We start from the raw sequence: 113760 nt of genomic DNA, 5'->3' as shown, positions 1-113760 counted from the left end.
TTATCTATTGCAACCAGCGAGTGACCAAAGCCAACCCCAACGTTTCTTTGTGCTGAGGAGTCAGATAAATCTCTTTGCATACGTGAAGTGACCAAGGTCTGGGCAAGGTTGTCTAGTACGGCGTTGGATAGCTCCAGGTTGGCTTCTGCGTTTTCAAACCTGATTGGGTTGATTTTGTGTGGCATGGTCGAAGAACCGGTTGCGCCCTTTACGGGGATCTGGGTGAAGTAACCAATGGATATGTAACTCCAGATATCGGTAGCTAGGTTGTGCAAGATTCTGTTGAAGTGAGTAACGCTCTGGTAAAGCTCTGCTTGCCAGTCATGCGATTCAATCTGGGTGGTTAGTGGGTTGAACTCAAGACCAAGTGACTCGACAAACTTCTTTGCGAATGCTTGCCAGTCAAAATCAGGTACCGCAACCATGTGTGCGGAGTAGGTTCCAGTAGCGCCAGAGAATTTGCCAAGGTAGCTCGTTTTTTCAATTCGAGCAATTTGTCTTAGGAGCCTGTGAACAAAGACCGCCATTTCTTTACCCATGGTGGTTGGGGTTGCCGGTTGGCCATGTGTTCTAGAAAGCATTGCAACGCCAGCCGAGGACTTAGCTAGTTGGGAAAGTTCTTGAACCAAAGCTTTGGCTTTTGGTAGCCAGACTGTGTTTACGGCTTCCTTGATGGTCAGAGCGTAGGAGAGATTATTGATGTCTTCGCTGGTAGCTGCGAAGTGAGTTAGCTCGTGTAAGTCTTTGCGATCTAGTTTGGTGAGTTTATCTCTAACAAAGTACTCGATTGCTTTGACGTCATGTTTGGTTGTGGCTTCAATAGCGGCCAACGCTTGTACATCTTCGTCACCGAAGTCTTCAAAGGCTTTTCTTAGAGCTTTGGACTGTTCTTCGGTGACATACCTGTCACGACCAAAGATCTCTGAGTTTGCAAGCAGCAAGAGCCATTCGATTTCGACTTGGACCCTAGCTCGGTTTAGACCCGCTTCGGAAAGCAATAGTGAAAGCTCAGAAACGGCCGATGCGTAACGACCGTCTAGCGGGCTAATTGGCTGCGAAGAAAGGCTCACCGAACTATTCTGGCGCATCTAGGGGTGTTATAGCCTTCGGGCTTTCAACAATTTGCCAATTCGATGCCAAAAATCTAGTCAAACAGCGCAGAGTAATTGCGTGGACCAGATTCAGTTTCAAATTGAGCAAAGCCTCTATCGAATTAGGCTTGCCAAGCCTGATCCTGGTTACTGGTGTGGAGCAGCTGCCTTAGTTGTTACCTCTCAACTTGCAGCTTTAGAGTCTGAACTAATTGCCCTAGGGCAATCCCTGAACTGGTGACTATTGAAAGCTACGGGGGAAATCCAGACATTGTCGCTACCCGCGAAGAGATACACCGCGTTGCTTTTGAAATAAAACTTGCCGCGGAGCAACTGGCAGCCTTTGGCTCGATCGAATCTTTGCTGTCTGATCCACTTCGTCAGATGCAGTATCGAGCGGCAACACTGAACGTGCTTGCCAAACTAGAGCACCTACACAGCAACTGCTTAGTTGTATCCGAACAGTACTTTTCGACAGAAGCCCGAATACATAGACGATTTGAGGTTCACTTTGTTCCAGCTCTTGCCGCGGTAGCCACCAACGTTGCGACAACTCTAGGGTGGAAATTAGACAACACTGTCTCTGCAACCAAGACGAGCACCTTCGCCACTCGTTCTCCAAATTCCATAACGCAACTACTAGATCGGTTATCCCAGGTGTCATCAAAAACGAAACCTACTATTGGCATTGACTTCTTCCAAACATCAGACCAAAGAACCGCAATTGTTTACATTCCTGGCACACAAACTCTAGGCCTTGGAGATGGATCAAATCCGCTTGATCTGCAATCCAACATTTTGGCAATGCAGGGTAACGGTTTGGCAGCTAGCGAGAGGGCAGTTCTGGAAGCTATGAAGCAAGCAGGAATTGTGGAAACCGACGAAGTGATATTTGTTGGTCACTCGCAAGGCGGCATGGTGGCGGGTAATCTCGCTCAGAATTCAGCCGGTTACATCGCCGCTGGTTTGGTCACTATCGGCGCTCCGATTGCGCAATTGAAATTATCCAAGGTCCCGGTGATGGCAATCGAGCATGTGAATGACCCAATCCCAAATGCATCCGGAAGAGTAAATCCACTAACCAAAAACTGGGTGACTATTCAACGCACTTCCCAAGCTTTTGAATCAGATGCTCCGATGCATTCGCATTCTTTGAAAAGTTACAAGAACACAACTCAAGAAGTGGATGCTTCGAAAAGTAAAGGAATTGTGAACATCAAGGAGCAGTTACTGTCTCAGGTTCGAGGAGCGCCTATTGGAAAGGCGATGGACTTTCTTATCTCTAGAGAATTCTAAGGATCTTGAAAATCCAGCGACCAATCAAGGAAGCAATCGAAATGATTACTGCACCTAAGATTGCCCAGCCCATGGACTCCACGGTGAGTCCCTCAGAAGTGAAGCCATCGATTGTGAAGATGTCGGATCCAATTTGAGATGAAAGCCAGGCAACAAATAGCAGTAGCGCTCCATTGATAACAAATGAGATCAGACCAAAAGTAAGAATGTAAAGCGGGAACGCCAGCACTTTGATAATCGGTGCGATTATCGCGTTTACTAAACCAAAGATTGCTCCAACAAGTAAGAAGGAACCAATTCGCTGCCAGAGCCCTTCACCACCGTAAGGAGTGAGAGTTATGGCTGGAATAAGGATTGTTGCAACCCATAGAGCTAGCGCGTTTATTGAGGTGGAGACAAAGAAACGAATCATTTTTCTATTGTCCCAGCATTAGAGCTAAATTAGAGCCTGTGACTACCTCGGCGGGCCGCGTGCCGCAAGTTCAGATGCTGTCTCCGGATGGCGTGTTTGAGGTGCCTAGCGAATACGCACACTATGGCAAATACATTGAAAAGCTAACCCTCGACGACTTTTTGAAGTTCTATCGCGACATGGCGCGAATTCGTCGCTTTGATAACGAGTGCACCGCCTTGCAACGCCAAGGCCAAATGGGCCTCTGGGTTCCAGCGGTAGGGCAAGAAGCTGCTCAAATCGGATCAGGTTACGCCGTTGGCAAGAACGACCACATGTTTCCTAGCTACCGAGAGCACGGGGTGGCAATAACCCACGGAATTGATTTGATGTCAATCATCAAGATGATGCGCGGTGTGAATCATGGTGGCTGGAATCCTGAAGAAACCAGGTTTCATCTTTATGCAATCGTTTTAGGAACCCAGGTGCTGCACGCCGCTGGTTATGCCATGGGTGTCAACTTCGATGGCAATGTTGGTACCGGTGACCCGGAGGTAGACCAAGCAGTAATAACTTACTTCGGTGATGGCGCAACCGCCGAAGGTGATGTTAGCGAAGCCCTCTTGTTTGCCGCGGTCAACAAGTCACCTTTGGTTTTCTTTTGCCAGAACAATCAGTGGGCCATTAGCTCGCCAGTATCTGCCCAAACGGTAGTTCCCCTGTATCTTCGTGGCGAAGGATTTGGGGTACCTGGAATCCAAGTTGATGGCAACGATGTTTTGGCTTGCTACGCAGTAACGGCCAAACACATGGATGATGCTAGAAACGGCCTTGGTCCATCTCTGATTGAGGCACTCACCTATCGAGTCGGAGCTCACACCACAAGCGATGACCCTTCCAAATACCGCCCCCAGGAAGAAACTGATTACTGGATTGCCCGCGACCCAATCACCCGTTTTGAAAAGTTCCTTCGCCGACAAGGTGTCGGCGACGAGTTCTTCCAAGAGGTCGCTCAAGCCGGCGATGAGCTAGCAACTCAAATTCGTGAAGCTACCTTTGCTATGCCTAACCCACCACTTGAGAACATTTTCAAGCACGTTTATACAGATCCACACCCGCTGGTTCAAGAGCAGCAAGCATGGCTTGAAAACTACGAATCCTCATTTGAAGAGGACTCCAAATGACCAACACAGCTGAAATGAGTATTGCCAAAGCGATTAACGCCGGCATTCAAAAGCAAATGCAAAAAGATTCCAAGGTGTTGGTCTTTGGAGAAGATGTTGCAGAACTTGGTGGTGTGTTTAGAGTCACCGAAGGATTACTAGCCGAGTTTGGAAACCAAAAAGTTTTCAACTCTCCTATTGCCGAATCTGGAATCGTTGGCACTGCAATCGGTCTTGCTATGCGCGGCTACAGACCGGTAGCGGAGATTCAGTTTGAAGGTTTTGTTTATCCGGCATTCGATCAAATTGTTTCTCAACTTGCGAAGCTAACTAACAGATCCGAAGGCCATTTGAGCATGCCGGTAGTTATTCGCATTCCTTATGGTGGAGGAATCGGTGCTGTCGAGCATCACAGTGAATCCCCCGAAGCATATTTTGCTCACACGCCAGGACTAAGAGTTATCAGCCCTTCAAATCCAAACGATGCATACTGGATGATTCAGCAAGCAATTGAATCAAATGATCCAGTAATCTTTTTTGAACCAAAGAGGCGCTACTGGCTCAAGGGAACAGTGAATCTAGATACACCACCAGCCACCATGCACCAGGCAAAAGTTTTGCGCGAGGGAACCCAAGTCACTCTTGTTAGCTACGGACCGATGGTTGTCACCGCGTTGCAGGCTGCAGATCTTGCCACCGCTGAGGGAATCAGCTTGGAGGTAATTGATCTTCGATCAATTTCGCCAATTGATTTTCCAACTATCTTGAACTCCGTTAGAAAAACAGGCCGTCTGGTTATTGCCTCAGAAGCTTCAACTTCATACTCGGTTGCATCTGAAGTGGCCGCAAGGGTGGCCGAATTGGCCTTTTATAGCCTTGAGGCACCCGTTCTAAGAGTTGGAAGCTTCGATGTGCCATATCCACCTGCCAAACTTGAAGAACTGTTCCTACCCGACGCCGATCGGATCCTGGAAGCAGTAGATCGCTCGCTCGCCTACTAAGAAAGGGTAAGAAGATGTCACTTGCAGTATTCAACTTGCCCGATGTTGGCGAAGGTCTAACTGAAGCCGAAATTGTTTCTTGGAAAGTTGCCGCTGGCGACCAGGTAACAGTGAACCAAATAATTTGCGAAATTGAAACCGCAAAATCAATCGTTGAGTTACCTTGTCCGTTTGCAGGAACAATCGAAAAGCTCTTCGCTAAAGAAGGCGACACTGTCTTGGTCGGCAACCCAATCATTTCTGTGCAAGCCGAAGGGAACATCCTGGTGGCAGGTCCTGCCACCAGCTCTATTCCGATAATTAGCGAGTCTGACACCATGCACGAAGCCGTTGCCGATGTTGCCTCATCGGTTGCATCAGATGAAACCAAGCCCAACTTGGTGGGCTATGGTTCTGCAGGTCACGGCGCAACCAGACGCAAACGCTCTGGCGCTGTTGCTGCAGCATCTTTGGCAAGCGCGATCCCAACTGCCACTTCTGCGATTCCATCAGCGCTAAGTGGTGACGTAATTGCAAAGCCACCAATTCGAAAACTTGCCAAGGATCTAAACGTTGATCTTTCTAAAGTTGCAGCTACCGGTCCAGCCGGTGAAATCACCCGGGAAGATGTAGTCAATGCCGCAACACAAGCATCAGTGTTTAGAAACCTAACTACACCTGCGATTCCGTCGGAGCGCGAAGAGCGCATTCCAGTCAAGGGTGTTAGAAAAGCAATTGCAACAGCAATGGTGCAGTCTGCCTTCACTGCACCGCACGTTTCGATCTTTGTTGATGTTGATGCCACAAGAACCATGGAATACGTAAAGAGACTGAAAGCATCAACTGACTTTGCTGGCGTGAAAGTCACCCCTTTGCTTCTTATGGCAAAGGCAATGATGTGGGCGGTTAGAAGAAACCCAACAGTTAACTCCACCTGGACAGACAAAGAAATCATTGTTCACAACTTCGTAAACTTTGGTGTTGCTGCTGCAACACCACGTGGCCTGATTGTTCCAAACATCAAGGATGCTGATCGGATGTCGATGCTAGAACTGGCTCGACAGCTTGAATTGCTTGCAGCCACAGCTCGTGAGGGAAAAACCACACCCGAAGACATGAAAGATGGAACCATCACCATCACCAACATTGGCGTCTTCGGTGTTGACACTGGAACACCAATTCTGAACCCAGGTCAGGTTGCCATTGTTGCCCTTGGCTCTATCCGCCCAAAGCCATGGGTTGTGAACAACGAAATTGTGATTCGCCAGGTGACCACAATTGGTGCCACCTTCGATCACCGCGTAGTTGATGGCGATGTTGCGTCAAGATTTGTTCAAGATGTAGCATCGGTAATCGAAGAACCGGCACTTCTGCTGGACTAGAGAGCGATAAATGCATGGCAGAGAAGGTAACTGGCCCAGCATCGTATTTTCCTTCGATTGAGGCGAAGTACGGAAAGCCAATCGAGCACTGGATGAAAGAGCTCAAGAAAGTCATCAAGCTAACTCACGTGGAGCAAGTAGCTCACCTAAAGACAAACTTTGAAATGGGCCATGGGCATGCCAACGCCATTGTTGCCGTGTTCCGGAAAAAGAACGGGTTATAGACCTCACTATCTTTATTGACAATCATTATCAATAAGTGTTATGCTCGGGTTATGAAAACTAAAAGCCTTGCCTTAGCAACCGCCACAGTCCTACTTCTAGCAGGCTGTGCAGCCACTGATTCGACCACAGATGCCACCGATGAGCCCTTTGCAGGGCTCACCATTGTTTCTTCCACCAACGTCTGGGGCGATGTCGCCTCATCTGTAGGTGGGGACCTAGTTCAGGTGGTCTCAATCATCGATAGCTTCTCCCAGGACCCACACTCCTACGAGGCATCCGCCAGAGACCAACTTGCTGTCAACGATGCCGATGTAGTTGTTGCCAACGGCGGCGGCTATGACTCTTTCATTGACACCCTGGCTGAGGCCGCTGGCAACAGCAACATTGTTTATGCCTACCTACCCGAAGAGGGCAAAGAAGAGGACCACGCTGCAGAAGAGGACCACGCTGCGGAAGAAGGCGACCACGACCACGACCACGATCATGCTCACGGTAACGAACACGTTTGGTACGACTTCCACGTGGTGGAGGATTTTGCAGCTCGACTAGCAGAGCAGCTAAAGACTTTGGATCCAGACAATGCTGCGCAATACACAGCAAACCTTGAAGAGTTTCTAGTTGGAATTGAATCCTTAGAAGAACGTGCAGCTGCTGTTGCTGGTTCTGTTTCCGGCGCGAAGGTAATTTCATCAGAGCCAGTGGCCGACTACCTACTTGCTGAGCTAGGTCTTGCAAACATTACGCCTGAGTCCTTCTCTCAAGCAATCGAGGAAGAGCTGGATGTCTCTCCTGCGGATCTACTAGAAATTCAGAATCTGATTTCAACAAACTCGGTCGACCTGTTCGTTGTGAACATCCAAACCGGATCAGTTCAGATTGATGCACTGGTTGAACTCGCGGAAGCGAGCGGGGTAGCTGTAATACAGGTGAGCGAGCTTTTGCCTGAAGGCTTAGGCTATCTCGCATGGATGGAACAAAATATCTCCGCAATTGAGGCAGGTCTAAAGTAATTACTTCCTCCAACGAGGCCGTACTACAGGTCAAAAACGCAAGCCTTAGTTTTGCAGCCAAGAATGTTTGGAGCAATCTAGACCTGAGTGTAAAACCGGGTGAGTTCATTGCGGCTATAGGAGCGAATGCTTCAGGAAAGACAGTGCTACTAAAAGCAATTTTGGGGCAGCTTGCTTTATCTGCTGGATCAATTGAACTATTTGGCGAACCGGTTCGTCACGGCTCCAGAAACGTTGGCTACATCCCCCAACATCGCCAAACTGATAACGGCTTACCACTTCGCGCCAGAGATCTACTTCGAATGGGACTAGATGGTCACCGCTTTGGTTTGCCACTGCCTTCCCCAAAAACCAACAAACGAATTGCAGAAGTTTTAGAAATGGTCGGAGCAACCGATATTGCTAACACTCCAATAGGTCAACTTTCCGGTGGGCAACTACAGCGCATTCGAGTTGCTCAAGCAGTTATCGATAAGCCGAAGTTGATCTTGGCGGATGAGCCACTCAGTGCACTTGATCTCAAGCAACAGTCAGTTGTTGCCGAGCTCATAAACAACCAGCGCCAACTAAGTGGCGCTGCAGTGTTGTTTGTTACGCATGATGTGAACCCGGTTCTTGATTACATCGACAGGGTGCTGTATTTGGCTAACGGAAAGTTCCGAATTGGAACTCCAGATGAAGTTTTGAGATCCGATGTTTTGTCTAAGCTCTACGGCCGCGATGTGGATGTTGTTAGAAATCAGGGACGGATTGCAGTTTTAGGTTCTTCAAACCACGATCATCACGAGAATGAGAAGTGGATCTAATGGACAGATTGTTTGACTTCTCTGATTACGACCAGCTAATTCCGCTGGTTCAAAACTCTCTCATTGCCGGTGCACTGCTTGGACTCATGGGTGGGCTAATTGGTGTTTTCGTAATGACAAGAGACATGTCCTTTGCGGTCCATGGCATCAGCGAACTGTCTTTTGCAGGCGCTGCGCTGGCTTTACTGTTTGGACTAAACATTGCACTCGGTGCAACTCTTGGCTCGATAGTTGCCGCGGTAATCATTGCCATCATGGGATCTCGGGCTAAGGATAGAAACTCAATCATTGCCGTGCTGATGCCTTTTGGTCTCGGAATTGGAATCTTGGCACTTGCTCTATATGAGGGAAGAGCCGCCAACAAGTTTGGGTTGCTTACCGGGCAGATTATTGCAGTTGACGACCCTCATGTTTTCTGGCTGATCGCCACATCAGTTGTTGTGGTGAGCGCCTTGCTAGTTATCTGGCGGCCACTATCTTTTGCCAGCTTGGATCTGGAAGTTGCTGAAGCCAGAGCGGTGCCTACCAAGACTCTTGGAATTGTCTTTATGCTGTTACTGGCCTTGGCGGTAGCGGCATCAGTTCAGGTAGTTGGAGCACTGCTAGTGATGACCTTGCTTGTTACACCCGCAGCAGCAGCGCTTAGACTAACTTCCTCTCCAGTATTGGTTCCAGTTCTAAGTGTTAGCTTTGCGGTGGTATCTGTAGTGGGGGGAATATTGCTGGCCCTTGGAGGCGGGTTACCAATTAGCCCGTACGTTACAACTTTGTCTTTTGCAATCTATTTGGTTGCGAGAGCTATTGAAAAATCTAAGTCTTGGAAAGTGGTGAAGTAAATGTCACAAGGGATAAAGCGCAACACTTGGCAAAAATCCGCCGTCAAGGAAGCTCTTTCTGAGTCCGCTGGTTTTTGTTCTGCTCAACAATTACATTCATCGCTCAAAGACAAAGGTCCAGCAATCGGTCTGGCAACTGTTTACCGCGCGCTAAGTGATTTAGTTTCTGTTGGTGAAGCAGATTCTTTGCAATCCACCGATGGAGAGATGCTCTATCGAGCCTGTGGTGGTGGACACCACCATCACTTGATTTGCCGCAACTGCGGCAAGACTGTCGAGATTGAAGCGAACAAACTTGAATCCTGGGCAGACCAGGTTGCAAGAGATCACGGTTTTTCTAATTCGAGTCACGTGATTGATATCTTTGGCGACTGCTCTAGTTGCAGAAAGAAACTAGCAAAGTAGTTCCAATCAACGTGAGTGTGTAGTTTCTTTCCATACGGCAACTTATTGAGGTTTGTTAGGATTCGAGCATGTCGGAAACTGCGGATGCCTCTGTTCTTGTATTGACCAGTCGGCTTCGCCCTGGATTGGATGGCGGTCATACCGTCTCCACTCTTCAACGAGCAATGCTCCTTGCAAGTTCTGGATTGCCGGTGACTCTTGTCACGGTTGATCTTCATCCTAACTACCAGCCGTTCTTGGATAAGTTTCGCTCCATCGGCCTAGCTACTGACAAAACTAAAATTCGAAACTTTCTCGAAGAGGTTCGCAGATCACCAGAAATTCTTCGTAAGGCAGCTAACCCGTCCCTCGAAGCCAATTTGTCCAACAAAGAAGTAGTTGCTGACGAAGTTGAGCTAGATGACCAAGGCGTTGCATGGCGACAGGTATCGCGACTGTCAGATGGGGCAATTGCTTACACAGACTTTTTTGACAGCAATGGTTTTTTACTTTTCAGATTGCCGTTTGTTGAGCAAGCTGATTGGTGGAGAGCTCCGATAGTTATCGAAATCTTCGACGCCGCTGATAACAAACAGAACCCAACCCGCGTTGGCGGCCTTGCGGGTTTTGGAGCTTTGTATCGGGCTTGGTGGGATGTTGTAGTTTCGCAAACTCGCGAATTAATACCCGCCGCTCCGGTTGTTGCAATTGCAGAAGCTAGACAGGTGGGTGAGCTTTTTCTTGGTTATCAGGGTGTATACCTAGTTCACACCGTTCACAGCTCACACACTCTAGCTCCGCATAACTGGGATAGCCCGATGGATAAAATCTGGAGCGAATGGCTTAGTGGCGCGCACAAATACGACGCAGTTGTCTGGTTGAGCGAGCAACAGAACTTGGATGTTGAAAAGCGCTTAGGTAAAACAGAGATGCTAAGTTTCGTGATTCCAAACCCGCCAACTATTCCGGCGGATTCGGAAAGCATTTTGAATGCAATTGCTAGCGGAGATCCTACGAAGCCGCTTCGAGCAATCATGATCACGCGACTTGTTTCTGTGAAAAGAGTTGATCATGCGATTAGGGCTTGGCAGAAAGTTGTTCAATCACTTCCCGAAGCCAAGTTAGATATCTATGGCGACGGTCCAGAAAAAGATCAACTCCAGAAGCTGATTGCCTTACTAGGGCTTGAAGATAAAGTCACTTTGCACGGCTACCTGGAAAACGCGCGCGAGCAAGCTCGCACCGCTATCTGTCATATCCTGACAAGCAGCTACGAGGGCCAAGCCCTGGCGATTGCAGAGGCCATGGCTCTTGGCTGCCCATCGATTTCTTACGATATCTCGTATGGACCGCCAGAAATGATTTCCGATGGGCAATCTGGGCTCTTGGTGCCAAGTGGCGACATTGATGCTCTGGCCAGTGAAATAATCAAGGTCCTTGGGGACCCAAAGCTTGCCTCGAAAATCTCGGCCGAGGCCATTAAATGGGCCAAATCAGCTGGTCCCGAGAAGACCCTTCATTCTTGGCAAAATCTGCTCACCCAAATCACTGCCGCAGGGCCCAGGTCAGGGCTCTAGGCCTCAGAAAAAAGTTGCAAACACGTCAGAAATTGGCCTAGACTGGCATGAGTTGTGAGGGTTTATTCACAAATCAAATAAAAGCTTTCAAGCAAATTTTTCTTTGTTTTGGCTTGTTTTGCCCAGTAGGAGGAACAAATGGCAGCTTACTGCCAGGTAACTGAGACCAAACCACAGTTTGGCCATGCCGTTTCGCACGCTCAGAACAAGACCAAGCGCCGCTTTAACCCAAACATCCAGAAGAAGACTTACTTCGTTCCTTCTCTAAAGAGAAACGTAACTTTGCAACTATCCGCTCGCGGAATCAAGGTCATCGATGCCCGTGGCATCGAGTCTGTGGTTAGCGAAATCCTTGCCCGCGGCGAGAAGATCTAAGGACAGCTAAATGGCCAAAGAAAAGGACATCCGTCCAATCATTAAGATGCGTTCCACTGCTGGCACCGGATACACCTATGTCACCAAGAAGAACCGTCGTAATGACCCAGACCGCATTACTTTGAAAAAGTATGACCCTGTTGTGCGCAAGCACGTTGAATTTCGCGAGGAGCGCTAAAAATGGCCAAGAAAAGCAAGATTGCCCGTAACGAGCAGCGCAAGATCGTGGTTGAGCGCTACGCAGAGCAGCGTCTAGCCCTGAAAAAGGCCCTAGTAGACCCTAATTCCACCGATGCCCAGCGCGAGGAAGCTCGCCTAGGACTGCAGAAGCTTCCAAGGAACGCTTCCCCGGTAAGACTTCGTAACCGCGACTCAATCGACGGAAGATCCAGGGGAGTTTTGGCCAAATTTGGCGTTTCCCGCATCAGATTCCGCGATATGGCGCACCGAGGCGAGTTGCCAGGCATTACCAAGTCCAGCTGGTAGTTTTTAGCCATAGCAACACGCCGTCTCGAAATAAAGGGTCCAGGCCAGTAGGCCGCCGTTAGATTGATTCGGACATCAAGTCACGTAGAGATCGTCCAGGAGGACCACATGAACAAGAGCGAACTAGTAGCTGCAATCGCAGATAGCACTGGCGAGTCACAGGCTGCCGTAAACCGCATTGTTGACGCAATGTTTGACACTATTGCCAAGGAAATCAGGAAGGGCACCAAAGTGACCATTCCAGGTTGGCTATCAGTAGAGAAGGGCTTCCGTGCAGCACGTGCGGGCCGTAACCCACAGACTGGTGCAACAATCCAGATTGCAGCCTCAAACACCGTAAAGGTATCTGCAGGTTCCAAGCTAAAGGCTTCAGTCAAGTAACTTACATTCTTGAAGAAAAAGGCATCGGCTTCGGTCGGTGCCTTTTTCATTACTTTCAATCAAAAGGCTACGCAATGAACAACTCTCTAAAAGGCAACCTCTTGGTTATTGGCCAATTCTTACTGCTTGGGTTGCTGATTTTCTACCCATCAAACTCAATCAACTACGGGCCCTTTACGCTCACAGTAACTATTGCAATAGCAGTGCTACTTGCTATGGGGGTTGTGATTCTTGGGCTTTCTTTCTTGGCTCTTGGAAAATCGCTTACCGCCCATCCAATTCCAGCAAAACAAGGCGAGTTAGTTACTGATGGTTTGTATCGAATTGCTAGGCACCCAATTTACACGGGCGTGCTAGCCATTGGTTTGGCTATGGCCCTAAGTGGTGGCTTGTTTCCGCACATGTTGTTTTTCATAGCCCTTGTTGCTCTGCTCAATTACAAGGCAAGTTTTGAAGAGCAACTACTTCGTGCAAGATACGTGGACTACGCAAGCTACGCGGAGAAAACCGGCAGGTTTTTACCTAAGCTTAAAAGGTGACCTTACTTCAAAACCGCTTTCTAGCTGCAAGCTTGGTTGGCATCTCCGGCCTGTTGGTTGCAATCATGTTCGGTCTTGTTATTGGCGGCGGCGCTGATCCCCTGCAGTTTTCTGACCCAGGTCCACTAATTCGCTTCGGAACCCCGATAGCTAAAGGCCTCATGAATCTAGCGATGGCTATGGCCATCGGGACATTGGTTTTGGCGGCCTTTGCGGCTAACGATAAATCCGCTGTTTTGCGCAAGCTACTAAACCTGTCGGCTATTTCCGCTGCGGCATGGGTTCTTATTGGCTCCGCACACTTTCTACTGAGCTTTATCTCAGTATCTGGAGCAAGTTTTTCCGTTGACCCTAGCTTTAGCCAGGGCTTGTTTGTTTACGCAACTGAGATAGAACTAGGTATTTCCTTTGGGCTAAATCTCCTGGCAGCGCTCGCGATAGCAACACTGGCGTTGATGGTTAGCTCACTTACCAGTACTGCCCTAACGGCAGCCCTAGGGCTTGCTAGCTTGATTCCCCTAGCCCTGATTGGCCACGCTTCGGGAACAGAGAATCACTCGCTTGCGGTGAACTCGCTCGGTATGCACCTAGTTGGAATTGTTATCTGGGTTGGGGGCCTGATTGCCTTGTTTGCCATTCGCCCCGAACTTCAGGGAAATTCCAAGCCGTTGGCTTTGCGCTATTCCTCGCTGGCGCTAGCAAGCTTTGCACTGGTCGCCATATCAGGCATTGGATCTAGTTATGTCCGACTGCCTAGTTTTGAAAGCCTGGCAAGTCCTTACGGGGCTCTCTTGATTCTAAAGGCAGTGCTATTGATTGCCCTTGGAGTATTTGGTGCTATTTATCGCAGGGGGATACTTGCAAAGATAGACCAGAAGGGTTCGTTTTTTAAGCTAGCTCTTCTTGAGATATCAGTTATGGGCTTGGCCGTTGGCACAGGCACCGCTCTTGCTCGAACCGCACCCCCTGTTGAACAAGGGGAATTTGTGGTTCCCACCCCAGCTCAGTTTCTTACGGGTGAGATGCTTCCTCCTGAACTGACCCTCGAGGCTTTTTTGACTGTTACCAAGGTCGATATTCTCTGGCTAATAATTGCCTTGGCTGCCATGGGTGCATATCTACTTGGCGTAAGGGTTCTAAAGCTCCGCGGGGATAGCTGGCCAATAGCTAGAACGGTTTCTTGGCTGGCAGGCATGCTGCTACTTATCTACACAACTAGCGGTGCCTTGAACGCTTATCAGGAGTATCTATTCAGTGTCCACATGATCGCCCACATGAGCCTGACGATGGCAATACCGGTGCTGTTGGTTCCAGGAGCACCTGTGACGCTATTGATGCGGGCGGTTCATAAACGGCCTGATGAGTCCAGGGGGGTTAGAGAATGGGTGCTCTGGGCCGTTCACACCAAGCCTGCGATGTTTGTCGCACACCCCGCTTTCGCGGCAGTGAACTTTGCTGCCTCCTTGGTTATTTTCTACTTCACGCCCATTTTTGATTGGGCCACTCGCGAACATATCGGGCACCAGTGGATGATTGTTCATTTTCTGATTACCGGATACCTGTTTGTTCAGTCACTAATTGGAATTGATCCAGGGCCTGCCAGAGTCGGCTATCCGTTCCGGATCATTACTCTCATTCTCGTAATGGCCTTCCACGCCTTCTTTGGACTTGCTTTGATGACAGGGTCTGGATTGCTGCTTCCCGATTGGTTTGGAGCTATGGGCCGTACCTGGGGTCTTCCACCTTTGGAAGATCAGCAAAACGGTGGAGCAATCGCATGGGCAATTGGCGAGCTTCCAACTATCGCGCTCGCGATAATTGTGTCTTGGCAATGGTTCAAGTCTGACCGCAGGGATTCGGTCAGATTAGACCGCGCTTCTGATCGGAGCGGAAATAAAGACCTCGATAGTTACAACCAGATGCTAGATCGCATCAACCAAAGGCCCTAGATGCAATCTGTGACACTCTCTGTTGAGCAGCAGAATCTTTTCGATTACATCGAGCAGTCTGAAAACAACATCTTCATTACCGGCCGAGCTGGAACTGGAAAATCAACGCTACTTAGCTACTTGGTCGAAAATACCAAAAAGAATGTGGCGGTTTGTGCTCCAACTGGAGTTGCAGCGCTAAACGTTGGCGGAGTAACCATTCACTCGCTATTTGGTTTTCCTTTTGGAATTCTGGCCGATCAAGATCTCGCACGGCACATGAACAAGCGAACTAGAGAGGTTCTTGCCGCATTGGATGTTTTGATAATCGACGAAGTCTCGATGGTCAATGCTGATTTGATGGACGCAATCTCTAGAGCTATGGGAATAGCAAGGGGCAGAAGAAAACTGCCCTTCGGTGGAGCTCAGGTTGTTATGTTCGGAGATCCTTATCAACTCTCCCCAGTTCCTGGAAACAACGAAGAGCGAAACTACATGAGCGAGAACTACCAATCCATTTGGTTTTTTGATGCAAAAGTCTGGCGCGAAGATTCACTAGAAAGATTCGAGCTAGGCGAAATCTTCCGTCAGTCTGATGAAGATTTCAAAACTATATTGAATGCGATTCGAGTTGGCGAAGTCGAGCAGCACATGCTCGATACATTGAACGCTGCTGGAAACAGATTCCCTTCACACGAGGAAATCATTCGTCTAGCGACCATCAACGCAAGCGTTGACAAAACAAACAAAGAGCGAATGAATAAGCTCACCACCAAGCCGAAGACTTTCGAAGCGATCTTTAGTGCAAGTGATGAAAGTGCATTTGGAAGAACACTTCCTGCAGAACCTTTACTTGAACTAAAAGTTGGTGCCCAAGTCATGTTCATAAAAAACGATGACGGCAAAAGAACGGCCGATGGATTAGTTCGACGCTGGGTCAATGGAACTATTGGAAAAGTAGTTGACATGCCATCAAGTGGTGGAGTGGTTGTTGAAGTTGATGGCGAACGACTAGATGTTGGAAAAGCCACTTGGGAAAAAGTCCGTTACGAAATCGACGAAGAGTTTGATGAAGAAACTGGCCGCGTAAAAGAAGTGCTAGTAACTATTCCTCTGGCTGAGTATCAACAGATTCCACTGCGTCTTGCATGGTCGGTAACAATTCACAAATCTCAAGGTCAGACCTACGACGAAGCAGTTATTGATCTTGGCCGCGGAGCTTTTAGTCCTGGGCAAACTTATGTTGCCCTTTCTCGAATTCGCTCCTTGGAAGGGTTGTATTTGACTCGTGCGATTAGGCAGCAAGATGTAATGGTTGATAAAGACGTGATCAGGTTTATGAGCGGTGTCAAAACCGCACCGGTTGAAAAGCTGTTCTAGCCCAGCAGCCACCAGTTGATTGGCTGATGAAGCCTGGCTGCCCAGTCGCTTTCTTCGTGGGCGGTGCCAGGGAATATTCCATACATCAAGTCTTTATCTCGAACATATCCCCTAGCTTCAAAACCTTTGATGGCTTTGTTGTGAAAGGGAGGGTAGAACAAATCCAAACCTTCGGTTCCGCTGTCGGTATAGATCTTGTGCTTGCCAGGATTTGGAAGATACTTGGGAAGTTCTTGCGACATGTATTCGTGACCGATAATCCAGTGCGTTGAGAAGCAAAGCGCTGCTCCAAATAGATGCGGGTATTTGCTCATCAAATAAAGGGATGCAAGTCCTCCCATTGAACCGCCAGCGATTGCGGTTCGTTCCATCTGATGCTCGATGCCGTATTTTTCCAACACCATCGGCAAGATCTTCTTGGCAAGCAAAACGTTGTATTCACCGTTCATGGAGGTTTTATGAATTGGTTTGTATTCAAGAGGCAAGTTGTCAAAGATGTCTGGATGAGCTTCGACTATTTCCTTTGGGGCAAGTTCCAGCATTCTGGTGCCAGGACCTAGGCCGTGAACGGCAACAATAAGCGGTTGTGGATCAGCCTTGATTCTCTTGTCTCTAAGCGCATCAAGGATTCTCCACGGCGTATTAGTTGATGCAGTTCTAGGATCAAAGACATTCTTGCCATCGTGCATCATCAGAATTGGCGTATAGGAGACGACCTTTTCTGGAACCCAAACGTCAACGCGGTGGTTGTCAACTGTAAAGGTTTCGAGCTTTCCAAAAGCCATTGCGATCTTTTGCTTGCGAAGTTCTCTGAAGGCCATAAACAACGGAAAAGTGAAAGCCATCGCCGTTATCCCAGAAGCTAAGAAATAAAGCCACACTCGCTTCATGCCAAGCTTCCTTGCCTCGTAGAGCATGAAAACAACCAGTGCCAAAATCACAATAAGTAGATCCAGCGAGAGCACCCAGTCCACAGCCGAACCAAACCAGGCTTTGATGTAATCCTGACCTTCGAGGGAGGCTATGGCGTTAAACCACCATGCGGTAATAAGCCCGATGCCAGCTAAGACAAAGTAGATTCTGGCGCGCACTTCGTGACCGAACATGGTGATTCCCTTCCTCTGTAGTTATTACCCTAGCAACGCTTATCGAAGCGGTAATCTAGAGCAATGTTGATGTCAGATCGCGATATACGCGCAAGTATCGAAGCTGGGCTTATCGGCCTAGACCCTCTCGAGATGGGTTTACTCCAGCCAAGCTCAATCGATGTTCGATTAGACCGGTTCTTTAGATTGTTTGACAATCACAAGTACGCATTCATCGATCCTGCCGAGCAGCAGGACGAACTAACTCGTCTTATCGAAGTCGACCCTACCGAACCGTTTATTTTGCACCCCGGAGAATTTGTGCTTGGATCGACTTATGAGTTTGTAACACTGCCGGATGATGTTGCAGCAAGGTTAGAAGGTAAAAGCTCCCTTGGAAGACTCGGGCTGCTAACTCACTCAACAGCAGGATTTGTTGATCCAGGATTTAAGGGTCACGTAACCCTTGAGCTATCAAATGTTGCAACGCTGCCAATCAAGCTATGGCCAGGAATGAAGATTGGTCAGCTTTGCTTTTTCAAGCTGACATCGCCTTCAGAGCATCCTTACGGAAGCGAAAAGTACTCTTCAAGATATCAAGGACAGCGCGGACCAACAGCTTCTAGAAGTTACAAAAACTTCTATAGAACAGATGTCGGTAACGCTCCGCTAGAAAACTAGCTCGAGTAACTTACCTTCGGGTTTGGATTTACTCTCAGTAGTAGCGCCAATCCAACAACCAGAATCACCATCAGACCCAACACGCCGTAAATGGTTGTGTTTTCTTCTCCGGTGGCAACTGCTGCAATTGTGATTGCGGTTGCCCAGAAGAAACCCGATAGGAAGCTGATTGCGCGACCGGTGGTCTGATACAAACCAAACACTTCACCCTCGCGACCCTCAGGAGCGAACCTAGATACGAAGGTTCTAGAAGATGCCTGGGCTGGGCCTACAAACAAGCACAGCGCCAAACCACCAATCCAGTAAGTAATCTGACCAGCGTCGGCAAAGATAAAGACTCCAAACCCGGCGATTATCAAGCCAATTAGAGAACCTGCAATAACGTTTCGTGATCCAACGACATCGTCAATGCGACCACCAATTACAGCCCCAATACCGGCAACGATGTTGGCAGCCATACCGAAGATAATGATTTCGGTTTGAGTGAAACCAAAAGCAAGAGATCCAAGTACCGCTCCAAAGGTAAACACACCTGCTAGACCATCACGGTAAACAGCTGAGGAAATCAAGAACTTGAAAGTGTCTGGTGCTTGCTTGTATAGGCTCTTGAGTTGTTCCCATAGCTTGCCATAGGAAGCAAAAATACTTTCCTTAGGTGCATTCTTCTTTCCTTCAATTTCTGGAACCCTCAGTAGCAATGGGATAGAGAAAACTAGAGTCCAAACTGCACAGAACAAGAAAACCGTTCTAACTTCTAAACCGTCGGTAGCTGGAACACCAAACACGGTTGCTGGAAGAACAAAACCAAAGAGAGCAACAGCAAGCAGGATGATTCCTCCGAGGTAACCTAGTCCCCACGCGTAGCCTGAGATTCGACCAATGGTGGATGGGGAGGAAACAGATCTAAGCATCGCGTAGTAGTTGATAAAGGCTGTCTCTTGAACAATGGAACCCAATCCGTAAAGAACTAGACCAAATAGTAGGAACTCCGCCTTGGGCTCGACAAAGAAGCTCGCGATCATGATTCCCACCAACACGTAAGTGTTGGTCATAAGCCAGAACTTTCTGCGGCCACCAATGTCGGAACGACGACCAAGAATCGGGGCGATTACCGCCAGGACAAAGCCCGCAATACCCGTTGCGATACCCAGCAGCGCATCGGCATTAGTGCCGGCTTCTGCCACCGCTGAGGCCAGGTAGACCGGGAAGATGAAGGTCTGCATGATGGTCGGATAGGGCTGCTCTGCCCAGTCCCACAGGGCCCAGGCAAAGGTGCCTTTCTGGCCAAGCTTTGTCTTAGGTAAACGTGTCTTTGATTTTCCAGATGTGTTTGTCATGGCAACAAGGTAGCGCAAGCATGCCCAGTTTCCGCCAACAAGGCGGAAAATTCGGCGTGAACAGATCACTGTTGTTGAAATTGAGCAGGGCCGACTCAAGTTTCTTCGGAAAACACTTGACAATTTGAAGATAGTTTGTGAAACTTGAGTCAATGAGGCTCAAGTTTGAGTCCTCAACCCCGAAACACCAGTAAAAACAAGGAGAAAACAAGCATGGCACGTGCAGTGGGTATTGACCTAGGAACCACCAATAGCGCAGTTTCAGTTCTAGAAGGTGGAGAGCCAACGGTTATCGTCAACGCTGAGGGCTTTAGAACCACACCTTCCATAGTGGCTTTCACCAAAGACGGAGAGGTTCTGGTGGGCGAGACCGCCAAGCGCCAGGCCGTCACCAACGTAGACCGCACCATTGCCTCCGTAAAGAGGCACATGGGCACCGACTGGAAATTCAAGGTCGATGACAAGAATTACACCGCTCAGGAGATCTCAGCCAGGATTCTGTCCAAGCTCAAAAGAGACGCCGAGACCTACCTGGGTGAATCCGTAACCGACGCCGTGATCACGGTTCCGGCTTACTTCAACGACGCCGAGCGTCAGGCAACTAAGGAAGCCGGTGAGATTGCGGGACTAAACGTTCTTCGCATCATCAACGAGCCAACCGCAGCTGCTTTGGCTTACGGACTAGATAAAGGTCAGCAAGATGAACTGATCTTGGTATTTGACCTTGGTGGTGGAACATTCGACGTATCTCTACTTGAGGTAGGAAAAGACGATGACTTCTCAACCATTCAGGTTCGCTCAACCTCAGGTGATAACCGCCTAGGTGGAGATGACTGGGACCAGAGAATCGTTGATCACCTAGTCAAGAAGTTCAAAGACACCACTGGTGTTGACGTTGCTAAAGACAAGATCGCTTTGCAGCGTCTAAAGGAAGCAGCGGAGCAGGCTAAGAAAGAACTTTCTCAGTCCACCACCGCAAACATTCAGCTTCCATATCTTTCTCTTACTGAAAACGGTCCAGCAAACTTGGACGAGACAATTACTCGTGCACAGTTCGAGCAACTTACCGCTGATCTACTAGAGCGCACCAAGAAGCCTTTCAATGACGTAATCAAGGAAGCGGGTGTAAAGGTTGCCGACATCGCACACGTAGTGATGGTTGGTGGATCAACTCGTATGCCAGCGGTTACCGAATTGGTAAAGCAGCTAACCGGAGGAAAAGAACCAAACAAGGCGGTAAACCCAGATGAGGTTGTTGCTGTTGGTGCTTCACTCCAGGCCGGTGTTCTAAAGGGTGAGCGTAAAGACGTTCTACTTATCGACGTGACTCCACTAGCTCTTGGAATTGAAACCAAGGGTGGAATCATGACCAAGCTAATCGAGCGCAACACTGCGATTCCAACCAAGCGAAGCGAAACCTTCACTACCGCCGATGACAACCAGCCTTCGGTTTCGATTCAGGTTTACCAGGGTGAGCGCGAGTTCACCAGGGACAACAAGTCTCTAGGTAACTTTGAACTAACCGGTATCGCACCAGCACCGCGCGGTATTCCTCAGGTTGAAGTGACATTTGATATTGACGCCAACGGTATCGTTCACGTGTCCGCTAAGGACAAGGGAACCGGTAAAGAGCAGTCGATGACAATCACAGGTGGATCCTCACTTGCGAAAGAAGACATCGAACGCATGGTCAAAGAAGCTGAAGAGCACGCTGCTGAAGACAAGAAGCGTCGTGAAGAGCAAGACCTTAAGAACACTGCCGAGCAGATGGCTTACCAAACAGAGAAGATCATCAAGGATAACGATGACAAACTTCCTGAAGAAGTTAAGACCGAAGTTCAAGCGGACATCGATGCTCTAAAGACTGCACTTGCAGGCGACGACATTGACGCAATCAAGAGTGCTAACGAGAAGCTAGCCACCTCGGCCCAGAAACTAGGCGAGGCAATCTACGCAAACACTTCAGAGGATGCTCCGGCTGAATCAGAAGCGTCTAGCGAAGATGTGGTTGACGCTGAAGTAGTCGACGACGAGCCAGCCGCCGAGAAGAAGTAATGGCCGAGGAAAACCTCGAGCCAACCGAGAACGAAACTTCCGATCAGATCGGGTCCGATGAAACTGTGGACCCGATCGATCAGGAGTTAGCTGACTTAGTTGAGCAAACTGGACCAATAAGCAAAGAAGCAGAGCTTCTTGCCGATTTGCAGCGTCTGCAAGCTGAATTCGTAAACTACAAAGCAAGAGTTGAGCGCGACAGAGATCAAGCAAGAAACTCAGCAATTGTTGAAGTGCTTCGATCTTTACTGCCAGCACTTGATGATTTAGAGCGTGCAGAAGCGCACGGCGATCTTGAGGGGACACCGTTTATGGCAGTAGTTACCAAGATTCGCAGTGCGGGTGACAAGTTTGGACTGAAGAAATTTGCCGCGAAGGGCGAAAAATTCGATCCAGAAATTCACAACGCCCTAGCCCAAGTTCCAAGCAAAGACGTTACCGAGCCCACTATCAACGAGGTAGTTGAGGCGGGTTTCATGATTGATGACCGACTTATTCGCCCAGCGATGGTCTCTGTGCTGGTTCCGGAGCAGGATTAACCCATGGCTAGCCAAGACTGGTTTGAGAAGGATTTCTATCAGACGCTTGGCCTACCCAAAGACGCTTCCGAATCTGACGTCAAAAAAACTTACCGAAAGCTAGCTAGGCAGTATCACCCGGACTCTAATCCAGGAGACGCTAAGGCTGAAGCCAAGTTCAAAGAGATCAGCGAAGCCTTCTCGGTTTTGTCCGATGCCGATCAGCGCAAAGAGTATGACGCCATCAAGGCCATGGGCTCTGGAGCGAGATTTACTTCCGGTGGTCAAGGTGCTGGCGGAGGCTTCGAAGATGTTTTCTCAAACATTTTTGGTGGTCGCGGTGGCGGCTTTGGCGGGGGCTTTGGAGGATTCGATTTTGGTCCAACACCAGGGATCGACCTAACGGCCAGAACTTCGATTGACTTTATCGATTCCATCAAGGGCGCAACAATAAAGCTGAGCCTGCAGGGAATGGAAGCTCTAAACGTGAAGATTCCTGCCGGTGTTATTGATGGTCAAAAAATCAAACTTCGCGGCAAGGGAAGACCTTCTCCAAACGGTGGACCATCTGGAGATCTAATTGTCACCGTTCGTGTAAAACCACATCCAGTCTTTATTCGCGACGGAATTAACTTGCGCGTGATTGTTCCGGTTACTTTCACTGAAGCAGCCCTGGGTGCAACTATCTCTGTTCCAACTTTGGGAGCAGAACCTGTGAAGCTCAAGATTCATCCTGGAATTCCAAACGGCCGTGTGCTTCGCATCAAAGGCCGCGGTGTTGATCTTGGCAACAACCGTGGAGACCTACTTGCAACTGTTGAAGTTGCGGTCCCTTCACACTTATCTGAAAAAGCCAAGAAAGCTCTTTTGGAATTTGACGAGCAAATGCCAAAAGAAGATCCAAGAGCAGAACTTAATTCCAAAGCTGGATTGCTGTAACTAGGGGAGGTGGGAAATGACTGAGCTAGACGAAAACACTCCGCTCTTTGTTATTTCCGTTGCTGCCGAGCTCGCCCTAATGCACCCTCAAACACTTAGGCAGTATGACCGCCTTGGACTAGTTTCACCTTCTAGAACGGCAGGTCAATCCCGCCGTTACACCATGCGCAATGTTGCGCAGCTACGTGAGATTGCAAGGCTTTCAACAGAGGGTGTTTCCCTAGAAGGCATCAAACGAATTTTGGACCTTGAAAATCAAAACATCGAGCTCAAAAAAAGAGTCCGAGATTTAGAGCAGGCGCTAGCAAATGAAATGTTGAACCGTCCTGGCGCAAGAATATTCTCTGCCGGTGATCAAGGTATCGAAAGCTTGCTGGCTGGAAAAAGACCTGCCAGGTCAACTCAAGTTGTTTTATGGAGAGCAAGATAGCTAATCCAAATTTGGATTACGAGATCTCCACAACCACTGGAACGTGATCGCTCGGGCCTTCACCTTTTCGCTCGTCACGTTCAATCTTTGCCGCAGTTACTTTTTCGGCAAAAGAATCTGAACCTAAAATGAAATCGATTCGCATTCCTTCGTTTCTTGGAAAGCGAAGTTGCTGGTAGTCCCAATAGGTATATCCTTCAGGGATTAGTTTTCGAACAACATCCTTTAAACCAATTTGCTCGAAGGCTTCGAAAGCTTGCCGCTCTGCGGCTGAAACATGAGTGGAGCCAGCAAAAAAGTTAATGTCCCAAACGTCGGTATCAAGTGGTGCGATATTGAAATCCCCCATCAGCGCCAAAGGCGTTGAAGGGTCATTTTCTAAACTCTCTGCTGTAATCGCAGCTAGACGATCAAGCCACTCAAGTTTGTATGTGTAGTGAGGGTCGTCCAAAGTTCTGCCGTTTGGAACATACAAACTCCACAGCCGAACTCCATCAAAGGTAGCTGCGATTGCCCTAGCTTCTTCTTTGGTTTCTGGACCAAAGCCAGGCATTCCGGTAAAACCGATTTCGATGTCCTCGGCTGGAATCTTTGATGCGAATGCCACACCGTTCCATTGGTTTAGTCCATGCATGGTGATTTGGTAGCCAGCTTCTTCAAACGGGGCATATGGAAATTGATCTGGCTTACATTTGATCTCTTGCATTGCCAAAACATCGGTTCCCGAAGCCTCTAGGTAAGCCAATACCCTTCCAACACGGGTTCTTATGGAGTTCACGTTCCAGGTGGCTATTTTCACTCCTTAAACTTATAGCTATGACTTCAAGCACCAGCGACAAAGCAAAACTTGTCCAATTAATCAAGGACCTTGCTGTTGTGCACGGAAAAGTAACCCTTTCCAGTGGACTTGAAGCCGATTACTACGTTGATCTTCGACGAGCAACACTTCACCATGAGGCAGCCCCATTGATTGGCCGGCTCATGATTGAAATGCTTGAAGAGGCTGGAATAGACAATTTTGATGCTGTTGGCGGACTAACAATGGGAGCAGATCCAGTGGCCACCGCAATGCTGCACCAGGCAAGCGCCATGGGAAAAACAGTTGACGCTTTTGTGGTTCGCAAAGAAGCTAAGGCTCACGGCATGGGTCGTCAGGTCGAAGGGCCCGATGTAGCAGGTAAGTCGCTTATTGTTATTGAAGACACATCAACTACTGGGGGATCACCACTAACCGCTGCCGCTGCCTTGGAAAAAGCAGGCGGCAAGATCTTGGCGGTTGCAACCGTGGTGGATAGGAATACCGGTGCCAGACAGGCCATCGAAGCAAAGGGATATCGCTACCTGTCACTTATCTCGTTAGAGGAATTAGGTTTATAAATTGAGTAGCAGCCGAGGCATTGCCTCGTATTTTTTCGTTGAGTTCTCCAACATCACCAGCGTTATCGCTGGGTCCATGGTGTTTATTGCTCTGCCGTGGCTGGCTCTCGAGATTACTGGCTCCGCCGCAATGGCTGGTGCAGTTGTTGCCCTTACAGCGATTCCAGGGCTATTTCTGAGTCCAATACTTGGAACAATCGTTGACCGCATTGGTAGAAAGGTCAGCGCAATTATTTCTGAGGGCCTGTCCGCTGTTGCAATCTTGTTGATTCCGGTTGTTCACAGTTTTGTCGAAATTGGATTTGTTCTCTTGGTCCTTCTTGCAACTGCCCGAGCAATTGTGAACCCAGCTGCTTCAACCGCGAGAAAATCAATCATTCCAGACATCGCAGGACCGGCAAGAATTTCCTTGGAGCGCGCAAACTCAATTCACGAAGCAGTATTTGCAACTGGCTTTGCCATCGGTCCAGCAGTTGGCGCTGCCTTCATTGCGCTAATCGGTCCATACGATGTGTTTATTGTTGTGGCAGTGTTTTCCGCTCTATCGTCAATTTCAGCCATGCTAATCAACACTGTCGAGCACCGCGGTGATGGTATCTCTGAAACTGGAAGCTTGCTTCGCGATACTGCTCTTGGAATCAAGACGATATCACAAACCCCAGCTGTGCTGATAGGTATGAGCTTTGTTCTAACTCTTGCAATGATTTATCTTCCAACCGAGATGGTTATTCTCCCGGCCCATTTCAACGCGCTGGATTATGCAACTGGACTTGGAATCTTGATTTCAACAATGGCTGGAGCTTCAGTTTTGGGGGCACTGCTATTCGAGACTCTTCAGAAGTATCTGAGCTATTCAACAATTTTGAAGTTCGGCTTCATTGGGCTCGGGCTTTCAGTGCTAGTTATGTCATTTATTCCTCCGATGCCGATCATGCTTGCCGCAGGCGCTGTACTTGGCTTCAGCTGGGGACCACTGATGCCAATGCTTAACACAGTCGTTCAAAGAGTGATTCCTGAAAGTATGCGAGGAAGAGTTTTTGGAATCGAAATGACAATTTGGAGTGCTGGACCAATGCTCACCGCTGTTGGCGTCGGGCTTGCTGTTGATGCGGTTGGCGTTCAGCCCGTCTACTTGTTCCTGGCTATTTTGGTTTTGTTGTTATCTGTATTTGTTTCTTTCAACAAGGCAAACATTCAATTAGACCAAGCTCAAAAGATTGAGGCAGTTTAGTTGCAGCCCGAAGATTCTGATTTTGTAGCGGAGCAAACCACTTGGGGAGTGGGTCCTTGGGTTGGCGATTTACCAACCGGTTCCGATGCCGAAAAATACGATCCAGAGTTACTCGCAAACGGTGACACCAGAAACGTTGTGGACAAGTATCGCTACTGGTCCATGGAAGCTATCGTTGCCGACTTGGATTCCAAAAGACACAGCTTCCATGTTGCAATCGAGAACTGGCAACACGATCTAAACATCGGTTCTATTGTTCGAACCGCTAATGCATTTCTAGCTGCCGAGGTACACATCATCGGCAACAGGCGCTGGAACCGCCGCGGCGCGATGGTGACAGACCGTTACCAGCACATCAAGCACCATCCAACCGTTGAAGACTTTGTTGCTTGGGCTGTAACAGCAAACGATGGCAAGGCGTTGCCGATTATTGCAATTGATAATGTGCCTGGCTGTAAGCAGCTAGAGAGCTATCAAATGCCAAAAAACTGCGTTTTGCTATTTGGTCAGGAAGGCCCTGGTTTATCAGAGGCAGCAATCGAGGCTTCGAAAGATGTAGTGGAAATCACCCAGTATGGTTCCACAAGGTCCATAAACGCCAGTGCGGCAGCAGCCATCACAATGCACGCTTGGATCACCCAGCACAAGTTTGGCTCCTAACAAGTCCCGAGAAGCCCAGAACTAGCTAGCTGGTAGGATTTTCTGGTGTCCGCAATAGTTCTAGTTGGCGCCCAATGGGGCGACGAAGGCAAGGGCAAAGCCACAGACTTACTCGGAGATCGAGTCGACTACGTAGTTAGATACCAAGGCGGAAACAACGCCGGACACACAGTCGTTATCGGGGACAAGAAGTTCGCTTTGCACCTACTGCCTAGCGGCATTCTCACACCCGGAGTAATTCCAGTAATTGGTAACGGTGTCGTAATTGACCTTGGCGTTCTCATCAAAGAACTAGATGGCCTAATTGAAAAAGGCGTGGATGTTTCCAAGCTAAAGATTTCTGCCAACGCACATATCATTACTCCTTACCACGTAACAATTGATAAAGTCTCGGAGCGCTTTTTAGGAAAGCGCGCTATTGGAACAACCGGCCGCGGCATCGGACCAACCTACGGTGACAAGGTAGGACGCCTGGGAATTAGAGTTCAAGACCTTTTCGACGAGAGCATTCTCCGCCAGAAGGTTGAAGCAGCCTTAGCGCAGAAGAACCAGTTGCTTTCCAAGGTTTATAACCGCGCGGGTATCAAGGCCGAAGAGATTGTTCGCGAACTACTTAGCTACACCGAGCGTCTTGCGCCAATGGTTTCAGATACCGCACTGGAACTTCACCTAGCTCTAGAAGCTGGCAAGACCGTGTTGCTTGAAGGTGGCCAGGGAACACTGCTGGATGTTGATCACGGTACTTACCCGTTCGTAACCTCCAGCTCGCCTATTGCGGGTGGAGCAACTATTGGTTCTGGAATTGGCCCAACCAAGATCAGCTCAGTGATTGGAATTCTCAAGGCCTACACAACCCGCGTAGGCTCAGGACCTTTCCCAACAGAATTGTTTGACCAGTGGGGCGAATTCTTGCGCGAGAAGGGTTTCGAGTTTGGAACCACAACCGGAAGAGAGCGTCGCTGCGGTTGGTTTGATGCACCGGTTGCAAAGTTTGCCACCAGAATCAATGGACTAACTGATATCTTCTTGACCAAGCTTGATGTCTTGACTGGTATCAAAGAGATTCCAGTTTGTGTCGCTTACGAAGTAGACGGCGTTAGAACCGAAGAGATTCCAGTGTCCCAGTCTGATTTCCACCACGCTAAGCCAATTTACGAGAATTACCCGGGTTGGGATGAAGACATCACAGGAGCTAAGACCTTTGAAGATCTTCCAAAGAATGCACAAGACTACGTTCTAGCGCTAGAGAAACTTTCCGGAACCAGAATCTCTGCGATTGGTGTTGGTCCTGATCGTAACGCGACAATTGTTCGCCACGATTTACTTCGCGCTTAAGGTTTGAAAACAAGCGGGTAAACCGCATCTAACCAAATACTGTTTTGTCCATCGGCTGCCGAAAAGTAAATTGCTGCGTCGGCTTTCGCGTAGCCACCGTTTTGAAGTAAGAACTTGTAAACAACCTCTGATTTATCTTCTGGAACGTATCCAAGCTTTAGCCCTGAGACAAATACCGCCACCGCTGTTTTACTGCTTCTGTTTCCGGGATCAACAATCAAAGTGGCAACATCATCCCAATCTCTGCCGTCAATCAGGCCAACGTTTTTCTGCAAAGCAGAATAGTTTGGCGCGTAAAACGTTTCCCCAACCACTTCAAAGCTGAAACTTTCGTCCCCAAGCAGTTCCCGAGCTGAGATTGCGGTCATTGAACGGTTTGCGTCCAGAATGTTTGGAAGCGGCTTATCGCCAACTACTTTTAGAGTGTCGGCTTCAAGAGCGGATTTTCTGGCTTTCGATAGGACTACTCCCAGAGCAATTAGTCCACCAAAAACCAAAAGCAGCCAAGGAGCTGCTTGGAAGAACTGCGCGGCAAGGGCAAAGATTAAGACCCAGGCAATTATCCCAAAACATGTGCGCATGTTTTCCAATCTAGGCCACGGGTAGGACAATTTCTTGGTTAACTTGTTTTGTGACCAGTTCTGAGTACGCAACCGAACCCGGCGAAAACGATGAAGCCATCGATCGTTGGGGTTCAGCTACTTTAGGCCAAGACCCACTACTTGCTAGCTTCACGCTGGAGCCATATTCTGCAGTTCGACCACATGTTCCGTTCTATAGGTTTTTTCACTATCCCGACATTTTGGACTTTCGAGCAAACGGTTTCGAAGTTGATCACTTTGTGGAAATTTTCGACTCCCTCGACGAAGCAAGATACTCTCAAGCACTCCAAGTTCACAGGCTGCTTCGCCAACGTGGTGGAAATCTAATTTGGAATTCAAGACGAGCTAGGGAAATAGAGTTTTCTGTCAGAGCGTCTTTACATAGATTTGGTATTTCCGATGTTCCGAGTTTGCTGAGAAAAATGCTTGGTAGGGCATTTCCTGACGAGTCAATTAGTAGCCTTTCAGTAGACCTAATCAACGTCTACTTCTGGGCATGTCTTGCACTAGTTGCAAGAAGGTATTCCTGGAAAGAACCCGCACTTGAAAGATATGCCGACTACCTGGAACTGCCCTTGCTGATTTCAGGTCTACTGCCAGAGAAGGAACAAAATGCTGCTTAGAAACCTAGCCATTATTTCAGTCGGAACATTGCTACTTACAGGCTGCTCGAGTCTTAGCTTGCCCGATGAGGCGGATGCGCCAGCCTGTGAGGCGATGAGCGCAGTTCTATCTTCAAAACTTGAAACCTTACCCAGCGGTGGCTTTGATGCTGTTGCCCTATCGAATTCGATAACTAGCGATGTGCTCTCGGTGGCCCCAGAAGCGTTCAAAGCCAACATCCAAAGAGTTGCTGACGCTTTGGCTACTGATCCAATAAGCGCGACTGATGTGGCTGCAGCTGCATCCGAGATCGCAATTCGCTGTGCACTGGTGGGAGTGAATCTAGAGTTTCCGAACCCCCAGGAGTTTCTAGGCGGTTAGCCAAACAAGTCAGGCAGGGTGTTTACCCAAGGGGTACGTAGATCGTTGAGTTTCCAGGTAGCCAAATCTTGAATGGCAAGCTGGTCTGTGTCATCAGTCACTCCAATTCGAAGAACTGGAATTCCTCTAGCTTCGCAAAGACCGACAAACTTCACGTCATCTTCGCGACCCACGCTAACTAGAACTCTTCCAGTGGATTCAGAAAATAGCGCTGAGGTTCGATCAACACCATCGCGTTCACAAATCTCAGTTAGCCAAACCCTGGCTCCCATGTTGAATCGAAGAACTGATTCGGTCAGGGCTTGAGCTAAACCACCCTCTGATAAGTCCATAGCGGATGCAATCAGACCCTGAAGGCTGGCCCCATGCAACAATTCAGCAAGCTTCTTTTCGTAAGCCAAATCAACCTTTGGGGGACGACCACCAAGGTGAGAGTGAACTACATCTGCCCAAACGGAACCATCTAGTTCATCTCTAGTAACTCCAAGTAGATAAAGATTGTTGCCATCGTCTTGCCAACCAGATGGAACTCTTCTGGCAACATCATCGATAACGCCAAGCACCCCAACAACCGGTGTTGGGTAAATAGCAACATCACCGGTTTGGTTGTAGAAACTTACGTTTCCACCCGTTACCGGAATTCCAAGCTCTAGGCAGCCATCGGCCAAGCCTGTGGTTGCCTGCTTGAACTGCCACATCACGCCAGAATTTTCCGGTGAACCAAAGTTCAAACAGTTAGTAACTGCGATTGGAACCGCACCGCTGGTTGCAACATTTCGGTAAGCCTCAGCTAATGCGAGCTTGGCACCCTCGTATGGATCTAACTGGCAGTATCGACCATTGGCATCAGTGGAGATTGCAACGCCTAAGCCAGAAGTTTCTGAAACTCGAATCATTCCCGCACCATCCGGGTAAGCAAGAGCGGTGTTACCGCCAACATACCTGTCGTACTGGCCAGTAACCCAAGACTTGTCAGCCTGGTTGGGGCTAGAGACAATTTGAATGAACTGGCTCGCTAGATCAGAGGAGTTTCCGTTTACTCGAGCAAGTTTTCTTGAAGCACCCGTGTCTTCATTAAGCGGTTTCTGGAAATTTGGTTTTTTGACTGGTCTCTCATAGACCGGACCGTCGTGGGCAACGGTGCGAGGGGGCACGTTAACGATTTCTTCCTTACCCCAATTGATGTGTAGACGGTCCTTCTTGATCACCTTTCCAAGAACAGAAAACTCAACTTCGTGGCGATCAACAATTTTCTTGAAGCTCTTTAGGTGCTTTTTCGGAACGATTGCCATCATGCGCTCTTGAGACTCGCTCATCAAAATTTCTTCGGGGGTTAGTGACTCATCGCGCAGCAATACGTTCTTCAGCTGAACTTTCATTCCGCGGCCACCATTTGATGCCAGCTCACTTGTTGCGCAAGACAAACCAGCACCACCCAAGTCTTGAATGCCTGCAACCACACCTGCTGCAAATAGTTCAAGGCAGCACTCGATTAGTACCTTCTCAGCGAACGGATCGCCAACTTGAACTGCAGGCCTTCGGCTTGGACCAGTGGAGTCAAATGTTTCGCTCGCTAGAACTGAAACGCCACCGATGCCATCTGCGCCCGTTCTGGCTCCGAACAAAACAACCAAGTCTCCTGGGTTTTCAGCTTTGGCCAGTTTCAAATCTTCATGCTTCAAAGATCCGATGCTTAGGGCATTTACGAGCGGGTTACCTTGGTAAACCTTGTCAAAGACCGTTTCGCCACCGATGTTTGGTAACCCTAGGCAGTTTCCGTAAAAAGAAATTCCATCAACCACTCCGTGCACTACACGTGCCGTATCGGGGTTCTCTGGTGCACCAAAACGTAACTGGTCCATTACGGCTATTGGTCTTGCACCCATTGTCAAAATATCTCGAACAATTCCGCCAACACCGGTGGCAGCTCCTTGGAAAGGTTCTATGTAGCTTGGGTGATTGTGAGATTCAACCTTGAAAGTTACAGCGAGTCCCTCGCCGATGTCCACTACACCTGCGTTTTCACCCATTCCCACCAGAAGGTGCTTCTTCATTTCGGGAGTAACTTTTTCACCGAACTGACGAAGGTAAATCTTGGAGGATTTGTAGCTGCAGTGCTCACTCCACATAACCGAGTACATCGCTAGCTCAGCGCTGGTTGGGCGACGACCTATAATCTCACGAATGCTCTCGTACTCGTCTTTTTTTAGCCCCAGTTCCGACCAGGGCTGCTGCTTATCTGGATCGGCTTGTGCTTGTTTAGTGGTGTCGATAATCATGCGCTAACAACCGAATTCAAAACCGACTGGAAAATCTTCAGCCCATCGATGCCAGATCGCATGGCAACTGGCGAGTCTGGACCGAATCCAGGCTCAACCGCGTGCTCTGGGTGAGGCATTAAACCAACCACGTTGCCGCGCTCGTTTCTAAGACCCGCGATGTCATTCATTGAACCGTTTGGGTTGACGTCCAGATACCTAAAGGTAATTAGGCCTTCACCCTCGAGCATCTTTATGGTCTCTTTGGTTGCGATGTAACCACCCTCTCCGTTTTTAAGCGGGATGGTTATTTCATCACCCTTTTGAAAAGCGTTTGTCCAGGCACTGTCGACATTTTCCACCCGAAGCTTTTGATCTCTACAAACGAAGTGTTGTTTTTCGTTGCGAATTAATCCACCTGGCAACAGATGAGACTCGACCAAGATTTGGAAACCGTTACAGATTCCCAAGACAGGCAGACCCTGGTTGGCTTGTTTCATGATGGTTTGCATCACTGGTGCCTGAGCAGCAATAGCTCCGCAGCGAAGGTAGTCCCCGTAGCTAAAACCTCCAGGAAGAACGACAGCGTCTACTTTTTTTATTGATGAGTCTGCGTGCCATAAAGAAACTGGTTCACCGCCAGCGAGTCTGATTGCTCTTGCGGCGTCGCGGTCATCTAAAGATCCAGGGAAAGTGACGACGCCTATTTTCATTGCTTAGTCTTGCTCCACAGTCACCGAGACAACATCCTCGATAACTCCGTTAGTTAAGAAACTCTCTGCGATTTTCTGGGCCTCGGCTAATTGGGCAGCTGTTGGGTTTGATGAGTAATGCAATTCAATGCGCTTACCGATGCGAACTGCCTTGATTGCTTTGTGACCCGAACGCTCTAGGGCCTTGGCTACGGCCTTACCCTGTGGATCTAGTAGGTCTTGCTTTGGCATCACCTGAACGACAATTTTCGGCAACTAGTGGCCCCCTATGGTGGCTAAAACAATCTGGGAATAGCTTGAGTTTACTGGTTCGTATCCGTGAGCTTTTTACGCAACTCCGCATAGCGCGAACTTACTTTCTCAACTAGCTCTGGACTCAAAACAGTTGGCGGATTCGAGCCCTCGGGATCCCAAATCTTAAGCAGCCAGTTCCTAACAATCTGCTTGTCAAAGCTTTCGACAGTATTGCCTTGCTCATAGGCTTCTTTATCCCAATACCTACTGGAGTCAGGGGTTAGAACCTCATCGGCAAGGACGAGCTCTTGGCCATTTGGGTCTTTACCAAACTCGAACTTGGTATCTGCAAGGACTAAACCAGCCTGCAGCGCAATTGAGCTTGCTTGATTGAAAATATCAATTGAAGTAGACCGCAATTTCTGCGCAACATCTTCACCGACGAGTTCCACAACTCCTTGAAAGTCAATGTTTTGATCATGCTCGCCGAGCTCGGCTTTGAAAGCCGGAGTGAAGATTGGCTCTGGTAACTTATCGCCATCTTGGAGACCCGAAGGCAGCTTGATGCCGCAAATTTCTCCAGTCGCTAGATATTCTTTGTACCCAGAGCCAGCGATGTAACCGCGCACCACGCATTCCACCGGGTACATCTCAAGCTTCTTGGCTACCGTTGCCCGGCCCGCAACTTCAATTGGAGCAGCAACTGTTTCCACGCGATGATTTGGAACATCAAGCTTTTCAAACCAAAAGTTTGTAATGGCAGTTAGGTTCTCACCCTTGCCAGGAATAGCTGGGGACAGGATGTTATCAAAAGCACTAATACGATCGGATGCAACAATTAACACAAGATCTGATTGTGAAGAATCTTCTGACTCATAAAGATCTCTTATCTTGCCGCTATAAAAGTGTTTCCAACCAGAAAGTATCTCTGCCAAGTTACTCAGCTACCTTAGCTGCGATGTCAGTGCGGTAGTGAGAACCATCGAGCGTAATCTTAGATAGAGCTTTGTAGGCACGCTTTCGTGCTTTCTTGAAATTCTTTCCTGTTGCAACTACCGAAAGCACTCGTCCAACTTCTGATCCGAAGCAAATCTCAACACCTGGTACCCGCTGGGCTTTCTTGATGCCTTTTACCTCCCGAACCGGTGCCTGGTTTGCGGGGTAGCCTTCGCTAGCTAGCACGACAGTTACTGCAACATCTTGGGTGAACTGCGCATCCGAGGCATTTTCAAGATGCCCAGTTGCTGCTTTGTATAGCAAAGCCTCTAACGGGGTAATTAGTCTTTGCAACACAACTTGAGTTTCTGGATCACCGAATCTGGCGTTGAATTCGATGACCCTGATTCCTCGATCGGTAACGATCAATCCGCAATACAAAAGTCCAACAAATGGCGCACCTAACCTCGTTAGCTCGTTGATTGTTGGTAGCGCAACAGTGTCTTCAACTTCCTGGATGAAGGTTTCAGGTAGCCACGGCAGGGGACTGTATGCACCCATGCCACCGGTGTTTGGACCCTTGTCGTTATCGAAAGCTCGCTTGAAATCTTGGGCTGGTGTTAGCGGCATCACGGATTTTCCATCCGAAAGGAAGAACAAGCTCACTTCTTGGCCAGCAAGAAACTCTTCAACCAAAATTCCCATGTGCATATACTCGGCAGCGTGTTCTAGGGCAGCTTTTGAATCTTCGGTAACGATGACACCCTTACCGGCAGCCAAGCCATCGGCTTTGATCACATAGGGAGCACCAAAGTCCTCCATCGCGTGTTCTACTTCTTCAATTGTTTTGCACTGTCGTGCCATACCGGTTGGCACGCCGGCAGCAGACATGATTTGCTTAGCAAACGATTTGCTGCCCTCAAGCTGGGCAGCAACTTGGCTTGGACCAAATACAGCAACGCCTTGTGCTCGTAAAGAATCAGACACCCCTGCAACAAGGGGAGCTTCCGGACCGATGATGGCAAGTTCAATTCCTTGCTCAAGAGCTAGTTTGTCGACAGCAAGGCGGTCAGTGATATCAATGTTTGGTTCGCACTCAACTTCTTGGGCGATGCCTCTGTTACCAGGGGCGACCAAAATTTCTTTTGGGTCGGTTCCGGTTCTGATTAGGGCTTTCACAATCGCGTGCTCTCTAGCACCCTGACCCAAAATCAGTATCTTCATCTTCCTTAGTTTAGTTAGCTTGAACAAAGTCACTTTTGGGAGTTTGTAGGCTGTAGCTGTGCTTCGAAGAAAGATTTCCGCCTCGGATGGCCAAGCCGCTATCCAAAGCGTTCACGCAGGATCTGCCACAAGCCAAGAGCTAGCAACCGCGGTTAGGTTCTTACTCGAAGAGCTAGGAACCAGATACCCAGGCGCTGCAGTTGAGGTTCGGGTCCCACCCCTTGGCGCTGTGCAATGTGTGGCTGGTCCCAGTCATACTCGAGGCACCCCATCCAACGTTGTTGAGCTCGGCCCAGAGGCATGGCTTGCCCTTGCTCTTGGGGCCCAGAGCTTCGAGGAACTAATCGGGCAAGGAAAATTGACCGCCTCAGGCAATAGGTCAGACCTAACTGATTTGTTCCCTATATTTAAAGCGTGAGCCAAACCCCCATCGTTTCAAATGCAGAGGTAAACATACGGCGCGCTCCAAAATACTTACATTTTGCTTTGACTGGTTTTGTCCTCGGCATCTTCGTAGCTCTTGTCATGGGACTTAGCTCGCCAGCGATTGTTGGACTCCTTATTGTCTTTGGTGGCATTGCAGGTGGCGGAACTGGAATCATTCTCGCCCTAGTGTTTGATGCAATCTACCGATCTCGTGGCAAGAAACTTATGGCAACGAAAGTGAACGAGTGATTCGCGGCGACGGCAGACTAAATCACGATCTGCTTCCAGGAGAAAAAGGTCCACAGGATCAGTGTGGAGTTTTCGGAGTTTGGGCTCCAGGCGAAGAAGTTTCTAAGCTGACCTATTTTGGTCTCTATGCGTTGCAGCACCGCGGACAAGAGTCCGCGGGTATCGCAACTTCAAATGGCAAGAAACTTCTGGTTTACAAAGACATGGGACTTGTTTCGCAGGTTTTCTCTGAATCAGCACTTGAATCCCTGGTGGGTCACGTAGCAATCGGTCACACCAGATACTCAACAACTGGTTCTTCATCTTGGCGTAACGCGCAACCAACGCTTGGTAAAACCGCCTCTGGAACTGTTGCACTTGGACACAACGGAAACCTAACCAACACCTCCGAGTTGCTAGAAATTTTGCGAGCAAATTATCCAGAGCAATCCGATAATGAAATCACTGGCGGCAACACCACCGACACCGCTGTGTTGACAGCCTTGCTTGCAGGTAACCCCGACAACTCACTCGAGAACACTGCAATGGAATTACTACCCAAAGTAAAGGGTGCCTTTTCTTTGGTGTTCATGGATGAGCAGACACTTTATGCAGCTAGAGACCCACAGGGAGTCAGACCGCTAGTTCTTGGAAGATTGGAACGCGGTTGGGTTGTTGCTTCCGAAACTGCAGCGCTAGATATCGTTGGAGCTTCGTTTGTTCGCGAAGTTGAACCTGGTGAACTTATCGCAATTGACGAGAACGGTTTACGAGCAAAACAATTCGCCAAGCCAAAAAGAGCCGGTTGTGTTTTTGAGTATGTCTACCTCGCCAGACCAGACACTTCTATAAATGGCAGAAATGTTTATGACGCCAGAGTTGAGATGGGCCGAACTTTGGCCAGAGAATATCCAGTTGAAGCAGATCTAGTTATTCCAACTCCAGAATCTGGAACACCGGCTGCGATTGGCTTTAGTGAAGAATCTGGAATTCCATACGGTCACGGACTGGTAAAAAACGCATACGTTGGTCGAACCTTTATTGAGCCAAGCCAAACCATTAGACAACTTGGAATTCGTCTGAAGCTCAACCCACTTAGGGAAGTTATCAAAGGCAAAAGAATCATCGTTGTTGACGATTCCATTGTTAGAGGAAACACCCAGCGGGCACTGGTTCAAATGCTTCGTGAAGCCGGAGCCAAGGAGATTCACGTTCGCATTTCCTCACCGCCAATTACCTGGCCATGTTTTTACGGAGTAGATTTCGCTACTCGCGCAGAACTTATCGCCACCGGTCTTGCTCCAGACGAGGTTCGAATGTCTATCGGAGCTGACAGCCTTGGTTACCTGTCAAAAGAGGGAATGATCAATTCTTCGGAGCAAAAAGAAAGCGAACTTTGCACCGCTTGCTTTACAGGAACCTACCCAATCGAGCTTCCAACGGCAGATCGATTGGGAAAGAACCTTCTCGAAAAAGGTGTCGCAACGATTCACAAAGAGGGCTCTTTCAACAAGGTCTCTAATGACTAACCCTTACGCGGGTAGCGGGGTAGACACCGAAGCTGGCGACTTAGCAGTTTCACTTATGAAAAAAGCTGTTAGTGCAACACACAACAAGCATGTATTTGGATCCCTTGGCGGCTTCGCCGGGGCGATGGATGTTTCTTTTTTGAAAAACTTTCAACAGCCAATCCTTGCCACCTCAACTGATGGTGTTGGAACCAAGGTTGCCATCGCTCAGGCTATAGATAAGCACGACACCATTGGGCAAGACCTAGTTGGTATGGTCGTTGACGACATCGTTGTTATGGGAGCGAAATCCCTTTTCATGACTGACTACATTGCCTGCGGAAAGCTTGTTCCAACTCGAATTGCTGAAATCGTTACCGGAATTGCCAAAGCCTGCGGGGAAGTGGATGTTGCACTCCTTGGTGGAGAAACCGCTGAACACCCAGGTCTTCTTGGTGAAAACGAGTATGACGTTGCCGGTGCTGCCGTTGGAGCAGTTGAAGCATCCAAAGTTCTTGGCCCCGAAAAAGTCAAAGTCGGCGATGTTGTTCTAGGCCTAGCTTCTTCTGGATTGCACTCCAATGGTTACTCACTGGTTCGAAAGATTGTCGAAGACAGCAAATTGGATTACACCCAATCGGTTTCTGAGTTTGGATCCAGATCTCTTGGAGAGGTATTGCTTGAGCCAACAATGCTTTACACGGGAGTTTTGAACCAACTACTTGAGTCGGAGCTGGGTAATTCCGTTCACGCCCTAAGCCACATCACCGGTGGCGGAATCGCTGCAAATCTTTCGAGGGTGTTACCAGTTGGTGTCTCAGTTGAAATCTCCAGGGCAAGTTGGTCACCGCATGAAGTGTTTAGAGTGCTTGCTGAGTGGGGCGCGTACCAGCTTGAATCACTTGAAGGAACCTGGAATCTAGGTTTGGGCTTTGCAGCTGTCGTTGATTCAGCTGCAGCAAGTGCAATATCTACAAAGCTAAATGAATTGGGTATCAAGACTTGGCAATTGGGTGTTATAGAAAAAGCTGCGGACACTGCAGGCTTTGTTACTTCCGCCAAGGGAGTTGAGGGCGGAGCAGTTCGCTTAAGCGGAAGCTATGCATAAGAGTTAACCCTCTGGATAGAAGTTAACTGCTCCTCGAACCCAGACTGTCACTTTCATTCCAATTTCTGGAGCGAATGGCCCTGAAGACCTGGCACGGATAAGTTGCTTTGGCGTCTGAACATCAACAACTGCATCATGACCAAAAAACTGTCTTCCAACTACCGTTGAGTCACCGTTTAGATCTGGCTGCAAATAGAAGTTCTCCGGGCGAATGGCAACTTTTCCGCGACTGCCTTCGGCAGATGAATTAAGCGGAGTTAGCTTACCTAGAGAGGTAACTACCTTTCCAGATTCAATAACCCCTGCAACAATTACTGAATCCCCTAAGAATGTTGCGACCCCCAGGTCAACCGGTGAAGAATAAATCTCTCTCGGGTTACCAATTTGAGCGAAGTTTCCATCACGAAGTAATGCAACCCGATCTGCAATCGAGAGTGCTTCTTCTTGGTCGTGAGTTACCAAGATTGTTGTTGAACCTGTTTTATCAAGCACCTCACGAACATCATCGCGAATGCGACCTCGGAGTTCCGCATCCAATGCAGAGAAAGGCTCATCCAACAAGATAAGTTCTGGCTCTGGAGCAAGTGCGCGAGCGAGTGCAACGCGGTGCTTTTGACCACCTGATAGCGAGGAGCTATCTGAAGATTCAAAAGCACTCATTTGCACTAAATCAAGCAGAGATTTAACTCTTGAAACCTTTGCTTCTTTAGATAAGCCCTTGAGCCCGAATGCGATGTTTTCAAAAACGTTTAGGTGTGGGAAAAGTGCAGCGTCCTGGGGAACGTAACCGACCTTGCGAGCTTGGGCGGCAACAAAGATTCCTTCAGCGGCAACTTTGTTACCTGCAATTGAAATCTCACCGCTATCCGGTGTATCAAAGCCTGCGATCAATCGAAGCAGCGTGGTCTTTCCAGATCCAGAAGAGCCCAGAACAGAAACAAACTCTTTGGGAGCAATCTCAATTGAAAGATTGCGAAGAACAGGCTGTGGACCGAAAGCCTTAGTCAGGTTAGAAATCTTTAGAGTTGAGCTCACTGGTAACGCTCCATCTCCATAGGTTCTAGATCTTTTCTGATGGCTCTATTTAGAAGCCAAGCCGGAAAGCCAGCCAGCACTACCAAAAGTAATGCATAAGTTGCCGCAGCGGAAAAGGCAGCTACCGAAGTTTCTGTCCAGAGCCTGGTTGCTAGCGTTTCCATGCCTGTTGGACGAAGTAGCAAAGTGGCGGGAAGCTCTTTCAAGACCGTGAGAATCACAAGAGTGGTTGCCGCAAAAATACCAGGACCTGCAATAGGCAACACAACTTTACGCAGCGTTTGCATGGTGGAAAGCCCAAGCGATGAAGAAACCTCGTCCAGAGCCCTAGGTGATTGACGAATTGGTGTTGAAACCGTAGCTAGTGCATTTGGCAAGAACAAGGCTAAATAAGCAATGAGAACCAAGAAAGTAGTTTGGTAAACCCAAGGAACTACTTGGTTGGAGAAAAACACCAGCGCTAGCGCAACAACAATTCCAGGGGTAGCGTGCGTAAGCCAAACTGACCGTTCCAAAACAGTAGTCAACTTCTGGCGATGCCTGATCGTCAACACAGCAATTGCCAGTGCGGCGAAAGTAGTAAGCAAACCTCCAGAAACAGCCAAGCCCACCGAGTTTGCCAGGGCACCTAGAACCGCTGCCCAATCAACCGAACCAAAGCCTTCGATGCTCCAACTAAGCAAGCTGCCAAGAGGAACTAGCAAACTAACTGTCGCAAGTCCTAGCAAAACTAAAACCATCGGAGCTTTCCAAGCTCCAAGTTCAACTAGACCTAGCCTGCTGGCAATTTTTCCAGCGGCAAATTTTTGTCCTCTGGCTTTGGATTCAAAGTAAAGAACCAAGACTGTGACCAAAACTAAAACAAGCGCAAGCGCGGCAGCTTGGTTTCGATCAAAGCTAGCTCGGTAGGCGTTATAGATTGCCCTGGTAAAAGTGTCGTAACGCACGATGCTGACTGCACCAAAATCACTCAGTACATAGAGTGCGGAAAGTAGACCACCAGACACCGCAGCGGTTCTAATGTTTGGCCAAGTAACTTTTCTAAACACCTGTAGTTTTGTTGCGCCCAGCGATTGCGCAACCTCTTCGGTTCCAGCATCGAATCTAACCAAGGCAGCAGAAACTGAAAGATAAACCAGCGGGGCGGTTCCAACAGTTAGTAGTAACCAGGCAGCAAAGAATCCACTGAAGCCCGGGATAACTGCAATCCAGGCGTAGGCAGCAACATAAGAAGGTATAGCAAGAGGTAGCGCAGCTAATACCGAGAAGATCTTTCGACCAGGCAGGTTAGAGCGAACCGCAACCCAAGCCTGCATTGAGCCAAGCACCACCGCCGAAACCGAAACGGCAGCAGCTAGCGCTAGCGAATTGATTATGAGCTCAAGAGTCCTTGCTTGAAAAATCAATTCAGCAAGTTCACTGAATCCAATGCTTGCCACTCGAACCAGCAGGTAAATCAGGGGGATTAGGGAGATTAGCACGGCCGCTACCGCCACTAGCAAAATTGCTAGCGGTGGTCTTGACCTAGCTGTTGGAATCAGAGCAGTCCGGCCTTTCGAATTAGCTCGAGTGTTTCGGCAAGAGAGTCAAGATCGGATAAATCAATATCTGGAGCCTTTATCTCGCCGAAGGGTTTTAAACCAGCAACATCTGGAACTCCAGTTAGTGAGTACTCTCTGGTTCTTTCAACAAAGTAGTTCTGGGCAGTATCGCCAAGTAACCACTTCACAAAAACATTGGCGCTTGGATTATCAGATAGCACCGCAACACCGGCAACATTTATTAAGTTGCCTGCATCTTGATCCTCAAACCAAACTAGTTTGGATTTCATGTTGCCAACACCTTTTTCGTTCTCAAGTTCGAACCAGTAGTAGTGGTTTATTAAGCCAGCATCAACTACCCCGTCTTCAACTGCCTGCAAGATCAAACCATTTTTTTCAAATAAAACTGCATTTTCTTTCATGGCAATCAAAAACTCTTCCGCTGCCTGGTCACCTTCGGTAATCCGGATGGCGGTTATAAACGCTTGGAAAGATGCATTGGTCGGTGCAATTGCAATGCGTCCTTTCCAACTTGGTTCCATAAGGTCCTTATAAGAAGTTGGAATCTCAGTAACTTTTTCTGGATTAACAACCAAGACCCTGGCTCGACCTGATACTCCAACCCACTGCGAATCTTTCGATTTGTAAGATGCGTCAACTAGGTCGGTGATGTCTGACGGGAGAGACTTCGTTAGCCCTTGCTTGGCAAGAGCACCGAGTGCCCCAGCGTCTTGAGAGAAGAACACATCTGCTTGCACGTTGCTGCCTTCTTCGAGAATCTGGGCGGCTAACTCGGCGGAGTCTCCGTAGCGCACGTTTACCGCTATGCCGGTTTCTTGGGTGAAGGTATCAAGAAGATCGGTAATCAGCGTTTCGCTTCTACCGGAGTAAATAGTTATCGACTCAGCAGAGTCAGAAGTTGTTGGTGCGCAGCCGCTTAGGGCGATAATTGGGGCCAGCGCGAGCGCGGCTAGGAAGTAACTATTTTTCTTCTTATTCAATTGGTACTACTTTCAGTTTCGGATCGAATGTCATTTCGACCGTCTGGTTCGCCTAGTAGCTGTTGCAACCAGGACTTTAGAGGTCCTAAGAGTTTTTCGCTGACTCTTCTTCGCCCTCTTCATCGTCGTAGAGGTCCGCCCACTTGTCTTCGTAATCAGGCTCAGCTGAGCTTGATGGTGCTGTGAGTTCTTTTTCTAGCGCACTGTAATCAGTAGAAGGGCTGAAGTACTTCAGCTCGCGAGCTACTTTGGTGTGTTTTGCTTTTTGACGGCCACGCCCCATGGCGAGACCCCCTTTTTTGTCTTGGCCACGCCGATTAAGGCGCAGAATCGATGAAATCTGCTACAAGTTTAGCATCCAGGCACCCTGTTTGGTCTAGAGCAATATTGACGCTGTGAGGAAGCTCACAGCTGGAATCAACAGATTCAAAACAATATTCAGTGAAGCTAAAGCCAATTGCTTCTTGGCAACCAGGTTGTGGGTTTGAGCTGCAAAAGTCGAAAAGGTTGAAAGCCCTCCTGCTAAACCAACAACTAACCAGGAAGTTTCTATTGATCCGCCAATTGCCAACCCAGCGATAAATGACCCAATTGAGTTGGCAAGCAAGGTTCCCCAAGGTAACTTCCCGGCCCAAGTGCTGAGCCCATTTCTAGCTAGTGCCCCAAAGCCTCCGGCTATGGCCACCAAAACAAAACTCGTTGCAAGCGTCATTTAGTTGCCCCACCTGCCATGATCAAACCCAAACGGTAAGCGGCAACACCTATTACTAGTTGCAAAAAGACAAGTAGCCAATAAATTGGCCCAGCAGCGGATAACCCAAGATCAGCATCTGCGGTAATTACTGCCAGGCCGCTCATTGTTGTGAAGCCGCCTAAGAAGCCAACCCCCCAAAAGGACTGTTTGGCTGGCCCGGAAAAGAATTTATTTACGCTGACAAAACCCAATAGGACAGCGCCGAAAAGATTGACGATGCTGGTGAGGATTATTTGCCCTTGGGGCAAATTTCCAAGCAGGATTTCGATTGTGTAGCGAAGTAAAGTACCCAATGCCCCGCCAGCAAAAACTAGCGGGAGCAATTGTTTCGAAACCATGGGCATGGGGTAGATGCTACCCGCACATGGTGGCTCCGACCGGCGTCGATCCGGTGACCTAACGATTTTCAGTCGTTCGCTCTACCAACTGAGCTACAGAGCCTTGGGTGGTCAAGCCACCCCATTCAATAAAAGCCCTCAAAAGAGGGCTTCTAAAGAAGCGACCCTGACCGGACTTGAACCGGCGACCTTCGCCGTGACAGGGCGACGCGCTAACCAACTGCGCTACAGGGCCTCGTTGCTACGAGCCACACATTTGTGACCCCAACGGGATTCGAACCCGTGCTACTGCCGTGAAAGGGCAGCGTCCTAGGCCACTAAACGATGGGGCCTACAAAGCTTGGAACTTCATAGCACCAACACCAAACCTAGTCCCCAGATCCCTTGTTTAGCAAGCCCGATGGGCCTAGAACCCGCTAAAAATCGACACCCACAGCAATCCTTCAGGTAATACCTCAAGGTTTCGTGTTAGCTTGAAAAATATGTCTACGAGACGCAAATCTTTTATTGCCGTAATCGCGAGCCTAGGTCTAGTTCTTGGAGCTGCACTGAGCGGTCCTGCTTTCGCAAACCCAAATTACCCTTCGGCCGCTGAGGTTGCCGCAGCCAAGGCTAACGTCACTGCCAAGCAAAACATGATTGTCCGCATTGAGAACCTAATTGCGGATTTGGAAGATGAGCTAGAGCCCCTCAACCGCGAAGCCAGCATTAAATCTGAAATCTACAATGTCGCTAAAGAAGAAGTAGCGGTAGTTACTAGGAAAGTAGAAGTGCTGCGGCTACAGGCCGAAGACGCGCTCGCCGAAGCTGAACAAGCCACCGAACAGCTTGGCCAAATCGCCTCGCAGATGTTCCGCGGTGGGGCGGGAGGAACATCTCTAAATCTGTTCTTGAATTCTGACGTTGCAGATGACCTTTTATATCAACTTGGCGCCCAGGAAAAACTAGCCCAGCAGACTGAAGTGATTTATCAAAAGTCTCTTGAAAGACAACGTTTGGCAAAATCCATCACAGATGAACTTGCCGCAGCAGAAGCCGAGCTTGCAGCAATTGCCGCAATTGCGGAAGCGGCATTTGCCGAGGCTCAAGCAGCTGCCGATGCGGTCACTGCAAAACTTGAAGAGAACCAGCGTCAGAATGCCATCTTCTATTCACAGCTAGCGAGCCTTCGTAACACTGCCTCCGATCTAGAAAGACAACGAGCTGAAGGTTTAGCTTGGGAGCGCAGACAAGCACAAGGTGGTGGATTGCCGCCTGCTCCGGAACTTTATTCTGTTGGAGCACCTAATCCAGAAAAGGTTGCTCAGGCAATTTCTTTCGCTAAAGCTCAACTGGGTAAGCCATATCGTCTTGGCGCTACCGGACCAAACTCTTGGGACTGTTCCAGCTTGACCTTGAAATCTTACGCAGCAGCGGGAATTAACATTGGCTGGCACTCGGCTTCGCGCCAATTCATGACAGCTGCAGACCGACGTCAATTGGTTCCACTAAGTCAACTTCAGGCTGGCGATTTAATTTTCTGGTCAACAAGTCGCGACTACTGGAACAGAACGGTTTTGAATAAGTACCACATCGGAATGTATTTAGGTAATGACCTGTTCATTGAAGCCCCGAACCCGTCGGCACCAGTAAGAATTAGAAACTTGAGTGGTCGAACTGGAGAACTAGTTCCCTATGCAGCAAGGCCATCAGCCTAAAGTTTTTAGTGCTTGTAGTTGGCCTGTGCTTCAGCGATGATTCTTTCCGCTTCAGCTTTGCCAGCCCACTTACCTAACTTGACCCACTTGCCTGGCTCTAGATCTTTGTAGTGAGCAAAAAAGTGTTCGATCTCATTCTTGGTTTGCTCAGGAACGTCTTTGATGTCTTGAATGTGATCCCAGCGCTTGTCGCCAGCAGGAACACATAAGACCTTCTCATCGATTCCGCCATCGTCTTCCATTGGCAAAACGCCAACTGGACGCGCCTTGATAACTACTCCCGGGTAAACCGGAAACTCAAGCAGCACTAGAACATCTAGCGGGTCGCCATCGCCACCCAAGGTCTTTTCGAAGTATCCGTAATCTGCTGGGTAAACAAAAGGGGTGTAGAGCACGCGGTCTAAGTGCACGCGACCAGTTTCATGGTCTACCTCGTACTTGTTCCTAGAACCCCGAGGGATCTCGATTACGACTTCAAACATTGCTCTCCTCAATAGGCTTACCTAATAAAGATTATCTAATCAAAGGATTTATTGTGTCTCAACGCAAGCGGCTTAGCCCCTCTCAGGGAGCAATCCGCCACGCAGTTCGCGAGGTCCTAGCCGCAAACACCAAACCCGGGCAAAAACTGCTTATTGCCGTCTCGGGAGGCGCGGACTCTTTGGCCCTCGCCTCAGCAACGCTATTTGAATCAAAAAAACTGCAACTGCAAGTTGCGACCGTGACTATTGACCATGGCCTTCAAAAAGTATCCGCAAAAGTTACCGAGCAAACATTAAAAAAGCTTCACCAAATTGGCATCACTGAAGCTTGGAGTAAAAAGGTAAAAGTTGGAACCAAGGGTGGACCAGAAGCTGCCGCTAGAGACGCAAGATATGAAGCACTCGAAAGCATTCGCATCGAAAGCAAGTCAGATTTCATCGTTCTGGGCCACACCGCTAACGATCAAGCAGAAACAGTTTTGCTTGGACTAACCAGGGGTTCTGGCTCTAGATCACTTTCTGGAATGAGCGCTAGAAGTGGGAAACTGCTTCGGCCACTACTCGCTATTGAGAGACAAACTACTGAGCAGTTTTGCAAAGATGAAAAGATTTCACCTTGGCAAGATCCACAAAACAAGGACCCCAAGTTTCTTAGAGTTCGAATTAGAAAAGTCGTCCTTCCATTTCTCGAGAAACAACTCGGCAACGGTATTTTCAGCAACTTGATTCGAACCAGCAGCCAGCTGCAAGAAGACGATCAATACCTAAGTCAGGTAGCAGCAAAAGCTTTCAAGAAAATTGCCAATACTGGTTCGCGCTCGGTGAGCCTGTCTCAACCTGAGCTACTGAAATTGCCGGAGGCAATTCGCAACCGTGTGATTAAATCATCTATTGATTATTTCGGGGTCGATTCATCTAGGGTGCATGTTTTGGCTGTTGCAGATTTGGTTTTGAACTGGCATGGTCAAAAGCCCCTAGCGCTTCCAGGCGTTAGAGTAGAGCGCAAAGGTAAAACCATCACACTAAAAGCCACCCAGGAGAAGTAATTGGATCTCGAAGCAGTATCTTCGGAAATTACAAAAGTTCTTGTTACAGAAGAGCAAATAAAAACACGCGTCGCGGAACTGGCAAAAGAAATTGATAGCCACTACGCCGGTAAAGATCTTTTGCTGGTCGGTGTTCTAAAGGGCGCGGTGATGTTCATGGCTGATATGTCCAGAGCGCTGCAGACTCGGGTGCAGATGGATTGGATGGCGGTTTCTTCGTACGGATCAGGAACCACTTCTTCTGGTGTAGTTCGAATTCTGAAAGATTTGGACACCGACGTATTGGGCAAGAACGTTCTAATTGTTGAAGACATTGTTGATTCAGGCCTGACTCTGTCCTGGTTGGTCTCCAACTTGGAAGCGCGCGGTGCAGCTTCTGTGCAGGTAGTAACCCTGCTTAGAAAACCAGATGCAGCCAAGGTAGAAGTAGATGTGCGCTGGGTTGGCTTTGAGATCCCTAACGAATTCGTGGTTGGTTACGGACTGGACTGGAACGAGCGGTACCGCACCCTGCCTGGGGTAGCGGTTCTCTCGCCAGCTGTCTATTCCTAGGAATCTGTCAGTCTGCCTGGGATAACCTAGGAGTCTATGAATCTCAAAAAAATCCTCTCAGGTCCGTTTGTCTGGATATTTCTAGCCATCCTCATTTTGGTAGTTGGAACCAGCCTCATAAACAACCAAACCTTCCAGCAGGTTGATACCAAGTACGGTCTTGAGCTAATCGAATCCGGCAAAGCTAAGTCTGTAAAAATTCTTGACGGTGATCAGAGAGTCGATGTTGAACTAATCAACCCCGACAAAGAGTTTGGTTCTCAGGTTCAATTCTTTTATGTTGGCCCACGAGGCGACCAAGTCGTTGAAGTAATCACCAATGCAACCATCGCCGATGGATATAACGACGAGGTTCCAAACACTCCTTGGTACTTAGCACTGCTAGGTTCACTGCTGCCGTTTATTCTGATTGGTTTGATTTTCTGGTTCTTACTTTCCTCAATGCAAGGTGGCGGCGGAAAAGTAATGCAGTTTGGAAAATCAAAAGCAAAGATGGTGACCAAAGAATCTTCAACAGTCACCTTTAAAGATGTCGCTGGAATTGACGAGGCTCTCGAAGAGCTAGAAGAAATCCGAGACTTTTTGAAAAAACCCGAGCGCTTCAAAGCTCTCGGAGCCAAGATTCCACGAGGAGTACTTCTTTATGGCCCTCCAGGAACCGGTAAGACATTGGTTGCTAAGGCAGTCGCCGGTGAAGCTGGAGTTCCCTTCTTCTCAATTTCTGGTTCTGACTTTGTTGAAATGTTCGTAGGTGTTGGAGCTTCCAGGGTTCGTGACTTGTTCGAGCAAGCCAAGCAGGCTTCCCCAGCAATAATCTTTGTTGACGAAATTGATGCCGTTGGTCGTCAGCGAGGTGCTGGAATCGGTGGCGGAAACGATGAGCGCGAGCAGACTCTGAACCAGTTGCTTGTTGAGATGGACGGATTCGATTCGGACACCAATGTGATCTTGATTGCCGCTACCAACCGTCCAGATGTTCTAGACCCAGCACTGCTAAGACCTGGACGATTCGATCGTCAGATTGGTGTTGGAGCACCAGATCTTGCAGGACGTGAACAGATTCTCAGGGTCCACGCCAAGAACAAACCAATTGCAGAAGATGTTGACCTTGCCCTAATTGCTCGCAGAACACCTGGCTTTACCGGTGCCGACTTGGCAAACGTTCTAAACGAAGCAGCGCTACTTTCTGCCAGAGAGAATCTAAAAACCGTAACTGCTGAAATCATTGACGAAGCAATTGATCGAGTAATCGGTGGACCACAAAAGAAGTCCCGATTAATGAAAGACGAAGAGCGACTAAACACCGCGTACCACGAAGCGGGGCACGCATTAGTTGCCGCATCTATGAACAACTCGGACCCAGTGACCAAAGTCACTATTTTGCCTAGAGGCCGCGCACTTGGATACACCATGGTTTTGCCAACGGAAGATCGTTACTCGGTAACTAGAAACCAGTTGCTTGATCAGATTGCATACGCCCTTGGTGGCCGCGCTGCCGAAGAAATTGTTTTCCACGATCCAACAACCGGTGCATCGAATGACTTCGAGAAGGCAACAAAAATTGCTAGACAGATGGTGACCCTGTTTGGCTTCTCTTCTTCGGTCGGAACCGTTTCTTATGGAGGCGGTGGCGAAGTATTCATCGGTCGCGACATGGCACAAGCGCGTGAGTACTCAGATGAAGTAGCGCACCAGATCGATCTTGAGATTCGCAAGATCTTGGACACAGCTCACGATGAGGCTTACAAGGCACTAAATGCTAACCGCAAGGCTTTGGATGTAATGGCCAAAGAGTTGATGGAAAAAGAAACTTTGAATCAAGATGACATCGCAAGAATTTTCAAGGGAATCAAAAAATCCCCGAAGCGCAAGCCTTGGCTTTCTAAGGCTTCTAGGCCTGGATCCAAGAAGGGCCCAATCGCTATACCTTCTAAGGGCTCTACTACAGCCAAGGTTGCAGCAAAGAAAAAAGCTGATGCCCAAACAGCGAAGGACACAGCCAAGGCGGCCTCCAAGAAGAAAACGAAACCCGCCGCCAAAAAAGCCACACGGGTAGTTAAGAAAAAGTAATTGGTTGATGTAGATCGCATTAAAAAGGCGGTGACCGAGCTACTCACTGCAATTGGCGAAGACCCCAACCGCTTAGAGCTCATGGCTACGCCAGAAAAGTTTGCTGGTGCATACCAAGAGTTTTTCAAGGGTGTTGGAGTTGACCCGCTAAAGGTTCTAGAGGACTCTTTTCCAGCAGAGCAAAACGATGTAGTAATTCTTAAAGACATTGAACTGGTTTCAATTTGCGAACACCACCTACTTCCTTTTACTGGTGTGGCCCACGTTGCCTACTTGCCCAAAGACAGGGTTGTCGGACTTGGACGCATTCCTAAACTGGTTGAAGTTCTTGCTGCCAGACCTCAGCTTCAAGAGAACCTAACTTCTCAAATAGCTGAAGCAATTCAGCAGGGACTGGATGCCGAAGGAGTTCTTGTAGTTATTGAAGCAAGACATCACTGCGTTGCCTCCAGAGGGGCCAGACAGCCAGAGGCAAACACCGTAACCGTGAAGGCTCTTGGTAAATACAGCCAGGCCATCGATCGCCAAGAGATTATGGCCCTGATTTCCAAGTGAAGACGTTTTCAAGACCACTGATCATGGGTGTAGTAAACATCACCCCAGATTCCTTCTCCGATGGCGGAGACTTTCTAAGCGCAGATGACGCACTAGCTCACGCTCTTGAACTTGTATCGCAAGGTGCAAACATTGTTGACCTAGGTGGAGAATCCACCAAGCCTGGTGCCCTGAGAGTCAAAATCGAAGTGGAACAATCCAGGGTAATTCCCGTTATTCAATCTTTGATGTCCAACGAAAACTTTGTTTCAAGCCGCGCCCAAATCAGTATCGACACCATGAACAGTGAAACAGCAGTTTTGGCCGTGCAGGCGGGAGCAACAATTGTTAACGATGTTTCTGGCGGGTTAGCGGATGAAGAAATGTTTCGAGCCCTGCAACCTCTTAGTTGCAAATTCATCATTAGTCACTGGCGAGGCTTCAGCGAAACTATGGACTCCCTGAACAATTACGAATCCGTTGCTGCGGATGTTGCCAAAGAGCTTCGGGCTAGAGTCAGCAAAGCTATTGATGCGGGTATCTCCAGGGACCGGCTGATTATTGATCCAGGTCTCGGATTCGCAAAAGACATAACCCAGAACTGGCATCTGGTTGCAAGGCTGGATGAACTTGAAAAACTAGATCTACCAATACTTGTTGGAGCATCAAGAAAGCGCTTTATTGCAGGTGCTCTGGAGCCAGATAGCCAGGGACAAGTCAGTAACCAGAGGCGAGATTTGGCTACCGCCGTGTTGACGGCGCTGCTGCTACAGCGAAAGCTTTGGGGAGTTCGAGTGCACAACGTCTCGACCACTGTGGACGCCATTCAAGTGGTCGAAGCCCTTGCAGTTGCAAATGAAGATACTGGTGGGCAGAGTTAGTCCATGACCCAGAAAATTGAAATTAGAGGACTGAGGATCTTTGGCCACCATGGTGTCATGGAGCAAGAAAGGCAAAACGGCCAATACTTTATTGTCGATGCCAAGATTTGGATTGACAGCGACAGAGCTGCTGCCACTGACGACATATCCAACACCGTTAGCTACGCAGAGATTGCTCAACTAATTTCAAAAAACGTGGGCCAAAACCCAGTCAATCTTTTGGAAACACTTTCTCAGCGACTAGCCGATGAGGTTTTGTTTGCCGCCAGCCCATGGGCTAAAAAGGTAAAAGTCACAGTTTCCAAACCTGATGCCCCGATAGATCTTTTCTTTGACACAGTTGCGGTGACAGCCAGCGCCAAGAAACCAGACTGATGTTTGGTTGGAAGATTGCAGTTCTAGCGCTAGGTTCCAATCTTGGAGACCGTGGAGAAACAATCCACTCGGCAATCGAGCAACTTGGCGCTCATCCAAAGATTCGTGTCTTGGAAAAATCTCCACTCGTGGAGTCAATTGCCGTCACTGAATCGGGTCTTGATGAATCAAAACCCAACTACCTAAACGGTGTTGTAAAAATTGCCACCAAGCTGAGTCCTAAAAAGCTTCTTGAAGCTACATCGCAAATTGAACTTTCTCACGGTCGGGTGCGAGAACGACGGTGGGAATCAAGATCACTGGACATTGACATCATCACCTATGAAAACAAAAAGCAAGAATCAAAGAACCTAACCCTGCCACACCCAAGAGCTCACGAGCGAGCATTCGTGCTAGTTCCTTGGTCTCTTATGGATGGTGAGGCGCAGCTAGTTGGATTCGGAAAAGTTTCTGATTTAGTAGAGCCAATCAAGAATCAAGTCTGGTTACAAAAATGAAGCCGACGAAATTAAGCCAGGTATTGGTAGTTGTTTTTGGCCTTACAGTGCTTTCTTTTCTTGCGGTTCGCTTGCTTGTTGCTAACGGCATGGCCGTTCCAGCTTCGCCAACTAATCTTTTGGTAACCCTAGCGGCAATCGCGCTGATTCTTTTGGGACTTTCTGTTCCCATCTGGCGGTACAAGTCGTCCTTATCGCAATACACAAAAGGACCACGACCCAAAAGAGTTGATCCGTTTTATGCAGTTAGAGTTCTTCTGCTCGCAAAGGCAAGTGCCCTAACTGGCTCGGGGTTTGTGGGCTGGCATTTAGGGGCAATGATTGCCCAGCTGAGTTTGCCTGTTAGTTTTACTCAAGCACTAGTTCAAAACAGTTTTGGCCTGATTGCAAGCTTGGTACTTACCGTTGCTGCGATTGTGTCGGAACAAATATGTCGACTACCCGATGAGCCCAAAGACAATCAGACAGATCAGATGGTGAGCAATTGAAACAGGGAAGACTAAACATCGGCCTTGTGGGCGCAGACGCGATAGGAATAGCAATTGCAACAGCCTTGCAAGAAGCAGGACACCTGGTCGTTGCTCTGCCGAAAGATCAATCGGACTCGACAGACAAACTGGAGCACTTGTTCCCAACCGCAAAGTCTCTATCAAATGACGACATTCTTGCTGCATCAGATTTAGTGCTGCTAGCAGTTCCAGAAAACATAATCGAGTCAACTGCCGTAAGCCTGGCTGAATCAAATGCCTGGCGCAAAGGACAGCTTGTTGTTCACTTTGCGCCTAACCATGGCCATGAGATTCTAGAGGCGGCAACAGCGCAAGGCGCTATCGCGCTAGCTATTCATCCTGCGATGCATTTCACCGGAACAAGCCTTGATCTTCGCCGCATGAAAGAAAGCTACTTCGCCGTGAGCGCTCCACCGGTAGCACTCCCGATAGCTCAGGCGCTCGTTATTGAAATGGGGGCCGAGCCGATAGTCATCGAAGCTTCTGGTCGCGATAGCTACTTCGAGGCAATTGAGGTTGCCAGTAATTTCTCGGCGATGATTGTGAACCAGGCTGTTGGATTACTTGAGCAAGCAGGAGTTGAAAACCCGGCACTTGTTATTGCGCCAGTCATCGAAAGCGCCGTGGACCAAGCTCTTTCCAAGGGTCACCGAAGCATTGACCCAACTGAACTACTGGATGAGCAGTAAATGAAAACCATTCGCACCGTGTCTGAGCTAAGCACCGAGTTAGCTAACGCAAGACAGAGCGGCAAGAAAATCTCCTTTGTCCCAACCATGGGTGCGATTCACGCGGGCCACTTGTCATTAGTTGAAATAGCCAAAAAGCAATCAGGCTTAGTTGTTGCTTCGATATTTGTGAATCCACTGCAGTTCAATTCGGCATCGGATTTTGATCTTTACCCAAGGAACGAAGCGGCTGACACTGCCGCTTTGGAATCTGCCGGTACAGATGTTTTGTTCTTGCCCAGCGTTGAAGAGATTTATCCAAATGGCAAAGTCAACACCCACTCCGCTGGACCAATTGGAGATATCTTTGAGGGTCAGGCAAGAAAAGAACATTTCGATGGCATGCTCACGGTTGTTGCAAGACTGTTCGAGATCGTTAGCCCTGATGTTGCAGTCTTTGGAGCTAAAGATGCCCAGCAACTGTTCTTGATCCGAAGGATGCTACAACAGGAGAAAAACTCTGACTGGGGTAGCAAGTTACAACTTGTCGAAGGCCCAACAATTAGAGAATCAACTGGCTTGGCTTTATCGAGCCGGAACCAAAGGCTTAGTTCGAGTGAGATGCAGGTCGCGCTGTCGCTATCGGAAGCTCTTGATAAAGCACACAAGTGCGCAGCCTCTGGCGAAGGAATTTCAAGTGCACTTAGTGAGGCAATGAAAGTCTTTAGTTCAAATCCAGAGGCTAAACTTGATTATCTGGCGCTTGTGAATCCAGAATCCTTTGAAGCTTTGGAGGATGGTTTCACTGGCCAGGCACTGATGATTGTTGCTGCAGAGGTGGGCAATGTTCGACTGATTGACAATAGGTCAATCACTTTCTAGGAGCAAGATGAGCGAGAATCTCGAGAACGAGGCAGAAGACCTCCCCGAGCAGATTGCCATTCGCCTCGCTAAGCGCGACAAACTTCAAGAAACGGGAAGCGCTTACCCGGTCTCACTTCCAATCACTCACACCATCGGAGAAGTAAGAAACAAGTTTCCGAACTTGGAAATCGATGTTTCAACCGGCGAAAAAGTCGCAGTTTCTGGTCGAGTAGTTTTTGCCCGTAACACCGGAAAGCTTTGTTTTGCCACATTGCAAGCTGGCGACGGCGAAAGAATCCAGGCGATGGTCAGTCTCGACAAGGTGGGTGAGGAATCCCTTGAGCAATACAAAGAACTGGTTGATCTAGGAGATCACCTATTTGTTGAAGGTGAAGTTATCACTTCAAAGCGCGGTGAACTAAGCATCTTGGTTGAAAACTGGAAGATGGCTGCAAAAACAATTAGACCTCTTCCAAATATGCATAACGAACTTTCTGAAGAGTTCCGTGTTCGTCATAGGTACATCGATCTAATCGTTCGTGACCGAGCCAGGGAAGTAGTGAAGATTCGCTCGCAGGTCATGCAGTCGATGCGTAAGACCTTTGACCAAGACAACTACCTAGAGGTAGAAACACCAATGCTTCAGGTTATGCACGGTGGCGCATCGGCCAGACCATTCAAAACACATATGAACGCATTCGATGTTGATCTATTCCTTCGTATCGCACCAGAGCTATTTTTGAAGCGTGCTGTTGTTGGTGGGTTGGAAAGAGTTTACGAAATCAACCGCAACTTCAGAAACGAAGGCGCTGACTCAACTCATTCACCGGAGTTTGCAATGCTCGAGGCCTACCAGGCCTACGGTGATTACAACACCATGGCTGATCTGACTCAGAAGCTAATTCAAAATGCGGCGCAGGATGTTTTTGGCACCCAGGTAATTGAATTAGAAAACGGCGAAAAGAACGATCTTTCTGGTGCATGGGACCGCGTTTCGATGTTTGATTCGCTTTCTGCTGCAGCTGGAGAAGAGATCACTCCGGCTACTGACATGAAAGACCTAAAGAAAATTGCCGACAAGGTGGGAATCGAAATCGATCACCCACTTCAGGGCAAGTACGTCGAAGAGCTATGGGAGCACTTTGTGAAGCCGGGGCTTGTGAGACCCACCTTCGTAATGGATTTCCCAGTTGACACCTCACCGCTTACTCGCGATCACCGCTATAAGGCAGGCGTAGTTGAGAAGTGGGATCTATACATCCGCGGCTATGAGCAAGCAACTGGTTACTCGGAGCTTGTGGACCCAGTAATCCAGCGCGAAAGATTTGTGGCTCAGATGGCACTTGCCAAATCTGGTGACCCAGAAGCCATGAAGCTCGATGAGGAATTCCTAACCGCTTTGGAGTTTGGAATGCCGCCATCTGGTGGAATGGGAATGGGCATCGACCGATTGCTGATGACCCTAACTGGACTCGGAATCCGGGAGACAATCTTGTTCCCGTTGGTCAAGTAATTATGGAAAACGTAGAAACCCCAGAACTAACTGGTCTGGAATGGGTTGCAGATTTTGCCATGTCCACAGTGCCGCCAATTCTGATGGGAATCATCTTCTACATCGTTATGCGAGCCATCTTTAGGGCCGACTCCACAGAGCGCAAGGTTTATGCCGAAATAGAAGCTGAAGAGCGGGCCAAGCGCAAAAAGCTGCCTAACGCCTAGGGCGAACAAGCCCCCAAAGGGGCCTCGTGGCTGGTTAACATCTTTATCTAGACGTTATTTGCGGCGTCATAAGGAGCCAAGAAATGTTCGAGAAATTCACCGATAAGGCAAGGCGAGTTGTCGTCTTGGCCCAAGAAGAAGCCAAGCTTCTAAATCACAACTACATCGGTACCGAGCACATTCTTTTGGGTCTTATTCACGAGGGAGAAGGAGTCGCCGCTAAGGCTCTCGAGTCTCTTGGAATTAACCTCGACTCCGTTCGTGATCAGGTTCAGGAAATTATCGGTCAGGGTCAGCAAGCTCCATCTGGTCATATTCCATTTACCCCACGCGCCAAAAAAGTTCTTGAACTTTCGCTTCGCGAAGCGCTTCAATTAGGCCACTCATACATCGGGACAGAGCATTTGCTTTTGGGTCTTATTCGCGAGGGTGAAGGTGTTGCCGCTCAGGTGCTTACTCGCCTAGGCGCAGACACTAACCGCGTGCGCCAGCAAGTGATTCAGCTGCTTTCTGGATTCCAAGGAAAAGAAACCGTTCAGGTTGGTGGCGAGCAAGTTGCACCGCAAAAGGGCTCACAGATTCTTGACCAGTACGGCAAGAACCTAACTCAGGCTGCTGCCGAAGGAAAGCTAGACCCAGTTATCGGTCGTGAGCGTGAAATCGAACGCGTTATGCAGATTCTTTCTCGCAGATCCAAGAACAACCCAGTTCTAATTGGTGAACCAGGGGTTGGAAAAACTGCAGTAGTTGAAGGATTGGCACAAGCCATCGTTCAAGGTAACGTTCCAGAAACCCTTAAGGGCAAGCAGCTTTACACACTAGATCTTGGTTCCTTGATTGCAGGTAGCCGTTACCGTGGTGATTTTGAGGAAAGACTAAAGAAAGTTACCAAGGAGATTCGCACCCGCGGAGACATCATTACTTTCATTGATGAGATCCACACTCTTGTTGGTGCCGGTGCCGCTGAAGGTGCAATCGATGCAGCATCAATTTTGAAGCCGATGCTTGCTCGAGGCGAGTTGCAGACAATTGGTGCGACGACTTTGGACGAATACCGCAAGCACTTTGAAAAAGATGCAGCTCTAGCTCGCAGATTCCAGTCAGTTCAGGTAAACGAACCGAGCTTGCCACACACCATCAACATCTTGAAAGGTCTTCGTGACCGCTACGAGGCTCACCACAAGGTTTCAATCACCGATGGTGCAATCGTTGCAGCAGCTTCACTTTCAGACAGGTATGTAACCGATAGGTTCCTACCGGACAAGGCCATTGACCTTCTGGATGAAGCAGGAGCCAGATTGAGACTCTCAATTCTTTCTTCGCCGCCAGAACTTCGTGAGATCGAAGAGCGCATCGTTGGCGTTCGAGTTGAAAAAGAAAAGGCAATCGAGAACCAGGACTTTGAACTAGCTGCTTCAAAGCGCGATGAGGAAAAGAAACTTATCGGAGAACGAGCTCAACTAGAAAAGCAGTTCCGCAAGGGAAACGTGGCAGCTGCGGGAGTCGTTGACGAAGGACTTATTGCTGAAGTTCTGGCTCAGGCAACTGGTATTCCAGTATTCAAGCTCACCGAAGAAGAAAGCGCGAAGCTGATTTTTATGGAAGACGAGCTACACAAGCGCGTCATCGGGCAGCAAGAAGCTATTGCTGCTCTTTCAAAAACTATTCGTCGTCAGCGTGCAGGACTTAAAGATCCAAAGCGCCCATCTGGTTCGTTTATCTTTGCTGGACCAACCGGTGTTGGAAAAACAGAGCTTGCTAAAGCATTGGCAGAGTTCTTGTTTGACGACGAGAACGCACTTATCTCCCTGGACATGTCAGAGTATGGCGAGAAGCACACCGTATCTCGGTTGTTCGGTGCCCCTCCAGGATTTGTTGGATTCGAAGAAGGTGGCCAGCTAACCGAAAAAGTAAGGCGCAAGCCATTCTCCGTTGTGTTGTTCGACGAGATTGAAAAGGCCCACCCTGATATTTTCAACTCACTACTTCAGATCCTTGAAGAAGGTCGTCTAACCGATGGTCAGGGTCGAGTAATTGATTTTAAGAACACCGTGATCATCATGACCACCAACTTGGGTGCCAGGGACATTTCTCGCGGAGCCATGGGCTTTAGCTTGGAAGGCTCTAGCGAAAACGACTACCAGTTGATGAAGGCTAAGGTCAACGAAGAGCTAAAGCGCAGCTTTAGACCGGAGTTCCTAAACCGCGTTGACGAAACAATCGTGTTCCCTCAGCTTTCACAAGTTGAACTACTGCAGATTGTTGAGCTTTTCATCAAGCGCCTAGCTACTCGCCTAGAGGAAAGAGACCTAACTCTAGAGCTGACCACGAAAGCCAAAGAGCGTCTAATGGAAATTGGTTACGAGCCGTCCCTTGGTGCAAGACCGCTTCGTCGAGCAGTTCAGAGAGAAATCGAAGACCGGATCAGCGAGCAGATCTTGCAGGGAGAGTTGAAAAACTCCAGCCACATCGTTGTTGACTTTGCCAACGGAGAGTTTACTTTTGCAAGCAAGCTCAGAGAACCTGTCACTGCAGCGGTTTAGTCACTAAAGATATCCTCACAAGACAGATAAGCACAGTAATCATGAGAGGCTGTCAATGGATTCCTGGATAGATATCCTGACCGATCCGAACCATCTGTTCGCAGATTTTCTGATGAATGTCGGTTTTGAGATTGTGTTTGCCTGGATCACTTATCTGGTTCTATTGAGGGTTTTCATTAGAAAAGGCAAAGGAAAACACAGGCCTAAGTGAGCAAAGCTAGCCGCTGAGCTGTTATCCCTAGTGCTTGGTTCGCAAAAATCTTGCGCAACACAGCCACGCTTAGGCAAAGCCTGAAACCTCTCCAAGTAAATTAGAGGAATGTCTCAAACACGAAGAACACTTTCTCCAGCCGTTTACCGCAGACGTCGCATCGCTACTGCACTAATTCTTGCTGTGATTGTTGGCCTTGTATGGGCAGGCGTGAACGCCGTGGGTTCATGGATCGGAGCGTCACAGACTCCAACACCAACTCCACTACCTGAAGGACTAAACGAGTCCAGTGTCGTAGTTGAGGCCGGTGAACCCTGCCCCCCAGGAACAGTTTCAGTTATGGCTCAGGTTGGCGATAGCCAAGGTGCCCTAATGAACAAATTTAGCGCCGACCAAACCCCACACATTTGGTTCACTTTGACCAACACAAATTCTGTGGACTGCAAATTCAACGTCGGTGCAAAAGTTCAATACTTCACCATCAAATCCGGTGACCAACAAATCTGGACTTCAAGACAGTGTGATCGTGAAGGACTAACAGATAGCGAAGTAGTTCTAAACGCAGGTCAGACCAGCACTAGCCCAGTTCAGCCATGGGAAAAAGTTGCGTCAAGCTCAACTGGTTGCGGACCAGAACAAGAAGCGGTTGTGACTGGCGGAGCTAGCTACCACGTAGAAGCCGAAGTCAACGGAGAACTTTCGAATAACGACCAGCAGTTCGTTCTGGACTAGTTTTTGAGTCCTGCCGCCAGCGCTTTAGTGAGCTGAGTGAAGCTTGAGTCAATCACTTTTGTGAAACCCAAACGCTTAGCTTCGTTTTGCCTAATTACAGCTTGATTTACTTTTCTGATTTCCCCGGCAAGGCTGATTTCACCAAAGGCAACTATATCGTGTGAGATCGGTTGGTCCTTGATGGCCGAGGCGATAGCAAGTGCGATGGCAAGATCAGCTGCAGGCTCGGAAATCTTTACTCCACCAACGGTTGAAACATAAACATCCAATTCAGAAAGCCTTAGCCCCGCTCTTCTTTCTAGCACCGCCAAAAGCATGGCAACTCTTGACGCATCAACCCCGTTGGTTACTCGCCTGGGTTGAGCAGTTGAACTCTTAACGACCAAAGCCTGAACCTCAGAGATAAAAGCTCGCTTACCTTCTAAAGTCACAGTCACGCAGGTTCCGGAAACTTGAGTCTCATTTCTGGAAAGAAATAAGCCGCTTGGGTCTGTTACCTCAACGATGCCGTCACCAGTCATTTCAAAGCAACCAACTTCATCGGTTGGTCCAAATCTATTTTTAAAGGAACGAATGAATCTAAGACTTGTTTGCCTGTCTCCTTCAAAGTGACAAACCACATCAACCAGGTGCTCGAGGGCCCTAGGTCCTGCAACTGATCCATCTTTGGTTACGTGGCCAACCAAAATTATCGGAAGATTAGTTTCCTTAGCTACGCGGATTAGGTTTGCGGCAACTTCGCGAACCTGGGAAGGCATCCCTGCCGCTCCATCTATTTCACCTGCGAGTATGGTCTGAACCGAGTCGACAATCAGTAAATCTGGTTTCAAGTGCTGAACTTGGCCAAGCAGAGTGGACAAGTCATTTTCTGAGGCGAGATAGAGATTCTCAGATAGGGCTCCAGTTCTATCTGCACGAAGTTTTATTTGGCCAGTCGATTCCTCGCCGCTGACGTACAGAACCCGAAGGCCCGATTTAGCACTGTTCGCAGCAACTTCTAGCAGCAGGGTTGATTTACCAACACCTGGTTCACCGGAGAGCAAAACAACAGCTCCCGGAACAATGCCGCCGCCTAGAACTCGATCAAACTCTCCAACACCAGTTGGTCTTGAATGGACGCTATCGGTAGAAATTTCAGTGATTGGCTTGGCAGCAAAATCATCACCGATTAGAGCGGGCTTTATGGAGCGCGCGATACCCGTGCCTCTTCCGGCACCAACGGCAGTTAGTTGAACGGTGTCCCATGCTTGGCACTCGCCGCAACGGCCAACCCACTTAGCTGTGGACCAGCCACACTCCACGCAAGAAAACTCTGCCTTGGTCTTTGCCATGATCCTCCAATAGCTTCCAAACTTACCCTGACCCACCGATAAGGATGTGGGCCTAGGCTTAAACCATGGAAACAAAGCAGATAGCAATCCTTGGCACGGGCTCGATGGGTAAAGCCATTCTCAGCGGGCTGCTTGCTGCAGGAACTAGCCCTGCTGATGTTCGAGTGACTACCAAGTCCAAAGCCACTGCAGACGCTCTTTCCTCTAACCATGGTGTCCAAGCAACCGCCTTGGAATCAGACTCAGCAGCGAATTCCTCATCAGCTAAGGATGCCGACCTAGTTATCTTGGCTGTGAAACCAAACTTGATTCTTGAGACCCTAAAAGATGTTGCGTCAGTTCTAAAGCCAGGCTGCTTAGTTGTTTCCGTTGCCGCTGGCATCACTACCGCAGCCATGGAAGAGCAGCTATCAGGTAATGCAGCCGTTATTCGGGCTATGCCAAATACTCCATCAGTTGTGGGCTTGGGAGTTACTGGGATTAGCAAAGGCTCCAATGTCTCGGCTAAGCAACTAGATCTAGCCGTTGAGCTCTTTTCAAGCGTGGGTAAAGTCCTGGTTGTTGATGAGAGCAAAATCGATGCTCTCAGCACAATATCTGGCTCCGGCCCAGCCTACGTTTTTTACTTCGCCGAAAAACTCATCACCGCGGCCAAGTCTCTTGGATTTAGCGAGCAAGAGGCGAGCCTAATGGTGAAAGAAACATTCCTGGGATCAGCAACCTTGCTCGCAACTTCTTCGAGCTCTCCAGAAGAACTAAGGCAGCAAGTAACTTCTCCGAACGGAACTACTATGCAAGCAACAGGAAGATTCGACGCTGCAGATCTAGAACGAGTTTTCATTGAAGCAACTGAAGCGGCGTTGGCCAGGGCAAAAGAGTTAGGTAGAGTTAAACCATGAGCGACATTTTCAAAGCACTAGCAAATCCAAAAGCCCGTTTAGTCCTTGAGACCCTAGCCAAAACTCCGTTTTCGACTGCTTCGAAGCTAGCTGAAGCCAGCAAGGTTTCCTCGGAGCAAGTAACAGCGCAGCTGAGCATACTTGTTGAGGCAAGACTGGTTCGCTCAACCGGCTCTGGCACCAGCAAGAAGTATTCAATAAACGCCAAGGGCTTCACGCCCTACTTGACTTGGTTTGCCAAGGTAGCTGAGTCGCAGGCGGTTGCAAGACTTGAGCAACAAGTAACTGAACTTGGTGGCAAGGTGGGAAGCGCAGTTTCTACTGGAACCAAATGGGTTTCAGGTCAAGTCAGTGCAAATGTTGATATTGACCCAAAGAAACTTGGAAAGCAGCTTGGCAGGATGCTGGCAGACGTGAAAACTGAAGCCCAAAAAGAAGTAAAGGGCGTTCAAAAAGACGCAAAAAGAATTGTCAAGACTGTAAAAGCACGCATCAAGGCTGGGAAGTAATTTTCTCCAAGAGCGCTTCAACTTTTGACTTTATGTTGTTTCTAATTTCTCGGACCTTTTCAATTGGCTGATCCTTGGGATCATCCAATGGCCAATCAAGATAAGTCTTACCTGGGAAATATGGACAGGCGTCGCCACAGCCCATCGTGATCACGTAATCGCTAGCAATAACTTTTTCATCGGAAAGCTTCTCTGGCACGGAAGACGATAAATCAATCCCCTCTTCAAGCATTACGGCCATTGCCATGGGATTGATTTGCGTTCCTGGATCTGTTCCAGCCGACAACACCTGCACACTTTCTCCGCCAAGATGCTTTAGGTAACCTGCGGCCATTTGTGAGCGGCCAGCGTTGTGAACACAAACAAACAAAACGGTAGCTTTAGTTCCCATTTTTTGAACCTACTTTCTTGACGCGAATCAGTACCTCATTATGTTTAAGAAATCCTGGCTTCCAGGGTGGATCGAACCTGGACCAGTAAAGGTTGCCGACCGGCACTAGACCAGCCTTGGCAACTTCCTCCAGCAGCCTCGTTCCTTCGTTGTTGAACTTTTCCTTGTTCCAGGAGCCACCAAATTTTCTGGCAGCCGCCAAGTGAGCCGGCACTCGAACGACGCTTACTTTTGAGTCTGCAGGTGAGGGAGTATTAGACTCGTCCATTTCTTCAGGCATAACAAACCGAACCTTATGCCTGCTGCTTGTCACTGATTCCTGAATCACAGGTGCGGTCATTGCGATCGCTTGTCTTGCCCTGTTGTTACCACTTATGAAGTTCACCAGGGGTCTAAATCCAATGCTCCCTGCGTTGATGAAGTCGCCGGAGACTTCTGTCTCTATCTGCATTCCTGCAGGGTAGTCACGAAGCTCAAATTCACCATGTCGTTTAAGCAGGCGGTATGGTTGGTTCTGTGTCATGCAAGTAAGTCTAGTAAAGACACTTTTTCGATGTTAAACTAGACCTGAACAGGGAGAAAACATTGAGTCAACCAGCCAGCGACAGCGAAATGAGAAAGCACGCAGCAAAGCTTCTCAAGAAACGTGAAGACTTTAAGCAGTACATGTGGGTCTACCTAATCGTGACTGCAATTACAACTGGAGTGTGGTTCTTCACCACCCCAGACGGCTACTACTGGCCAATATGGGTCATTTTTGGAATGGGAATCGGTGCAGTATTTACAGCGCTTGACGCCTATGGAAAGCTTTCCAATAAGCCCATAACTGAGGCTGACATCGATGCCGAAGTTGAGCGCCTCAAGCGCAACAGCTAAGCTAGCTAAGTTGCCCAATTGGGCTAGAAAATATATGAGGTTTCTGTGGGTTCAGTAATAAAAAAGCGTCGCAAGCGTATGTCTAAGAAGAAGCACCGCAAGCTACTTCGCAAGACTCGCCACCAGCGTCGCAATAAGAAGTAACCGCGCTATTCGCGGTTAGCTTTTAGTTCCCGCTTCTTGAAATCGTAAATCGGCCAATCTGCTGCCTTCGCGTATCTCGTCAAAATCTTGTCTGGGTTAACTGCAACCGGATGTCCAACAGCAGTTAGCATCGGAAGATCATTTTGTGAATCGCTGTAGGCATAAGAGCGTTTCAGGCTCAAGTTTCTATCATTAGCAAGGGCCTTTAGGGCCTTTCTCTTCTCAGCACCGTGAATAGGTTTCCCAACTAATTTCCCAGTGAGTATTCCGTTCTTTCTCTCCACCTTGGTGCCGATGGCACCAGTTAGACCAAGCTCGTGAGCGATCACGTCGCCTAGCTCCTGGGGAGCTGCGGTAACCAACCAAACTTCTCTGCCCTGTTTGATGTGGTCTTTAGCAAGCCTTACGGTTTCTGGCCAAAGCTTGAGCTTGATGTGCTTCTCGTAAACCTCATCAACGAGCTCTTGAAGATCAGAAACTCTTTGGCCTTCAACAAGGGACAAAGCTCGATCCTTTAGGGCGCTTAGCTTGGTGTTGTTTTCACCTTTCCAGATAAACACAAATTGGTGCCAGGCAAAGCGCCAAAAGTCTTTTCTACTGAAGAACTTTCTTTCAAAAGCAGATTTACCAAATAGAAAGCTGCTTGAACCGCGCAAGATGGTGTTGTCGACATCAAAGAAAGCAGCAGCTAGCTTGTGCTGCTCTTTCTTGGCGGATTTAGCTTTATTGGACACCCGCTAAGTTTAACCTGTGGCTACAGTAATTTCTCTCCAGCTTTTGACCAAACCGGGCTGTCATCTGTGCGATGAAGCCAGGATGGTTGTAGAAACGGTAGTTTCACAGTTTCGTAGCGTTCACGCTGGTGTGGCTGCCAACATTCAGGTTCAAATTTATGAAATCAACATCTTGGAAGATCAGGAGCTACTAAATCTTTATGGCGAGGAGATACCCGTTTTGCAAATAAATGGAAAAACCCATGGTTACTGGCGAATCGATCCAATTCGCCTGCTCGCAGCTCTCGAAGAAGCTGTTAGTTAGGGCTCTAGTCGGTTCGGTCCACGGAACAAGAAACCAACTTCACGAATACTTGGCTGATGCAACATCAGCATGATTACGCGAAGCAATCCCATTCCAAAGCCACCGTGGGTTGGAGCACCGTAACGGAAAAAGTCGATGTAAGTTTTTAGACCTTCTGGATCAAGCCCTTTTTGTTTAGCTTGCTCGATAAGAACATCAACGCGGTGCTCACGCTGGGCACCGGTAGTGATTTCTGTTCCACGCCAGATCAAGTCATAGCTCTTGGTGAGCTCGGGGTTTCCCTCGTGTCTCATGTGGTAGAACGGACGAACGGTGGATGGGTAGTCAGTTAGAAAAACAAACTCGTGGTTGAAAGTCTCGGCAACATGAGCCGCGATTTGTCTTTCACCTTCTGGGTCCATGTCGCCACCGCGAACTACCTCATGACCGCGGGCTTTCACGATGTCCACAGCTTCTTCAAGTGGGATTCTTGGGAAAGGCTTAGTTGGAACAACAACTTCGATATCAAATAGTCTCTTGATTTCTTCGCCATGAGATTCCTTGACGGCAGATATTGCAGCGACCATGAGCTCTTCTTGTATGTTCATAATGTCTTCGTGGGAATCAATCCAAGAAACTTCCATGTCGATTGATGTGAACTCAGTCGCGTGACGTGAAGTAAAGGAAGGGTCCGCTCTGAAAACTGGACCGATTTCAAAGATTCTTCCAAGCCCTGCCATCATGGCCATCTGCTTATAAAACTGTGGTGATTGGGCCAGGTAAGCGAAACCCTCAAAGTACTCGAGCTTGAATAGCTCCGCGTTGGACTCCGAAGCTGATGCCATCAGCTTCGGGGAGTGAATTTCGGTGAAACCGTTTGCTAGCCAGTAGCTTCGCCAAGCTGCCTCAATGGTGGTTTGAACCTTGAAAACCAGATTCATCTCTGGTCGACGCATGTCTAGAAAGCGCCAATCCAGCCTCTTGTCAATCGAAGTGTCATCGGCAATCGGGGTCTCTGGCTCAGAAAGAGTGACGATCTCTAGGTCATCCAGCTGGATTTCTAGACCGCCGAGCTTAACTCGTTCGTCGTGAACCAGGCGACCCTTCACCCAAATGAAGCTTCCGTTGGTAACAGTCGAAACTTTGTCGGCCAGTGCATCTTCATCCTGGGGTCTTGGGTAGGTGACCTGAACGTCGCCTGACTCATCCCTGAGAATGATGAATTGAATTCGTTTTTGGTCTCTGAGTTTTTCAACCCAACCACCTAGGACGACAGGACCATCTTTCATGGCCGCTAGGTCTTTTACTAAGTGTCTCTCGCGCATTAAATTTGCTTTCTTATTCTGGCTTAGGCCCCAAGTTTAGCGGAGGGTAGACTTAGTGTTATGCCCGCAACCCGTATCCATCTGGTGCGCCACGGGGAAGTACACAACCCCGATGGTGTGCTTTATGGGCGTTTGCCAAACTTTGGTTTGTCCCAGTTGGGGCACCAAATGGCCGAAGTCTCAGCCGACCACATCCGATCCAGCGGCGCCAAAGTATCTAGGCTCTTGGTTTCTCCACTTCAAAGAACTCTCGAATCAGCAAAGCCAATTGCTGAACGCTTCAATGTTCCAGTTGAAGTAGAAGACGAAATCATCGAGCCAGATAACATCTTTGAAGGTCACTCGGTGAGCCTGAAAACCATCGTTCGAAACCCTAGATTCTTGCTTCAGCTTCACAACCCTTTCCGACCATCCTGGGGAGAGCCCTTCCTTGAGATCCAGCGCCGGATGGTGGGCGCAATGGAAAGAGCCTGGTCAGAAACTGCCTCAGGCGAGGTAGTAATGGTGAGTCACCAGCTACCTATATGGATGGTGCACCGCTTCAGCCAGGGACAAAGACTCTCTCACGACCCGCGCCAAAGACGCTGTGATCTTTCGAGCATTACAAGCTTTGAATTCAGCGAAGGCTCCCTACGCGAGGTCTCCTACCAAGACCCAGCTAAGCCACTTCGCATGAAGGCAACCGATCGGGGTGCTGTTTGAAAAAAGCAGTCCTTTTGTTGATGCTTTCGGTATTTGTTTTAACCTCTTCCGGCTGCGCTACCGATTCACTGGCCGAACAGTTCCGCGAAGGTGACAACAAGAACTACATCGCAGGAGATGGCACAGTAACCGAATTTTCTTTGGGCTCAAGACCAAAAGCTGCTGATTGGTCTGGGGTTAGTGAAAGTGGAGACAACCTTTCAAGCGATCAACTAACTGGGGTAATCACGGTCATGAACTTTTGGTACGCCGGTTGTGCACCGTGCCGAGTCGAGATGCCCGAGCTAATTGAGTTACAAGATCAGTTTCTTTCCGACGAAGTTCAGTTCATTGGTGTCAACGTTAGAGACACAGCTGAGACAGCCCTAGCTTTTGCAAGACAAGTAGATCTGAATTTCCCATCGGTGATGGATGCCAAAACCGGATCTGTTGTTTTGGGATTCACCGGTGTAGTAACACCCCAAGCTGTGCCAACAACTTTGGTGATTGATTCCGAAGGGAATGTTTCTGCGAGAGTTCTTGGAAGAATTGATAAAGGAATTCTGGAAGAACTAATCAAGACCGTGGTCAGGGAGAAAAATTGAATCCCGCTGAAATAGTTCTAAACGGTTCACTTCTTGCGGCGATGCCACTTGCATTGCTAGCAGGTCTAATTTCATTTGTTTCACCATGCGTGTTGCCACTGGTTCCTGGGTACCTTGGGTACATCACTGGTGTTGCTGATGGCTCTGCCAAAAAATCAAGAATGATTATCGGTTCGTTGCTATTTGTGCTTGGTTTCACCGTCGTGTTTGTTTCATTTGGGGCACTGTTTGGTGGAATCGGAATGTTGATCTACATCAACAACCTGGCTTGGGTGCAGCAGGTGCTTGGAGTGATCATTATTTTGCTTGGACTGGTACTAATCGGTCAGTTCTCATTCCTGCAGCAAACTTTCAAAACTTCTCTGAAGCCAAAGATTGGTTTGGCTGGAGCACCGCTATTGGGTGTGGCATTTGGTCTAGGTTGGACGCCATGTATTGGTCCAACTCTTGCAGCTGTACTTACTCTTGCCTCTGATGCCGGTTCACCTGGTCGTGGCGCATTGCTGGCGTTTTTGTATTCAATTGGAATCGGATTGCCCTTTATTGCAATTGCCGCCGGGTTTGGTTGGGCTACCAAGTCCGTAAGTTTTGTGAAAAAACACATCAGAACTTTCAACATCGCCGGTGGAGTTGTTTTGATTGTTCTTGGTATCGCACTAGCTACCGGTCTCTGGATCGGATTCGCTTCTTGGCTTCAGGGGGTGTTCGGTGTCTTTACCCCAGCGCTATGACGCTCCTGACATAGGACTAACTGGTTGGTCCAGATGGATCTGGAGACAACTAACCAGCATGAAAACCGCTCTCATACTTCTTCTGCTTTTGGCAGCTGGAGCGGTACCAGGTTCGATCTATCCGCAGCGCTCTGCCGATCCAAATGGCGTTGCGCAGTTTTTTGATAACAACCCCGAGCTAGCACCGGTTCTAGATTTCTTCCAACTTTTTGATGTTTACGGATCAATCTGGTTCTCGGCAATTTACATCCTTCTTTTCACCTCATTGGTGGGATGTGTGCTTCCAAGAACCAAAGTGCACTATGACGCTCTGCGTCAAGAACCAGTCAAGACCCCAACATCTTTATCTCGCATGCCTGCATATCAAAAGTCCACTACCCCAAAGGGCCTAGACCCGGTTCAGGTAGGGATGAAGATCCTAAAGGGCAGAGGCTACCGAGTTATCAAGCGTGGTAACTCAATCAGCGCTGAAAAGGGCTACATGCGCGAAACCGGAAACTTGGTTTTTCATCTTTCTTTAGTTGGAGTGTTGATTGCTGTCGGCGTTGGTGGCGGCTACAGCTTCTCAGGCCAAAGAGTGTTGGCTGAGGGGGACACTTTTGTGAACAACCTCGCAGGCTTTGACTCTTTGTCGCCAGGTCTGTTTTTTAACCCAGAGACCTTGAAACCACTCAGCGTAACTTTGGAAAAATTTGAAGTCGACTATGACTTCACCAATGAAACCAACATTGGAGCCCCGCTAGATTTTCGTGCCACCGTTACCCGAAAAACCTCCCCTGAAGATCCAGGCGTAACCTCGGTAATCCAGGTAAATGCCCCGTTGGATGAGCCAGGTGCAAGCCTTTATCTAACAGGGCACGGCTACGCACCTGAGATCACCGTTCGAGATGCCAATGGCGACATTAGCTACTCCGGTGCGACTGTTTTTCTTCCTCAAGATAACAACATGACTTCGATTGGAATCATCAAGGTCCCAGATAATCAACCAGAGCAAATTGGAATTGTTGCCTTCTTCTATCCAACTGCGGCAGAGCTTTCAACCGGTGCTTACACTTCGATGTTTCCTGGGATTGTGAACCCACTGATTACGATGAATGTTTACACCGGTGATCTTGGATTAGATAGCGGTCAGTCTCTAAACGTCTATGCACTTGATACTGACCGACTCACTCAGGTTGCAGGACGGGATGCACCAACCCCTGGAGTAGTGCTCGAGCTGGGCCAAACCAAGGATCTCCCAAACGGACTAGGCACTGTAACTTTTGATGGCATTAAGAGATTTGCGTCTCTAGACATCGCACACAACCCCGGTCAGTTCTGGGTCTTGCTGTTTTCACTCCTTGCTTTGGCTGGAGTCATAGTTGGATTGATTACTCCCCGTCGAAGAGTTTGGGTTAAGAGCACGGCTTCAGGTTTTGAGGTCGCTGCACTTTCCAAGCGCGAGGATCCAAGACTTGAAGAAGTTGTTAGAGAATTGACACAAGAGATAAAAAAAGGAAGTAAATGAACTCCGTCGTCCTAAATGAAAGCCTGTCCCAGACCTCTTTACTGGTGGTTTTTGCTTCCATGCTGGTTTTCACCGCAGCTTTCTTGGTATCGGGTTGGCACCTTTCTAAAGCCGCTAGCAAGAAAGTCAAAGAGGTCAAGGCCTCATCGGCTCTAGAGCGCGTCGGGCTTTCTTTGGCAGTCATCGCAACCCTGGTTTTGGCCGCTGGCGTAATTCTCCGAGGAATTGCCGCCTCTAGAGTTCCCTGGTCAAATCTTTACGAGTACTCAATAACCGGTGCCTTGATATTGATGATGGTTTTCTTGATTTCTATGCGCGTTCCAGAAGTTCGAATTATGGCAACCTTCGTCGTTGGATTTGTGCTGTTGGTACTTGGCACCGCAGTCTCGCTGCTTTATGTTGAGGTTCAGTCGCTGATGCCAGCACTACAAAGCTTCTGGCTCGTGATTCACGTTTTGGTAGCACTTATGGCAACGGCTTTCTTTAGCATCGCAGCAGCACTGTCAGCTGCCTATCTACTAAAGACCGCGAACTGGGTTGAGAAAGCAAAATCAAAAGGAGTTGAAAACTTCAAGCGTGTGATGGGAATCTTTCCAAAGAAAGAAACTCTCGAGCAACTTGCCTATCGATTCAACATTGTTGGTTTCATTCTTTGGAGCTTTACGCTCATTGCAGGCGCAATTTGGGCAGAGCGTGCCTGGCACCGCTACTGGGGTTGGGATACCAAAGAGGTATGGACTTTTATAATTTGGACAATCTACGCCGGTTACCTACACGCTAATGCAACAAGAGGTTGGACAGGTAAGCGTGCGGTTTGGTTAGGACTTGTTGGTTTTGCTGCGGTTGTTTTCAACTTCACGATTGTGAACATGTTCTTCAAAGGGTTGCACGTTTACTCAGGACTCTAAGCCAAGAATTCTGGAGCATCGCTCCAACCTGGCGATCCACCAGTCATACCCGTGATCTTCTGCCTTCAATATCTCAAGCGATGAAGTATTGATCTCTGGTCGACGAAGTTCAAGGATTCCATTTTCTGGAATCAAGCGGTCAGTAGTTAGATCCCCACCAAAAAGGTAGCCCGTTCCAAGTCCAGCGTCATAATTTAATTCCGGAAGACAGCCAGCGAAGTGCAATTCAGCAGCTAAACCAATTGAAGACTGCATCGCACTTGAGGCGCAGATTCTAAGCTTTGAAGAATTGGCAACAGCTAGCGCGTTATTGATTCCGCCAAGAGGGGCACTTTTTAGAACAAGTAAGTCGGCAGCTCCCGCAAGTTCAACAGCCAGCGGGTCGGAAGCTCTCCTAACTGATTCGTCGGCGGCAACCAATACTTTTTGCCCGCGCCTAGACATCTCAATTCGAAGTACAGCTAGTTCGGCGATTGTTGCAACCGGCTGCTCAAAGAATTCAAGATCAATTGAATTACTTTGTAGCTCCGCGAGCAGCTCTAGCGCCTGATGAACTTTGTATCCACCATTAGCATCTACTCGCAACTTAGCGTCGGGGTATAACCGTTTAGTTTCTAGAATTCGAGCAAGATCGTCAGTAGTGGTTTGTTTTGGGTCCGCTACTTTGATCTTCACAGTTGCAAACTTTCCTGCGCGGCCGAGCACTTTGGCCACTTCTTCAGTTGGAACCGCAGGCAAAATGGCGTTTACGGGAACCAGTTTTCTTACAGGTTCCGGAACCGATTCATAGCCCCACTCGATGGCTGCTTGTAACCAGGAGGCGGCTTCCTCATCTTCATACTCAGTGAAGGCCGCCCATTCACTCCAGCCATTGGGGCCTTCAAAGACCAGCAGCTCTCGCTCAGTTAGTCCGCGGAATTTGGTGCGTAGCGGAATGCTCACAACCTTGGCGGTAGCAACTAAGTCATTCAGGCGAGGTTTCACATTGTTAGTCTAGAAGCATGGCAAATCAAGTTTCTGAGCTTTTCGACGCCAGCATTTGGCACCAAGTGCAAGGTTTTGAGAAGCAGACAGACATCACTTATCACCAGCACAACTCATTGGGCGTGGTGCGAATTGCCTTTAACCGCCCTGAAGTACGCAATGCCTTTAGACCCAAAACAGTAGACGAGCTCGCAGCTAGCCTCGAGCACGCCAGAACCAATTCAAAAGTCGGCGTTGTTTTGCTAACCGGTAACGGCCCATCCGCAAAAGATGGTGGCTGGGCGTTTTCTAGTGGCGGCGATCAAAGGGTTCGCGGCAAGGACGGATACCAGTACGCCGATGATGAGCAGAACCTAGACCCTGAATACTCAGGCCGCCTTCACATCCTCGAGGTCCAAAGACTGATTCGCTTTATGCCCAAGGTTGTCATTGCTCTGGTCCCAGGCTGGGCAGCAGGTGGCGGACATTCATTGAACGTGGTTTGCGATCTCAGCATCGCAAGCATCGAGCACGCCAAGTTCAAGCAAACTGATGCGGATGTTGGATCCTTCGATGGTGGATTTGGAAGCGCCTATCTAGCCCGCCAGGCTGGACAAAAGTTTGCTCGAGAAATCTTCTTCTTAGGCCAAGAGTATGACGCCAAGAAAGCAGTGAGCATGGGGGTAGTGAACCTTGCGGTAGCGCACAAAGACTTGGAAAAAGTAGGACTCGAATGGGCTGCAGAAATAATGAGAAAGTCACCCACTTCGATTCGAATGCTGAAGTATGCGATGAATGCAGTTGATGATGGCCTTGTCGGACAACAGCTGTTTGCAGGCGAAGCAACCAGGCTGGCTTACGCAACTGAAGAAGCAGCTGAAGGCAAAAACGCATTCTTGGAAAAGCGCGCTCCAAACTGGGCGCCGTATCCTTGGCACTTCTAATCAAAAAATGCCCAAGCCATTATTCGTAGTTCCTGCTAACGAGACCGTTAAGGCTTTGCAGGTAATGATCGACGTTCTCGCTTCCAAGAAAGCTATCTTTGTTTGCCCACCTGCCATAAACGGTGTGATGCCAGAATTCGATCCAACTCCAGAGTTTGTTGACGATCCGATAGCTTGCGTGGTTGAGAGCTCTGGATCTACTGGAGCCCCAAAGAGAATCTCAATTTCACTCAAAGCACTCGAGCACGCGGCAACTTACGGGCAGGAAAGATTGGGCCCCGCCGGTCAGTGGCTATTGGCCCTGCCGATTAACTTCATTGCCGGTCAGCAAGTTTTATTGCGATCGGTTCTTGCAGACACTCAACCGGTGATGATGAATACTGCTTTACCATTTACTGCTGAGGCATTTTTTCGATCAGCAAACTTGCTAAGTCACAGCAACAAGTACACCTCCCTTGTTCCAACCCAGTTGGCAAAGCTAGTTGCTGCTTGCGAGAGCGATAAAGCACTACTCGAGGTCCTTAGGGGCTTCCGAGCGATTTTAGTAGGCGGGCAGGCAACTGCGTTAGAGCTTCAAGAACGCGCTCTTGCATTAGGCCTCAAAGTAGTTATCAGTTACGGCATGACTGAAACTTCCGGCGGGAGCGTATATGACGGAATTCCTCTTGAGGGAGTCAGGCTGAAAATTGCACCAGATGGCAGATTGCTTATCCAGGGCAAAACTTTGGCTGAAGATCAAGATGATTGGATCTTTACCAATGACCTTGCTGAGCTTTCCGAGAGCGGCAAGTTAGTGATCTTGGGTAGAGCTGATCGGGTCATCATTTCTGGTGGACTAAAAGTTTCACTCGATCGAGTCGAATACCTAGGTTCTGAGCTTCCAGGCGTTGAAGAAATTTCAGCGGTATCGATAAGCGATGAAACCTGGGGAGAGCGAGTTGGTGTTTGTTACGTTGGTTCTCCAGAAGTTGCTGATGACATCGCAAATCAACTTGCTGCACTCTTAGGACCAGCCGGCAAGCCAGTAAGGGTTATCAGAGTTGATAAACTTCCAAGGCTTGCAACATCCAAAATAGATACCCTCTCGGTTTCAAAGTTGTTTTCTCAGGAGTCAATTTGAATAACAAAAACATGCGCCTCTGGATTGAAGGAGCAAGACTTCGTACCCTTCCGCTCGCGATTGCACCGGTAGCAATTGGAGCTGGAGCTGCCGATGCCGCTCAGCGCTTTGACTTACTGCTATCTGCTCTTGCACTAGGCGTTGCTTTGTTTTTGCAAATAGGCGTCAACTTCGCAAACGATTACTCTGATGGTATTCGCGGAACAGATGATAAGCGCGTTGGGCCACTAAGGCTGACCGGGTCAAAATCCGTCAAGCCAGAGTCAGTGAAAACGGCTGCAATGATGTTTTTTATTTTGGCAGCGGCAAGTGGTTTTGAGATTGTTGTCATAACCGGACAGTGGTGGCTAATTGCTGTTGGGTTGTTATCGATTGTTGCCGCCTGGTTCTACACCGGAGGAAAAAACCCTTACGGTTACGCAGGCTTTGGTGAGATTGCAGTCTTTGTTTTCTTTGGGTTAGTGGCAACAATAGGAACCGCCTATGTGCAGATCGGTTTTGTGGATCTCAACTCGATACTTGGAGGTATTGCCGCAGGAAGTTTTGCCGCTGCAGTGTTGATGGTAAACAACATACGCGACATTGAAACCGACAAGATTGCTTCCAAAAACACGCTCGCAGTTCGGATGGGGGCGAAGGGGGCGAAAAGATTTTTCATTTTCATGATCTGGTTCCCGTTTGTGATTCTCTTTTTCTTCACACTGTTTTATCCAGCTAGCTTTTTGGCCTATGGAGCGCTTTTTCTGGTGGCCCCAGCAACCCTTATTGTTTTGACAGCCAAGACGGCCAAGGAGCTTGTTTTGGTTCTGAAGCTAACCAGCTTTGCAGCGCTGACTTACGCGCTACTTCTCACCCTCGGTCTTGTTATCGTCTTTTTCTAAATCGAGAATTCTGTTCTCAAGGTCGGCGTCGGTGTCTGGAACAGCCGAGTTGTTATCTTTTCCGAATTTCTTGTAGATCTCTTTGGAAAGCTCATCTCGCTGCTTCTGCAAAAATACTAGGGAAGCCGCCAACGCTAGGGCTCCAGAAACCAGAGCGGAATAGAGCCAATCGAACCCAAGAACGAGGAAAATCGCCAAGAAGAGCGCGAATAGACCCAATCGAGCAGCAATGAAGACTATCCAAGGATTTTTCATAGTTTCATTCTAAGTTTGTATCTGGCTTAGAGTTAAACCATGGTCAGATCACTCTTATTCATTTTTGCCGCTTGGTTGCTATTCACTGTTTTCGTGACTGTTTTTGCTGCCAGCGCCAAAAAGAATGAAGTTAGAAACCTGCCCAAGTGGGCCTGGATTGTGATTTGCCTATTTGTTCCAATCGTTGGCGGATTGCTTTACCTAGTGCTAGGTAGACCCAGTGGTGGTCCAAAGAATCGCTTTGGAAGAACCAAGATTGTTGCCCCAGATGACGACCCTTCGTTTTTGAGGGACCTCTCGGAGAAACTTGACAAGCAAAAGCCCGAATCGGAAGAGCCAGAAGCAAAAACCGACCCGGACGAGGATTCTGGCGATAGTGCCGGTAAGGACAAGTCCTAACTCCAATGCACTCAGCAGCTCAAGTTTTCTCAGCAAACCTCCTCGCAGCTTTATCGGAACTAGAAGTTCAGGAAGTGTTTCTCTCACCTGGATCTAGGTCGCAATCTCTTGCTATTGCAGCTCAACAGCTTCACGATGCCAATCGGTTAGTTCTTCGAGTTCGAATCGACGAACGCTCGATGGCCTTCACTGCACTCGGTGCAGCCAAAGCAAGTGGTAGACCAGTTGCGATAATCACAACATCTGGAACGGCTGTAGCAAACTTACTTCCGGCTGTTCTGGAGGCAAGCCACAGCGGAGTTCCACTTATCTTGCTAACTGCCGATCGTCCAGCAGAACTTCGTGGAGTGGGAGCCAACCAAACCACCAATCAAGTTGGCATGTTTGGAGACGCGGTCAGGTCCTGCATAGACGTCGAAGCGCCAACTGATCCAGTGGACACAAACTTCGTCAAAGAACTTGCAGAAAAGGCTGTTGCAACAGCACTTGGAATAAACCAAGAATTTCACGGACCAGTGCACCTAAATCTTTGCTATAGAGAACCGCTATCTGCTGCAGAACCAAATGCAAGTGATCTTTATCCTGGTGCAAGGCTAAGTGAACAGGACAACTACCAACCAAGCTTTGCAGTCCTAACTGGAGAAAAGAAAACGATCTTGGTGGCAGGTGCCGAAGCAGGAGTTGAAGCTCTTGAAGCTGGGGAAGCATTCGGCTGGCCTGTATTTGCAGAACCAAGTTCTAGGTGCCGAATTGGAGCTAATGCGATTATTGGTTATCCGTCTCTTCTAGAAGAAGAAAAAGACCTAGCCGATGGAATCCAGCGCGTGGTGGTTTATGGAAAACCTACCCTTAGCCGCCAGGTGCAAAAACTAATTGCACGAAAAGATATTGAACTAGTTGTAATCAAATCCAAATTGATGGGACCGTTTAATCCATACGGCAATGCTGCAGAAATTGTTGACGAGATCACAGTCAATGGCGAAGTAAGTAATGACTGGTTAGCCAGGTGGCGTGTAGCCTCACACAACTGGCTTTCGGTTCAAGAAACCAGCAAGTCACTTGATCGCAGAAACATTATTGAAACCGTCTATGACGCCAGCGAAATCGACGACACTATCGTTCTTGGCGCTTCTCGAATGATTCGCGAAGCCGACACTTGGGCTCCAGCCAAGGCGATTCAGGTTTTTGCAAATAGGGGATTGGCTGGAATCGATGGAACCATCGCAACAGCCACCGGTATTGCTCTTGGTGGCGAGGGGTCATTCACACGCGCAATAATCGGGGACCTAACCTTGCTTCACGATGCATCTTCGATGATTGAAGACGTAGAAGAGGATATCAACTTGCAGTTGATTATGGTCAATGATCAAGGTGGGTCCTTATTTGAAAAACTTGAAGTGAGAAATGTTGTTGAAGAAGCGGTCTTTGATCGAGTATTTAGGACAGGTCAAAAAGTAGATTATTGGTCTTTAGCAAACGCTTATGGCTTTAGTTATTTCTGCCCAACTAACGAAGTTGAACTACGAAGTGCAATCACCACCACGGGACGAGTGCTAATCGAGATAAAGCTCTAACTTAGTGCGCCGCGAATCGGAGTGAACTTAAGTTCAGTTTCTTCCAGCTCATCTTGTGGATCTGATTCGGCAACCAACCCACATCCCGCAAATGCAGTAACAACGTTTTGCTCGATGTAGCCACCGCGAATTGCGATTGCCCACTCTCCGTCTCCATCAGCCCCAATCCAACCAACCGGTCCCGCGTATCCACCGCGATCGAAAGGTTCTAGTTCGATTATGAGATCTTGTGCGGCTTTACGAGATGTCCCTGCAACGGCAGCGGTGGGATGCAAGTAGGCAGCCAAATCCAAAACAGAAATGTTCTTCTTTAGCTTTCCGTAAACGTCACTGGCAAGGTGCCAAACATCAGGCAGCGCCAAAGTGAATGGCTTCTCATCAGTATCAACTGTTGTGCAAAACGGTGAAAGCTCTTGAACCATTGATTCAACCGCGAACTGGTGTTCGTGCAAATTCTTTTCAGATACCAAAAGGCCAGCGGCGATATCCTGATCCGCTTGCTCGGAAGCACCTCTAGCCGCTGTTCCTGCCAGAACCCTGGCCGAAACCTGTCCGTGGGAAACGCGAACTAGAAGCTCCGGTGAGGCACCAAAGTTTCCCGCCACGCTATAGACCCAGCAGCTTGGGTACCTCACAGCGAGGTTCCTAAGAGCTGTTCGAAGATCGAAACCAGAAGGTAGCTGGGCAACTATGTCTCTTGCCAATACAACCTTTTGAATGCGACCTGCTCTGATTTTCTCGATTGCGGCTTCGGCTTGGCTTAAAAACATTTCAGCGCTCATCGCACCGTCATAGAACTTCAACTTCTCGTTGACTCGGTAACTTGCTGGTTGAGTCAGAAAATCAGCACTGATTGAATCTTCGCCTTCGGGAAGAATCTCTGTAATCCAGCTGCGGCCATCTCTAGTTCCAAGAACCAGTCTTGGCACCACTAGAACTGAGTTGATTGTGCTGTCTTCTGAGAAGGTAACTGATCCAAAAGCTACGAGACCCGTGCATTGAATTCTGAGCGAATCAGTTACTTCTGCAAGTGATACCTGGTCGCGCCAGATGCCGGCAAGCTCTGAGATTCGGTTTGGACCTGAGGTTTCAAATCGAGCCACCTCGCCAAACCCAACAATTCCTTGACCGCCGCGAATGAAAACGGTGCCGTCTTCTGGAAAGTGTTTGGTGATGTCGAAACCTTCGGGCGTGGCAATCTCGCGCGTTAGAACGCGGAGTTTTCCAAGTTTTGACATTCAAACCAGTTCTGATTGGGGCCAAATATGGCCGACTCTCTAAATTCTAAGTCAAAGCTAAGATTGAATAGTGAGTAAAGCTGACCTATCCAAAAAACCGCAACAGGTAGCGGAGATGTTTGATGGGGTAGCAAAAAACTACGATAAAGCCAATGATTTACTCTCCTTCGGCTCAGCCCGAATCTGGCGCAAAAAGGTTGCCAAACTAGTAAATTCCCAACCTGGTCAAACCATTCTGGATCTCGCCGCGGGCACCGGATCTTCCTCAATTGTCTTTCTGCGCGAGGGCGTCAAAGTAGTAGCAGCTGACTTTTCCAATGGCATGCTCGAAGAGGGAAGAAAAAGGCATCCTGAGCTGGAGTTTGTTTACGCTGATGCGTCAGCACTTCCTTTTGCGGACGGGGAGTTTGACACCGTAACTATTTCCTTTGGAATTAGAAACGTCGAGAAAATCGAGGTTGCGCTTGCTGAAATGCTTCGGGTTCTAAAGCCAGGTGGGAAGTTAGTGGTTTGTGAATTCTCCAGGATCCCTAACGGTTTTCTACACAGTCTTTACCGCTTCTATCTGCGGAACATTCTTCCAACCCTGTCGGCCATGGTGAGTAAGACTCCAGAAGCTTATGGCTACTTAGCTGAATCAATCGATGCCTGGCCAAGCCAGCAGGAGTTAGTAAAGATTATTGAATCGGCTGGTTTTGAATCCGTAAGTTATCTAAACCAAACTCTTGGCATAGTTGCCATCCACAGCGGTTTCAAACCGAAGGCGGTCTAGATGGCGCGCACATCTCTACCAAGACAACTAAGGAAAGTTGCTGATAAAGAACTTCTAGAGAAGCTTGAAATTGGCTTAGACAAAGTTGAGCTGCAGTTAGTAGAGTCCGTAAAACACACCGACCCGATTGCAAAGGTAACCACCCGTCACTTAATTGACGCCGGTGGAAAAAGAATTAGACCGACCTTAGTTCTTCTAACTTCGCAGCTTGGTGAGGCTAACCTCGACGAAGTTGTTCAAGCTGCAGTCGTTGTAGAGCTAACTCACATTGGAACGCTGTATCACGATGATGTTATGGACGATGCACCTAGAAGAAGGGGCGTTGATTCGGCTCACGAAATTTGGGGAAACAACGTTGCAATTTTGACTGGTGATTTGCTTTTTGCAAGAGCTTCGCAATTAGTTTCTAAGTTGGGCCAAAAGGCACTTACCTTGCAGGCAGACACTTTCGAAAGACTTTGCCTCGGTCAACTAAATGAAACTGTTGGCCCACAAGAAGGCCAAGATCCAATCGAGCACTATCTACATGTTCTTGCAGATAAAACTGGATCTCTTATTTCGGCATCTGCTGAGCTCGGAGTTATTTTCTCCGGTGCGGATCAAGCCCTGCGCGAGCCAGTAAGAAAATACGGTGAAGCAATCGGCGTAGCTTTCCAACTAATTGATGATTACATCGATCTACAATCTGACGGTTCGGTCTCGGGTAAGACTCCAGGAACTGACCTTCGTGCGGGCGTTCCAACCCTTCCTGTTATGTATTTACGACAGGAAGCCAAGAGTGATTTGGAAGCAGCCAAGTTGATTGAGATAATTGACTCCGGCCTCGACGATGAAGCCAAACTCCAGACCGTACTCAAAGCCCTTCGGGATCATCCCGTAACGGAGCGAACTTACCAGGAAGCCAAGAGATGGGCAGCTGAGGCAATCAGTGCACTGGAAGAATTACCAAAGGGTCCAGTTCGTGAAGCACTGACCTCTTTCGCCGAAGCAGTTATAGAACGCAGCAACTAAGTTTTTAGTAAATAAGGAATAGGTAGATGTCAAAGCTAAGGCTTGCGATTGTGGGTGCTGGTCCCGCAGGTATTTACGCAGCCGACCTGATTATCAAATCCGAACTTCGTGACTTTGATGTTTCCATTGATCTTTTTGATTTACTTCCTGCACCTTATGGACTTGTCCGCTACGGTGTTGCTCCAGATCATCCGAGAATCAAAGGAATCATTAGAGCCCTTTATGAAGTTCTCGACCGAGGAGACATTCGATTCTTTGGAAACGTTGAGTACGGCAAAGATATAACTCTTGATGATCTAAAGAAGCACTACAACGCAGTTATCTTCTCAACTGGTGCCGTCAAGGATGCCAACCTAAACATCCCGGGTATCGATCTCGAAGGATCTTTTGGTGCTGCTGCATTTGTGAACTGGTATGACGCCCACCCTGACTTCGAACGTAGCTGGGACCTAAGCGCCAAGGAAATTGCGGTTTTGGGAAACGGCAACGTAGCTTTGGATGTTGCCAGAGTGCTCTCTAAGCCAGCCGAAGCGATGCTTTCAACCGATATTCCAGACAACGTGTACCAGGGACTTCGCGCATCACAAGCTACCGATGTTCATGTCTTTGGTCGAAGAGGACCCGCTCAAGTGAAGTTCTCACCGTTAGAACTTCGTGAGGCAGTACACATAGAGGGAGTAGACACCATCGTCTACGACGAAGATTTCCAGTATGACGAGGGATCACAAAAAGCCATTGACAGCAATAACCAAACCAGAGTCATGGTGAAAACCTTGGAAGAGCTTCGATCAAATGAGACCACTAGCGCTAAGCGCAGACTGCATCTGCACTTCTTTAGTGCACCTGTTGAGATCTTGGAACAAGACGGCAAGGTAGCCGGTCTCAAGATTGAAAGAACCGAGCTTGATGGAACTGGCAACGTGAAGCCCACTGGCGAGTTTCGTGAGTTCTCAATTCAGGCGGTTTATCGCGCAGTTGGATACTTTGGCTCAGAGTTGAGTGAAGTTCCTTTTGACGAAAGAGCTGGCGTTATCCCAAATGACAAGGGACGTGTTTTGGACTCAGATGGGAAACACATTCACGGTGTTTATGCGACCGGTTGGATCAAGCGCGGTCCAGTAGGGCTTATTGGACACACCAAGAGCGATGCAATTGAAACCATTGCCCAGATCATTGAAGACAAGAACAATTGGTGGCAACCGGCATCTCCCTCGGAGGATTCAATAACCGATCTGCTCACTTCGAGAAAGATTGATTTTGTTGGTTGGCCTGAATGGCTCAGAATCGATGCCGAGGAAAAGCGCCTAGGTGAAGTTCAAGAACGCGAGAGAATAAAACTTGTTGAGCGCGAAGACTTCCTAACTGTTGCGAAAAAGAAGTAGCGCACGTGCCCCTTCCTCCAGAAAGACTTAAGAGTGCACAAACAGCACTTGCTGTTTTCTTCTTTACACAGGGATTTGTTGCAATCACCTTTATCCCGCGAATCCCTGAAATCATCGAGCAGATTGGCGTTTCATTCGCGGTTTGGGGTTTGATTATTGGATTTGCAGGAATCGGTTCTTTGTTGCCGCTATTGGTTGCTAACCGATTGGTTGGAAGATTTGGAACCAGGCCAATCATTAATCTCTCGAGCGTGTTTATAGTGCTCTCGGTCATGAGCCTGGCGTGGGCTCCAAATGGTTTCGTTTTCTTTGTCTTTCAAACCGTAATGATGTTCAGCATGAGCTTTTTCAACATCGCAATTAATGCTCAATCTGTGATGCTGCAAAAAAGAGTCAAGCAAGTAATCATCGGTAAGTTCCACGCTGCCTGGAGCATCGGTGCAGGTGCAAGTGCTGCACTCTCTGGAATCATGGCTAGCTTTGTTTCTCTCCAGATTCATTTACTAGTAGTTCCTCTGGTTTGCTTGGTGGTCTTTCAGATTTATGTTCGATCCATGCTTTCACCTGACGAAGATGGTCACAAAGAGGAGAAGCAGGCCTCTAAGAAGGTTCCATTCTTTAAATCTCCAAATCAGCTTTGGCTTCTTTCCCTTGGACTATTCACCGGAGTGTTTCTAGAGCTAGTGATGATGGATTGGTCCGCATTGTTCTCACAGCAGGTAATGCTGCTCTCACCAACTTTGGGAGCGGTGCCTTTCGCATCATTCATGCTTGCCATGATTGGTGGCCGTCTATTGATTACTAGAGCAACGGAGAAATATCACATTAGTGAGCTATCCAAGTGGGGTGGAATCTATGGGTCGATAATGATGGCCATCGGCCTAGTTGTGGCTCCGCCAATTGTCGAGCACAATCCGATTCTGGCCCTAGTTGTTCTTTCATTGTTCTGGGCCCTGGGTGGCTTTGGTCTTGCCCCGCTAGTGCCATCATTCTTTGGAGCAGCGGGCCACGTAACTGGTCTCACGACTTCACAGGCCCTAGCGAGAATGTCCCTACTGAACTCACTGGCTGTAATTGGCGCCAAGGTTGTTATGGGTGGGTTAGCCGAAAGCGTAGGGCTTCAGATAGCTTTCGTTCTGCCAATTGTTTTGATGTTTATCGCCGGAATACTTTCGGGAAGACTTGCCAAGCAAGCTAAGCGCAAGGAAGCTGTTGAAAACGCTTTCCCAATTACCGGTTCACTAACGGTAATTGACGAACTGTAGATCTACTTCTAGATCTTTGGATTTCAGAAGAGCCTGAAGCTCCTGCAAATCATCTCTAGATTTACTTGAAACCCTAAGCTCGTCGCCTTGAATCTGGCTCTTGATACTCTTGGGGCCCTCTTCGCGAATGATCTTTGAAATCTTCTTGGCTTGTTCTTGGTTGATGCCATCTTTTATCTTGGCTTCGATGCGGAATTCTTTACCGGAAGGAAAAGGCTTGCCATCTTCCAGGCTCTTTAGAGAAACTCCACGCTTTACAAGCTTGCTTTGGAAGACATCAAGAATTGCCTTAACTCTTTCTTCGCTATTGGCTTTCATCAGGATCTTTTCACCAGATTGTTCGATCGAGGCACCAACACCTTTGAAGTCGTAGCGTTGTTCGACTTCTTTATGGGCCTGGTTCAAGGCGTTTGCTACTTCTTGTGGGTCAACTTTGCTTACGATGTCGAATGAGGAATCAGCCATGCGGTTAGTTTACCTAAGCAGCCATTGGTTCTCGGGCAAATACCAGTAGTTAGCGTTTGGTAAATATTGGTATCCTTTTAAGGCATCCAAATCCGACTTCATAGATTTTGTTGCATGGCTAGTTACCCAAGCGGCCAAAGGGAACTGACTGTAAATCAGCTGGCTCAGCCTTCGGGGGTTCGAATCCCTCACTAGCCACAAACCCCCACTTATCTTTTTAGGTGGGGGTTTTCCGCCGTGATTTAGAAAACGCACTAAGGAGCAAAGATGTCATTTCCAAGAGTTGGTGGACTTAGAACTGTTGAATTTGGAAACCCAGGCGAATCCCGCAACAAGATTCTGGATTACCTTTTCAATGGAAACAAAAGGGCTACCGCTGGACTGGTCGAATACGACTACGTGGCCGAGAACGAGCCAATTGAGCATGTTGGTGAGATCTTGGTAGTTGTTGGCAACAATGGCGAGGATCTAGGCCGAATCAAGGTAACAAGAGTTGAGGTTGTTAGATTCGACGAGGTCCCCGACGAGTTTGCCCTGGCCGAGGCTGAAGGCGATTTGTCAGGAGATGATTTTAGAAAAAGCCATGGCGACTTCTGGTCCAGTTGCGGCTACGACGTAAAACCTGAGTCAGAGGTCGTGTTGGTGTACTTTGATTTGGTTAGCGCAAACTAAGTTTCCAAAAAAGCTTTCACGATCCCTAGGAGAAGTTCTTGACATCAACAATGGAGTCCAGCCCTGAGCCAAAGGCAAGTGAACCAATGCCGGGCTGGAAAAAGAAAGTGACCGTCTTTCTAGTAGGTCAGACCATCACAACCTTCGGATCGCTACTAGTTCAATACGCGCTGCTGTGGCACCTGACTTTGACTACTAAATCTGGCGTAGTACTAGCTTTGGCGGCGGTCTTCGGATTCTTGCCTCAGGCAGTCGTCTCGATTTTTGCAGGGGTTTGGGCTGATCGAGTAAATCGCAAAGTGATGATCATTCTTTCTGACTCGACAATTGCCCTAGCCACTTTAGTTCTCGCGTTTTTCATGCTTTCCGGAGTAGATGATTTGTGGCTCGTTTTTCTTGTGATGGCCGTTCGTTCTGTCGGTGCTGGCATTCAGATGCCGGCAATTTCAGCACTGATTCCACAGATAGTTCCTACCGACAAACTAATGAGAGTTAATGGAATCAATAGCAGTGTTCAATCCTCACTTTTGATAATTGGCCCTGTTGCTGCGGCTGGATTTTATTCAACTGTTTCGTTGGCAGCAATCCTGTTTGTTGATGTTGTCACCGCAGTTATCGGACTTACTTTATTAGCAACAATTGCCGTTCCAACACTTTCCAGGGCAGCAAGTAATGACAAGCCTTCTTATTTCACAGATTTGAAAGAAGGCTTGAATTACATCTTCAGTCATGACCTAGTTCGCTGGGTAATGGTTATTTACTCGATTGTGTTTTTGCTGGTTGTTGCCCCATCGAATCTTTCCCCATTGATGCTGGTTAGAACCTTTGGCGGCGATGTTTGGCTTCTAACGGTTCTCGAGCTTTCTTTTGGCATTGGAATGGTAGCCGGTGGAGCGCTGATGGCAATATTTGCCTCCAAAATGGATCGGTTGGGATTGATGGTTGGAACCTCAATCCTCTTTGGCGTTCTCGCCGTTGTAATGGGCTTTACAACTAACTTGATTCTTTTCTATAGCTTGTTTTTCCTAATCGGACTAGCTGTCCCGGCGTTCTCAACTTCGTCCATGACTTTGTTACAAGAAACCGTTGAGCCAGAACGCCAAGGACGAGTGTTTGGTTTTGTGGGGATTGTAATGGCGGTAGCCATGCCCCTTGGAATGGCAGTACTTGGACCACTCGCGGACATTGTGTCTGTAGAGATACTGCTGATTGCAACCGGAGCGCTAACCGTCGGTGTGGCTGTGGTTGCAGTTCTGTTACCGGCAGGCAAAAGAGCCATTGCTGCAGCTCACTCCTCAACTGGAGTTGCAACCGACTAGAACTACGCCTTAACTCTGGCTTCTAGTTTCGCCAGCTCTTCAAATAGTTGCCCGGGCATTCTCTCCCCAAATTCCCCGAAGAAGTCTCTGATGGACTCAACTTCTTTAGTCCACGCTTCTGAATCAATCTCAAGCAGTTCTTCGAGGGTTCTTTCATCCACGTCAATGCCAGCGGTGTTCAGCTCGCCAGACTGCGGGACAGTCCCTACCGGTGAAGCTTTACCTTGATTCGTGCCTTCGAGCCTTCCGATAATCCAATCGAGAACGCGAATGTTTTCTGCAAATCCTGGCCAAAGGAATTTGCCATCGGATCCCTTTTTGAACCAATTGACTTGAAAGATCTTGGGCAGGTCTTCTTCGGAAGTTTTATCGGCAAAGCTCAGCCAGTGTGCAAAGTAGTCAGCCATGTTGTAGCCACAAAATGGCAACATCGCAAATGGGTCATGACGGAGCTTCCCAACTGGCCCCTCAGCGGCAGCTGTTTGCTCGCTAGAAATAGTTGCACCCATGAATACTCCGTGCTGCCAAGAAAGCGACTGGGCCACCAGCGGAACATTCTTGGCACGACGTCCACCAAACAAGATTGCATCCAGTGGCACCCCAGAACCGTCATTCCAGTCGGGGCTAATGGTTGCAACGTTCGCTACCGGTAGACAGAATCTCGAATTTGGATGAGCAGCTAGAGTTCCAGAATCTTGAGACCATGGATTTCCACGCCAATCAGTTAGTCCCTCGGGTGGCTGCTCACTTAGCCCCTCCCACCAGACGTCTCCGTCTGAAGTCAAAGCCACGTTGGTGAAGATCACCCCGTGACTCATGGACTCAACCGCAGCACTGTTCGTGGTTGCAGTAGTTCCAGGTGCAACACCGAAGATTCCATACTCAGGATTCATGGCCAGTAACTTTCCAGTGGAATCTGGTCTCATCCAAACAATGTCATCACCAAGGGTTTCAACGTTCCAACCTGGAATTGAGGGGCGAAGCATTGCAAGGTTTGTTTTCCCGCAGGCCGAAGGAAATGCTGCTGTGATGTGAAACTTGCCACCTGTTGGACTAGTTAGCCGAATGAGCAGCATGTGCTCTGCGAGCCAACCTTCTGCTTTACCCATAACCGAACCAATTCGAAGAGCCATGGCTTTTTTGCCCAGCAGTGAATTGCCGCCGTAGCCAGAACCAAAAGACCAGATCTCCCTAGTTTCCGGGTAGTGAACAACGTGCACTTTGTCTGGATTGCAGGGCCAGCTAACATCTTTGATCTTGTTACCCTGATCATCAATTAGCGGACTACCGACGGAATGAACTGCGGGAACCCAGGGTGCTCCTGCTTCAATCTTTTTAGTTACCTCCGGTGAAACCCGGGTCATTATGTGCATTGAGGCAACTACATACGGCGAATCCGTGATCTCAATGCCGTACTGAGTAAATTCAGAACCAATTGGACCCATCGAGAACGGAATCACGTACATCACTCGGCCGCGCATGCTTCCAGTGAAGTTTTCTTTCATCAGAGCGCGCATGGCGTTTGGATCCATCCAGTTGTTAGTTGGGCCGGCGTCTATTTCAAGTTCAGAACAAATAAAAGTCTTTTCTTCAACTCTGGCAACATCTCTGGGATCAGTCCTAGAAAGAAAGCTATCCGGACGAAGTTTTGGATTTAGTGGGATTAGCGATCCGTTTGCAACTAGAAGATTCTTGATCGATTCGAACTCTTGCGCGGATCCGTCGCACCACTTTATTGAGTCGGGCTTGGTTAGAGCTGAAATCTGCTCGACCCAGTCGTTAACGCTAGTAACAGCCACTCAATCCTCCTTGACGAGTAGCCCCAGTCTATTGCCCTCAGAATTCAGGGACCTACGTGATCCTTTCGGCCTGAAGTGAGGGCGGATACCAGCCCTAACGCCTGGTTAGTGGGACAATAAATTCACTCACAAACCAAAGGATCAATCTTGAACAACATTGCCTCATTTATCACTGGACGCAAAACCTCTTGGGTCACACTTCTTATTGGACTTATCTTTGCCGTCTTGGCTTTCGGTCCACTGAGTGCTCCAGAGTCAGATAACGCTCCAACCGATGGACTTCCAGCCAACAACGAGACAGTGCTAGTAAACAAGGCCCTCGAGGATCTTCCAGGAACCGATGGAACCGTTGCCGTAGTTGTTTACTCCTCTGACACCAAGCTCACTGAAGAGCAGGAGCTTTGGATAACTGGAACCTTTGATCCAATGGCTCAGGGTTTTGTTGATGGCGCTGGAGACAAGTTCTTGGATTACACATCAGGCGAACTAAACGGTGAGGCATTTGTTCCGCCGGCTCAAGTTTCAGATGATGGCAAGGTTGCAGTTATAACTGTTCCTCTGGAAGAGATCGAAGAAACAGCAGAGCGCGCTGAGCGCATGGCCGAAATGCGTGCGATAGCTAAAGAGGACATGCCAGCTGGCCTCGAGGTATACATCACCGGTCCTGAAGGTTTCCAGGTTGACATCGCAGGAGTATTTGCCGGTGCAAACTTCACTCTGCTTCTTTCCACAGTAATCATCGTTGCCGTACTACTTCTTATTACCTACCGCTCACCAGTTCTTTGGCTAGTGCCACTGATTGTTATTGGTGTTGCAGATGGAATGGCAGCCCAGCTTGCTCCGCAACTTGCAACAATATTTTTAGGAAGCCCGGCTGATGGCTCTATCACGGGTATTTTGTCAGTTCTGGTTTTTGGTGCAGGAACCAACTACGCATTATTGCTAATCGCGCGCTATCGGGAAGAGTTACTCCTTGCTGAAGATCGCCACCAGGCGATGAACAAGGCGCTTAGGGGCGTTACGCCGGCGGTGTTGGCATCCGGTGGAACCGTAGCCCTTGCCTTACTCACATTGCTGTTTGCAGAACTTGGCGGAAACCGAACTCTAGGACTAGTTGTGGCCGGTGGAATCATCATGGCAATGTTTGCGGCCCTGGTTGTTCTACCAGCAGCAATCGTGGTTTTTGGTCGCGGCTTGTTCTGGCCATTTGTTCCAAAATTCGGTGGGGTAAACAAATCTGAAACAGGACTTTGGGCCAAGCTCGGACGCGGCGTAAGCAAGCGTCCAGTTATTGTCTCGATTGCTGGTTTTGTTATCTTGGCAATCTTGAGCTTTGGTGCAACCGGCGTAAAGGTCGGCCTGTCTTCCACTGAGCAATTCCGAGTGGCTCCAGAAGCCGCCGTTGGCCAAGACGTGTTGGCTGAGGCTTTCCCGGCAGGTTCAACATCGCCAGCGATTGTTATTGCCAACAACGGCTACGAAGATGAAGTTGCTTCTGCTGCTGAAAAAGTAAGCGGTGTTGCTGAGGTAACCATCGGGGACAGTAACTCCGATATCACCAAGATCGATGTGGTTTTGGACGCTGAATCACAGTCTGAAGAGGCGTATGTGATCATTCGTGAGCTTCGTCAAGAACTTGGTGCCATCGAAGGTGCAGATGCTCTGGTTGGTGGTCTGGACGCTCAGCGACTAGACGTCAAGGACACTTACGCTTCTGACCAGCTGACAGTTATTCCAATGATCTTGATCTTGGTATTCCTAGTGCTGGTTCTATTGCTTCGATCACTGGTAGCACCAATCTTGCTACTACTAACCGTGGTCGCATCCTTCTTCTCCGCTATTGGAGCCAGCTGGTTGCTGTTTGAAAACGTATTTGGATTGCCGGCACTGGATCTATCGGTATTCCTGTACAGTTTCTTGTTCCTAGTAGCCCTTGGTGTTGATTACAACATCTTCTTGGTCACTCGAGCGAAGGAAGAAGCTGAGAAGCTCGGTCTCAAAGAAGGAATGATTAAGGCCCTTGCTTCAACCGGTGGCGTTATCACCAGTGCGGGTATCTTGCTCGCGGCAGTGTTCGCAGTCCTTGGAGTTCTGCCGCTGATTGCTCTCTACCAAATTGGAATCATCGTGGGTATCGGTGTGTTGCTAGATACCCTCTTGGTAAGAACAGTGATTGTGCCATCGCTCGCGTTTATCACCGGAAAGTACTTCTGGTGGCCAAATCACAAGAAGGCTAAGGCTTAACCCAAGCACACTGATTATTTGCTAGCTGCTTGCCACTTAGTGGCTGGCTTGAAAGCAAGATCTCAAAACTAGACAGGTCAACTGGCTGCACTCCGAAGTTGTAGAGGACCTTTACGCCGGAGTTTTCATAGCCAAGTGTTTCTGGACCCTTGTGATTAGCCAACCAACTGAACGAGCCCTCACCTAGACCAAACTGTTTTCTTAATCCAAGAGCGGTTTTGTAAAAGGAAAGTGTTGATTCGGGGTTCTTCTCCTGAATCGATCTTGCAAGTTCTTTGTAACTTGACGGTTGCGGCAGCCAACTCTTGCCTGATTCACTAAACCCGCTTGAATCACCTTCCGGTTCCCAGGGAAGTGGAATGCGGCATCCGTCTCTACCAACTCTTTGGCCATTGGTTCTAGCAAAAGTTGGATCTTGGCGATATTTGTTTTCTAGAGTTGTGTGCTCGGGAAGACCGAGCTCCTCACCCTGATATAGGTAGCTGGCTCCTGGAAGTCCGAGCATAAAAAGGGTTGCTCCCTTAGCAATTTGTAGACCCAGCACCGGATCTGGCTGAGGTTGATCGGATCCAATTCCATCTGATGCAGTAGCGCGTCCGTAATCACCGCCAAATCTAGAGGCATGCCTGATTACGTCGTGATTATTTAGCACCCAGGTTGAGGGAGCACCAACCCCATCGAAGGCTTCGAAAGATTCATTAATGGCGTCAAAGAGTTTCTTGAAATCCCAACCTGCATCCAGAAAACGAAAGTTAAATGTCTGGTGAAACTCATCTGATCTAACCCACTTAGCCATTAGAGAAAGCGGATAAACATAAGCCTCCCCGCACATAGCCCTTTCGCCAGGGTAGCTTTCTAAAATCTTGCGCCAGTTTTTGAATATTTCATGCACTTCTTCTTGGAACCACATCGGAGGATTCTCTCGGCCCTCAATGAATCCGGCTCCCGCTTCGTGAACGTAAGGGTGATCAGGAAGACCTTCTGATTTGGCCATTGCGTGGGGCTGGTCCACTCGAAAACCATCAACGCCCCTATCGAGCCAAAACATCAATATGTTTTCAAACTCCAGTTGCACCTCAGGATTTGCCCAGTTCAAATCCGGCTGAGAGGAATCAAAAAGATGCACAAACCACTGTCCAGGCTTGCCATCTTTCTCAATGACTCTGGTCCAAGCCGGTCCACCAAACATCGACACCCAGTTATTTGGAGGCAGCTCGCCATTTTCCCCTAAGCCATCTTTGAAGTGGTAGAACGCACGCTCGGGTGAACCTGGTTCTGCAGCTAAAGCTTTCTGGAACCACTGATGCTGATCGGAGCTATGGTTTGGAACAAGATCGATCATTACGCGAATACCAAGTCCGTGAGCTTTTTCTAGAAGATCATCAAAATCACTAAGCGTTCCAAAAATTGGATCAACGTCTACGTAATTGGCTACGTCGTAGCCGGCATCTTTTTGTGGCGAAGAGTAAAAGGGAGAAAGCCAAATAGCGTCGATACCAAGAGCGGCCAGAGAATCAAGTCTTGAAGTGATTCCCTTTAGATCTCCCAGTCCATCGCCATCGGAGTCAGCAAATGATCGGGGGTAGATCTGATAGATAACTCCAGAGCGCCACCACTGGGAACCTGGTTGAGCAAGGTGAGTAACTAGGGCTTGATCCATGTGCTCTGGTTTGCCTCGAGTTGCCCTCCAGCAGTTAGTGAGCTCTGCGTGGAGACGATTACTTCTCCAGCCGGCACAGTAATCAACTCTGGACCGAAGTTACTTAGCACAAGGACACCGTTATTAACATAAGCAAGTGAATTGGCCGAGGAATACTCTGGAGCCCAGCGGAACTCACCGGATCCAAGCGCTAGCTTCTTTCTTTCAGCAATCAATTTCTTGTATAGCTCAAGAGTTGAACCAGAAACGCCTTCCTGAACATCTCTTGCATACTTCTTATAAGTTGCCGGAGCAGGTAACCAAGATTTGCCGGTTGAGTTAAAGCCAAAAGAAACACCACCATTAGCTTCCCAAGGAAGTGGCACTCGACAACCATCTCTTCCAACTCGTTCACCCTTAGTTCGAGAAAAAGTTGGATCTTGACGATACTTTCCTTCAAGTGTGGTGTGTTCTGGAAGACCTAGCTCTTCACCCTGGTAAAGGTAAGCGCCGCCAGGAATACCAAGCATGAAAGCGGTGGCAGCGCGACCTCTTTTTTGACCGAGTTCTTCATCTGGCTGTTCCATTCCAGGACCAATACCCGAGCCTTGCGGTGGAGGTTTTTCAACACCAAATCTGGAAACGTGGCGAATCACATCGTGGTTTGAAAGAACCCAAGTTGATGGAGCACCAACTGAACCAAAGGCCTCAAGGGAATCACTAATGACTTTCACCAAAGGTTCTTTTGCCCAAGGAGTCTCTAGGTATCCAAAGTTGAAAGTCTGGTGGTACTCGTCAGGTCTAACCCACTTAGCCATGCGAGATAGAGGTAAGACCCAAGCCTCGGCACACATAGCCCGATCGTCATACTCGTCCAGAATCTTTCTCCAAGAGCGAATAATGTCGTGAACACCTTCTTGTCCCCAGAACGGGTGCGGGTTGTTCGGGTCATGTTCAAGTGTTTGGCTTTGTGCAGCAGTAATGTTCGGTAACCCAGGAGCTTTGACAAGCCCGTGGGCCACGTCGATACGGAAACCATCAACACCCTTATCTAGCCAGAAACGCAAGACCCCAGCGAAGAACTCTTGCACCTTTGGGTTCTCCCAGTTGAAATCAGGCTGGGAGGAATCAAAGATATGTAGGTACCACTGACCTAAAGAACCATCTGCCTCAGTGATACGGGACCAAGCCTGACCACCAAAGACGGACTCCCAGTTGTTTGGAGGCAGTTCACCGTTTTCACCTTTGCCATCACGGAACATATACATGTCCCGCTCCGGTGAACCAGGAGCAGCTTTTAGGGCTTTCTGAAACAATTCGTGCTGGTCAGAGGAGTGATTAGGAACTAGATCAACAATGATCCTGATTCCAAGAGATTTTGCTTTAGCTAGTAGCTTGTCGAAGTCCTCGTTGGTTCCAAATAGCGGATCGATCGACTTGTAATCAGAAACGTCGTAACCAGCGTCTTTTTGTGGGGACTTGAAAAATGGTGAGAACCAAATGGCGTCGATACCAAGTGCTTGGAGACTTTCAAGCCTCGACTCAACTCCTCTTAGGTCACCGATGCCATCGCCGTCACCATCTGCGAAAGAGCGAGGATAGATCTGGTAGATAACTGCTGTTTGCCACCACTTGGGCTGCTTGATTGATTGATGCAAGATAGTCGAATCCATGCCCATAAGCCTAGAACAAGAGCTACCTAGAACTGTTTGCTAGCCCTATTACAGCCGTGCTAATCTGCTTTAGTTGCTAGGTTCAATCCAAAAACGCCCCGATAGCTCAGTGGTAGAGCACTTCCATGGTAAGGAAGGGGTCGACAGTTCAATCCTGTCTCGGGGCTCGACTAATAAGCTAACAAGAGAAATACAACTGTTTAGTCCCCGGCGGGGTAGCTCAGGTGGTTAGAGCACACGACTCATAATCGTGGGGTCGCGGGTTCGAGTCCCGCCTCCGCTACCAAATCAATCAACGGGTGATTCTTCAAGGACCTAGATACAGTTAACAAATGGTCAATCCAGCTATCGAAGGCAAAATTTACCCAAGGACTTCTAGTTACCTTGTCGGCCGCGAAAAAATCCGCGAATTTGCCAAAGCTGTTTTCTCTAAAGACCCAGCCAATCTAGATCTAGAAGCAGCCAAAAAGCAGGGCTATAAAGACCTAATCGCCCCGCCAACTTTCGCAGTGGTGATTCAAGAGCGTTCGCTAACACAGGTAATTACCGACAAAGAAGCCGCCCTAGATTTTTCAAGGGTTGTTCACGGCGACCAGCGCTTTATTCACGTCAGGCCCATAGTCGCCGGCGATGAGCTAACTAGCGAACTAAAGGTCGCCAGCGTCAAACAGCTGGCAGGAAATTCGATGGTCAGCTTCGAAACTCAGATTTTTGACTCCAACCAAGACCTTGTCTGCACAGCAATCTCAACTCTTGTGGTGCGAGGTTAAGCATGAGCCTAACTATCGGTCAAGCACTTCCCGCCAGAGAGTTTCACTTCACCCGTGAGAGCCTGGTTCGCTACGCCGGAGCCTCAGGGGATTTCAACGCAATTCATTACCGCGACGATGTTGCAAAGGCAGTTGGCCTACCGGGAGTGCTAGCTCACGGCATGCTCACCATGGGAGCTGCAGTGCAGTCCGTGGTGGATTTTCTAGGAGACAGCGGAAAAGTAATTGACTACCAGGTTCGCTTCACCAAACCTGTTTTAGTTGATGCAGTCAAGGGCGCAACTTTGGTTGTGAACGCAACGGTAGTTGAAGTAGACGAGGCTGCGAAAGTCGCTCGAATCGACCTATCGGCAACCTGCGACGATGTTGTGGTTCTAGGAAAAGCACAAGTTCGAGTGAGTATCTAGTGACCAAGCTTTCCGAGCTAACATCGATGCGCGTTGGTGGCGAGCCAGCTGAGCTAATCGTTTGCTCGACAACCGCGGAATTAATTGACTGCGCCAAGAGAGTTTGGGCATCTGGCGAAGACTGGTTACTTATTGGCGGCGGAACCAACATGGTGGTTTCCGAAAGCATTGAAGATCTTTCCGTTATTCAAATCAAAACCAAGGGCATCGAAAAGAAAACTGTTGGCGATAAGCAAATCTGGCGAATCCAAGCCGGTGAAGATTGGGATGAGCTTGTAGCCAAAACTGTTAGCGAAGGACTCGCTGGCATTGAAGCCATGAGCGGTATCCCAGGAAGCGTTGGAGCATCGCCGGTACAAAACATCGGTGCATACGGCCAAGAACTAAGTGATGTGTTTTTGAAAGCAGAGTTTTTAGATTACGAATCAGGTGAGCTGGTAATCCTTGAGCCAAAAGATATGAAATTTGGTTACCGCGATAGCGCAATCAAAAAAGGAAGACTAGGACTTATTACCTTTATCGAAATCGAACTTCTAGATCTTGCTGGCAAAGCCAGGCCGCTCTATTCAGGTCAAATTGCAAAAGATCTCAATTCTGAAATGGGAGCTCAGCCAAGTTTGGTTCAAGTGCGGGAGTCGGTTCTCAAGCTTCGCGCTTCTAAATCGATGGTGCTAGATCCAAAGGATCCAAACAGTGTGAGCTGTGGCAGCTTCTTTACAAACCCAATCGTTAGTGACACATTCGCTAGAACACTTCCTGCCGATGCCCCATCTTGGGAAACACCGGAAGATGATGGATTAACAGTCAAAATAAGCGCAGCTTGGTTGATTGAGCAATCTGGAATTGATAAAGGCTTTAGTTTGCCAGGGTCAAAAGCTGCAATTTCTCAAAAGCATGCTTTGGCAATAACCAATCGCGGTGGTGCAACGGCAGATGAAATCGTCGAGCTCGCAAGATACATTCAAGAACGAGTTGCAGCGAAATTTGGAATCAACTTGGTTCCAGAACCAAACCTGATTGGGTTTTAGCCAAAGAGTTTTTGTAGGCGCTGGATGCCTTCAACAATTGGCTCATCGCCAAGTGCGTAGCTCATGCGAACATAACCTGAAGGTCCAAACGCTTCACCAGCAACTAGCGCAACCTCGGCTTTTTCCAAGATGAGATCACAAAGCTCCAAAGAAGTGTTGATTTGTTTGCCAGCCCAGCTCTTTCCAAGAAGTCCTCGAACGTCCGAGTAAACATAGAAGGCACCTTGTGGCATTGGAGCCAACCAGTTGTCAATCTTGCCAAGCTCGGAAACAGCAAGCTTTCGTCTGCGATCGAATGCTTGAAGCATGTTCTGAACTTCGTCTTGCGCTCCAGTTAGGGCAGCGAGCGCAGCTTTTTGTGCGATGTTGTTCACGTTTGATGTCAGGTGCGACTGCAAGTTAGCAGCAGCCTTCATGGCATCTGCTGGTCCTGCCATCCAACCAAGACGCCATCCGGTCATCGCGTAACTCTTGGCAACACCGTTGACCATGATCGTCTTGTCGATTAGCTCTGGCACAACTTCAGTAATTGAATAAGCCTTTATGCCGTCATAAACCAAGTTCTGATAGATCTCATCGGTGATTACCCACAGGTCGTTCTTGTGTGCCCAGTTACCGATTGCCCCAATCTCTTCCTTGGAATAAACCGCACCGGTTGGGTTAGAAGGTGAACACATCAGTAGCACCTTGGTGCGGGCAGTCTTTGCTTTATCTAGCTGTTCAACGGTGACTTTGTAGCCCTGTTCGCTTCCTGCAAAAACCTCAACTGTTTTTCCACCAGCAAGTGCAATTGCTTCTGGATAAGTAGTCCAATACGGAGTAGGCAATAAAACCTCGTCGCCTGCATCGAGCAGCACGGCGAAGGCTTGATAAACGGCTTGCTTGCCACCGTTAGTAACAACGACTTGGCTAGCGGTAACTTCAGTGCCGGAGTCCCTTAGGGTCTTTTGGGCGATTGCTTCGCGAAGATCTGGAAGACCAACCGCTGGGGTATAGCGGTGGTTCTTTGGGTCCACAACAGCTTTGCTAGCTGCTTCAACGATATGAGCGGGGGTCGGAAAGTCAGGTTCCCCAGCTGCGTAGCTGATTACTGGGCGACCTTCAGCCTGTAAGGCTTTGGCCTTGGCATCGACTTTGAGGGTCGCAGACTCAGCTATGGCAGCTATTCGCTTGGAGATTCGGGAGGCGTTCACGTATCTAAGCCTAGCTTGGAGGCTTCAGGTAAGGATCGACCCTTTGCAATCTGGGGGAGGGCAGATTAGAGTAGGAGTCAGTAGTTGACAGCTGCGGGAAGCCTAATCTGGCAAATTATCCATATTTAGATTCAATCTAGAAGTGTGTCATTTGTCCTTTGATCAACGAAGCTGTTTAGCCCCTAAAGGGCGGTGGCTCAATTGGTAGAGCAGCGGTCTCCAAAACCGCAGGTTGCAGGTTCGAGTCCTGTCCGCCCTGCAGACAACGATAGATCGGAAAGAAGTAGTAATGGCAGATGAGCTTCAGCCAGCAGAGGACTTGGTAGTAAAAGCCAAGGCCGATCGCGCTGCAACTCGCAACATCTTCGGAAGAATCATTTTGTTCTTCAAGCAGGTTCTAGCTGAGCTTCGTAAAGTTACTAGACCTACTCATAAGGAGCTTGTTAGCTTTACGGGAGTAGTTCTAGCCTTCGTAGTAGTTGTGATGGCAATTCTTTCCGGTATGGACTTCGTTTTCTACAACCTCGTTACATTCACCTTCACACCAACAAACTAGTTTCAGACAAGGAAACCTCAATTGAGCGAGATCGAACAGACAGAACTCGAGACCGAGACCACTGCCGCACCCGCAGCAGCTTTCTCTGCGGTTGAAGAAGTGACCGCGGTCGCTACCCCGGAAGCTCCTGTCGAGACACCTACTTTTGGTAACACTCCTTACCAAGCACCAGAGGGAACCCCCGAGGCTCCAGTCTCAGAAGAGTTCTTTGTTGAAGACGCTGCTGTTGTAGCGGAAACCGATTCGGTTTCTGAAGAAAGCTCCTCTTCCGAAGTTTCTGAAGAAGCGGCTAAGGACGAGGACCCATACCGCGTATTCAAGGCCGAGCTGCGCTCGCAACCTGGAAAGTGGTTCGTAGTTCACTCCTACGCAGGATATGAAAAGCGTGTGAAGCAGAACATCGAAAACAGACAACTTGCAATCGACGGTGGAGACAAGATCTTCCAGATCGAGGTTCCAATGGAAGACACCATTGAAATCAAGAACGGTCAGAGAAAGCTAGTTTCCAAAGTCCGCATTCCAGGTTATGTTCTAGTTCGCATGGAAATGACTGAAGAGTCTTGGTCACTTGTTCGTCACACTCCAGCAGTCACCGGCTTCGTTGGTAACTCTCAGAACCCGACTCCCTTGAGACCAGACGAAGCATTCGAAATGCTAAAGACCCTTTACGTTCTTCCAGAAGAGGCTTCCGCTAAGGCTGCGGTTAAGGGAACTCAGATGGTCAAGGGTAAAGCTCGCGCTGTTCCAATCAAGATTGATTTCAAGGTTGGCGAGTCCATCATGATCAAGGACGGATCCTTCGCAGGTCTTCCTGGAACAATTTCTGAAATCAAGCCAGAGTCTGGAAAGCTCACCGTATTGGTTTCCCTATTCGAGCGCGAGACTCCCGTGGAGCTTGGCTTCGAACAAGTCGGACCACTGAACTAAAGATTTATCTAAACCACTAAAAAAGGAAAACAAGCAAATGGCACCCAAGAAAAAAGTCACTGGAATGATCAAGCTTCAGATCCAGGCAGGCGCTGCTAACCCAGCTCCACCGATCGGTCCGGCTCTAGGTCAGCACGGAGTGAACATCATGGAGTTCTGCACCGCGTATAACAACGCAACTGCAGACCAAAAAGGAAACGTCGTACCGGTAGAGATCACCGTCTACGAAGACCGTTCCTTCACCTTTATCCTGAAGACTCCTCCAGCAGCCGAGCTAATCAAGAAAGCTGCAGGGGTACCAAAGGGTTCTGCTACCCCTCACACTGACAAAGTGGCGCACCTTTCCAAGGAGCAGCTACTAAAGATTGCCGAGACCAAGATGGCTGACCTAAACGCCAACGACGTTGAAGCAGCTGCAAAGATCATCGCCGGAACCGCCCGATCCATGGGTATTACCGTCGACGCCTAGAACCTTAGGCAAAAGCACCAAAAGCAACAAAAAAACTAAAGAAGTCGTGGGAGAACCAGATCGGTTCGCTAACCACAACTGTGACCAGAAAAGGAATAACAGCACATGCCAAAAAGATCAAAGGCTTATTTAGAAGCCGCAAGCAAAATCACCGAGGGTAAGTTCTATACCCCAGCCGAGGCAATTGCCTTGGTTCGCGAGACCGGATCAAAGAAGTTTGACTCAACTGTTGAAGTTGCCGTCAAGCTAGGTGTTGACCCTCGCAAAGCAGACCAGATGATTCGTGGAACTGTATCGCTTCCTCACGGAACCGGTAAGACTGCCCGCGTAATCGTTTTCGCAACCGGTCCAGCAGCTGAAGCTGCTATCAAAGCCGGAGCCGACGAAGTCGGTGGCGACGAACTGATTGAAAAGGTAGCTGCCGGATGGGTCGACTTCGACTCCGCAGTTTCCACCCCAGAGCTAATGGGTAAGGTGGGCCGCCTTGGAAAAGTTCTTGGTCCTCGTAACCTAATGCCAAACCCAAAGACTGGAACCGTTACTCCAGATGTTGCAAAGGCTGTAACTGACATCAAGGGCGGAAAGATTGAGTTCCGTATCGACAAGCAGTCCAACCTTCACTTCATTATTGGTAAGGCTTCCTTCTCAGCTAGCCAGCTAGTTGAAAACCTAGCTGCAGCTATGGACGAGATTCAGCGTCTGAAGCCAGCAAGCTCAAAGGGTAAGTACATTATCAAGACAGCTCTTTCCACTACCTTTGGTCCAGGCATCTTGCTGGACACCACAGTAGCCAAGGCCTAACTACAAGCCACAGAGCCGAAGACCAACGGTCTTCGGCTCTGGCTTTAGGTCTATAAGTAGACTTGAACCAGAAAGCCCAAATCACCAAGGCTTAAAGAGCCTGTAAGGACGAGTGCCAGATGTTCTCCGCTGCAGATGAAAAGCGCGTATTAGATCTTGTTCCACGGGGCATATTTGTTAACGGTTCTTGGAAAGAATCAGCCGACAAGAAAACTCTTGATGTAATCGACCCAGCTACCGGCAAGGTGCTTGTCGCTATTGCTGACGCTGCCCCTGAAGATGGCATGGCTGCCATCGAGGCTGCCCATAACGCCCAGGCCGCCTGGGCCAAAACTGCTCCAAGAGAGCGCGCAGAGATCTTGCGCGCAGCCTTTGAAAAAGTAACCGAGATGGCCGACGAGTTTGCACTTGTAATGTCCCTAGAGATGGGTAAACCATTTGCTGAAGCCAAGGGCGAAGTAGCCTACGGAGCAGAGTTTTTGCGCTGGTTCTCCGAAGAGGCCCCAAGAATAACTGGCCGCTACGGAACAGCACCTGATGGCAAGAACCGAATCATGGTTCTAAAAAAGCCAGTTGGCCCTTCCTTGTTTATTACCCCCTGGAACTTCCCGCTGGCAATGGCTACAAGAAAGATGGCGCCAGCCATCGCAGCTGGCTGCACCATGATCCTAAAACCAGCTGCTCTGACACCTTTGACTTCAATGTTGTTCGTAAAGGTCTTGGAAGACATTGGTTTACCAAAGGGAGTCATCAACGTTGTCCAGACCACAAGACCAGGTTTGGTTACTGGGCCGATAATCAAGGACGAAAGACTTCGCAAACTTTCCTTCACTGGTTCTACTGGTGTTGGAAGAGCACTTATTGCTGACTCCGCTGATCGAGTGCTAAAGGTATCGATGGAACTTGGTGGCAATGCACCGTTCATTGTTTTCGAAGATGCCGATCTAGATAAGGCAGTAGAGGGCGCGATGCTAGCTAAGCTTCGCAACATGGGAGAAGCCTGCACCGCAGCCAACCGAATGATTGTTCACGAATCGGTAGCCGGAGAGTTTTCCAAGCGTCTTGCAGACAAAATGTCTAAGCTCAAAGTTTCAAGAGGAACCGAAGACGGAGCCAACATCGGACCTCTTATCGACGAAAAGAGCAGGAACACCGTTCACGCTCTGGTAGCTGATGCCGTTTCTAAGGGCGCCAAGGTTCTAACCGGGGGAGCTATTCCAACAGGTGAGGGATACTTCTACCCACCAACAGTTTTAGTTGATGTGCCAACAAATGCAGAAATTCTCAAAGAAGAAATCTTTGGTCCTGTGGCACCGGTTGTTACCTTCAAGACCGAAGACGAAGCAGTCAAGATTGCAAACTCCACCGAGTATGGATTAATCGCTTATGCATTCACCCAAAACCTAAATCGTGGGCTAAGACTCGCGGAAAAGCTTGAAGTCGGCATGTTTGGACTAAACGCTGGGGTGATTTCAAACCCTGCTGCGCCATTTGGAGGAGTAAAATCGTCAGGGTTAGGCCGTGAAGGCGGTTTTGAAGGAATCGAAGAGTATCTAGAAACTGTCTATGTTGGCATCGCTGATCCGATGAACGACTAGCAACAAAGGAAAAGGGAAATAGCCGGCATGAATAGTTCAACTTTGAAGATTACAAAAACAGTTTCTGTTTTGGCTGTCGCCGGACTAGTTCTTGCAGGATGTGCTGAGCCTCGGGTTGAAGAACCAGAAGCGATTGTTTACCCGATTGCTCCGCTAACTGGTGTTGCCTACATGAATGAATCTGAGATCCCAGACACCAACGCACTTCCTGCCGTTACTTGCAAAGTAGATAACGCTCCAGCTGGTCGACCTCAATTTAACCTAAACAAGACAGACATCGTCCACGTTCAAATGGTTGAAGGTGGACTGACCAGGTTGGTTGCCACTTGGCACTCACAGCCAGTGGACAAAGTTGGTCCAGTTAGATCTGTTCGTCCAATGGACGCTGACATTGCAGCCGCCTTTGGCGGCATCTTTTGCTACTCCGGAGGAGTAGACATGTTCATTGCTTTGCTTCAGGACACCTCTTTGTACCTAGCTGATGAGAACACTCAGCAGTCAGTAAAGCCAAACAGTTTCTCTAGAACTCCAGAAAGATTTGCTCCACACAACATGGTTGTTGACATGGGTCTACTTCAGTCTCAGCACGAAGACCTTGCTGCACCACAGTCAATCTTTAACTACGCGGCATTCTTGGACGAGACAAAAGACTACGAACCTGCCTCTGCTAGCTCCGGAAAAGCAACTACCGATCTAACCATTGAATACCCAGACGCTACGAGTTACTGGAAGGGCGATGGCTCGGGCAATCTGCTCCGCAGCCAGGACGGTGAGCCTCACATGGATGGCGTTTCAGAGGAGCAAGTCAGAGCTAAAAACGTTGTTGTTCTAGAAGTGCAGATTGACAGCAGCATCCGAGATGTTCGCTACGGAGTTATTCCTAAGACCGTGATGGTCGGCTCTGGAAAAGTTTGGGTCTTTGTTGATGGCAAGCACATCGAAGGAACCTGGTCCAAGGCAACTCAGACCTCACCCATTGAATTACTAGATTCAACCGGTGCTGTGATAAAACTTGCCCCTGGAAACACCTGGGTTGAGCTAAAGCCAGACACCGCAACCCTGACAATTACCCCCTAAGGCTAACTAGCCCAAATACCGCTAATTTACTGGGTTCTAGGGCGGTTACTAGTCCTCGAAGGGCTCACGACCGGCAGCTAGCTCCCAAGGGGTTGCCTTGATGGACTCCTTGGAGACTAGGGGAGATGGACCATTAGCGAAATCGTCATAGACGATTTCAATTATCCGACTAGCTGACTCTCCAGGGTGAGGTGAGCTTGCTTTAACTAGTTTTTGAATCTCAATTTCTCTACTTGGCAAAGAATTGTTCATTGCCTTTTCAACCATCTCTGTTAGCTCTGCAAAGTTTTTTACTCTGATTGAACTTGCTGCAGCAGTTTCACCTGTTGCACTGAACTTCCAGTGGTCTGCATTTTCGAAAAAGATTGCAGGCTTTCCTGTAATAAGCGGATACTCACCCAAAAATGAAATTCCATCGGTAACCAAAACATCGGTAGCTAGAAACAAACCAGCGTAAGAACCTGCTTCATCAACCGAAGTGTTTGGTAATTCACTCCAAGACTTTCTCCAAGAAGACAATTCAGCTTCGGTTAGGACTTTCCTATCGGTGAGCGTGCTCCAAAGGAACGGATGTGGTCGCAAAACAATCTGAATATCAGAATTTGCTTTTGCAAATTCCAACATCTGCACATAAATCTTTGAAAAAACTCCAAAGTTAAGCCAGTGCGGTGAATACGAGTGATGCGGAGCCCAAACTATTTTGAATTTTCCATCTTCAAGAGGCCAAGAAGACCTTCCTGCTTCTGCTTCATGCGCTAAATTATCGATTTTTGGTGAACCGGTGAAGTGAATATGATGATTTCCACGTTCAGTTAACGCATATGCATCAACAACGTCTCGTTCTTGTGTGAAAACAAGAGAAGCAAGTTGGTGAAGACGCTGTGTATACAGATGAGTTGCGACCGGTGCATCACCTTGACCACCACCAGGCTCATCATCTGGCTCATCGACCATCACAAGTGAGAAATATGGAACGTAAACGAGCCTGGTGAATTCCACCAAGTGGTCAAACCTCACTGCCGGTTGGTAGTTTCGCTGCCAGGGGTAGTTCACAAAGACATAATCAGGGGCTAAATCCTTCAAAATGGCTAAACCCTCAAGGTTTTGGCTCCCCGAACCCCCGGAATCTAGCCGAATATGCGGGATTCCCTTGCCTTCGAAGAAGGCATGGGCCTTTTCCTCCTGGGCATAGGCCAATTGGCCAGTTAGCTTCCTGGGCATGGACACCACAATTGGCTGAAAACGAGGGTCTTTAGCCATTTTTTGGTAGATCTCGTCAAGGGCATCCCAAGCCTCGAAATAAAGACCTAAAAACACAACTTTGATGGGTTCCATCCCCCAAACCTAGCAAAGTCCTCAGAAATAGCGATTTTGGGCTAATTTTAAGAATTTTTCCGAAAAGACACGTTCTAGGCCCTCAAAACAGGTGGTTAACCCCACTTATTAAACTTGTGCATATAAGGGTATTGGTAATCTTTTTTTGTCCCCAAAACCTAGGAAAACAAAGGGATTTCTCGACACTTGTGAGGCGTGGCTAGAGATGGCGATTCGGGTATTCGGAAGGGTGCTGTTTAGTGGCTTTTCCCTACCCAAAATAGACCCAAAAGACCCCAATTCTGGGGGTAAAAATGCCGCCAAGCCCGTGTTTGCAGCCCTCAGATCCAAGCGCGTACTCAAGTGGATGATTCCAGGCCTGGCTTTGGCGGTGCTTCTGGCGTCAACACAGACTTCGAATGCTGCAATAGTTTCTTCGGACTCTAATCAGTGTCAAGTTGACGTGACTAGTACTACTGGAGTGGCTGTCTCCCTTTCGTCAGGCATTTGCTTTCTGAGATTTACTGCTACCGGTTCGAATACTTGGACAGCTCCAGCTGGTGTGACATCTTTCAACACACTCGTAATCGCCGGTGGTGGAGGAGGTGGTGCCGATGGAGGTAGCGGTGGTGGATCGGGCTCCATGTACGAAGCCACTGTTAACCTAAACGGAAACACAGGAAGACAATTTGCAATCTCAGTTGGAGTTGGTGGTACTCGAGTAACACACACTGCTGTGAACGGCGAAGCTTATACACCTAACGGTTCAGCAGGTGGAAACTCATCTATCACTCAGAGTGCTAGCGGTTTCTCAATTACTACCTATGGAGGCTCACCTGGTGTTTGGCCCGATTGGAATATCTCCATGGCCGGGGGGGGTAGGTGGATCTCAGCCTGTGGTCAATGCGGGCTCATTCTCACTTAGCAGCACATACTCGCACACTGGCCGAACGGGCGCTGCTTCTCCTCCTGCTGGATGGGCGAGCAGTGGTTACAACGGCTCTAATGGAGCTACTTCGATTCTTTTTGGCGGCACATTCATTGGAAGCGGTGGAAGTGGTGCAATATCCGACGGCGGCATCAGACATGGTGGATCCGGAGGCACTGGCGGTGGTGGAGTAGGTTCCGGTGGTAACTTCAATGACAACCTCGCTGATTACTTTGCTGGACACGGTTTGGCAAACTCCGGATCTGGTGGTGGCGCTGGTGCTCGAAACGGCGAGATATACGCGTACACCATTGATGGTCGAACGGATCGCTTCAGAAATGGTGGTACCGGCGGTTCCGGAACCATAAGCATTTCCTATGCAGCCCCATCGCTAGCTGTCACAACCGCTGCAAATGGGGCTCGAGTTGGCGCGGACATCCTTGTCCAGCCTGTTATTCAGCTTAAGAACAGCGCCAGTGGCAACCTAGCTTCAAGTGGAATTGTCGTCACCGCGGCTGTGACTTCTGGGGTTGGGGTTCTGTCTGGGGCGACTGCAACAACGAATAGTTCTGGAGTGGCGAGCTTTACAAACTTAAGGTTTACCTCGGGAACGCTCGGCACACTCACGTTAACTTACAGCGCCCCTGGATATGCCAACGCCACACAGACCATTAAGTTACAGACTTTTTCTACTGCCATAACAATTTCAGGCTCTAGCAGTTCTAATGGAAATTTTGTGCAGGGTGTGTGGCTGGCAGATTCTGCAGGAGCTTCCAACATTCTCAATACAGATCTTCAGACCGCGCTCACGTCCAGCAATCTTCAACTCGATAGCACTGGAGCCATTACAGTATCTGCGGCAGTTAGTAACGCAACCACTGGTCGTTCTCTAACTATGAATTGTGGTGGGTCTGGAGAATTCACCAACTCAGGCGGTGCAATTAGCGTCGCTGGAGATTTGACCGTCACCTGTGCAAACGTTATCACTTACGCCAACTTAACCGCTGTTGGCAGTATTCGGTTGACAGGTACATCAACCTCATACGTCCTGATCTACTCAAACCTCACTACAACAGGTGGCTCAGGTAGTGAAATTCGATTAAAGACTGCAGGCCGATTCCTACTAGACACCAGCGACAAATTGGTTACTGCTGGTGGAGATGTTGTTGTTTGGACTGGTTACGACAAAGTTGCTGGAACAAACAAGTCATCAACCACGATTTACCTAAATACCAGCTCTTCAATTGAAACCAACGGCGGCAAGATTTGGCTAGCCGGTGGCTTGGATGACGGAGGAGCTGACGCTTCTATAACCACTTCTCGAGGTAAGTGGAGCAGCGTTGTAGCAGGTGATGGATTGCCGGATGGTTACGCCGTTGGAATGAGCGTTAACAATGCATGGGATGTGGGAGTTTTTATCGAGGGTGGAACTCTCTTGAACTCAAAAGGAGGCGATATCTTTATTGCCGGAGCTCAGTCAACAAGCAGTTTGAGCGGCTACGCACACATAGCCCTAAAGAATGGTGCACGCGTAGATTCCGGCACCGGTCGAATCGCGATGTGGGGACGAGCCCTAGCAGGCACAAGCAACTGGAGCCAAGGCATCATCCTAAACTGGGAGGACAACACGACCCCAGTTGTGGTTTCGTCTAATGCCACAACCTCTGACGCAATCACCATTTATTCAGACTCACAGGCTGGAGCAGCTTGTTCCAGAGGAATTACCGGATGGTGGCACGGTGTTTGGAGCGCCAGCCGAGGATATCAGGGCTCTCAGATTCTCGCGACTGGACTTGGCGGAGGAATTACTTTAACAGGCTTGGGAAGCACTTCGACTTCTTGTTCAGGAGGGGATGGCTGGGGCGTAAACATTGAGTTTGCAGACGTCCTAGCAAAAAGTGGACCAATCACCGTTAATGCCATTGGAAACAGCAATGGCACAACTCCAGGTCTAGCCACCGGCTGGAGAGGAAACTATGCAAGTCTTTTTAGAATTGGGGCTTGGGCAGCCTCTGGCGGCGGGGAAGTCGGCGGTTCATCAATTACAACTCCGGGCGGAGTCACTGCGGATTTATCCAGCTCGTCCTCAAATGTTGTTATAAATACAAACAGTGTCTATTCGTGGGAAGCTGGCTATGGAACGGTAATTAACACTTCAGGTAGCGTAACCATACAGCCCGCAACAGTCACTAGCGGTGTTGTTTCATCAGCAACAGATTTCACCAGAGCTCAAACTGCCGGCAACTGGAGGTTCGGTCGATTCTCAACTCCTACCCGCTTGGCTAGCTTCACACTTGGGCGATCTGGAACTACTTCGGATTTGACTTACATGGGAACTAGCACAACCGCCTCCAGTCCAATTCAAACCGTCGGCAATGTAGCTATTGATGGTGGCACATTGCTTCTTAGTTCAAACATCAACTCGACCAGTGGCAACGTAACTATTACTTCTACAGGTTCATCTAAATCTTTCTCCAAAACCACGCACACTATCTCAGCGGGTGGTGACGTTGGGATTTCAAGCTCCGGCTCAGTTGACGTTGGTTCCGGTGCGATCAGTGCAGCGGCAATTCGTGTTACACCAACAACTACCTATGCAGGAACCGCAGCACTTGGGGCATCAAGTGGTGTCGTCTCGATTAGCGGCGGCTCAACTGTTGCGGTTTCGGGACCGGTTACAGCAACAGGAAACATAACTTTGTCAGGTTCGGGGGCGATTACAAACCCGACCTCTGGTGCCACATCTGGAACGCTCACCTCTTCAGGAGGAAGCGCTTCAATTACCTCTAGCGGTGCCAACATCAATCTAACTAACGCTGTTTCTGCACCTAGCGGCGTCACTCTCTCGGCAAAAACAACTGTGGCTTCGGCCGCAGTGACAGCCAGCTCCGGCGCCATTACGGTTAGCTCGACAGATAGCACCGTCACTGTGAATGGCACCACCTCTGCTCAAAGCATTAACATCACGCCCAAGACCACCTATAGCGGAGCCGGTTCTCTGACCGCCACGAGTGGCACCTTGACAATCTCTGGTGGAAGCTCAATTACACCGACTGGGAACTTCGAAGCAACTGGAAACATATCTCTTAGTGGAAGTGGAAAACTTCTTCTCACGTCTCGCACGGTGAATTCAACGGGCGGAAACATTTCCTTCACCGCGGGGCCAGTAGCGGATGAAGCAATCGAGCTGAATGGCTCAACCGTCTCTACAACAACTGGCTCCATAACGATGAACGGCACTGGGATATCAGGCAATAGCGTGAACCTGGAAGGTGTCTACATTCACAACACCTCTACCGTCTCCTCGACGTCAGGAGCTATTAACTTAACTGGAACTTCGGCTTCTACGGGCTTTGGAGTGTGGTTTGGTGCTGCCAACATAGTTTCTTCCTCGGGAGCAATAACAATCAATGGCGGAACCCTTGGCATAAAGACAGGTGACGGGGCCACTACGAACATTGGAGCCACTGCAAATACAACCTCCTCTAGCAACATCACCGTGAGGGGGGATCGCTACAGCAGCGGTACCACGATCTACAAATCAACCGGAGATGTGGTTATCGAACCTGTAGCTAACTTGTTCTCCGAGAACACAACTCTTACAAACCAAACCTTCACTGGTAACGCCAGCCTGACAATTGGTAAGCCCACAAACACCAGGACCATGACGGTTACCGGTGGCGCGATAAATGTAACCGGTAACTACACTCTTTACGGATCTGCAATTACCCAAACAACGCCTGTCACAACTTCCGCTGGATCCATATTCATTTACCCGAGCACTACTTATGTAGGTGCAGGCGCACTAACCTCAACGCTAGGAGCCGTGACCATAAGTGGAGGCTCTTCAATTTCCCCAACAGCTGCCATTAGCGCTACTGGCAACATCACGATTTCGGGTTCAGGAGCTATTACTAATTCCACAGCTGCAATCAACTCTTCAGCTGGTGCTATTTCCATAACTTCATCTTCGGGAGCAATTACGACCTCAGCAACATTAACTGCCAGTACGAATGTGTCCCTTTCCTCTGGCGGGAACATGACCGTCGGTTCAACCGCTACCGCAGGCAACCAGGTTTCAGTGGAGGCACTAGGCACAGCAACAACCGAGCTGAATGCCAACATCACAGCAGGCAGCGGTGGAATTCTCGTGAAGTCAGCAGGTCGAATCACCTCTAACGACGGCGCAAGCGCAGCTAGCCCGAGATTGTTTGGAACCATAGGTGGGCCAATAACTTTCTGGACCACAACGTCCAGCGGTGGCGTGAGCTTGGGGGACTTTAATCAACTAAGCACTACACAATCATCTGCAGCTGGCGCGGACATAACTATCGGAGGCGGTGCTGCCGACGCGAACAACGCCTCGCTACCTTCAGGGAACGCAGCCTCTAATGCAAACGATGGTTTGATTATTGGTTCTACCAGCGCAGAAAACGTAGTTCGAATTCTTTCAGGAACAGGAAACATTTCCTTGAAAGCTGAGTCGAGTCACGTCTCGACAACATCCTCCGGAATTGAAATGGTGGCCGGTGTAAAGATCACGGGAGCGACCGTTGACATGTACGGTAAGGCAGCCGGGGCCTCGGGATTGAATAACACGGCCGCTGGTGTGTTTAATTACTTTGATTCGGGAACGGCTCGTACCGAAATTCAGGCGACCAAGAACTTCTCGGATCACACCCAGGCAGTAAAGATCGAAGGTTACGTAACTACCGGAACGTATGGCGTGATGCTAGGAAACACTGGCTCTTCTACAACCCTGAGCCAGCAGACTCGCGTTGTAACCAATGGCGATAACTCTGACATCGTAATTGCAGGTGACTCAGCCTCAGACGGATACAACGTCTTCCTGGCTGGAGTCTTGCTTTCCACCAAGAATGGCGACTCTTTGGTGGACGGCAAGGGGGGCGAAGTGGTCTTATCAAGAAACGCAACCACCCGGGCATTTGAGTATGAACGAGTGAGCGGTGGAACCGGTGGCGAGCTCAAAATTATCTCTTCTAAAATTTCCACCCAAAGCTCTGGCGCCCTTAAAATTGCTTCCGATGGAAAGTTATCCCTTGTGCCTCCTGCGGGACAGAATTTTTCAGCTGGCTTGACCTTCCCGTTGACAGGCTCAACGATAAATGTTGGTGGCTTGGTTGTCGGAAGCGCAGAAAACACCAGAGATATTACGCTCGGCAGCGCGGTCACATCCTCGGGTGATTTGGAACTTTATGGTGGAGCACAGTCTGCTGACTTTGCAATAACAACTACTGGATCAGCAAACATAGAATTTTACCCGACCACTTCTTTCTCAAAGAGCACAAACTTGTTAACTGCATCTGGTTCAATTCAGATTGGAGCAAGCTCTAGCCCTGCGAGTTCAGCCACCCTAAGCACAGGAACTCTCACTGCCGGCTCAGATTTCAAGGCGTATTTGTCTGGTGCGTTAGCGGCTACGGCTGCAGTAACGGCGAACGGAAACATCGAGCTTTTTGCCACCTCGATTTCTAACTCAGCAGCGCTGACGGCTACCACAGGGAGCATCTACCTTGAGGCTGACACAATGGCTCTCAGCGCAACGGTCTCTGCCGCCTCCGGCGTAGTCACGATTGCGCCTAGGACCGATGCGATCCAAATCAATTTGGGAACAGAGACTGCCGGCAGGCTGTCATTAGTGGCTGCAGAGCTTAACCGCCTCGTTGCTGACGTTGTGAGAATCGGTGCAGTTGACGGAACAAACTCCGGAGCCATAAATATCACGGCTGCACTGACTCCAACGGGAACTGACACCATGGCTCTTCGTACTAGTGGTTCTGTTGTTGGAACATCAGGCTCAATTGCAATTGCAAACCTTGCCATAGATGCTGCCGAGATAAACCTTCCTGGAAACAATGGCGTAACTGGCGGTTTGGCACTGAGTGCATCTGGTGCAACTTTGACCTATAACCAAACCTCTGGAACCTTTACCCCAAGCACCGTCGACTTAATCGACCCGGTCTATGGTGTCCCAAGCAAGGTTGTCTTGAGTCAGGTTCCAACCAATCAACCGGTAGACACATTTATGGCTCTTGCATTCAACCCACCACCCATCGTGACTTTGCAAGATAGATATTCAAACGCTCTAACTTCTTCGAACGCATCCTCTGACGACTACACAGTAACTGCCACAAAGGCATCCGGGCCTGCAACCCTAGGTGGAACCACATCCGTGACTACTTCCACATCAGGTCAAGCGACCTTCAATGATTTGACCATTTCTGACATTGGCAATCACACAGTAACCTTCACCGCAGCGGTAACTCCGTCAACCGATGCAGTAATCACCGGATCTCCGTCAGCGACTACCGGTACTTACAACGTTGTTGTAAGTACCCAAACAATTACCTTCGATGGGAACAATTCGACTAGCGGTTCTATGTCCAGCCAAACAGTGACAAAGAACGTAGCCACTAATCTGACCACTAACGCCTTCTCAAGAACCGGTTATTCCTTTGCTGGTTGGAATACTCTCGCGGATGGAACCGGAACAAGCTTTACCAACGGGCAATCTGTGACAAGAACAAGCGATTTGGCGCTGTTTGCTCAGTGGACAGCAAATACTCTGAACGTCACATTTGAATCAAATAGCGGCTCGAGCGTAACCGCAACAACTACAACTACAGCCACAACTCTTGCTGCACCAACTAGCCCAACTAGAGCGGGATATACCTTCGATGGCTGGTTCCCAAACATCGGCCTGACCGGGTCAAAAGCAACCTTCCCCTACACCCACGCTCAAACCTCGGACTTTACTCTCTATGCAAAGTGGATTGCTAACACTTTGACTGTCACTTACAACTCAAATGGTGGATCCGTTGTCACCGACGGATCTACTACTACAGCGACAACTCTCAGTTCGGCTCCGACTAATCCAACCAGGACTGGTTGGACTTTTGCTGGTTGGTATGCCGCAGAGGACTTGACTGGCACGCAAGTTTCGTTCCCTTACACCCACGATCAAACAGCCAACTTCACGCTTTACGCAAAGTGGGACGGGATATCTGAACTTCAAACCGCAACTGACCTAACTTTCGCCGTGACTGGAAGAGCCCTTACCACCCAACCTTCGATCCAGCTTCGCTTTGGCGACGCAAATCTTTCTCAATCAGGAGTCACGATTACCGCCGCAATTAGCTCGGGGGCGACTCTTAGTGGAACGCAAACCGCTGTAACTAATGCCTCCGGAGTTGCTACTTTCTCAAACCTGGGAATTGCAACCGGTACTTTAGCAACTTCGTATACCTTGACGTTCACAGCTACCGGCTACTCTTCGGTGACAGATGCAGTATCCATAAGAACCCTTCCAACGACCGTAACGGTCAGTACATCGGCTGACGCGAATGGCTCATTTGTTGATGGTCTTTGGATGGCAAACTCTGCTGCAGCATCGACAATCAACACCACAACCTTGCAGACTTCACTAGCAAGTAGAAGCACAACTATTGAGAGCACCGGCAACATAACTGTCAGTAATGCTGTAACAGGTCAAGGAGGGGCAAATAGCCACTTGACCTTTACAACCACTGGAGGAAATGCGACGTTCAACGCCAATTTGACTAATTCTGGCGATCTAGTTCTGAAGGCATCTGGAAACGTGGCAATCGGTAACTCAGTTTCGCTGACCACAGCTGGTGGATCAATCACGCTGTGGTCTGACTCGGACAGCAACAGCTCAGGAAGAATCACAACGGGGACAAGTGTTTCGCTTACCTCCTCCGGTGGTGCAATCACTCTTGCAGGAGGAGCCGATAATGGCGGCTCGAATGTCACAAGTGGGCGTCAGTCTGGTGATGGTCTACCCGATGGTTACGCCTACGGGCTAACGGCTGGGACTATTGGTATAGACATTGGTGACTTGAATACACTCTCTTCCGGTGCAGGAAACATCTTTATTGCCGGACATGGCCAAAACCTTTCCACCGGATCAGTAGCTGCTGGTCTCTATGTCGGCGCTGGAACTTCAATCTCAGCCACTACTGGAAAGATTCACATTTATGGTCGATCAAATGGCAACTCAACCAGTGCGGAATATAGCGAAGCTATCCGGCTCAAAGGTGTTGCAGCAAATGGGGTTAATTACCTTTCGATTACAAATTCAAGTACTGCCTCTGATGCCATCTTGTTAGTGGGAGATGCCTCCTCAACTAAAGGCGCTAGGGCATCTGGAATATCAGTTTTGTCATGGTACAACCGAGCCTCTGGCGGACCGAAGAACTTGATTGCTAACACCAGTAGCGGAGGTGTTACCCTGACTGGCCGAGGAGGCCAACTCGCGGGCTTCACCAGTGACCAGACCGGTTCTGGATTAGAACTCAATTCCACCGCAGTTCTAGCTAAGAGTGGCACAATCACGCTAAACGGGGATTCGGCAACTTCAGACAACGGAACTGCCTATGGCTTCAGCTCAAACCACGTGAATGTTGCGCAGTTTGTCGGGGCCTCTTTCTATGGCGCACACGCTATAACTATTAATTCGGTGGACATGTCTACTTCAAGCGCCGACATTACCTGGAACGTTGATTCCTTCCACGTCCCAAATAATGGAACATCTTCAACCACGGTCAAGACAAGCGGAAGAGTAGTTATCCAACCCGCCAGCAACGCATCGTCTTTGACTTCGTTTGATAGAGCGGTTACCACGTCAGGATTGTCTCTTGACACGGGAATTACCGGCCTAACTATTGGGCGATCCGGAAACACCCAGGCCCTGACCATCCCTACAACAAATTCAATTGCCGGAGACATAAAGCTCTATGGAGCGGCAGTCTCCGTAAGCGGTAATCAAACCGCGACCGCTGGGGGTGACATTGAAATTTACGGTAGCTCGATATCAAATTCTGGTACAGTAACGTCTAACTCGGGAGACGTCTTGCTCAAAGCAGACTCTATGGCACTAAGTGCAAATGTCACTGCAAGTTCCGGAGCGGTTACCATTAGCCCGGCAACAAACAGCCTCCAGATTGACCTTGGCACAGAAACCGCTGGAAGACTTTCCCTAGTAGACGCTGAGCTGGACCGACTAGTTGCAAGTGTTGTGAGAATTGGTGAAGTTGATGGAGCTAACTCTGGAACGATAAACGTCACAGCGGCACTGACCCCAGGCGGAACCACCTCGCTGGCGCTTCGAACTAGTGGATCTGTTACTGGAACTTTAGCGGGTTCAATCACGGAAACTCACCTTGCAATCCACGCGGCCGCAGTCAACTTGCCTGGGAACAACTCCATAACTGGAAACTTGGCCGTGAATTCGACTGGTGGAACGGTTACATATACTCAATAGTCCGGAACCTTCACCCCAAACACCGTTGACTTTATTGATCCTGTCTACGGTGTCGCAAGCAAAGTTGTTATGAGCCAAGTTCCAACCTCTGAACCAGTAGATAGATTCATGGCGGTCGCTTTCAATCCTCCTCCTGTTGCGACATTGCAAGATAGCTACTCAAATACCCTTAGTGCCACAAACGCATCTTCAAACGATTACACCATTACAGCAACCTTGGCTTCTGGGCCAGGGAACCTAACGGGAACTGACTCCGTAGCTACTTCCACTACAGGTGTTGCTACCTTCAGCAACCTAAGCATCTCTGATAACGCTGGTGCCCACACGATCACTTTCACTGCAACGCTGACTGCAACTTCAGCCCAAATTACCGGCACACCTGCGGTTACCACCGGAACTTACAACATCAAAATTGATCAGACTGTTAGCTTTACATCAACCTCTCCGACCAATGCTCGAGCCACCGGAGCAAGCTACACTCCAACAGCAAGCGCAACTTCAGCTTTAACTCCAGTTATTACCGTTGATGCCAGCGCTTCTTCGGTCTGTTCCATAAACGCCGGGGTAGTAACTTTCCAAAGTGCCGGTACCTGTGTTCTAAACGCTAACCAGGCGGGAAACTCAACCTATGCTGCTGCTCTTCAGGTTCAGCAAAGCTTCTCTGTAGCTGTAGCGAAGCTATCTACTCCGAGTACCCCGACAGTTACAGCAACAGCAAACACATTAAAGTCACTCGCCGTGTCATGGAGTGCTGTGACAGACGTGACCAGCTACACCGTTCGGGTTTACGAAGCCCCGGGAACCGGCTCTGCAGCAGCGGTTATCGTTGGCGTTGGGGGCACGAGCACGACAATTACCTCCTCAAACTTCCCTGCTATCGCTGACGGTACTGAGTACTACATCAGCGTTTCTGCTATCGCAGCAGACTCTGGGTCTAACTCAGATGAAAGCACAAAAGCCTCGGCCACCACGCGGTCTCCAGCTGTGACTCCGGTTATTGGCACTCAGCCTACAAGTGCCTCCAAGACCGCTGGTCAGTCGGTAACGTTCTCCGTTTCTGCTTCCAGAACTGATCTTGGAGTGCTTAGCTACCAATGGCGAAAAGGTGGCAGCAACATATCTGGTGCTACCTCTTCTAGCTACACAATAAATCCGACAGCAACCTCTGATGCGGGTGATTACACAGTTGTAGTTAGCAACACTTTGAATGGCACAACCGTTACAGCCACTTCGTCAGCTGCAACGTTAACGATGTCCTCCGCACTGAGTATCACAACGCCATCGAGCGGGCTATCTGCAACAGTGAACTCTGCGTACTCGTTGACGCTTACAGCATCTGGTGGATCAACGCCTCGCACATTCTCAACCGCCAGCGTGGTTCCTAATGGAATAACCTTGAGCTCCAGTGGTGTGCTGTCTGGAACACCAACCCAGTCGGGAACATTCGCCATCACGGCGACCGTGACTGATGCCAATAGCGCTACTACCTCAACCACTTCTTTCAACTTGGTAGTGGCTGCTGCCCCAGGACTTACCCCAACCTTCGCAACTCCAGTGTCTGCAATCAGCGGGCTATCGGTTCAGATTACAAACTACGATGCCGACTACACCTGGAGCGGCACTGCAACTTTAGGAACAGTGAGCATCAGTAACACAGGACTAGTTACTTTCTCAGGTGTGGGTAACGGTCAAAGCTCCACGGCAACCATTACCGCTAGCCGAACTCACTACTTGCCCGTGTCAGCCGATGTCACCGCAACGTTGACGCCCATTCCTATCATTTCTTACAACTCTTCTGACTTGAACTCATTCGGTACCACTACAACAGTCAACGATCTTTCGGGACGCAACAACCACGCAACCCGAAGCGCCACAGTAGCCAATAGCTTCGACATTGACTTCTCATCTGGTTCTTGGAAATTCCCTGGGGGAGATAATGCGAATGGACCTTTCATTGACCTGCCTGACATCGACACAGGACAATTCAGCAGTGGAATAACGATTGACTTCGAAGCTAATTTTGGTGGCGCAGATGACTGGGAGCGAATTATTGACTTCCGCCGTGGAAGTGAGTTGAATTTTGCTTCAGGATTAGACAGTTTGTTTATTGCACGCGTGGGAACAACAAACGATCTGGTTGTAGATGCCATACGATCTGGAGTCTCCACCCAATGTAGAGCAAATGGAGCTTTAGCAACCCAAGAGATGCATCGATGGACCATCAGGCTAACCTCAAGCTCTTGTTTAATAACTAAAGACGGTGTTCCTGTCGCGAACACCAATCAAAATATGTCATTGAACTCAGTGACTTTCTCCAACAACTTCATTGGTAAGAGTAACTGGACTGCTGACAGGCAATTTGAGGGCCAAATCAGGTCGCTCAGAATTTTTGCTGGAAGCCTAACGGAAACACAAATCGGAGAATTCAGCTACAAGACAATTAGCTACTACACCAACGGCGGTTCTTCAATTCCAGTGACCGCTAGGGCTAGAACATCTGGCGAGCTGTTCTTACCAACCGCCACCACTCGCACCGGTTACACATTTGATGGTTGGTACAACGGAGCCATTACTGCAACGGCAACAAAGCTCGGCTCCGCTGAAGCTCGGTACACACCAAGTGCTGATATTGACGTATTTGCTGGTTGGACCGCCAACTCAAACACCGTTACCTTCTCAGGCAACAATGCAACTAGCGGCA

General features: G+C 48.8%; 114 protein-coding genes and 7 tRNA genes (1 of these 121 only partly in view). 86 read left to right on the top strand and 35 right to left on the bottom strand.

What is annotated here, in order from left to right; genetic code table 11:
- A protein-coding gene (gene purB / locus AC9UCN_RS00605) for an adenylosuccinate lyase (protein ID WP_509522856.1) crosses the window boundary here: on the bottom strand, window positions 1-1088 show its 5' portion. Its footprint begins 310 nt before the window's first position; the window shows 1088 of its 1398 coding nt (coding positions 1-1088); its start codon is at window positions 1086-1088; its stop codon lies off the left edge, out of view.
- Between the two features lie 82 nt (window positions 1089-1170).
- Here purB and AC9UCN_RS00600 point away from each other — a divergent pair, with 82 nt between their 5' ends.
- Both AC9UCN_RS00600 and AC9UCN_RS00595 read left to right on the top strand, forming a co-directional pair.
- Entirely contained in the window at window positions 1171-1332 is a 162-nt protein-coding gene (locus AC9UCN_RS00600) for a hypothetical protein (protein ID WP_509522855.1), read from the top strand.
- Window positions 1329-2387: a lipase family protein gene (locus tag AC9UCN_RS00595; protein WP_509522854.1), complete on the top strand. Its 1059-nt coding sequence runs from the start codon at window positions 1329-1331 to the stop codon at window positions 2385-2387. The genes AC9UCN_RS00600 and AC9UCN_RS00595 overlap by 4 nt, the downstream gene beginning before the upstream one ends.
- Here AC9UCN_RS00595 and AC9UCN_RS00590 read toward each other — a convergent pair.
- The gene (locus AC9UCN_RS00590) at window positions 2374-2799 is read right to left on the bottom strand and encodes a phage holin family protein (protein ID WP_509522853.1); all 426 of its coding nucleotides are present in this window, start codon (window positions 2797-2799) and stop codon (window positions 2374-2376) included. The genes AC9UCN_RS00595 and AC9UCN_RS00590 overlap by 14 nt on opposite strands.
- 74 nt (window positions 2800-2873) lie before the next feature.
- Between AC9UCN_RS00590 and AC9UCN_RS00585 the strand changes: the two genes are divergently transcribed.
- The 16 genes from AC9UCN_RS00585 to AC9UCN_RS00510 all read left to right on the top strand — a co-directional run bounded on the left by AC9UCN_RS00585 (window position 2874) and on the right by AC9UCN_RS00510 (window position 16230).
- Window positions 2874-3962 carry a thiamine pyrophosphate-dependent dehydrogenase E1 component subunit alpha gene (locus tag AC9UCN_RS00585; RefSeq protein ID WP_509523637.1) on the top strand — a complete coding sequence of 363 codons (1089 nt, stop codon included), beginning with the start codon at window positions 2874-2876 and terminating at the stop codon, window positions 3960-3962.
- Window positions 3959-4942 (top strand): alpha-ketoacid dehydrogenase subunit beta, encoded by a 984-nt coding sequence (locus AC9UCN_RS00580; RefSeq protein WP_509522852.1) that lies wholly within the window; start codon window positions 3959-3961, stop codon window positions 4940-4942. Before AC9UCN_RS00585 ends, AC9UCN_RS00580 begins: the two co-directional genes overlap by 4 nt.
- 14 nt (window positions 4943-4956) lie before the next feature.
- A complete protein-coding gene (locus tag AC9UCN_RS00575) occupies window positions 4957-6303 on the top strand; it encodes a dihydrolipoamide acetyltransferase family protein (RefSeq protein WP_509522851.1) in 1347 nt (448 codons plus the stop codon).
- Window positions 6304-6317: 14 nt separating this feature from the next.
- Complete coding sequence (locus AC9UCN_RS00570; RefSeq protein ID WP_509522850.1) at window positions 6318-6527, top strand: DUF4287 domain-containing protein; 210 nt, start codon at window positions 6318-6320, stop codon at window positions 6525-6527.
- 51 nt (window positions 6528-6578) lie between these two features.
- Window positions 6579-7538, top strand: a complete 960-nt coding sequence (locus AC9UCN_RS00565) for a metal ABC transporter solute-binding protein, Zn/Mn family (protein WP_509522849.1) — start codon at window positions 6579-6581, stop codon at window positions 7536-7538.
- On the top strand, window positions 7538-8344 hold the full coding sequence (locus tag AC9UCN_RS00560) for a metal ABC transporter ATP-binding protein (RefSeq protein ID WP_509523635.1): 807 nt from the start codon (window positions 7538-7540) through the stop codon (window positions 8342-8344). Before AC9UCN_RS00565 ends, AC9UCN_RS00560 begins: the two co-directional genes overlap by 1 nt.
- Window positions 8344-9180 carry a metal ABC transporter permease gene (locus AC9UCN_RS00555; RefSeq protein ID WP_509522848.1) on the top strand — a complete coding sequence of 279 codons (837 nt, stop codon included), beginning with the start codon at window positions 8344-8346 and terminating at the stop codon, window positions 9178-9180. The genes AC9UCN_RS00560 and AC9UCN_RS00555 overlap by 1 nt, the downstream gene beginning before the upstream one ends.
- Window positions 9181-9585, top strand: a complete 405-nt coding sequence (locus tag AC9UCN_RS00550) for a Fur family transcriptional regulator (protein ID WP_509522847.1) — start codon at window positions 9181-9183, stop codon at window positions 9583-9585.
- 68 nt (window positions 9586-9653) lie between these two features.
- Window positions 9654-11141 (top strand): glycosyltransferase, encoded by a 1488-nt coding sequence (locus AC9UCN_RS00545; RefSeq protein WP_509522846.1) that lies wholly within the window; start codon window positions 9654-9656, stop codon window positions 11139-11141.
- Window positions 11142-11279: 138 nt separating this feature from the next.
- Complete coding sequence (gene rpmB, locus AC9UCN_RS00540) at window positions 11280-11516, top strand: 50S ribosomal protein L28 (protein ID WP_509522845.1); 237 nt, start codon at window positions 11280-11282, stop codon at window positions 11514-11516.
- 10 nt (window positions 11517-11526) lie between these two features.
- Complete coding sequence (gene rpmG / locus AC9UCN_RS00535; RefSeq protein ID WP_509522844.1) at window positions 11527-11694, top strand: 50S ribosomal protein L33; 168 nt, start codon at window positions 11527-11529, stop codon at window positions 11692-11694.
- Window positions 11695-11696: 2 nt separating this feature from the next.
- Entirely contained in the window at window positions 11697-12002 is a 306-nt protein-coding gene (gene rpsN, locus AC9UCN_RS00530; RefSeq protein WP_509522843.1) for a 30S ribosomal protein S14, read from the top strand.
- Window positions 12003-12110: 108 nt separating this feature from the next.
- Entirely contained in the window at window positions 12111-12383 is a 273-nt protein-coding gene (locus tag AC9UCN_RS00525; RefSeq protein ID WP_509522842.1) for an HU family DNA-binding protein, read from the top strand.
- Window positions 12384-12457: 74 nt separating this feature from the next.
- Window positions 12458-12922 (top strand): methyltransferase family protein, encoded by a 465-nt coding sequence (locus AC9UCN_RS00520; RefSeq protein ID WP_509522841.1) that lies wholly within the window; start codon window positions 12458-12460, stop codon window positions 12920-12922.
- The gene (locus AC9UCN_RS00515; RefSeq protein ID WP_509522840.1) at window positions 12919-14871 is read left to right on the top strand and encodes a bifunctional copper resistance protein CopD/cytochrome c oxidase assembly protein; all 1953 of its coding nucleotides are present in this window, start codon (window positions 12919-12921) and stop codon (window positions 14869-14871) included. The genes AC9UCN_RS00520 and AC9UCN_RS00515 overlap by 4 nt, the downstream gene beginning before the upstream one ends.
- Window positions 14872-16230 (top strand): ATP-dependent DNA helicase, encoded by a 1359-nt coding sequence (locus AC9UCN_RS00510; protein ID WP_509522839.1) that lies wholly within the window; start codon window positions 14872-14874, stop codon window positions 16228-16230.
- Here the strand turns inward: AC9UCN_RS00510 and AC9UCN_RS00505 are convergent.
- The gene (locus tag AC9UCN_RS00505) at window positions 16227-17336 is read right to left on the bottom strand and encodes a DUF2834 domain-containing protein (protein ID WP_509522838.1); all 1110 of its coding nucleotides are present in this window, start codon (window positions 17334-17336) and stop codon (window positions 16227-16229) included. The two genes, AC9UCN_RS00510 and AC9UCN_RS00505, sit on opposite strands and share 4 nt — an antisense overlap.
- A 63-nt stretch (window positions 17337-17399) precedes the next feature.
- Here AC9UCN_RS00505 and dcd point away from each other — a divergent pair, with 63 nt between their 5' ends.
- A complete protein-coding gene (dcd, locus tag AC9UCN_RS00500) occupies window positions 17400-17996 on the top strand; it encodes a dCTP deaminase (protein WP_509522837.1) in 597 nt (198 codons plus the stop codon).
- On the opposite strand, the gene AC9UCN_RS00495 is transcribed toward dcd, so the two are convergent.
- Complete coding sequence (locus tag AC9UCN_RS00495; RefSeq protein WP_509522836.1) at window positions 17993-19351, bottom strand: MFS transporter; 1359 nt, start codon at window positions 19349-19351, stop codon at window positions 17993-17995. The genes dcd and AC9UCN_RS00495 overlap by 4 nt on opposite strands.
- 195 nt (window positions 19352-19546) lie before the next feature.
- Here AC9UCN_RS00495 and dnaK point away from each other — a divergent pair, with 195 nt between their 5' ends.
- Genes dnaK through AC9UCN_RS00475 form a run of 4 tightly spaced genes read left to right on the top strand, consistent with a single transcriptional unit; the run spans window position 19547 to window position 23275 of the window.
- Window positions 19547-21388, top strand: coding sequence for a molecular chaperone DnaK (gene dnaK / locus AC9UCN_RS00490; protein ID WP_509522835.1), 1842 nt, complete (start codon window positions 19547-19549; stop codon window positions 21386-21388).
- Window positions 21388-21927 (top strand): nucleotide exchange factor GrpE, encoded by a 540-nt coding sequence (locus AC9UCN_RS00485; protein ID WP_509522834.1) that lies wholly within the window; start codon window positions 21388-21390, stop codon window positions 21925-21927. The genes dnaK and AC9UCN_RS00485 overlap by 1 nt, the downstream gene beginning before the upstream one ends.
- A gap of 3 nt (window positions 21928-21930) precedes the next feature.
- Window positions 21931-22845 carry a DnaJ C-terminal domain-containing protein gene (locus AC9UCN_RS00480; RefSeq protein ID WP_509522833.1) on the top strand — a complete coding sequence of 305 codons (915 nt, stop codon included), beginning with the start codon at window positions 21931-21933 and terminating at the stop codon, window positions 22843-22845.
- A 16-nt stretch (window positions 22846-22861) separates the two neighbouring features.
- Entirely contained in the window at window positions 22862-23275 is a 414-nt protein-coding gene (locus AC9UCN_RS00475; protein ID WP_509522832.1) for a heat shock protein transcriptional repressor HspR, read from the top strand.
- 16 nt (window positions 23276-23291) lie between these two features.
- Here AC9UCN_RS00475 and AC9UCN_RS00470 read toward each other — a convergent pair whose 3' ends face one another.
- The gene (locus AC9UCN_RS00470) at window positions 23292-24074 is read right to left on the bottom strand and encodes an exodeoxyribonuclease III (RefSeq protein WP_509522831.1); all 783 of its coding nucleotides are present in this window, start codon (window positions 24072-24074) and stop codon (window positions 23292-23294) included.
- A gap of 17 nt (window positions 24075-24091) precedes the next feature.
- Here AC9UCN_RS00470 and pyrE point away from each other — a divergent pair, with 17 nt between their 5' ends.
- The 4 genes from pyrE to AC9UCN_RS00450 are packed head-to-tail and all read left to right on the top strand — an operon-like array spanning window position 24092 to window position 27878.
- Complete coding sequence (gene pyrE, locus AC9UCN_RS00465) at window positions 24092-24652, top strand: orotate phosphoribosyltransferase (RefSeq protein WP_509522830.1); 561 nt, start codon at window positions 24092-24094, stop codon at window positions 24650-24652.
- A 1-nt stretch (window position 24653) separates the two neighbouring features.
- On the top strand, window positions 24654-25883 hold the full coding sequence (locus tag AC9UCN_RS00460; protein WP_509522829.1) for an MFS transporter: 1230 nt from the start codon (window positions 24654-24656) through the stop codon (window positions 25881-25883).
- Window positions 25884-26543, top strand: coding sequence for a TrmH family RNA methyltransferase (locus tag AC9UCN_RS00455; RefSeq protein ID WP_509522828.1), 660 nt, complete (start codon window positions 25884-25886; stop codon window positions 26541-26543).
- A 45-nt stretch (window positions 26544-26588) separates the two neighbouring features.
- On the top strand, window positions 26589-27878 hold the full coding sequence (locus tag AC9UCN_RS00450) for an adenylosuccinate synthase (protein WP_509522827.1): 1290 nt from the start codon (window positions 26589-26591) through the stop codon (window positions 27876-27878).
- Here AC9UCN_RS00450 and AC9UCN_RS00445 read toward each other — a convergent pair.
- Window positions 27875-28459 carry a hypothetical protein gene (locus AC9UCN_RS00445; RefSeq protein ID WP_509522826.1) on the bottom strand — a complete coding sequence of 195 codons (585 nt, stop codon included), beginning with the start codon at window positions 28457-28459 and terminating at the stop codon, window positions 27875-27877. The genes AC9UCN_RS00450 and AC9UCN_RS00445 overlap by 4 nt on opposite strands.
- Before the next feature lie 50 nt (window positions 28460-28509).
- Here AC9UCN_RS00445 and AC9UCN_RS00440 point away from each other — a divergent pair, with 50 nt between their 5' ends.
- Complete coding sequence (locus AC9UCN_RS00440; protein ID WP_509522825.1) at window positions 28510-29103, top strand: hypothetical protein; 594 nt, start codon at window positions 28510-28512, stop codon at window positions 29101-29103.
- On the top strand, window positions 29093-29464 hold the full coding sequence (locus tag AC9UCN_RS00435) for a hypothetical protein (RefSeq protein WP_509522824.1): 372 nt from the start codon (window positions 29093-29095) through the stop codon (window positions 29462-29464). The genes AC9UCN_RS00440 and AC9UCN_RS00435 overlap by 11 nt, the downstream gene beginning before the upstream one ends.
- Here AC9UCN_RS00435 and purL read toward each other — a convergent pair.
- The 5 genes from purL to purD are packed head-to-tail and all read right to left on the bottom strand — an operon-like array spanning window position 29461 to window position 34829.
- A complete protein-coding gene (gene purL / locus AC9UCN_RS00430; protein ID WP_509522823.1) occupies window positions 29461-31743 on the bottom strand; it encodes a phosphoribosylformylglycinamidine synthase subunit PurL in 2283 nt (760 codons plus the stop codon). The two genes, AC9UCN_RS00435 and purL, sit on opposite strands and share 4 nt — an antisense overlap.
- Window positions 31740-32435, bottom strand: a complete 696-nt coding sequence (gene purQ, locus AC9UCN_RS00425) for a phosphoribosylformylglycinamidine synthase subunit PurQ (protein ID WP_509522822.1) — start codon at window positions 32433-32435, stop codon at window positions 31740-31742. Before purQ ends, purL begins: the two co-directional genes overlap by 4 nt.
- Before the next feature lie 3 nt (window positions 32436-32438).
- Window positions 32439-32690, bottom strand: a complete 252-nt coding sequence (purS, locus tag AC9UCN_RS00420) for a phosphoribosylformylglycinamidine synthase subunit PurS (RefSeq protein ID WP_509522821.1) — start codon at window positions 32688-32690, stop codon at window positions 32439-32441.
- A gap of 47 nt (window positions 32691-32737) precedes the next feature.
- Window positions 32738-33613, bottom strand: a complete 876-nt coding sequence (locus AC9UCN_RS00415) for a phosphoribosylaminoimidazolesuccinocarboxamide synthase (RefSeq protein WP_509523634.1) — start codon at window positions 33611-33613, stop codon at window positions 32738-32740.
- The gene (purD, locus tag AC9UCN_RS00410) at window positions 33606-34829 is read right to left on the bottom strand and encodes a phosphoribosylamine--glycine ligase (RefSeq protein WP_509522820.1); all 1224 of its coding nucleotides are present in this window, start codon (window positions 34827-34829) and stop codon (window positions 33606-33608) included. Before purD ends, AC9UCN_RS00415 begins: the two co-directional genes overlap by 8 nt.
- A gap of 58 nt (window positions 34830-34887) precedes the next feature.
- Here purD and AC9UCN_RS00405 point away from each other — a divergent pair, with 58 nt between their 5' ends.
- From AC9UCN_RS00405 to purM, 4 genes are read left to right on the top strand one after another with little or no spacing between them, the layout of a single operon-like run.
- Window positions 34888-35247 (top strand): sterol carrier family protein, encoded by a 360-nt coding sequence (locus tag AC9UCN_RS00405; protein WP_509522819.1) that lies wholly within the window; start codon window positions 34888-34890, stop codon window positions 35245-35247.
- Window positions 35244-35504: a hypothetical protein gene (locus AC9UCN_RS00400; protein ID WP_509522818.1), complete on the top strand. Its 261-nt coding sequence runs from the start codon at window positions 35244-35246 to the stop codon at window positions 35502-35504. Before AC9UCN_RS00405 ends, AC9UCN_RS00400 begins: the two co-directional genes overlap by 4 nt.
- Window positions 35501-37012: an amidophosphoribosyltransferase gene (gene purF, locus AC9UCN_RS00395; RefSeq protein WP_509522817.1), complete on the top strand. Its 1512-nt coding sequence runs from the start codon at window positions 35501-35503 to the stop codon at window positions 37010-37012. Before AC9UCN_RS00400 ends, purF begins: the two co-directional genes overlap by 4 nt.
- Window positions 37005-38099 carry a phosphoribosylformylglycinamidine cyclo-ligase gene (gene purM, locus AC9UCN_RS00390; protein WP_509522816.1) on the top strand — a complete coding sequence of 365 codons (1095 nt, stop codon included), beginning with the start codon at window positions 37005-37007 and terminating at the stop codon, window positions 38097-38099. Before purF ends, purM begins: the two co-directional genes overlap by 8 nt.
- A 3-nt stretch (window positions 38100-38102) precedes the next feature.
- Here the strand turns inward: purM and AC9UCN_RS00385 are convergent, their stop codons facing one another.
- From AC9UCN_RS00385 to AC9UCN_RS00345, 9 genes are all read right to left on the bottom strand, one after another.
- Complete coding sequence (locus tag AC9UCN_RS00385) at window positions 38103-39134, bottom strand: ABC transporter ATP-binding protein (protein ID WP_509522815.1); 1032 nt, start codon at window positions 39132-39134, stop codon at window positions 38103-38105.
- Window positions 39131-40615: an ABC transporter permease gene (locus AC9UCN_RS00380; RefSeq protein WP_509522814.1), complete on the bottom strand. Its 1485-nt coding sequence runs from the start codon at window positions 40613-40615 to the stop codon at window positions 39131-39133. The genes AC9UCN_RS00385 and AC9UCN_RS00380 overlap by 4 nt, the downstream gene beginning before the upstream one ends.
- A gap of 56 nt (window positions 40616-40671) precedes the next feature.
- Window positions 40672-41676 carry an iron ABC transporter substrate-binding protein gene (locus AC9UCN_RS00375; protein ID WP_509522813.1) on the bottom strand — a complete coding sequence of 335 codons (1005 nt, stop codon included), beginning with the start codon at window positions 41674-41676 and terminating at the stop codon, window positions 40672-40674.
- Window positions 41677-41761: 85 nt separating this feature from the next.
- Window positions 41762-41959, bottom strand: a complete 198-nt coding sequence (locus AC9UCN_RS00370) for a DUF3073 domain-containing protein (protein ID WP_509522812.1) — start codon at window positions 41957-41959, stop codon at window positions 41762-41764.
- Window positions 41960-42052: 93 nt separating this feature from the next.
- The gene (locus AC9UCN_RS00365; protein ID WP_509522811.1) at window positions 42053-42388 is read right to left on the bottom strand and encodes a fluoride efflux transporter FluC; all 336 of its coding nucleotides are present in this window, start codon (window positions 42386-42388) and stop codon (window positions 42053-42055) included.
- Window positions 42385-42768 carry a FluC/FEX family fluoride channel gene (locus tag AC9UCN_RS00360; protein WP_509523633.1) on the bottom strand — a complete coding sequence of 128 codons (384 nt, stop codon included), beginning with the start codon at window positions 42766-42768 and terminating at the stop codon, window positions 42385-42387. The genes AC9UCN_RS00365 and AC9UCN_RS00360 overlap by 4 nt, the downstream gene beginning before the upstream one ends.
- 27 nt (window positions 42769-42795) lie before the next feature.
- A tRNA-Phe gene (locus tag AC9UCN_RS00355) sits at window positions 42796-42871 on the bottom strand.
- 58 nt (window positions 42872-42929) lie between these two features.
- A tRNA-Asp gene (locus tag AC9UCN_RS00350) sits at window positions 42930-43003 on the bottom strand.
- Between the two features lie 24 nt (window positions 43004-43027).
- Window positions 43028-43100 (bottom strand) — tRNA-Glu (locus AC9UCN_RS00345).
- 150 nt (window positions 43101-43250) lie between these two features.
- Between AC9UCN_RS00345 and AC9UCN_RS00340 the strand changes: the two genes are divergently transcribed.
- Window positions 43251-44465 (top strand): C40 family peptidase, encoded by a 1215-nt coding sequence (locus AC9UCN_RS00340; protein ID WP_509522810.1) that lies wholly within the window; start codon window positions 43251-43253, stop codon window positions 44463-44465.
- Between the two features lie 5 nt (window positions 44466-44470).
- Here the strand turns inward: AC9UCN_RS00340 and ppa are convergent, their stop codons facing one another.
- Window positions 44471-44947, bottom strand: coding sequence for an inorganic diphosphatase (gene ppa, locus AC9UCN_RS00335; protein ID WP_509522809.1), 477 nt, complete (start codon window positions 44945-44947; stop codon window positions 44471-44473).
- A 53-nt stretch (window positions 44948-45000) separates the two neighbouring features.
- Here ppa and tilS point away from each other — a divergent pair, with 53 nt between their 5' ends.
- From tilS to AC9UCN_RS00265, 14 genes are all read left to right on the top strand, one after another.
- Window positions 45001-45993 (top strand): tRNA lysidine(34) synthetase TilS, encoded by a 993-nt coding sequence (gene tilS / locus AC9UCN_RS00330; protein ID WP_509522808.1) that lies wholly within the window; start codon window positions 45001-45003, stop codon window positions 45991-45993.
- Window positions 45994-46545, top strand: coding sequence for a hypoxanthine phosphoribosyltransferase (gene hpt, locus AC9UCN_RS00325; RefSeq protein ID WP_509522807.1), 552 nt, complete (start codon window positions 45994-45996; stop codon window positions 46543-46545).
- A 36-nt stretch (window positions 46546-46581) separates the two neighbouring features.
- The gene (gene ftsH, locus AC9UCN_RS00320) at window positions 46582-48615 is read left to right on the top strand and encodes an ATP-dependent zinc metalloprotease FtsH (RefSeq protein WP_509522806.1); all 2034 of its coding nucleotides are present in this window, start codon (window positions 46582-46584) and stop codon (window positions 48613-48615) included.
- The gene (gene folE, locus AC9UCN_RS00315) at window positions 48616-49170 is read left to right on the top strand and encodes a GTP cyclohydrolase I FolE (protein WP_509522805.1); all 555 of its coding nucleotides are present in this window, start codon (window positions 48616-48618) and stop codon (window positions 49168-49170) included.
- Window positions 49167-50030, top strand: a complete 864-nt coding sequence (gene folP, locus AC9UCN_RS00310) for a dihydropteroate synthase (RefSeq protein WP_509522804.1) — start codon at window positions 49167-49169, stop codon at window positions 50028-50030. Before folE ends, folP begins: the two co-directional genes overlap by 4 nt.
- 3 nt (window positions 50031-50033) lie before the next feature.
- A complete protein-coding gene (gene folB, locus AC9UCN_RS00305; protein ID WP_509522803.1) occupies window positions 50034-50405 on the top strand; it encodes a dihydroneopterin aldolase in 372 nt (123 codons plus the stop codon).
- Window positions 50405-50902 carry a 2-amino-4-hydroxy-6-hydroxymethyldihydropteridine diphosphokinase gene (gene folK, locus AC9UCN_RS00300; protein ID WP_509522802.1) on the top strand — a complete coding sequence of 166 codons (498 nt, stop codon included), beginning with the start codon at window positions 50405-50407 and terminating at the stop codon, window positions 50900-50902. Before folB ends, folK begins: the two co-directional genes overlap by 1 nt.
- The gene (locus tag AC9UCN_RS00295) at window positions 50899-51390 is read left to right on the top strand and encodes a DUF3180 domain-containing protein (protein ID WP_509522801.1); all 492 of its coding nucleotides are present in this window, start codon (window positions 50899-50901) and stop codon (window positions 51388-51390) included. The genes folK and AC9UCN_RS00295 overlap by 4 nt, the downstream gene beginning before the upstream one ends.
- Window positions 51387-52100: a DUF2520 domain-containing protein gene (locus AC9UCN_RS00290; protein WP_509522800.1), complete on the top strand. Its 714-nt coding sequence runs from the start codon at window positions 51387-51389 to the stop codon at window positions 52098-52100. Before AC9UCN_RS00295 ends, AC9UCN_RS00290 begins: the two co-directional genes overlap by 4 nt.
- Window positions 52101-52961 carry a pantoate--beta-alanine ligase gene (gene panC / locus AC9UCN_RS00285; RefSeq protein WP_509522799.1) on the top strand — a complete coding sequence of 287 codons (861 nt, stop codon included), beginning with the start codon at window positions 52101-52103 and terminating at the stop codon, window positions 52959-52961.
- A gap of 7 nt (window positions 52962-52968) precedes the next feature.
- Complete coding sequence (gene lysS / locus AC9UCN_RS00280; RefSeq protein WP_509522798.1) at window positions 52969-54456, top strand: lysine--tRNA ligase; 1488 nt, start codon at window positions 52969-52971, stop codon at window positions 54454-54456.
- A gap of 2 nt (window positions 54457-54458) precedes the next feature.
- The gene (locus AC9UCN_RS00275) at window positions 54459-54662 is read left to right on the top strand and encodes a hypothetical protein (RefSeq protein WP_509522797.1); all 204 of its coding nucleotides are present in this window, start codon (window positions 54459-54461) and stop codon (window positions 54660-54662) included.
- Window positions 54663-54745: 83 nt separating this feature from the next.
- On the top strand, window positions 54746-57205 hold the full coding sequence (locus AC9UCN_RS00270) for an ATP-dependent Clp protease ATP-binding subunit (RefSeq protein ID WP_509522796.1): 2460 nt from the start codon (window positions 54746-54748) through the stop codon (window positions 57203-57205).
- A gap of 319 nt (window positions 57206-57524) precedes the next feature.
- The gene (locus AC9UCN_RS00265) at window positions 57525-58148 is read left to right on the top strand and encodes a hypothetical protein (protein ID WP_509522795.1); all 624 of its coding nucleotides are present in this window, start codon (window positions 57525-57527) and stop codon (window positions 58146-58148) included.
- Here the strand turns inward: AC9UCN_RS00265 and radA are convergent.
- A complete protein-coding gene (radA, locus tag AC9UCN_RS00260) occupies window positions 58145-59479 on the bottom strand; it encodes a DNA repair protein RadA (RefSeq protein WP_509522794.1) in 1335 nt (444 codons plus the stop codon). The genes AC9UCN_RS00265 and radA overlap by 4 nt on opposite strands.
- A gap of 65 nt (window positions 59480-59544) precedes the next feature.
- Here radA and proC point away from each other — a divergent pair, with 65 nt between their 5' ends.
- Together proC and AC9UCN_RS00250 are read left to right on the top strand one after the other, a co-directional pair.
- Entirely contained in the window at window positions 59545-60378 is an 834-nt protein-coding gene (gene proC / locus AC9UCN_RS00255; RefSeq protein ID WP_509522793.1) for a pyrroline-5-carboxylate reductase, read from the top strand.
- Window positions 60375-60887, top strand: a complete 513-nt coding sequence (locus AC9UCN_RS00250) for an ArsR/SmtB family transcription factor (RefSeq protein WP_509522792.1) — start codon at window positions 60375-60377, stop codon at window positions 60885-60887. The genes proC and AC9UCN_RS00250 overlap by 4 nt, the downstream gene beginning before the upstream one ends.
- On the opposite strand, the gene AC9UCN_RS00245 is transcribed toward AC9UCN_RS00250, so the two are convergent.
- A complete protein-coding gene (locus AC9UCN_RS00245; RefSeq protein WP_509522791.1) occupies window positions 60871-61278 on the bottom strand; it encodes an arsenate reductase ArsC in 408 nt (135 codons plus the stop codon). The genes AC9UCN_RS00250 and AC9UCN_RS00245 overlap by 17 nt on opposite strands.
- Window positions 61268-61801 carry an SOUL family heme-binding protein gene (locus AC9UCN_RS00240; RefSeq protein WP_509522790.1) on the bottom strand — a complete coding sequence of 178 codons (534 nt, stop codon included), beginning with the start codon at window positions 61799-61801 and terminating at the stop codon, window positions 61268-61270. Before AC9UCN_RS00240 ends, AC9UCN_RS00245 begins: the two co-directional genes overlap by 11 nt.
- A 62-nt stretch (window positions 61802-61863) precedes the next feature.
- On the opposite strand from AC9UCN_RS00240, the gene AC9UCN_RS00235 reads away from it, so the two are divergent.
- A complete protein-coding gene (locus tag AC9UCN_RS00235; protein ID WP_509522789.1) occupies window positions 61864-62154 on the top strand; it encodes a 2TM domain-containing protein in 291 nt (96 codons plus the stop codon).
- Between the two features lie 45 nt (window positions 62155-62199).
- Window positions 62200-62298, top strand: coding sequence for a 30S ribosomal protein bS22 (locus AC9UCN_RS00230; RefSeq protein ID WP_005504750.1), 99 nt, complete (start codon window positions 62200-62202; stop codon window positions 62296-62298).
- Between the two features lie 5 nt (window positions 62299-62303).
- Here the strand turns inward: AC9UCN_RS00230 and AC9UCN_RS00225 are convergent, their stop codons facing one another.
- Entirely contained in the window at window positions 62304-63032 is a 729-nt protein-coding gene (locus tag AC9UCN_RS00225) for an HAD family hydrolase (RefSeq protein WP_509522788.1), read from the bottom strand.
- Window positions 63033-63048: 16 nt separating this feature from the next.
- On the opposite strand from AC9UCN_RS00225, the gene AC9UCN_RS00220 reads away from it, so the two are divergent.
- Entirely contained in the window at window positions 63049-63336 is a 288-nt protein-coding gene (locus AC9UCN_RS00220) for a glutaredoxin family protein (protein WP_509522787.1), read from the top strand.
- Here AC9UCN_RS00220 and aspS read toward each other — a convergent pair.
- Entirely contained in the window at window positions 63333-64640 is a 1308-nt protein-coding gene (gene aspS / locus AC9UCN_RS00215; protein WP_509522786.1) for an aspartate--tRNA(Asn) ligase, read from the bottom strand. The two genes, AC9UCN_RS00220 and aspS, sit on opposite strands and share 4 nt — an antisense overlap.
- 60 nt (window positions 64641-64700) lie before the next feature.
- On the opposite strand from aspS, the gene AC9UCN_RS00210 reads away from it, so the two are divergent.
- The 5 genes from AC9UCN_RS00210 to ccsB are packed head-to-tail and all read left to right on the top strand — an operon-like array spanning window position 64701 to window position 69072.
- Complete coding sequence (locus AC9UCN_RS00210) at window positions 64701-65342, top strand: histidine phosphatase family protein (protein WP_509522785.1); 642 nt, start codon at window positions 64701-64703, stop codon at window positions 65340-65342.
- The gene (locus tag AC9UCN_RS00205) at window positions 65339-65926 is read left to right on the top strand and encodes a TlpA family protein disulfide reductase (protein WP_509522784.1); all 588 of its coding nucleotides are present in this window, start codon (window positions 65339-65341) and stop codon (window positions 65924-65926) included. The genes AC9UCN_RS00210 and AC9UCN_RS00205 overlap by 4 nt, the downstream gene beginning before the upstream one ends.
- The gene (locus AC9UCN_RS00200; protein WP_509522783.1) at window positions 65923-66657 is read left to right on the top strand and encodes a cytochrome c biogenesis CcdA family protein; all 735 of its coding nucleotides are present in this window, start codon (window positions 65923-65925) and stop codon (window positions 66655-66657) included. Before AC9UCN_RS00205 ends, AC9UCN_RS00200 begins: the two co-directional genes overlap by 4 nt.
- Entirely contained in the window at window positions 66635-68164 is a 1530-nt protein-coding gene (gene resB / locus AC9UCN_RS00195) for a cytochrome c biogenesis protein ResB (RefSeq protein ID WP_509522782.1), read from the top strand. Before AC9UCN_RS00200 ends, resB begins: the two co-directional genes overlap by 23 nt.
- Complete coding sequence (gene ccsB, locus AC9UCN_RS00190) at window positions 68161-69072, top strand: c-type cytochrome biogenesis protein CcsB (protein ID WP_509522781.1); 912 nt, start codon at window positions 68161-68163, stop codon at window positions 69070-69072. The genes resB and ccsB overlap by 4 nt, the downstream gene beginning before the upstream one ends.
- Here the strand turns inward: ccsB and AC9UCN_RS00185 are convergent.
- Window positions 69061-70056 carry an o-succinylbenzoate synthase gene (locus AC9UCN_RS00185; RefSeq protein WP_509522780.1) on the bottom strand — a complete coding sequence of 332 codons (996 nt, stop codon included), beginning with the start codon at window positions 70054-70056 and terminating at the stop codon, window positions 69061-69063. The two genes, ccsB and AC9UCN_RS00185, sit on opposite strands and share 12 nt — an antisense overlap.
- Before the next feature lie 17 nt (window positions 70057-70073).
- Here AC9UCN_RS00185 and AC9UCN_RS00180 point away from each other — a divergent pair, with 17 nt between their 5' ends.
- Genes AC9UCN_RS00180 through AC9UCN_RS00170 form a run of 3 tightly spaced genes read left to right on the top strand, consistent with a single transcriptional unit; the run spans window position 70074 to window position 72980 of the window.
- Window positions 70074-70979 carry a 1,4-dihydroxy-2-naphthoyl-CoA synthase gene (locus tag AC9UCN_RS00180; RefSeq protein WP_509522779.1) on the top strand — a complete coding sequence of 302 codons (906 nt, stop codon included), beginning with the start codon at window positions 70074-70076 and terminating at the stop codon, window positions 70977-70979.
- Window positions 70980-70986: 7 nt separating this feature from the next.
- Window positions 70987-72099, top strand: coding sequence for an AMP-binding protein (locus tag AC9UCN_RS00175; protein ID WP_509522778.1), 1113 nt, complete (start codon window positions 70987-70989; stop codon window positions 72097-72099).
- Window positions 72096-72980, top strand: a complete 885-nt coding sequence (locus AC9UCN_RS00170; protein WP_509522777.1) for a 1,4-dihydroxy-2-naphthoate polyprenyltransferase — start codon at window positions 72096-72098, stop codon at window positions 72978-72980. The genes AC9UCN_RS00175 and AC9UCN_RS00170 overlap by 4 nt, the downstream gene beginning before the upstream one ends.
- Here AC9UCN_RS00170 and AC9UCN_RS00165 read toward each other — a convergent pair.
- Window positions 72942-73235 (bottom strand): DUF4229 domain-containing protein, encoded by a 294-nt coding sequence (locus AC9UCN_RS00165; protein WP_509522776.1) that lies wholly within the window; start codon window positions 73233-73235, stop codon window positions 72942-72944. The genes AC9UCN_RS00170 and AC9UCN_RS00165 overlap by 39 nt on opposite strands.
- Window positions 73236-73274: 39 nt before the next feature.
- On the opposite strand from AC9UCN_RS00165, the gene AC9UCN_RS00160 reads away from it, so the two are divergent.
- Together AC9UCN_RS00160 and menD are read left to right on the top strand one after the other, a co-directional pair.
- Window positions 73275-73634 carry a PLD nuclease N-terminal domain-containing protein gene (locus AC9UCN_RS00160; protein WP_509522775.1) on the top strand — a complete coding sequence of 120 codons (360 nt, stop codon included), beginning with the start codon at window positions 73275-73277 and terminating at the stop codon, window positions 73632-73634.
- Window positions 73635-73639: 5 nt separating this feature from the next.
- Window positions 73640-75208 carry a 2-succinyl-5-enolpyruvyl-6-hydroxy-3-cyclohexene-1-carboxylic-acid synthase gene (gene menD / locus AC9UCN_RS00155; protein WP_509522774.1) on the top strand — a complete coding sequence of 523 codons (1569 nt, stop codon included), beginning with the start codon at window positions 73640-73642 and terminating at the stop codon, window positions 75206-75208.
- On the opposite strand, the gene AC9UCN_RS00150 is transcribed toward menD, so the two are convergent.
- Window positions 75205-76446 (bottom strand): isochorismate synthase, encoded by a 1242-nt coding sequence (locus tag AC9UCN_RS00150; protein ID WP_509522773.1) that lies wholly within the window; start codon window positions 76444-76446, stop codon window positions 75205-75207. The genes menD and AC9UCN_RS00150 overlap by 4 nt on opposite strands.
- A gap of 70 nt (window positions 76447-76516) precedes the next feature.
- Between AC9UCN_RS00150 and ubiE the strand changes: the two genes are divergently transcribed.
- The 4 genes from ubiE to AC9UCN_RS00130 are packed head-to-tail and all read left to right on the top strand — an operon-like array spanning window position 76517 to window position 80876.
- Complete coding sequence (ubiE, locus tag AC9UCN_RS00145) at window positions 76517-77218, top strand: bifunctional demethylmenaquinone methyltransferase/2-methoxy-6-polyprenyl-1,4-benzoquinol methylase UbiE (protein ID WP_509522772.1); 702 nt, start codon at window positions 76517-76519, stop codon at window positions 77216-77218.
- On the top strand, window positions 77219-78229 hold the full coding sequence (locus AC9UCN_RS00140; protein WP_509522771.1) for a polyprenyl synthetase family protein: 1011 nt from the start codon (window positions 77219-77221) through the stop codon (window positions 78227-78229).
- A gap of 26 nt (window positions 78230-78255) precedes the next feature.
- A complete protein-coding gene (locus tag AC9UCN_RS00135) occupies window positions 78256-79611 on the top strand; it encodes an FAD-dependent oxidoreductase (protein ID WP_509522770.1) in 1356 nt (451 codons plus the stop codon).
- A gap of 5 nt (window positions 79612-79616) precedes the next feature.
- Window positions 79617-80876 (top strand): MFS transporter, encoded by a 1260-nt coding sequence (locus AC9UCN_RS00130; protein WP_509522769.1) that lies wholly within the window; start codon window positions 79617-79619, stop codon window positions 80874-80876.
- Here the strand turns inward: AC9UCN_RS00130 and AC9UCN_RS00125 are convergent.
- Window positions 80853-81341: a YajQ family cyclic di-GMP-binding protein gene (locus tag AC9UCN_RS00125; RefSeq protein ID WP_509522768.1), complete on the bottom strand. Its 489-nt coding sequence runs from the start codon at window positions 81339-81341 to the stop codon at window positions 80853-80855. The two genes, AC9UCN_RS00130 and AC9UCN_RS00125, sit on opposite strands and share 24 nt — an antisense overlap.
- A gap of 116 nt (window positions 81342-81457) precedes the next feature.
- Here AC9UCN_RS00125 and AC9UCN_RS00120 point away from each other — a divergent pair.
- The 3 genes from AC9UCN_RS00120 (at window position 81458) to AC9UCN_RS00110 (ending at window position 83332) form a co-directional block, all read left to right on the top strand.
- A tRNA-Tyr gene (locus AC9UCN_RS00120) sits at window positions 81458-81539 on the top strand.
- 69 nt (window positions 81540-81608) lie between these two features.
- Complete coding sequence (locus tag AC9UCN_RS00115) at window positions 81609-82013, top strand: hypothetical protein (protein WP_509522767.1); 405 nt, start codon at window positions 81609-81611, stop codon at window positions 82011-82013.
- Between the two features lie 38 nt (window positions 82014-82051).
- Entirely contained in the window at window positions 82052-83332 is a 1281-nt protein-coding gene (locus tag AC9UCN_RS00110; RefSeq protein WP_509522766.1) for an MFS transporter, read from the top strand.
- Between the two features lie 2 nt (window positions 83333-83334).
- Here the strand turns inward: AC9UCN_RS00110 and AC9UCN_RS00105 are convergent, their stop codons facing one another.
- Window positions 83335-85131 carry a phosphoenolpyruvate carboxykinase (GTP) gene (locus tag AC9UCN_RS00105; protein WP_509522765.1) on the bottom strand — a complete coding sequence of 599 codons (1797 nt, stop codon included), beginning with the start codon at window positions 85129-85131 and terminating at the stop codon, window positions 83335-83337.
- 147 nt (window positions 85132-85278) lie between these two features.
- On the opposite strand from AC9UCN_RS00105, the gene AC9UCN_RS00100 reads away from it, so the two are divergent.
- Window positions 85279-87375, top strand: a complete 2097-nt coding sequence (locus AC9UCN_RS00100) for an MMPL family transporter (RefSeq protein WP_509522764.1) — start codon at window positions 85279-85281, stop codon at window positions 87373-87375.
- On the opposite strand, the gene AC9UCN_RS00095 is transcribed toward AC9UCN_RS00100, so the two are convergent.
- Together AC9UCN_RS00095 and AC9UCN_RS00090 are read right to left on the bottom strand one after the other, a co-directional pair.
- Entirely contained in the window at window positions 87365-89035 is a 1671-nt protein-coding gene (locus tag AC9UCN_RS00095) for a glycoside hydrolase family 13 protein (RefSeq protein ID WP_509522763.1), read from the bottom strand. The two genes, AC9UCN_RS00100 and AC9UCN_RS00095, sit on opposite strands and share 11 nt — an antisense overlap.
- Window positions 89020-90687 carry a glycoside hydrolase family 13 protein gene (locus tag AC9UCN_RS00090; RefSeq protein WP_509522762.1) on the bottom strand — a complete coding sequence of 556 codons (1668 nt, stop codon included), beginning with the start codon at window positions 90685-90687 and terminating at the stop codon, window positions 89020-89022. The genes AC9UCN_RS00095 and AC9UCN_RS00090 overlap by 16 nt, the downstream gene beginning before the upstream one ends.
- A gap of 95 nt (window positions 90688-90782) precedes the next feature.
- Between AC9UCN_RS00090 and AC9UCN_RS00085 the strand changes: the two genes are divergently transcribed.
- From AC9UCN_RS00085 to AC9UCN_RS00065, 5 genes are all read left to right on the top strand, one after another.
- A tRNA-Thr gene (locus tag AC9UCN_RS00085) sits at window positions 90783-90854 on the top strand.
- 42 nt (window positions 90855-90896) lie between these two features.
- A tRNA-Met gene (locus tag AC9UCN_RS00080) sits at window positions 90897-90973 on the top strand.
- 46 nt (window positions 90974-91019) lie between these two features.
- On the top strand, window positions 91020-91457 hold the full coding sequence (locus AC9UCN_RS00075) for an FAS1-like dehydratase domain-containing protein (RefSeq protein WP_509522760.1): 438 nt from the start codon (window positions 91020-91022) through the stop codon (window positions 91455-91457).
- Window positions 91458-91459: 2 nt separating this feature from the next.
- Complete coding sequence (locus AC9UCN_RS00070; RefSeq protein WP_509522758.1) at window positions 91460-91864, top strand: MaoC/PaaZ C-terminal domain-containing protein; 405 nt, start codon at window positions 91460-91462, stop codon at window positions 91862-91864.
- The gene (locus AC9UCN_RS00065) at window positions 91864-92892 is read left to right on the top strand and encodes a UDP-N-acetylmuramate dehydrogenase (protein WP_509522756.1); all 1029 of its coding nucleotides are present in this window, start codon (window positions 91864-91866) and stop codon (window positions 92890-92892) included. The genes AC9UCN_RS00070 and AC9UCN_RS00065 overlap by 1 nt, the downstream gene beginning before the upstream one ends.
- Here AC9UCN_RS00065 and AC9UCN_RS00060 read toward each other — a convergent pair.
- A complete protein-coding gene (locus tag AC9UCN_RS00060) occupies window positions 92889-94085 on the bottom strand; it encodes a pyridoxal phosphate-dependent aminotransferase (protein ID WP_509522754.1) in 1197 nt (398 codons plus the stop codon). The genes AC9UCN_RS00065 and AC9UCN_RS00060 overlap by 4 nt on opposite strands.
- A 186-nt stretch (window positions 94086-94271) precedes the next feature.
- On the opposite strand from AC9UCN_RS00060, the gene AC9UCN_RS00055 reads away from it, so the two are divergent.
- The 7 genes from AC9UCN_RS00055 (at window position 94272) to AC9UCN_RS00025 (ending at window position 99513) form a co-directional block, all read left to right on the top strand.
- Window positions 94272-94344 (top strand) — tRNA-Trp (locus AC9UCN_RS00055).
- Window positions 94345-94374: 30 nt separating this feature from the next.
- Entirely contained in the window at window positions 94375-94641 is a 267-nt protein-coding gene (gene secE, locus AC9UCN_RS00050) for a preprotein translocase subunit SecE (RefSeq protein WP_509522752.1), read from the top strand.
- Between the two features lie 21 nt (window positions 94642-94662).
- Window positions 94663-95568, top strand: a complete 906-nt coding sequence (gene nusG, locus AC9UCN_RS00045) for a transcription termination/antitermination protein NusG (protein WP_509522750.1) — start codon at window positions 94663-94665, stop codon at window positions 95566-95568.
- Window positions 95569-95605: 37 nt separating this feature from the next.
- Window positions 95606-96037 (top strand): 50S ribosomal protein L11, encoded by a 432-nt coding sequence (rplK, locus tag AC9UCN_RS00040; RefSeq protein WP_509522748.1) that lies wholly within the window; start codon window positions 95606-95608, stop codon window positions 96035-96037.
- Window positions 96038-96142: 105 nt separating this feature from the next.
- Window positions 96143-96838 (top strand): 50S ribosomal protein L1, encoded by a 696-nt coding sequence (rplA, locus tag AC9UCN_RS00035; protein WP_509522746.1) that lies wholly within the window; start codon window positions 96143-96145, stop codon window positions 96836-96838.
- 119 nt (window positions 96839-96957) lie between these two features.
- Window positions 96958-98436 (top strand): NAD-dependent succinate-semialdehyde dehydrogenase, encoded by a 1479-nt coding sequence (locus AC9UCN_RS00030; RefSeq protein ID WP_509522744.1) that lies wholly within the window; start codon window positions 96958-96960, stop codon window positions 98434-98436.
- Window positions 98437-98463: 27 nt separating this feature from the next.
- Entirely contained in the window at window positions 98464-99513 is a 1050-nt protein-coding gene (locus AC9UCN_RS00025) for a DUF3048 domain-containing protein (protein WP_509522742.1), read from the top strand.
- A 48-nt stretch (window positions 99514-99561) separates the two neighbouring features.
- Here the strand turns inward: AC9UCN_RS00025 and AC9UCN_RS00020 are convergent, their stop codons facing one another.
- Window positions 99562-100848: a CDP-glycerol glycerophosphotransferase family protein gene (locus AC9UCN_RS00020; protein WP_509522740.1), complete on the bottom strand. Its 1287-nt coding sequence runs from the start codon at window positions 100846-100848 to the stop codon at window positions 99562-99564.
- Between the two features lie 205 nt (window positions 100849-101053).
- On the opposite strand from AC9UCN_RS00020, the gene AC9UCN_RS00015 reads away from it, so the two are divergent.
- The 3 genes from AC9UCN_RS00015 to AC9UCN_RS00005 form a co-directional block, all read left to right on the top strand.
- A complete protein-coding gene (locus tag AC9UCN_RS00015; RefSeq protein ID WP_509522738.1) occupies window positions 101054-101752 on the top strand; it encodes a glycine-rich domain-containing protein in 699 nt (232 codons plus the stop codon).
- A complete protein-coding gene (locus tag AC9UCN_RS00010) occupies window positions 101724-111059 on the top strand; it encodes an InlB B-repeat-containing protein (RefSeq protein WP_509522736.1) in 9336 nt (3111 codons plus the stop codon). The genes AC9UCN_RS00015 and AC9UCN_RS00010 overlap by 29 nt, the downstream gene beginning before the upstream one ends.
- A gap of 69 nt (window positions 111060-111128) precedes the next feature.
- Window positions 111129-113760, top strand: a 2632-nt coding sequence (locus AC9UCN_RS00005; protein WP_509522733.1) for a beta strand repeat-containing protein, incomplete at its 3' end; no start/stop codon positions are given.

The sequence above is a fragment of the Rhodoluna sp. genome (genome assembly GCF_036721215.1).
GTDB lineage: Bacteria > Actinomycetota > Actinomycetes > Actinomycetales > Microbacteriaceae > Rhodoluna.
This window is presented reverse-complemented; position numbering and strand designations above follow the sequence as displayed.

Excerpts from the sequence above, each read along its gene's own strand:
- AC9UCN_RS00435 (WP_509522824.1), top strand. The coding sequence starts at position 29,093 with ATGCTGCTTAGAAACCTAGCCATTATTTCAGTCGGAACATTGCTACTT.
- dnaK (WP_509522835.1), top strand. The coding sequence starts at position 19,547 with ATGGCACGTGCAGTGGGTATTGACCTAGGAACCACCAATAGCGCAGTT.
- AC9UCN_RS00340 (WP_509522810.1), top strand. The coding sequence starts at position 43,251 with ATGTCTACGAGACGCAAATCTTTTATTGCCGTAATCGCGAGCCTAGGT.
- AC9UCN_RS00075 (WP_509522760.1), top strand. The coding sequence starts at position 91,020 with ATGGTCAATCCAGCTATCGAAGGCAAAATTTACCCAAGGACTTCTAGT.
- AC9UCN_RS00570 (WP_509522850.1), top strand. The coding sequence starts at position 6,318 with ATGGCAGAGAAGGTAACTGGCCCAGCATCGTATTTTCCTTCGATTGAG.
- purL (WP_509522823.1), bottom strand. The coding sequence starts at position 31,743 with ATGATTATCGACACCACTAAACAAGCACAAGCCGATCCAGATAAGCAG.
- AC9UCN_RS00270 (WP_509522796.1), top strand. The coding sequence starts at position 54,746 with ATGTTCGAGAAATTCACCGATAAGGCAAGGCGAGTTGTCGTCTTGGCC.
- AC9UCN_RS00275 (WP_509522797.1), top strand. The coding sequence starts at position 54,459 with ATGGAAAACGTAGAAACCCCAGAACTAACTGGTCTGGAATGGGTTGCA.
- AC9UCN_RS00175 (WP_509522778.1), top strand. The coding sequence starts at position 70,987 with ATGCCCAAGCCATTATTCGTAGTTCCTGCTAACGAGACCGTTAAGGCT.
- AC9UCN_RS00265 (WP_509522795.1), top strand. The coding sequence starts at position 57,525 with ATGTCTCAAACACGAAGAACACTTTCTCCAGCCGTTTACCGCAGACGT.
- pyrE (WP_509522830.1), top strand. The coding sequence starts at position 24,092 with ATGACTTCAAGCACCAGCGACAAAGCAAAACTTGTCCAATTAATCAAG.
- rpmG (WP_509522844.1), top strand. The coding sequence starts at position 11,527 with ATGGCCAAAGAAAAGGACATCCGTCCAATCATTAAGATGCGTTCCACT.
- rpsN (WP_509522843.1), top strand. The coding sequence starts at position 11,697 with ATGGCCAAGAAAAGCAAGATTGCCCGTAACGAGCAGCGCAAGATCGTG.
- AC9UCN_RS00095 (WP_509522763.1), bottom strand. The coding sequence starts at position 89,035 with ATGGATCAAGCCCTAGTTACTCACCTTGCTCAACCAGGTTCCCAGTGG.
- AC9UCN_RS00580 (WP_509522852.1), top strand. The coding sequence starts at position 3,959 with ATGACCAACACAGCTGAAATGAGTATTGCCAAAGCGATTAACGCCGGC.
- AC9UCN_RS00565 (WP_509522849.1), top strand. The coding sequence starts at position 6,579 with ATGAAAACTAAAAGCCTTGCCTTAGCAACCGCCACAGTCCTACTTCTA.
- AC9UCN_RS00520 (WP_509522841.1), top strand. The coding sequence starts at position 12,458 with ATGAACAACTCTCTAAAAGGCAACCTCTTGGTTATTGGCCAATTCTTA.
- menD (WP_509522774.1), top strand. The coding sequence starts at position 73,640 with ATGCACTCAGCAGCTCAAGTTTTCTCAGCAAACCTCCTCGCAGCTTTA.
- proC (WP_509522793.1), top strand. The coding sequence starts at position 59,545 with ATGGAAACAAAGCAGATAGCAATCCTTGGCACGGGCTCGATGGGTAAA.
- AC9UCN_RS00525 (WP_509522842.1), top strand. The coding sequence starts at position 12,111 with ATGAACAAGAGCGAACTAGTAGCTGCAATCGCAGATAGCACTGGCGAG.
- AC9UCN_RS00360 (WP_509523633.1), bottom strand. The coding sequence starts at position 42,768 with ATGGTTTCGAAACAATTGCTCCCGCTAGTTTTTGCTGGCGGGGCATTG.
- AC9UCN_RS00160 (WP_509522775.1), top strand. The coding sequence starts at position 73,275 with ATGGTCAGATCACTCTTATTCATTTTTGCCGCTTGGTTGCTATTCACT.
- purQ (WP_509522822.1), bottom strand. The coding sequence starts at position 32,435 with ATGAAAATAGGCGTCGTCACTTTCCCTGGATCTTTAGATGACCGCGAC.
- radA (WP_509522794.1), bottom strand. The coding sequence starts at position 59,479 with ATGGCAAAGACCAAGGCAGAGTTTTCTTGCGTGGAGTGTGGCTGGTCC.
- AC9UCN_RS00135 (WP_509522770.1), top strand. The coding sequence starts at position 78,256 with ATGTCAAAGCTAAGGCTTGCGATTGTGGGTGCTGGTCCCGCAGGTATT.
- AC9UCN_RS00480 (WP_509522833.1), top strand. The coding sequence starts at position 21,931 with ATGGCTAGCCAAGACTGGTTTGAGAAGGATTTCTATCAGACGCTTGGC.
- AC9UCN_RS00590 (WP_509522853.1), bottom strand. The coding sequence starts at position 2,799 with ATGATTCGTTTCTTTGTCTCCACCTCAATAAACGCGCTAGCTCTATGG.
- secE (WP_509522752.1), top strand. The coding sequence starts at position 94,375 with ATGGCAGATGAGCTTCAGCCAGCAGAGGACTTGGTAGTAAAAGCCAAG.
- rplA (WP_509522746.1), top strand. The coding sequence starts at position 96,143 with ATGCCAAAAAGATCAAAGGCTTATTTAGAAGCCGCAAGCAAAATCACC.
- AC9UCN_RS00090 (WP_509522762.1), bottom strand. The coding sequence starts at position 90,687 with ATGGATTCGACTATCTTGCATCAATCAATCAAGCAGCCCAAGTGGTGG.
- AC9UCN_RS00575 (WP_509522851.1), top strand. The coding sequence starts at position 4,957 with ATGTCACTTGCAGTATTCAACTTGCCCGATGTTGGCGAAGGTCTAACT.
- folB (WP_509522803.1), top strand. The coding sequence starts at position 50,034 with ATGACCCAGAAAATTGAAATTAGAGGACTGAGGATCTTTGGCCACCAT.
- AC9UCN_RS00025 (WP_509522742.1), top strand. The coding sequence starts at position 98,464 with ATGAATAGTTCAACTTTGAAGATTACAAAAACAGTTTCTGTTTTGGCT.
- AC9UCN_RS00505 (WP_509522838.1), bottom strand. The coding sequence starts at position 17,336 with ATGTTCGGTCACGAAGTGCGCGCCAGAATCTACTTTGTCTTAGCTGGC.
- aspS (WP_509522786.1), bottom strand. The coding sequence starts at position 64,640 with ATGCGCGAGAGACACTTAGTAAAAGACCTAGCGGCCATGAAAGATGGT.
- AC9UCN_RS00365 (WP_509522811.1), bottom strand. The coding sequence starts at position 42,388 with ATGACGCTTGCAACGAGTTTTGTTTTGGTGGCCATAGCCGGAGGCTTT.
- lysS (WP_509522798.1), top strand. The coding sequence starts at position 52,969 with ATGAGCGAGAATCTCGAGAACGAGGCAGAAGACCTCCCCGAGCAGATT.
- AC9UCN_RS00485 (WP_509522834.1), top strand. The coding sequence starts at position 21,388 with ATGGCCGAGGAAAACCTCGAGCCAACCGAGAACGAAACTTCCGATCAG.
- AC9UCN_RS00475 (WP_509522832.1), top strand. The coding sequence starts at position 22,862 with ATGACTGAGCTAGACGAAAACACTCCGCTCTTTGTTATTTCCGTTGCT.
- AC9UCN_RS00585 (WP_509523637.1), top strand. The coding sequence starts at position 2,874 with ATGCTGTCTCCGGATGGCGTGTTTGAGGTGCCTAGCGAATACGCACAC.
- AC9UCN_RS00020 (WP_509522740.1), bottom strand. The coding sequence starts at position 100,848 with ATGGAACCCATCAAAGTTGTGTTTTTAGGTCTTTATTTCGAGGCTTGG.
- AC9UCN_RS00295 (WP_509522801.1), top strand. The coding sequence starts at position 50,899 with ATGAAGCCGACGAAATTAAGCCAGGTATTGGTAGTTGTTTTTGGCCTT.
- AC9UCN_RS00250 (WP_509522792.1), top strand. The coding sequence starts at position 60,375 with ATGAGCGACATTTTCAAAGCACTAGCAAATCCAAAAGCCCGTTTAGTC.
- AC9UCN_RS00180 (WP_509522779.1), top strand. The coding sequence starts at position 70,074 with ATGGCAAATCAAGTTTCTGAGCTTTTCGACGCCAGCATTTGGCACCAA.
- AC9UCN_RS00545 (WP_509522846.1), top strand. The coding sequence starts at position 9,654 with ATGTCGGAAACTGCGGATGCCTCTGTTCTTGTATTGACCAGTCGGCTT.
- AC9UCN_RS00510 (WP_509522839.1), top strand. The coding sequence starts at position 14,872 with ATGCAATCTGTGACACTCTCTGTTGAGCAGCAGAATCTTTTCGATTAC.
- AC9UCN_RS00015 (WP_509522738.1), top strand. The coding sequence starts at position 101,054 with ATGGCGATTCGGGTATTCGGAAGGGTGCTGTTTAGTGGCTTTTCCCTA.
- dcd (WP_509522837.1), top strand. The coding sequence starts at position 17,400 with ATGTTGATGTCAGATCGCGATATACGCGCAAGTATCGAAGCTGGGCTT.
- ppa (WP_509522809.1), bottom strand. The coding sequence starts at position 44,947 with ATGTTTGAAGTCGTAATCGAGATCCCTCGGGGTTCTAGGAACAAGTAC.
- rplK (WP_509522748.1), top strand. The coding sequence starts at position 95,606 with ATGGCACCCAAGAAAAAAGTCACTGGAATGATCAAGCTTCAGATCCAG.
- AC9UCN_RS00150 (WP_509522773.1), bottom strand. The coding sequence starts at position 76,446 with ATGTCAAAACTTGGAAAACTCCGCGTTCTAACGCGCGAGATTGCCACG.
- AC9UCN_RS00370 (WP_509522812.1), bottom strand. The coding sequence starts at position 41,959 with ATGGGGCGTGGCCGTCAAAAAGCAAAACACACCAAAGTAGCTCGCGAG.
- AC9UCN_RS00210 (WP_509522785.1), top strand. The coding sequence starts at position 64,701 with ATGCCCGCAACCCGTATCCATCTGGTGCGCCACGGGGAAGTACACAAC.
- AC9UCN_RS00245 (WP_509522791.1), bottom strand. The coding sequence starts at position 61,278 with ATGGGAACTAAAGCTACCGTTTTGTTTGTTTGTGTTCACAACGCTGGC.
- ccsB (WP_509522781.1), top strand. The coding sequence starts at position 68,161 with ATGAACTCCGTCGTCCTAAATGAAAGCCTGTCCCAGACCTCTTTACTG.
- ftsH (WP_509522806.1), top strand. The coding sequence starts at position 46,582 with ATGAATCTCAAAAAAATCCTCTCAGGTCCGTTTGTCTGGATATTTCTA.
- AC9UCN_RS00125 (WP_509522768.1), bottom strand. The coding sequence starts at position 81,341 with ATGGCTGATTCCTCATTCGACATCGTAAGCAAAGTTGACCCACAAGAA.
- panC (WP_509522799.1), top strand. The coding sequence starts at position 52,101 with ATGAAAACCATTCGCACCGTGTCTGAGCTAAGCACCGAGTTAGCTAAC.
- AC9UCN_RS00240 (WP_509522790.1), bottom strand. The coding sequence starts at position 61,801 with ATGACACAGAACCAACCATACCGCCTGCTTAAACGACATGGTGAATTT.
- rpmB (WP_509522845.1), top strand. The coding sequence starts at position 11,280 with ATGGCAGCTTACTGCCAGGTAACTGAGACCAAACCACAGTTTGGCCAT.
- AC9UCN_RS00115 (WP_509522767.1), top strand. The coding sequence starts at position 81,609 with ATGTCATTTCCAAGAGTTGGTGGACTTAGAACTGTTGAATTTGGAAAC.
- AC9UCN_RS00165 (WP_509522776.1), bottom strand. The coding sequence starts at position 73,235 with ATGAAAAATCCTTGGATAGTCTTCATTGCTGCTCGATTGGGTCTATTC.
- folK (WP_509522802.1), top strand. The coding sequence starts at position 50,405 with ATGTTTGGTTGGAAGATTGCAGTTCTAGCGCTAGGTTCCAATCTTGGA.
- AC9UCN_RS00445 (WP_509522826.1), bottom strand. The coding sequence starts at position 28,459 with ATGCGCACATGTTTTGGGATAATTGCCTGGGTCTTAATCTTTGCCCTT.
- AC9UCN_RS00140 (WP_509522771.1), top strand. The coding sequence starts at position 77,219 with ATGGCGCGCACATCTCTACCAAGACAACTAAGGAAAGTTGCTGATAAA.
- AC9UCN_RS00550 (WP_509522847.1), top strand. The coding sequence starts at position 9,181 with ATGTCACAAGGGATAAAGCGCAACACTTGGCAAAAATCCGCCGTCAAG.
- AC9UCN_RS00070 (WP_509522758.1), top strand. The coding sequence starts at position 91,460 with ATGAGCCTAACTATCGGTCAAGCACTTCCCGCCAGAGAGTTTCACTTC.
- purM (WP_509522816.1), top strand. The coding sequence starts at position 37,005 with ATGACTAACCCTTACGCGGGTAGCGGGGTAGACACCGAAGCTGGCGAC.
- AC9UCN_RS00030 (WP_509522744.1), top strand. The coding sequence starts at position 96,958 with ATGTTCTCCGCTGCAGATGAAAAGCGCGTATTAGATCTTGTTCCACGG.
- AC9UCN_RS00555 (WP_509522848.1), top strand. The coding sequence starts at position 8,344 with ATGGACAGATTGTTTGACTTCTCTGATTACGACCAGCTAATTCCGCTG.
- purD (WP_509522820.1), bottom strand. The coding sequence starts at position 34,829 with ATGAAGATACTGATTTTGGGTCAGGGTGCTAGAGAGCACGCGATTGTG.